Below are 115,343 nucleotides of genomic sequence, written 5' to 3'. Positions count from 1 at the left end.
CCCAGCTAAGGTGACTGGTGAATTAAACTTTTTGACAGACATCGATGCCGATTCAATTGATTTTGTTGAATTGGTATTGGAGATGGAAGACGAATTTGGTGCAGAAATCTCTGACGAAGACGCTGAAAAGTTGATTACCATCAACGACACGGTAGATTATATTGCCGCACGCGTTTAACTAACAGTTAAAAATTAACCATAAATCCCAGCAAGCTAACCCAACGTGGTTTAGTAGTTGCTGGGATTTTTGTGTGTTGGGAAAATTTGCGTGCGCTGGTTAACAAACTCTGAAGAACCGTAATATAACACGGTTTTCTCTGGTATAATTAAACAGTATATCTAGAAAGGAAGTCTTATGTTTAAACAACTACAAGCAGAACTTGCATTATCCTATAATATCCACTTTAACGATGTGTCATTGTTGGAGGAGGCATTAACGCAAGCAAATTATATTAATGAACATCCAAACTACACGGGAAATGATTACCAACGTCTTGAATTTTTAGGTGACGCCGTGATGCAACAATCAACCGCCGTCTATCTATTTAAGCGTTACCCAGAGTGGGATGAAGGTCGATTGACAGAGTTGCGGATTTCGATGGTCCAAACCCGGGCGTTTGCAGCTTTGTCACGTGAGTTGCATCTCGATCAATATGTGCAATTGGGCCGTGGTGAGGAATTATCGGGCGCTCGTAATCGTGATTCACTGTTAGAAGACTTATGGGAAGCGTTTATCGGTGCGTTATTCTTGGATCAAGGTCAAGATGTCGTGATGCACTTCCTAGGTGAAATCATGTTTAACAAGATTGATGAAGGATTCTACGATCGTTTCGTGGATTACAAATCGAAATTGCAGGAGCATTTGCAACGTCATGGTAGTGTCAAAATTACGTACACTAAGTTGGGCGAGCGACCTGTAGAAAATAATGAACAAATTTTTACAGTGCAGGTTGCCGTGAATGATCAAGTATTGGCAACAGGCGAAGGAAAATCAACAAAGGAAGCAGAAAAGGTCGCTGCACGGGCAGCGTACCAAACATTGACGAAAAACTAGGGAATTGGTATGAAACTAAAAACATTGGAGATTAGCGGCTTTAAGTCATTTGCTGATCGCACCAAGATAGAATTTATGCCAGGTATCACTGGAGTTGTAGGACCAAATGGTTCCGGTAAATCAAATATTATCGAAGCCGTTCGCTGGGTAATGGGTGAGCAGTCCGCCAAGGGACTACGTGGTGACAAAATGTCGGACGTAATTTTCGGTGGGACATCACAACGTGCGCCGTTGAATCGCGCCGAAGTTTCAATTACGTTCGATAATACCGATCGTTATTTGAATTCCGACTACTCTGAAATTCGGATTACGCGTGCACTATATCGAAATGGTGATTCAAAGTACCAAATTAATGGGACAACGGTTCGCTTAAAAGATATTCACGAATTATTTATGGATTCCGGGTTGGGACGCGAAAGCTTTTCAATCATTTCACAAGGACGTGTTGAAAGTATTTTCAGTGCGAAGCCAGAAGAACGTCGGTCAATCATTGAAGATGTGGCTGGAGTTTATAAGTATAAGCAAAATAAAGACAAGGCTGAAAAAGAGCTGACTGGTGTGCAGGATAACTTAAACCGGGTGCAAGATATTTTGTATGAGTTGGAAAATCGGGTGGCCCCATTAGCTGAGCAATCAGCAAAGGCGCAAACGTATTTGACAACAAAAGCACGGTTTGACCAGTTAGATCAGTCACGCTTAGTGTTGGAATTAACGGACTGGTACACTGAGCAAGCAGACATCAAGGCCCAATTAAGTCGGGCTGAAGATGAGAACGACACACATGCGGAATCGGTTAAGGCGCATACTGACGCGTTAGCAGCGATGAAGCAAGCTCGGACGGAAGCTGAAGAAAAGCAGCAACAAGCACAAGCTGAATTATTGCGATTGACGACTCGTGCGGAACAATTGGTTGGCGAACAAAAATTGCAGGCGGAGCGTTCCAGTAATCGGTCAAACGTAACTCGAGAACTCGAGACGCAACTGGCTCAAGTTGAAACTCGTTTGACGGAACTACGTGCAACGGAGGCAAACCGGCAAGACACAATGACGGCGGAGACCGAACAGGTAACAAAGCTAGAAGCAAATATTGCGACGTTACAGGCGTCACACCCCCGCCAACAGTTGACTCAGGTAACGGCGGACATTGAACAACTACGGGCAACCTTAGTTGAGACGATGCAATTGTTAACGACTGCTAAAAATCAACAGCAATTCTTAGCCCAAGAAAATGAGCGGAATGACGCTGAAAGTGAGCGGTTGACGCAACGTCAGAATCAATTGACGATGCAAATGACCAATGCTGAAGCCACAGTCGCAACCGCACAAACCAACGTAGCTGAAACGACGGCAACTTTGGCTAGTGCGCAAGCTGAATTTACGCGCTTGCAGCAGTTGGGCAAACAGTTAGAGGAACAAAGTCAAGCACGCCGCCAAGAGTGGTTTAGCAAGATGGAGGAGGATCAACGTCTGTCAACGCGTTTGCAGTCGTTGAGTCGTCTATCTGAAAATTATGAGGGCTATTTCCAAGGCGTACGTAACCTCATGAAGGCCAAAGAAAATTTTCCAGGCATTCACGGTGTGCTGGCTGAGTTAATTTCAGTTGCATCAACGCATCAAACAGCTATCGAAACGGCGTTGGGTGGTGCTTTACAAAACGTGGTTGTCGCGGATGAACAGGTTGGTAAGACGGCAATTAGTTATTTGACGCAGCACCGTTTGGGACGTGTGACATTTTTGCCATTAACAACAATTCGCAAACGTGAGTTGCAACCGGCACAAATTCAGACTGCTCAGGGACAAGCTGGCTTTGTTGGTGTCGCAGCAGATTTAGTGAAGACAGATAGTGCGTATCGCCCCGTCGTACAAAGTTTGCTCGGGACAACTGTCATTGTCACAAACATGGATGCGGCTGTGCCTATGGCTCGAGCCTTACAACATCGCGTACGGATTGTGACCCTTGATGGACAAGTCATGAACGCAGGTGGATCGATGACCGGTGGTGCCAGTCGTAATCAAGGTAATGGTTTGTTGTCACAGCAAAGTGAAGTGGAATCATTGACGGAGCAGGTTGCGACGTTGCACACGCAAACGGAACAGTTGGAACGACAGGTTCGTGAGTTAGATGACGAACTGAAAGCAACAACGACGGCCTTTGGTGAGGCGCAAGATCAGGTGTTGGTGGCTAATGAAGCGGCACAAACGGCGACGGCGCAATTACAGGTGGCTGAAGAACGCTTGGCCCAAGTGCAAAAAGAGAAGTCGGCCTTAACGTATGAATTTAGTGTGTCATCGTCAGGTACGGTTGACCACGCGTCATTGGTGGCTGACAATCAACACGACATTGCGACTTTATCTGAGCAACAAGCAACACAACAAACACAGTTAACGAACTTGTTGGCTGAGCAGTCGGCATTGAGTGACAAGATGGCGACAGTTGATCAAGAATTAACGACCTTGCAAGCGCAACTCGCCACGGCCCAAGCTAATGTGCAGTCGGCTTCCGTTCGTCACGAAGATGTTGTGGAACAAATTCAGGCGGAAGAACAGCGCTTATCGGCATATCAGCAACAGATGACCGATTTGACGGCAGATCAAGGTGATGTCCAACAACGCCTAGCTAACGACTTGACCGGTACGTTGGCGGATAAGGAAGCGACCGAAGACGAGTTGACCGATTTGGCAACTGAGTTAGATGAGTTGCGCCAAGAAATTGCCTTAGCAGAAGGCGAGCTTGTGCAAGCGCAAGAAGCACAAACGGAAGCGATGACGAACTTGAGCCGTTTGAGCGGGCGACAGGGTGAATTACGTAGTGCGATTCAAGCCGGTGAACGGACCTTGGAAGAAACATACGATACGTCGTTCGAATACGCCAAGTCGCAGCTGCTGGTCATGCCAATTGCAGATATCCGTACGGAATTACAGGCGTTGAAAGTGACTTTGTCAGAAATTGGTAACGTTAATTTAACGGCGATTGATGAATATGTGGAAGTGAAAGAGCGTTTTGATTTCTTGACCCAGCAGCAAGATGACTTGGTTGCGGCCCGTGATAACTTGCGCCAAACAATGTCGGAAATGGATGAAGAAGTCGAAACCCGCTTCAAGGAAACGTTTGACGCTGTGGCAGAACATTTTGCTGGCATTTTCGTTAAGATGTTTGGGGGCGGTCAGGCGAAGTTAGAACTGACGGATCCGACGAATTTGCTAACAACTGGGGTTGATATCAAGGCCCAGCCACCTGGCAAAAAATTCCAACAAATGAGTTTGTTGTCGGGTGGTGAAAAGGCGTTGACAGCAATCAGCCTGCTTTTTGCGATTTTGGAGGTCCGGCCCGTACCGTTTGCGGTACTTGATGAGACTGAAGCAGCGCTGGATGAAGCGAACGTTGATCGATTTTCACGTTATTTGCATGATGTGAATGATCGGACACAGTTTATTGTGATTACGCACCGTAAGGGAACGATGACAAACGCCGACGTTCTGTATGGGGTGACAATGCAAGAACCAGGTGTTTCAACGATGGTTTCAGTAAACTTGATGGCACTCGATGAGATGACATCAGAAAATTAACGGGGAAAAAACAATGGGATTGTTTGATTTTTTTAAGAAAAAGCCAGTAGCGCCAAAGGTTGTTGTGGAAGTGCTTTACCCACAGACATGGGAAAATGGTGAGGCGCCTGTTGAACCAACGGCACTCGCCGCAGAAGTGTTACAACCAACACCTGGCCAGGCAGTTGAAATTCAAGTACCAAGCCATACCGCTGTCGAAGACGTTGCGCCAGTTGCTGAAGTTGCTGAGACTGTAGAAACAGAAACAGCGGTCACATCAGAGACAAACTTGGATGAAGGCTTGACGAAAACACGGAAGACGTGGTCTGAACGTTGGAATGCGTTTATGGCAAACTTCCGATCGGTTGATGAGGATTTCTTTGAAGAACTTGAAGAAACGCTTATCGGGGCCGATGTTGGCGCGCAGACAGCGTTGCAATTAACGGATGAGTTGCGCAATGAAGTTAAGCTACAAAATGCGAAAAGCAAGGCCGATATTTCGCGCGTCATTATTGATAAGCTAGTTGAACACTACCGGAGCCAAGGGGTTAACGAAGATGCGTCAATGCATTTTGCACCTGAGGGACCAACTGTAATTTTGTTTGTTGGGGTTAACGGGGTCGGTAAGACAACGACAATCGGTAAGATGTCAGCACGATATAAGGCCGAAGGTAAGAAGGTTGTGCTAGCGGCAGCGGACACGTTCCGTGCCGGTGCCACGCAACAATTGCAAGCCTGGGGTGAACGCAATGGTATTCCGGTTGTGGCTGGCGCTGCTAACGCTGACCCAGCCTCTGTGGTCTATGACGGAGTGAAGACGGCGATTGAAACCAACGCTGATATTCTCTTTGTCGATACGGCGGGCCGTTTGCAAAATAATGTTAATTTGATGCAAGAATTGGCGAAGATGAAGCGCGTTATTACGCGTGAGTTGCCAAATGAACCACAAGAAGTGTTGTTGGCTTTGGATGCAACCACTGGTCAGAACGCGCTCCAACAAGCACGTCTGTTTAAGGACTCAACAGATGTGACGGGAATTGTTTTGACGAAACTTGACGGAACTGCCAAGGGTGGTATTATCTTGCCAATTCGTAACGAGCTACACTTGCCAGTTAAGTGGGTTGGTTTGGGTGAACAAGTTGGTGACTTACAACCGTTTGATGCGGATGATTTTGCCAAGAGTTTGTTTGGTAGCTTATTGATTGGAGATGACAAGTAATGGAATTAGAGAAAAACACGCGCTTGAATGCCTTGTTTGATTTCTATCAACCGTTACTGACGTCAAAGCAAAATGATTACTTGCAACTGTACTACGCGGATGACTACTCACTTGGCGAAATTGCCGAAGAATTTGAGGTATCACGCCAAGCCGTGTATGATAATTTAAAGCGTAGTACCCAGTTATTGGAAGATTACGAAGCAAAACTTCACTTGTTTGCAGATTATCTGCAACGACAAAGTGTGGCAGCACAATTAAATGATTATATTCAAGAAAAGTATCCGAATGACGCTGAGTTAACCCGATTAGCTGAACGTCTGGTAACATTAGAAGAGGAGTAAAGCATGGCCTTTGAAGGTTTGACTGAGCGATTGCAAAACGCATTGAGCGGGTTGCGTCGCAAGGGGAAGGTGACAGATGCGGACTTACGCGAGACGATGCGTGAGATTCGTTTGGCATTGTTGGAAGCCGACGTTAACTTTACGGTTGTTAAGGACTTTGTTCGTAACGTCCGTGAAAAGGCGGCTGGTGCCAAGGTATTGGAAGGATTGAATCCTGCCCAACAAATCGTTTCAATCGTTAACGATGAATTGACGGCGATGATGGGTGAGTCAGAGGTGCCATTGAACGTTTCTGACAAGATTCCAACGGTTATCATGATGGTTGGGCTGCAAGGTGCTGGTAAGACAACGACGGCTGGTAAGTTGGCCTTGAAGTTGAAGTCTGAGCAGAACGCACGGCCATTGATGATTGCGGCCGACGTTTATCGTCCAGCTGCCATTGATCAATTGAAGACATTGGGTGAGCAAATTGATGTGCCGGTCTTTGAGATGGGGACTGATGCCGACCCACGTGATATTGTTCGCCAAGGGTTGGCTAAGGCAGCGGAATTGAAGTCAGACTATGTCTTCATTGACGCGGCTGGTCGTCTGCAAATTGACGAAGCTTTGATGCAAGAGTTGGCTGATGTTAAAGAAATTGCGCAACCAGATGAAATTCTACTGGTTGTCGATGCTATGACTGGACAAAATGCGGTTGAAACGGCTGAAGGCTTTAATGAGCGATTAGACGTTACCGGTGTCGTTCTAACCAAGTTGGATGGTGATACCCGTGGTGGAGCAGCTTTGTCAATCCGTGCCGTAACAGGGAAGCCAATTAAGTTCGTCGGACAAGGTGAAAAGATGACGGATTTGGATATTTTCTATCCAGACCGTATGGCTAGCCGTATCTTGGGTATGGGTGACTTGCTAACGTTGATTGAGAAGGTCCAAAAGGACTTTGATGAGAAGCAAGCTGCTGAGACGATGGAAAAGATGAAGTCAAACACTTTTGACTTCAATGACTTCATTGATCAAATGGACCAAGTGCAAAACATGGGGCCAATTGAAGATTTGTTGAAGATGATTCCGGGGATGGCAAATAATCCAGCCTTGGCTAACGTTAAGGTTGATCCAAAGGATATGGCCCATTTGAAGGCCATTGTGATGTCAATGACGCCAGCCGAACGTGAAAATCCAGATTTGCTGAATCCGTCACGCCGTCGCCGTTTGGCAGCGGGTGCCGGACGTCCAATTGTCGAAGTTAACCGCATGATCAAGCAATTCAACGAGATGAAGAAGATGATGAGCGGGATGATGAATGGTAACATGGGCGGTATGGAACAAATGATGAATGCGATGGGCGGTGGTAACATGCCCGGAATGCCTGGTGGCTTCCCTGGAATGGGCGGCGGTATTAAGGGCAAGATGGCCAACATGGCGATGAAGCAAATGGCTCGCAAGATTCAAAAAAATAAGAAGAAGCGTCGTTAAAATTATGGGTCGTTATTTACTAGATGATAAGACAAAGGCTATGAACGTTAAGTACCAATCAGAGAAGAAGGGTGCTGTTTCAAAGGCTGATAAAGTTGCAATGCTCCGTGACCAAATGTTAGCGAAGCGTAAGCAAAAATAAGCTTAAAAGCGTCATTCGATGGTGAATGGCGTTTTTAATTTACAGATTTTTAACAAATTCCTCAAGTTAACCTGCCATACTATAACCATCGATCACCTGCTAGCATCGAAACAAGCCTGTGCACGGGGGCGTTTCACTTGTTGTGATCACAATATGCAAGGAGCCTGAATAGTCGCGACGGTGACTTGTTCGGGCTCTTTGTCCATAAGAGGAACTCATTTGCTGTTGGAAAACTTTGGTACGAACAGTGGGTGAGTTCTTTTTATGTAAGCGTTTTCAAAATTTCATATATTCTTGACGTGACCTTAACTTTTGTTTAAAGTAATATTCGATAACTTGTTGTAAACTAAATGTAACAATAAGAAAAGGACACATTTAAGGAGGATATGACGTATGGAATCACGAGTAACGAGAATGAAGCGAACACGCATTACGGCAAAGTTGTTGGTATTGGTTTTTGGGTTGCTTTTGTTAGCAGGTTTAGTTACGGCGTTGGAGACGACAGCTAATGCCGAACAGTCGCTCACACAACGGGATACGCATATCACCACGACTGTGTCGACAACGAAGGTTACCGCGGAACCAGTTGTAGCTGAGTAAGACGGAGGTAGGCGCTTAATGAGACAACGACATAAGCGGATACTGACTTTTACCGGTTTTGGTTTTATTATTGGTCTATTAGGTGTGGCACTGATGATGCAAGTTTGGACACATCAGCGTCAAGTTGAAGATGCGGCAGTTGCCCGATCGTTATCGGTTGCCAAAGAAATTTCAGCATCGCGTACAGCGTCCGAACAGGCACGCCAGCACGCCAAAAGCCAAAGTGTGCAATCAGCCGCGATGAGTCAAGTCAGTAAGATGACGTCGGATCCGGCAATTACCCATTTAACGGTTGAAAAGCGTATGGCTTTGATTATGTTAGCGAGTGATATCGAACTACCGATCGGTCAACCCCTGATTATACGGGGGCAGGGAAATGGTGATACCGATGTTATGATTGCATCCACGGATGAAGTGTTAGCAGTCGTGTCTATTATTTCCGGTTACGATCGACTCGTTTATAATCCAATCACAAAAGAAACGACTAAAGTCAATGTTGGTCAAGCTTACCAAAACTTACATCAGACGGTGGCCTATAAACAACTATGTGAACAAATTAAACTAACTTAGCAAAACCAGAATTCGTTATTCTGGTTTTGTTTTTGTTAGGAATGCGCTAAAATATAAACTTACGTGAGTGATAATATACCAGAACCGCGCTAAAAGCGTTGCATTTGAATAATTTTCAACGTGTAAAGGAAAAACACTTTACAGGCAGTTGGTTATTTGGTATATTATTATTTGTAGAAAAACAACTGGAGGAAAATAAACATGGCTGTTAAGATTCGTTTGAAGCGCATGGGTTCAAAGAAGCGCCCATTCTACCGTGTGGTAGTTGCTGACTCACGTTCACCACGTGATGGTCGATTCATCGAAACTGTTGGTACGTACAACCCATTGGTTGAGCCTGCCGAAGTTAAGTTGAACGAAGAATTGGTATTGTCATGGTTGAACAACGGTGCTCAACCATCAGATACTGTTAAGAACTTGTTGTCTAACGCAGGCATCATGAAGAAGTTCCACGAAGCTAAGTTCTCAAAGTAATTTGGGACTTGCTACATAGGCATTTATAAGGGTTTTGGTCACATTTGGTCACCCAAGCAATTATTCATTGTCTAGGACTTGAAGAGTTAGCTCATCTTGAGCTAGCTCTTTTTCTTTTAGCATGTGTGCATAAATCTGAAGTGTGACGCTCACATTAGCGTGACCAACGCGCTTGCTGACGTAATCAATATCAATACCGTTGTGGAGTAGGTATGATACGTGTGAGTGGCGCAATCCGTGAAAAGAAATCGCTTCGGATAATTCAGCATCAGAAATCAAATCGCGCATCAAAAGTGTGACCTTGGCATTGGTCAACTTGTTGGGAATAAGTTCGAATTCATCGGTGGTCTTAAAATACCATGCCACGGTCTCGAGTAGTTGATCGGGGATGACAACCTGGCGACGGCTATTCTGCGTCTTTGGTATTGATTTGTTTTCTGGAATTAAAACTTTTAAATAAGGTCAGGTGTTTGGAGCAACATTAAGAGATTTCACGAGACATCAGTTTCAAAAAACATAAGGATAACAAAAACGCGTCTTGGAATGTTCCCAGACGCGTTTTTGTTACTTAAACAATTTGTTGTTCCATCAAACCTTGGGCAGTAGCGACAATTGCCGTTTCGGCTGAACGCGGGTGCCACCCCAGCAAAGTCACGGCTTTTCGATTGGTAGTGGTCATGTTTTTGCCAAGTAAGCTAGCGACCATTTTCAATTGCGATGATGACCCTAAGTGGGCAATCAACCTCAGTAACCAGTTTGGGATTTTCTTGGTTGATACCTTATCAGCCTTCGCACCAAAATGTGTTTTCAAAATACTAGCAACTTCTGCCATTGAGAGGGTTTCCCCAGTAGTAGCCAAGAAACGCTCGCCGTTTGCGGCGGGATTTTCCATCGCCAGGATGTGTAGTGTCGCAACGTCACGAACGTCTACGTAACCAGAAGATAATTTTGGCACGCGACGCATCTCACCGCTTAGCATTTGGCGAACCGTCTGATTTGAATGTGAGAAGTCTTTACCCAAAATTGGTCCCATAACGCCGACTGGATTAATCGCAGTCATTTCCATGTCGCCAGCATGTTCTGCGATAAACTGCCAGGCTGCACGTTCGGCGGCCGTTTTTGAAATCTGATAGGGATGTTTGGTGTTGGTAATGTCAGTCCAGTCTTCTTCAGTATATGGACCTGACTTCGTCGTTCCCATGCCCACTGCGCCGAATGCTGATGTTAGCACGATTCGTTTTACACCAGCCAGTTTAGCTGCTTGATATACCCGCAAAACACCGTCAACGGCAGGCTGAATGATTTCGTCATTAGTTTGCGCAGTTGTTGCTGGTGTGGGGGAAGCCACGTGCATAACATAGCTGACGTTTTGCATTGCTGCTGTCCATCCGTCATCACTAGATAAGTCGGCCTGTACAAAAGTTAAGTCCGAAAAGTTTGATAAGCCACCATTTCGTAGCATCGTCTTCACTTCGTTTTGTCGTGTCATATTACGCAATGTTGCGCGGACTGCATAACCCTTTTCGAGTAGTTGTAGGATGATGTTTACCGCGATATAACCTGAGCCACCACTTACTAGGACAAGTTCTCGTTCATTTTGCATTTTCACATATCTCCTTTTCTATGAGCTGACATAACACTTGATACGTCAGTGATAACAGGATACAATGCGGCATGTAGAATGCCAACTAAAAATGGGGCATGCGTGACAAAAAGGAGAATGTGTTATGGCAGCGACAAACTTAGCGCAAGAACAAAAGAATGAAACTAAGATCTTTATCACTACTGCACTCATGCAATTATTGCATGAACAACCGCTTGAGAAAGTTTCCGTTCGTCAGGTAGCTGACAAGGCAGGTGTCAGTCGGATGGCATTTTATCGGCATTTTGACGATTTGAATGCTGTATTGGTTGGCTATTATGAACCGAGATTTCATCGGTTGTTCTCAGATTTAGAAAAGTATCATGATGAAGAAAAATTGGCACGAGTGGGATTGTTTTTCCAGGATACCTCTGATGATATTTTGTTGGCGATAAATCAAGGATACGAAAATTTGATTGTTGATTTATTTACAACGGGCTTGGAAGCAATATTTGCATCTGAGGAAGGCTCCATTGCTGAACAATATCGTGTGAAGTTTGTAGGTGCTGGTGTGTACGCAATGTGGCGGGAATGGTTGGTGTCGGGGATGGATGTATCGTTGATGGAGATGAACGCCATGGTGCATCAATTCGTGGGACAAAAATAATAAAGATAACCATCTCTGGTAGAGCTGTTTTTGTTATCTACGTATTTACGATTTTTTATCTTTGATACTTGAGTATGACTTTTATGAGAGCACATTCAAACCCCATATCGGTTATTCTGATAACGTCGAAAAATAACGAAACAGGTAGTCAGCGATGGTTACTCGTTTTTATGTGAGGTGCATGGGGATGGCTACAAAGTATGAAACCTTAATTCATCCCCAACTAGAAAACATCAAACGACTTCGACGCAACGGCGCAACCATCAAACAAATTGCGGATGATTTAGGCGTGGGCTTTTCCGCGTTGAAGAAGTATCGTAAAACAACACCTGAGTTGGATGAAGCATTAAATGATGCCGAGTTAAACATGCAGGTGGCGATGGCGAACTTAGCAGAGGCATCCCTGTTTGATAAGTTGCATGATCGTTTAATGACAGTTGAAATCATTGAGGAAGAAACAAGAGATGAATCCGGTGTTGTGGTCAAATCCAAAACAACAACCAAGTGCGCTTAGAAAAGCTGTCAGCGGAAATCAGAGCGTCAGAGGTGGCGATGGACTTAGGGACGATGATTCAGCAAAGGCTAGCATCATATTCAGGATGGAGACAAGACGGAGTAATCGCGATTATCAAAAGACGTTTAATGGCAAAGATTTGAGCTTTGAACCGCCAAAAGAACGCCGAGTAAATTTGTTCTAGCCCCCCCTAAGTACCTGGGTGACACCCTGGTGGAAGAACGGAGGAAGGGTGCTGTGTAGCTCTCCCCTAATTTTTTCGAGCCGCAATTTTTGAAAATGAGCCATTTGAGCCATGATTTTGAACGGAGCTAAGGGCTATGAAACATTTTGATAAATACGTGACACTAATTGAATCTGGGGACATAGTCGTTGGACGCTTAGTAAAACTAGCAGTCAAACGGGTGGAACGTTTCAAAAGCAGTACATTTTCAAACAGTCGGAAGTAGACCGGCGAATCGCCTTTATCGAAAATGAGACCTCGCAGACAAAAGGTGCTAGTGGCAAGTTGATTTTGTCATTATCGCAAAAAGTCTGGTTGGAGGTTGCTTGGGGGTTCTACACAAATGCGACCGTGACCAAAGTGAATCCGGAAACGATGGCAGAGTACACGGTTCAAGAAGAACGGCGATTGATTCATGAGGTGCCAATCATCATGGCCCGTGGTTCAGGTATAACGACTTTGGGGTCAGCGATTGCGATGGTGGGATTGTTGATGGACGGTGAGTACGGTGCCGACTTGGAATCACATGAATGTGGTGGTACGGATGGATGCTAATGGAAATATTTTTCCGAATAAGGCCAAGGCGAAGAATAAGATTGATGTGTTTGTAAGCCAGTTGGATGCGTTTGTGGCATTTGAAAAAAATCGTGAAAATCTTTTGTATTACTATTGAGTGGTATGAGTTTGATATGATTGTAAAAAAGGGGAACCGATTTATGGTAGTGGCGACAATCCTATCCGAAAATGATTCTCAAATTGTATATGAGTATTTTGTTTGGGATAAACGAGATGCTGACAACACGGGAACCATAAGCGTCAATAAACAATCATTGGAAATTGATTCGCAACGTGCAGAGACTGATAAGTTTGGAAGTTATGAAATGCACGCAATTTCAAAGATTTTGGGTTTTCGCAGAGACAATGATGACGAATATCCAGAGCGGGTTATAAGTGTTTGGCAGTAGAGGGGTGACCCTCTTTTTCTTTTGGAGTGAAATATGGGATTTTTATGAGACGATGCGGAGGCAAGGAATTTATTTGATGTTAATTCGCATTCAATCGTTGCTTCAGAAGCTGATTGCTGATGCATTAATTACGCAGGTGCAGGGTATCTTGACCAGCATGGTTTAGTAAAAATTTGACGGTCGCGGGGAGATAGGTGTGTAGAACGTCCTTGAAAACGCCCCAAGGTATGTTATTATATATGCATACAAAAAGCCCGTTGAAGGGCCATCTTCAACGGGCGACAGGTTCCTAGGAATTGACTGGTTAAGTGCCTATCACTGGTGTGGTGGGCACTTTTCTTTTGTCTCGAAGTTCACCCGCTTGATTGCGACGTATAACGCAGCAATCGCTTGAATGATTTTCGGAGACGTTAAGATAAGCACGATCAGCGCAGCTCATGGGCTGGCCTCAACGAAACTAACCATACAAAATCCTCTGGATAATCTTAGGAAACATTTTGTTTACCCTCCTCGGTTCCTAGTAAGTTACTGAAGGTGGGCAGGGACATTATGAACTTAGACACACTGCCATGGTCACGCAGGGGATCAATCCGTTGCAACCATGTTATCCAGTATGACTTAGTTTTCGTGTACTGTAAACAGGATTTCGAGGCTGTTCAGTTTTGAATTTCTTAAAAGAGCCAACCTATCTGGGGTGGCTCTTTTTTCTGCGGTGAAATGGTTATAGTCGCGTTACGAATTGGGGCTGGTGTTTGCATTTTGTGACTGAGATGACTATCATTGCATATTGAAAGTAGACGGTTAATGTCTATTAACCTTAATAGAAAGAAGCTAAACATTCATGGAAGTTAGTTTATGGATCTGGGTCGCATTTTTTGCCTTTGTGGTGGTCATGCTGGCGCTGGATTTGGGTGTCTTTAATAAAGAAAACGTGACACCAACATTCAAAAAGTCGTTATTGATGACTGGTATCTGGGTAGGGTTAGCCTTTGTTTTTGCAGCCGGTATTTGGTTGTTTGCTGGGGTTGACCATGCGATAGATTTCGTAACAGGATATCTATTGGAGGAATCACTAAGTGTCGATAATTTATTTATCTTCATTTTGGTCTTTAGCTTTTTTGGCATTGCATCAAAGTACCAACACCGGATTTTGTTCTGGGGTGTCTTCGGTGCCTTAGTGATGCGTGTGCTCTTTATTTTAGGTGGGGCAGCCTTGCTACATCGTTTTGAGTGGCTGATGTATATTTTCGGTATTTTCTTGGTTTATACAGGTCTGAAAATGCTGTTCGAAAAAGAGACCAATCAAAATTTGGATGATAGCCCGATTATTAAGTGGCTACGCAAAGTTTTGCCGATTAAGGATGACGTTACCGAGCCGCATTTTATCGTGAAGGAAAATGGCAAACGTTATGCAACGCAATTTTTAATCGCTTTGATTTTTATTGAGGCCTCAGATTTATTGTTTGCCGTTGATTCGATTCCAGCGGTCTTAGCAGTGACGACGGATACGTTTATCGTCGTGACGTCGAATATTTTCGCCATTATGGGGTTACGTTCGCTATACTTTGCCTTGACAAAATTATTACCGATGTTTCGTTACATCAAGTATGCGTTGGCAATTGTCCTGGCATTTATCGGTGCGAAGATGTTGATAAATGAAGGGGGTAATATGTTTGGTTGGTCATTTGAAATCTCAAACATGGCTTCGTTAATTGTCATCGTAAGTTTATTGGTGGTGGCGATTGCAGCCTCTGTCATTGTCGCGCGGGTGCAAGCACGCCGTGAATTTAAAAAGTAACAAGATGAAGTCGGTATAGCCAATTTGGTTGTAACGACTTATTTTTTTGCCTCTATTCAGGATCGCGAAAGTACGATAAACTATTTCTTGTAACTAAAAATTTCTTTTAGCATAAATAATACGGGGGTTACATGAGGAAACAGGTTAAGTTTATTGGATTAGGGGTTGTTGTTGTCATTTTAGCCATCTTGGGTGGGTTTAAGTTTTTTGACCGCGTTGAAAATGGAAATGTCGGGATTCGGTATGCAATTTCTGGTGGTGTCCGCGATAAGGCATTATCACAAGGAATTCACTTCGTGGGATTAGACTATGTCACGCAGTATCCCATTAAGACGCAGTCGATTAAGCAACGGGTTGCGGTGGCAACATCGGATGGTAAGAAAACAGATGTAAAAATTAGTTATTCATATCACGTCGATCCATCGAAAGCGGTTGCGATTTATAAAAAATTCGGTTCTGCAGATATCCACGCCATCGAAACCGGCTGGCTAGCGCAAAAATTGCAAAAGGCCTCGCGCGAATCCATGGCAAAGTTTACGTTGCTGGAAGTGGTTGGAACAGATTCGACCAAGGCACAAGCTGGCATTTTGAAGAGCTTCCAACAAGCTGCTGAACCATACGGCTTTGTTGTTGAAGATTTGTCATTTGGGACGCCATCAATTGATGAACAAACGCAAAAGTCAATTGATGACATTATCAAGGCTGGACAAGATAATAAGAAGGCCGAACTAGAAGCCAAGACGAAGGAAACGCAAGCTAAGGCTGACGCTGATGCCAAGATTACAGCAGCGAATGCTGAAGCGGAAGCAAATAATAAAATTAACGCGTCAATTAATGACCAAACGATTGCCTACATGGAAGCACAAGCGCGTTTGAAGCACGGTTGGGTAACGGTGCAAACGAATGATGCGATGGTTGATGCGAAGGGGAACTAAGCATGGGTTTCTTTATCTTCCGAATTCTATTAGCACTTGCGATCATTATTGTGGGTTATTTGAGCTATAAAGCGTATCAGGCATATAAAGCAGACCAAGCGCATCCCAAACATCGTGATGACGATGATATTTAAGCATAAAAAAGAAGCACCGCAGTGCTTCTTTTTTTGTTACCATTCAGTGGTTGTATCATTAAAGGTTTCTAGGTGCAAACCGTTTTCGTCAAGTTGCCAAGTCGTAATTGACCCGTTTTCTGGTTCAATACCTTTGTAAGCATCCCCCGCAAAGCGATTAACTAAATTAATCAGCAAGATACCATGGACAACTAGTAGCACGCGATCACCAGCTTGATGCTTTGTTAGTAGGGTATCTAACCCGTTGTTTAGGCGTGTCCAGAACATCTGGCTATCTTCAGCATCCCCGGCTGGGTCAGCTTGACGAAAGGCATCCATTAGTTGATCACCGTCAAGTGATCCGATTAAATCGCCATAGGTTGTATCGGCAGGTAAGCCAAGTACGCCGGCGAGGGCCTCGCCAGCTTCGACACCTGTCAGACCGTCGAACGAACCGAAAAATTGTTCTCGGAAGTCGGGTAACTCGACTAAGTCTTGGCTGTCTGAGGTGAGGTTCGCGTCTAAAACAAACCGCGCTGTCTCAGCGGCACGCGCTAAATCGGACGAATAGGCGCCATCAAAGTGCACATAGCGTAACCGTTCGCCGGCTGCCTGGCCATCCGCAATTCCTTTTTCGGTTAGCGGTGCATTTGTCCAGCCTTGCATGCGTCGATATTTGTTTAGATATGTTTGCCCGTGTCGAACCATATAGACAGTAATACTCATGTTTTTATCCCCCAATCTTGATGCCTTAAGTGTATCAAAGTTACTCAGATAATTCTTGTTTAGTTGGGACAATATTTACGGTATACTAGAAGTTAGCAAAATTAACTGAAATTTTTCACGATATGCGTGAAACTGAATAAAATTAAGAGGATACAAAAAATATGGCTTTGTATAAAGTAGGCACAATTGTGAACACCCACGGTATTCGTGGTGAAGTCCGTGTCATTGCCACGACTGACTTTCCAGAAGAGCGTTTTGCAAAGGGAAATAAGTTGATTATTGATGGCAAGTCACCTGTTGAAGTTGAGATTGCAACGGTCCGCAATCACAAGCAATTTGTGCTGTTGTCATTTAAGGATTTGCAAAATATCAATTTGGTTGAGCAATACAAAACACACGATTTAATGGTGCCTGAAGAGGCGCTACAAGATTTAGCAGACGACGAATTCTACTACCATGAAATTGTGGGCTTAGATGTCATTGATAATGCAACTGGTCAAGTTTTGGGCAAGGTTGCTGAAATTATGGAATTGCCCGCTAATGATGTGTGGGTGGTTAAGGCTAAGGGCCAGGATGATTTGTTTATTCCATATATTGAAAATGTTGTCACGGAAATCGACTTGGATGCTGGGGTAGCCAAGGTTGATATGTTAGAGGAAATTTAACCATGCGCATTGATGTATTGAGTCTATTCCCAAATATGTTTACGCCTATGCGTGAATCAATTATTGGTAAAACGATTGAACGGGGCCTAGTTGACTTTCAGGTAACTGATTTTCGCGATTATACTGACAATAAGCACAACAAGGTTGATGATGAAATTTATGGTGGCGGCCAGGGCATGTTGCTGATGCCACAACCGATCTTTGATGCGATGGACGCGATTGAGGCGGATGCTGGTTCTCGTGGTCGCGTGATTCTAATGGATCCGGCTGGTAAAACATTCAATCAAGCGATGGCTGAAGAATTAGCACAAGAAGAACACTTGACCTTTATTGCTGGTCACTACGAGGGCTATGATGAACGAATCCGTAACCTCGTGACTGATGAAATTTCGTTGGGTGACTTTGTGCTTACCGGCGGTGAACTGGGGGCGATGGTTGTAATTGATGCCACAGTACGCTTACTTGATGAGGCATTGGGTGACCAAATGTCAGCTGTTGATGATTCGTTTTCAACGGGACTATTGGAGTATCCACAGTACACGCGGCCAGCTGATTTCCGGGGGATGAAGGTACCGGATGTTTTGATGTCAGGGCACCACGCTAACATTGCAACATGGAAGCGTAAGGAAGCATTGCGTCGGACATACTTGCGCCGGCCTGATTTGCTAACTGATTATGACTTTACCAAAGAAGAACGTCAGTTATTAAAGGAAATCAAAGCGGAAGAAGCAAACGAAATATAAAGACTTGTTTATAAACACCAGAGATGATATTATTATTTCTGGTGTTTTATTCACCAAAAATAAACCCGATAATCCGCTGGCCGGGTGGTGTATCGATTATCGACTAGGAGATTTGATATGCGTCAAAACGCTTTGCTAGAAAAGTTGGTTGCTGATCAATTGCGTACGGACATTCCTGAGTTCCGTGCCGGTGATTCAGTTCGTGTATACGCTCGAATCGTTGAAGGTTCACGTGAGCGTGTGCAATTGTTTGAAGGTGTTGTTATCAAGCGTAAGGGTACTGGTATCCAAGCTACTTACACTGTTCGTAAGATTTCTAACGGTGTTGGTGTTGAGCGTACTTTCCCATTGCACTCACCACGTGTTGATAAGATTGAAGTGACTCGTCACGGTCGTGTACGTCGCGCTAAGTTGTACTACTTGCGTGCATTGCACGGTAAGGCTGCTCGTATCCGCGAAGCACGCCGTGCCTAATGACATTCCGTCATTAAGCTTCGAAAAGGCTGATTCCATTTGGAGTCAGCCTTTTTCTGTTATCTGGGTAAAACGTTTCATTAGATAATGATTAATTTATGAGCGTTCGACTCATAAATAAGTCTTTTTTTTATTATGAAATAGTGTAAACTAGAACAAGTGTTATTTTTAAAAGTTAGGGATAGGTAGAGTATTCATGGTTGAAAAAAAGACCAAGAAAGAAAAGCATAGTGTTGGTCTCGGTTGGCGCATTTTGTTTGGACTTGTTGTTGGTATTATTTTGGGCGTTATCTTCTATCAAAATAAGACGGCGATTACCGCGATGCAAAATATCGGGACGATGTTCATCGGTCTAATTCAAATGGTCGTGTTACCAATTGTTTTGACGAGTCTGACCGCTGGAATTGCGAAGATGGGTGACATGCATAAATTAGGCCGCATCGGTGGTAAAACAATTATCTACTTTGAATTGTTATCAACGGTGGCGATTTTAATTGGTATGATTGCCGGAAATGTGTTCCAACCAGGGGCGCATGTGGATATTCATAATTTGCAAGCATCTAATATCAGTTCGTACTTGTCAACAGCCAAAGCGGCGGGTGACCATGGTGTCTGGTCGACAGTTATGGACATTATTCCAACGAACTTCTTCGGATCGTTGGCCAATGATAAGATGCTGCAGGTTATTTTCTTCTCTGTATTCTTTGGATTAGGAACGGCGGCCATTGGGCCAAAGGGACAAATCATTATCGACTTCTTAGATGCGGTAGCTGAAGTGATGTTCAAAGTCACAAACTGGGTGATGCAAGTTGCACCAATTGGTGTCGGGGCATTGATTGGGGCGACTGTTGCCCAAATGGGAGTTAGCTCACTTGGGTCGTTAGGCTTCTTTATCTTTATTGCCTACGCAACAATGATTTTCTTTATTTTGGTTATTTTGGGTGCGGTGTTGCACATCTTTGGTGTCAACGTCTTTACCTTGATCAAGGTATTAAAAGAAGAGATTATCTTGGCTTTTACAACGGCCTCATCAGAAGCAACGTTGCCACGCATTGTGTCAAAGATGGAAAAGTTCGGGGTTAGCCAAGGGGTTGTATCATTTGTTGTGCCAACGGGGTACACGTTTAACCTAGATGGATCGGCCATTTATCAAGCGTTGGGTGCGTTGTTCATGGCACAGGCTTATGGTATTCACTTAACGATTGAGCATCAATTGACCTTGTTGGTTGTCTTGATGATCACTTCAAAGGGAATGGCTGGTGTACCAGGTGCATCATTTGTTGTCTTGTTGGCCACTGTGTCAACGATTGGCGTGCCGGTGCAAGGATTGGCGTTCATCGCTGGTATTGACCGGTTGGTTGATATGGGACGAACGGTTGTTAACGTTGTTGGTAATTCAGCCGCATCAATCGTTATTTCAAAGTCTGAAAAGGACTTTGATGAGGAAAAGAGTATTCGCTACTTAGCATCATTAAATGATTAAATAATAAGCTCCCATCTGTTTGGTTTATGACTGGATAGATGGGAGTTTTTTGGTTGATTAGGGGTTGCTTCCTTGTTGCGCGTATCTAGTGAGAAAACCTGACATTTGCTGTGGTGTAAGTGTAAAATGTGTGTGATAATATAGGGACGAAATAAAGTGGAAATTTGGGTATCCAACGGCCGCTTTGAAAAGACATAAAAGGAGGCGGCACTTGTGACATTAACACGTGTACGTGAGTATGGTTTGAAGGCCATTGTATTTGTAACGGCATCAGTATTGGTGGCGATTTCAATGAATAATTTCTTCATTCCAAATAACATCTTCTCTGGTGGATTTAATGGAGTTGCGCAACTGCTTAGTTTATTCTTTAAAGCAGTTTTCGGCATTCATGTTGAAGTTGGTGCGATTATCATGGCGGTTAATATTCCGCTTGCAATTGCCGGATGGATTTATGCAGGACGCGAATTTACGATCCTATCATTTTTGAATAATTTCTTCGCGTCGTTTATGCAGATTGTCTTACCGAAACAGACGTTAGTGGCACATGAGCCAATTCTGGCTGGCTTGTTTGGTGGTTTGCTGTTGGGCGTAGCGATTGGTATCACTTTTAAGTTGGGCTTCTCAACCGGTGGTATGGATATTGTTGCCATGATTGTCCAGAAGACAACCGGAAAGTCGATTGGATTTATTAATCTCTTTATTAATGGGTTTGTCGTGGTTATTGCCGGTTCATTTATCGGTTGGCAAAATGCCATGTACACAATCATTGGTATCTATGCGACGTCAGTGGCTGTTGATTCGATTCACACCCGTCACCAAAAGCTGACGGCCTTTATCGTCACCCGTCGAGCAGACGAAGTGACCAAGGCCTTGCAAGAAGATTTGATTCGCGGTATTACGATTTTGCCATCTGTTGGTGCGTACACACGTGAGCCGAACTCAACGTTGATGATGGTATTGTCACGTTATGAGTTGACTGAAATGGAGCGTTTGACGAAATCGGTAGACCCAGATGCCTTTATTAATATTGTTAACACAGTTAACGTATCAAACAATTTCTGGAACGAAGATTTGCAAAGTCAGATTAGGCGTGAACGTTTAGCCGCACAGGCACAAATTACGGATGCATTGAATTTGGACGCTGAGGCTGATAAGCTATTAAATAAGTAATAAAGAAGAGACGAGGAAAGAATAATGCCTTTTGTACACGTAGAACTGGTTGAAGGTCGCTCGGATGAGCAACTAAAGGGAATGATGGCTGATATTACGGCAGCAGTTGAAAAGAACACTGGCGCCCCACGTGAGGCAATCAAGGTGATTGTGAACGAAATGCGTGCAGACCGTTTTATGGACGGCGGTACTTTGCGTTCTGAAAAGTAATTGCGTACAATAAGAGGAGTGGTATTTTAATACCACTCCTCTTTTTTCGCATATTGTTGGGAATATGTTAGATATAAAACGATAATTAGGAGCTATGTATGGCTGATCAATATATTATGGCGTTGGATCAAGGGACGACAAGTACCCGCGCGATTTTGTTTGACGCAGATGGTAAGGCCGTGGCAACGGCACAAAAAGAGTTGCCACAAATTTTTAAGCAACCAGGCTGGGTTGAACATGATGCGGAGATTATTTGGGACCATGCGCGTCAAGTGATGGCTGAAGTGGTGATTCAGGCTAATGTGCCACCTTATAAAGTTGCTGGTATCGGTCTAACGAACCAACGTGAAACAACGGTTATTTGGGATCGGTTTACGGGTGAACCAAGTGCACCAGCCGTTGTGTGGCAATCGAAGCAAAGTGATGCGATTGCTGAATCGCTAAAAGCAGCTGGACTAACTGATCTTGTTTACGAGAAGACGGGCTTGTGGATTGACGCCTACTTCTCAGCTACGAAGATTATGTGGTTACTCGACAATGTCCCGGGTGCTCGCGACCGGGCTGAAGCTGGTGATTTGTTGTTTGGCACAATCGATTCTTGGCTGCTGTATAAGCTGACGAATGGGGCTGTGCACGCAACGGACTATTCAAATGCCTCACGAACGATGTTGTTTAATATCCACACACTAACATGGGACACGGAGTTGCTAGAGAAGTTTAATATCCCAGCAAGTATGTTGCCTGATGTGAAAGACTCTTCGGGATTGTTTGGTTATACGGCAGATTATGCATTCTTCGGTATTCAAGTGCCAATCGCCGGTATTGCCGGTGATCAACAGGCAGCGCTCTTTGGCCATAAGGCGTTTACACCAGGGGATGTGAAGAATACCTTTGGGACGGGTTCGTTTATTGTGATGAACACTGGCACGGACATTTCAACGTCGCAACATGGTTTGTTGACAACCATCGGCTATAGCTTGAATGGTGAAGTTACCTATGCATTAGAAGGGTCTGTCTTTATTGCCGGGGCGGCGATTCAATGGCTACGTGACGGCCTAGAATTGATAAACAGTGCCAAGGAAACGGCTGACTTAGCGACGTTAGCACGTGAGCAACATCCAGAGCCAATTTTCTTAGTGCCAGCTTTCACGGGCCTTGGTGCACCTTACTGGGACCAAAATACACGTGGCGCTATGTTTGGTTTGACTCGTGCAACGAGCAAGGGGGATGTTGTCCGTGCAACACTCGAGTCCTTAGCTTATCAAACGCGTGATGTGTTGGAAGCAATGGAGCAAGACACAAACTTGAAGGTCGCTAATTTGGTGATTGATGGTGGCGCGGCGGCTAATGATTATTTGCATCAGTTCCAAGCCGATTTAATTAACGTACCTGTGCGACGACCAGAACAACTTGAAACAACGGCCCTTGGCGCAGCCTATTTGGCTGGACTTGGGGTTGGTTTCTGGGAGAATTTGGCACAATTGCCAGATGTTACTGCATCTGATATCAAGCAACCAATGGCTGATCGTCAAACGGAAATGAAAGCGGCTTACCAAGGGTGGCATCGTGCAGTAAAAGCCGCACGTATGTTCCCTTTGCAGTAACGGATTAGCTTTTAAAAAGTGATTTTTTTGTAAATTGTTAATAACCAAAAATATGTTAACTAATATGTAGTTGGTATATTGCTAAGCGTCTCCATGCAAGTGATCCTGTGACAGGGTTTCTTGGGTAGACGCTTTTTTATTGTGTTAATGAGCGCGAATGGGTGTGACAGATGTTACATAACGTCTTGTGAACCAAACAATATAAATTGCATCCTGATAATGCCGGTTGGTGAAAATGTGAAGAGTTCCCGAACAGAACGTTTGTTCGCAAAAATGGCGCTTGAAATAAGGTATGATAGACACGTACAAGAATTATTTAAGAGTTTCTTAATTATTTTATTTTTAGTAAGTAAATAAGTCATTTTTCACGGGAGGAGTTGTTTGTATGGGACAAACACCAACAAAAGCAATTATTGCAGGGGTCGCGGGCGCCTTGGGTGTGGTTGCGACGACACAAGTACCAATGGTTCAAGCGGCCGTTGATCAATTAGCAAACATGACACAGGACACCAAGCACGTTAAGCAGGTTTCGACAGCCAATGATGCAGAAAAATCAAAGTCGACGCACCAAGGTGTTACAAAGAAATCGGATATTGTGAGGGCACAGTCAACGTCAAATGCGCCACAATTTGCAGTGGTGGCAGACGATGTTCCCGTTGTGCCATCATTGGACCCTGTAGTTGAAACAGACAGCCATGCAGAGGTCGCAGCAGCTAGCGAGGTGGACACGCCAACTTCCTTGTCTGTGGCCGATGAAGTGATGCAGTCAACGGCACCGGTGACTGCATCATACGTTTATATGGCACCAAGTGCCTCTGAAACTAGCGTAATGGTATCAAGTGCACCAGCCACGCCGGCTGAGCAGGCCGTGGTTTCAGAAGCAACCGCGGCAATTGCCAGTCCAACTGATGCAACACGCTATACAGTCCAAGACGGTGATACGTTGGGGAGCATTTCGGCAACGATCGGTGTTCAAGCCGAGGCAATTATCGCGCTTAATCCAAACGTTGATTTAACGATGCTGCAAGTCGGCCAAATAATTTTTGTCCCACGCGACACGGCGACTTTGTCCGAAGTGACGTCGCCGGTTAAGAGCGCTTCAGATGAAGTAACATCGATATCAGAAGCGACAGCTGACGATTATCAGACGGTCTTAGCTGCAGAAGTGGCAGATGCCATGGGTGAGGATATTGTCGTGGAGACCCCATCAATACCGTCTTCAGCGCCAACGATTGTAGTTTCGAGCGCGACAGACACGTCGATGTCAACTTCAGTTGCGACATCATCATCTGTCACAGCATCTTCTTCAGCCGCTAGTTCGGTTGCACCAACGGCACCGGTTGATACGGCGGTGGATAACACGGTGCCAAGCGCAACGCCAAATACCGTGTTGCCAGTCACTCCAGGAGACGAGACAGACGTAGTTAGCGGTAGTTTAACGGCTACCCAGCGCCAAACGATTGTGACAGCTGCCTTGAAGTACGCGGGACAAAATATTCCTTATGTTTGGGGTGGTAAAACACCAGCCGGATTTGATTGCTCTGGTTTAGCTGCCTGGGTATACCAAGATGCTGGCTTGTCATTGCCTTCTTACACAGTTTCCGAAGAATCTTACGTGGCAACAACTGATGTTCGGACCAAGGCTGATGTGATGGCGGTTGCACAACCGGGTGATTTATTATTCTGGGGTAGCCATGGAGCTTCATGGCACGTTGCGATTTACATTGGCGGTGGTCAATATGTGGCAGCGCCCGCACCAGGTAAGAATGTCCAGATTGAAACGATTGATGAAATTAACTTTATGCCAAATTTCATTGGCTCATACAACATCTAACTAAAAAGGCACCCACATGGCTATTATCAGCCGCGTGGGTGCCTTTTTAGTGATTACTTAACAGTTGCGTCAAGTTCAGCAAGACGTGCGTCAATGATGTCTAAGACAGCTTGACGGTTGTCAGCTTCTTCCAAGTCATATTGTTGCAAGTCAATTTTAATCTTAGGTGAAGCGTCGTACTCTTCGTACCACTTTTGGTAAGCGCTCCACATCTTGAAGTAGTAACTACGAAGTTCGTCGTTATCTTCAAATTGTTCATAATCACGACCACGCTTCTTGATACGGTACAAAATCGTATCAAAGTCAGCGTCGGCGAAAACCATCAAATCAGGGCGTCCCTTTTGCATAGTTTGGATTTCAGACATCATGTTGTTTAACAAGGTCATATAGACATCCAACTCAGCATCAGAGATGTTTCCTTCGCGGTGGTTTTCTTGTGTGAAGAGGGCATCTTCGTAAATTGAACGATCAAGGACATTGTTGTCGTCGGTCAAGGCCTTCTTAATCATCGCGAAGCGCTTGTTCAAGAAGTAAATTTGCAATAGGAATCCATATTGCTTTGGATCAGCGTAGTAAAGTGGTAACACTGGGTTTTCCCCAACGGGTTCAAAGAATGCTTGCGTCCCCAAATGCTTTGCAATCAAATCAGTCAATGTCGTCTTACCAACACCAATCATACCTGCCGTGATAATCACCATGGTAGTCCTTCTTCCTTCAGAATTTTGTATCTTTCTATTATCAAACCACGCAATTGTGTTTGATTTACTGTTAACTATCTTAGCCAAATTTTGAAATTATATCAACGTCTTGACAAATAAAAAACGTCTGCCATACCGGCTCAAACCGCGGTAGACAGGCGTTTGTTTTAAAGTTAAATGTATGTGTCTATTGTGTGACGAAATTCAACGTTCGGAATTAGTCCTTCTTTGTTGCCAAAGCATCACGGATTTCTTGCAAAACGCCCAATTCAGTTTCAAGAACCGTTTCCTCTTCTTCTTCAACTTCCTTGCTTGTCAAAGCTTGTGCCTTACGAACACCCTTCAAGATGAGGAAGACAGCAAAGCTTGTCAACAAGAACGTAATCAAAGTTGAGATGAAGGCCCCAATCTTGATGTCGGCTGAGCCAATGTGCCAGACGATAGCGGAAAATGAAATTGATCCAGTTACGATACCAACAAGTGGCATAATCAAATCATCAACAACTGACTTAACAACAGTTTGGAAAGCAGCTCCCATAATGAAGGCGACTGCCAAATCCATCACATTTCCGCGCATAATAAAATCACGGAATTCGTTCATAAAACTACGCATAATATACTCTCCTATATTCTTTGGTAAGTTAATTATACCTGTACCGTATTTGGGACAGCAAGTAATAACGTTTAACCACATAAACAAAATTTTGAGAAAAAGGCATATTTCTAATAAAACGGTCGAATTGTGGTCGTTCTTTGATACAATGACTATTGGAATAATAGGGGGTATTTACAATGGTTTACAAAATGTTGGTTTCTGATTTAGATGAAACACTATTAAACGATGATGGTACAGTACACGCAGATAATTTGGCGGCAATCAAGACGGCTGTGGCCCACGGCTTTAAGTTCGTGCCAAACACCGGTCGTTCGTTTAACTCGGTGCAAGAGTTGTTAAAGACATTGGGATTGTACGATCAAGCAGGTCAGTATGTGATTTCATATAATGGGGCAGCGATTGTAGAAAATAAGGATAATCAAGTGCTTTTGACACGGGGAATGGACCGCGAATTAGCTGCGTCGATTTTCCGGGCAGGTTTAGTCAATGATCAGGTCGACGTTCATATTTATACGGTTGACACATTGTTTATTTACAATATTTCACCAACTGACAAACAATACATGGCTGAACGTGGCGTTCCTTATGAATTGATGGTAAGCGATGATTTGACTTTCTTAGCGAACGAACAGCCTGTTATGAAAGTTATCTTTGAACATCCTGATCAAGCGGTGCGCGAACAGATTCGGGATGCAGTCCTAGCTGCGGTTGGTGCGGATGCCGTTGAAGCAACTTTTTCATCTTCACGGTATGTTGAATTTAATACGAAGGGCGTTGATAAGGGGGCAGCTTCGTTGTTGCTTGGCGAAAAACTGGGTATTCAGCGCGACGAGATTATCGCGGCTGGGGATAATAACAACGACCTCAAAATGTTGACAGCGGTTGGCTTGGGGGTTAGTGTTGCCAATGGTATTCCAGCGGTGCAAGAGGCCGCTGCGGTTGTCACCGAGCGTACAAATAATGAAGGTGCAATTGCAGAAATTCTTGAAAAATACGTACTGAAGGACTTTAAGTAGACATGGGATTAGCGATTCAGGTTGGTGCCAGTGCCGTTGTCATGGTACTGTTCATCGGGTTAGCATACATAGCGAAAACGTTTATGTGGCCACTATGGCTGTCAATCATCGTGTTCATTTTGGCCTTTGTGGCGGTGACAGTGTTGATGACGCTTTTAACAATGGCCTTGCGCCCGAAAAAGGAGGATGACGATTAGCATGAAAAAGGAAACGCTTAGCAATATCGGTAACGGTTTAATTTGGATTGTGGCCGGTATCATCCTGGATTTTGCCATTCAAGTGTCAGGAATGTTTGCTAACCGTGGTGCCGCAAGTATGTTCCACGTGTCAAAAAATAGTATCTTACCAATCCTGTTGATGCTGTTCTTTGTGGCTGTATTTACGACAATTACGGTGCTAGTGATGCTGTTTGCGGTGCGAAAAAAGGCGCCTAAAACGGGTTTTCACCCGATTAGAAGTGAAAAGATTGGTTGGGTCGGCAAAGGCTACCTCATGATCTTAGGAGCTGGGGCTGTATCAGGTCTGTTACAATATGCACTTACGGGTGGTCGGGTGACGGCAACGAATCAGGCCGCGTTGGAATCAATGGCTAAGGCTGGTGGTGCCTCACTATTATTTGTCATTCTGTTGGCTGTTGTAGTGGCACCGTTGGTCGAGGAACTTATTTTCCGTGGTGTCATCTTAAATTATTTCTTTAAAGATGGACCGTGGTGGCTGAATGTGGTGATTTCTGGTGTCCTTTTTGGGTACTTTCACGTCTTTCAACAATTCCAATTTTTACCAATGCTCCAGTATTCACTTATGGGGATTGCGTTGGCGGTTGTGTACAAGAAGACCAAGCAGATTCAGTATTCAATGCTGACACATATGCTGAATAATAGTGTTGCGGCCATTAGCTTAATTAGTATGGCTTTGCATCATTAAGGTAAGACGGCATTCCGATGCCGTTTTTTGCATATACCTGGTGTTTCGAAAATGCAACACAAAAGGTGTCTTTGGCACTCCCTTTCTCAGTGCAAGAAGCGGTACAATTAGATAAACTAATACTTGTAAATAGTAAGTAGATTTAATATAAAAACGGACGAAAGAGGATTTTGCACATGGCATTCATGGTTAATTTGAAGGAAGTTTACATCGATCCAGCTGACGTTGAAGCATACTTGACGGAGACGGCAAGCCTTTGGCAAGGTGAAGAAGATAACTACGAGAACGACGCTGTGACATCACAATTCATGGACTTTGTGTACAACAAGGACACGGATGACGCACACTTCGCTTTCGAGGCTGCTGAAAATGAATTGGTGATGCGTAAGGGTAAGGACTTCTACCAATTGATCCGTCAAATCCGTACGAAGGTAGACTCAGAAGTTCCTGCTGATGTCACACCATTGGTCGCACAAACGATTAACCAAAACGTGCAACAAAACTTGCGTATGCGTATGCAAATGGTAAATGGGCCTTTCGCACAAACAACTTCACGTGGCTACATCGCCCGTCAACAAGCTGAAGGTAACAACTAATGAAATCGGGCTGGCCACTGTTGGCCGGCCCTTTTTTTCACAGTTAGGCTGATAAATATTCTATGATGACAATAGAAAGTCGAGGTAAGTATGATGTATATTGAACTAGATGATTATGCGATGAATCGTTTGATGAATAATTTTGATCCCAAGACACAAGTGGTTTTACTAGCGGCTGAAGACGGCATCAGTCCTTACAACGATCCGTTGGACATTACGATGGAAACCAGTTTCACGATTAACATTGTTAACAACGATGCCCCATATCAACGATGGTTTGACATGCCGGTTGAGACGAATGCAGGTACTTGGTATATCAAGGCCACGTCTAAGTCGTTGCTTGCTGATAAGATGCAATTACGCAAGAAGAATAACTTCGGCGGGTTGGCTTTGGATTCAGTAGAAGAAGGGCGTTTGGTCGAGAGTGTGGCAATTAAGGATGCAACATCCGTTGACATTGCGGCATACGATGCTAATCAAAATGGACCCGAAATCCACTAAAAAACAATAGTTTGTCAGCGCATTCTTCATGATAAGTGACTATAATGGTAACTATACTAGGGGAACGATCATGGAGGATAAAAATATGACAGAATATTTACATGTAACGTTTGGGTCTCGAACTGTTCTACAAGACGTCCGCAACCAACACCTTGATCACAAATTACTGCTAACAGTAGATGAAGAAGACAAGGAACGCTACCAGTTGCTTGAAAAGACCACTAATAAGAAGTCAATTTTTGCGATGCCAACTACGTATGAAATTCTGGCCGCACGTGGCGATACCAGCGACTTGCGTGGTTGGATGAATTTCACGTTTATCACGTTAAATGATATGGAGCGCGATAATTTTATTCGACGTTACAAGGCGTATGAAGAAGGCATGACAGAGCCGGGCTTTATTAGTTCTTATTTATTGCAACGAAACGATAATTCACATCAAATTGTGATGTTGTCAACGTGGAACATGAAGACCGATTGGGAAAATTGGCAAGCTAAGGAAGATTTCCCACTACGTCAATATGAGAGTAGCAATTCACTATATGGTTTGATGCGCAAACAATATAGTTTTGCAGCTTTCTCAAAGCAAGTCTTTTAATAAAGGTATTCAATAATGGCTAATAATCTGGTATAGTTATTACTGTTATTGATATGCCGTTGTGGCGGAACTGGCAGACGCGCACCGTTCAGGTCGGTGTGGGAGCAATCCCGTGCAGGTTCGATTCCTGTCAACGGCATCAAACTCACCCGTGAAATCCCTTGATACTAGGGGTTTCACGGGTTTTTATTTTGCGTTTGTCGCACACACGAACGTTATTTTTCTAAATCGCAAAAATGGTAAAAAATAAGCACGCGGATAATTACTTAACCCCATATAATAATAGGTGTGGTATGAGGCATTTTAAGGGAGGATGCCAGGTAATGCAGTGGATGCTGGAGAAGAAAGAGAATGAAAAAATCGAGCTGTTAACGTTTTTGAGAGAGCAAATGACAGCCGATATTTCAGTTAAAACGGTAGGCGAAGCGCTTGGTTGGTCAAAGTATTTAACCATCACCGTCGCCCACCAGTTAGCTGAAGATTTAATGACAATTTACGATGGGGAAGAAGAACCGTTGTTGTCAGTACAACAAGACGATAAAATGTTGCACATGCCGATGTCGCGTCACGTTAATACGGACGCTGTGATGTTGGTCTATTTACGTGAATCACTTTATTGGACGTTTATTAAAGAAGTGTTTTTTGAAACGATTACGTCATACGAAGATTTTGCGGAACGTTTCCTGACAACGGTTAGCACAACCCGCAACATTAAGCGCTATGTGGTGAAACATCTGGAACCGCTTGGTATTGGCATTGATGATGAGTACCGCTTTACTGGGGATGAATCGGCCATTCGGGTCTTTTTTTATCGACTCGCGTTACGTTTTTTCGGTGATCGTGAGTTTCCGTATGGCGAGGCCCTGAAAATCCAAGCAGATGCTGGGATTGATCGGTTAGCCGCTGCGATTATGCCAAAGTCGTATATTCGTGATTCAAAACGAATTGCGTTGCGTTTTTACTATACGATTGCGGCATTACGTGTGCGTACCGGGCATTTTGTGGATCCGCACAATTTGGATAATGTCTTGCGTCCAAATGATCAAATGGATGGGTTAACACAATCGTTAATTCAAAAGATGGTTGCTGACTCATTAACGCACGATACGATTAATGAGGCGCAGGCTTTCGATGAGGCTCGTGAAACCCTATTTTATTTGTACGCGTTGAATATTGTTGGGGAAACCGATTGGTTCGGCAACCTGACACCGATGTTACAACGCCGATTGACCGACATTGTTGGTGTAATTGGTCAGTATCATGAGCAATATTTTAATGCGCCAATGTCGACAGTGAGTGCAGAAAAAATTAAACGTGATCTATTTGCGCCAGTCCTGACATTTGAATTGTATGCTCGTGATAGTGGTCATCGCCGTCGGTTTGATTTACGTGAAGCCTACCGGATGTATCCAGTCTTAGTTGAGATGGCACTCAATGTCAGTCGTGAGATAGCGCCGATTGTTAAGCAACCGGTTCGTGACGCAGAAGAATTATTTTTTAGTTATCTCTTTACAGCGTTTGTGGCCCATTTTGAACCCGCCGTCATTTTTCCGCCGATTAAAGTCGATATCGATATTACCTATCGTCCGGCATTAGAAGTCATTTTGAAGCGAATGATTGCGGGAATGGCAGAGTTTAATATTGTGTTTACCAATCGATTCGAGGACGACGTTGATTTGGTGATTTCAGATGCCATGTTGACCAATGTGGATAGTCGATATCGATTTGATTGGCAACATTTACCAAATGTCAAAGAACTTGAACAGTTGCGGACCCGGCTTTCTGAGTTGAAAGCGCAGAAGTTTGCAACCCGGTTCGAGCAACTTGGAATCGCCGAATAGCCAGTCATAGCGTGCATTTGCACGCTTTTTCTTTTTTGAGAAAAATTATTACATTTTGTAATTAGACCCCACCGGTTATGATAAAGGTGTCGAAAACAGGAGGACGTTTTCACAAAAGTACTTGTCACGAAGAATGGGGAAAGAAGAATGACAAAGAAGACAGTAACAACACTTTTGACGGCTACATTGGCATTGAGTGTATTGGCACCTTCAGCATTTGCTGACTCAGCCGTATACTCAAGTAACGCAAAGGTAACATTTGAAGCAACAACGGATCCAACGGCACCAATCGATCCCGACAATCCAGATAACCCAGCGCCTTCAAAGCCTGAGAATCCTGATGGAACGGATCCAAATCCTGGTACAGCTGGACCACTTTCAATCGATTTTGCTTCAAGCTTAGATTTTGGCACACAAAAGATTGCGTCAACTGATCAAACTTATACAGCTGCTGCACAAAAGTTTGCAGATGGGCACACGGGTTCTAACTATGTACAAGTAACAGATAACCGTGGAACTGATGCCGGCTGGAACTTGTCAGTTAAGCAATTGGGACAGTTTAACGACGGCAAGAATGATTTGACTGGGGCGACGATGACGTTTAACAATGCTAATTTGGTTGCCAGCTCAAGCACAACGGCGGGAACACCAGGCAAGTTGTCACCAAAGTTCACGTTGACACCTGGTGTATCAAAGTCAATTGTTGATGCAGCAGCGAACCAAGGTCAAGGAACGTGGGTTGACCGATTTGGGGATGATAAGTCAGCAGATTCATCAATCTCATTGGCGGTACCAGGTGCGACGACAAAGCGAGCAGCGGCATATACGTCAACCTTGGAGTGGACATTGGCAGAGCGTCCAGCCGGTAGTGTTGACTAGGTAAAATCACATATATGAATCGTCGTTTTGGCGAAAAAGACATTAGTCCCACAAACGATGACGTTTGTGGGATTTTACATATCAAGAGGGGAAACAGAGAAAATGAAAATTGGTAAGATTTTAGGCCTAACGGTGTTGGCAACACTTGGTCTACTTGTTGGTGGTAGTCAGACGACAGAGGCAAGCGTCTACACCTTTTCAGTGGTACCAGAATTACCAGAGAACCAGCTTGCAAAAAAGGCGGGCTATTTTGATTTGATGGTTAATCCAGGTGCGACCCAGGATTTAAAACTTAAGTATACAAATAATACGGATCATGCCGTCACGGTGAATGCTGATGTGACAACAGCAACAACGAACGGTGGTGGTGAGGTTGATTACGAGGGTGATCAAAAGAAACTAGACCCATCGCTAGCAGCAAAGGTGCAGGACATGATTACGGTACCGCAAGATGTGGCGCTAGCGGCACGTGAAACCAAGGAGGTAACAGCACATGTCACAGTACCGCAAGCCGGTCTAACGGGTATTTCGTCGGGTGCTTTCACTTTTCGCGACAAGGATTCACAACAACATGCCCAGGCAGCAAGTGCCGGCATGGCAGTGAAAAATGTCTATGCCTTCCAAATTGCCGTTCTGATGCGACAACAAAAAGACACACCGTTTACATTTAATCAAATTCAACGGTCTGGTTTGCAGTTGCATACAGTGGCTGCTGGTCAAGTTAACGCCCGTAATGTGATTAAGGCTAATTTACAAAATCCGTTGGCAAAGTATATTAACGACTTTACAACCGTTGCCATCATTAAAAAGGCTGACAGTGATAAGACGGTATTATCCCAAACGAATACTGATCAGCAAATGGCGCCAAATTCAAATTTTGACCTGGCGATTGCATATGCAAACGGTGCAGCGATGAAGCCGGGCAAGTATGTCCTAGATTTAACGGCGTATGGTCAAAAAGATGATCAGGGTGGCTACCAATTTACTGATGCCGCGAAGACAACGAAGTTTGCTCACCGTTGGCATTTTGAAAAGACATTTACGATTACTGGATCAGAGGCAACACAATACAACAAGGCGGACTTTACAGTCACAAAGGATGCCTTTAATTGGTGGAGTTTGCTGGCTGTACTATTAGCAGTTTTGATTACAGTGTTCTGGTTCATTCTATGGAAGCGCCGTCGTGATGATGAGGAAGAAAGTGAGCAAAACTAATGAGAAAGGGACTAATCAAGATCATGTTGGCAACGCTGGCGGTCTCGCTGACGAGTTATGCAGCACCAGCGTTGGCGGCAACTGTCACCGTCCAGGATTTACAAACGGCAACTAAAATTGGTGAGCCGGCTGCCAACTATGCTGGTGTCGATGAAATGACGAATGCTTTTTTGCCAGGTGGTACGAGTTCTGGTTTTACGAATGGTTGGGCGCAGCTGACCAACGGGGGTTCTAATCAATACGGGTCAGCGAGTTTTAAGTATCAGATTGATATGACATCATCGTTCAATTTCAAAGGCGGTTTTAAAACGAGTTCTGGTGGTAATAGTATTTTTGGTCAAGCCGGAGATGCGTTGGGTATGATTTTAGCGCCGTATGACCCATCGCAAATGGGGAATGGTACACCAAATAAGTACTTGGGAATCGGTAAGAACGGGACGACTGGATTCTCAAGTGCCATTTTCTGGGGAATTGATTTTTACTACAACTCGGACATGGGTGATTCGAACATCGGCACGTCGCTAGGTGTTAATTCGAAGCAATATGCGTCCTTCCGACACACTGACAGTACGGGTAAACTGCAAGCCATCGGTAGCGATGACCAAGCGCAAAACGTCAGTCTAAGTCGTGGTGGTGATGATGTCGGCTTTGCTTGGGAACCGACATCAGTTTCCAGTGATGGCCGGCAAGTAGTTGGTAAAATCACGGTAACGGGTTATGGTAAAACCTGGACGCAAACAGTGACGGTGGCCCGCAATATGGGATTCTCTGTTTTTGGTTCGACGGGTAATGAAACTTCGACTATGTCCGTCAATATGAAGACATTTAGCGTGAAGTATGGAACCGTCCAAGCAACCTTTAACGGTGTCGCCGCCAAAACGACGGTTGATGCGAGTGATTTTAAAGCACCGGTTTTTAATCCTAGCCAGAAGCCGGCAGTGGTTGGAAATACGGTGACGGTTGTGCAAAGTGATGCTGATGTTGATGCGGCAAGTAAGACTGCCAAATTTGATCCTAATTTTGTGTATGTTGCACCTAAAGTAGATGGCTATGATTTTACGGGTGATAACCGCAAAAATTATCAACAGTTTACGATTGCCAACAGTGATGATGATACGAATCACTTTGACTTAACGTATGAAAAGAAAAACAAGGTGACGATTAAGTATCAATATGCGACGCAACTGGGAACCTATTTTGATTCTGTCACAAAGTCGGGTTACGACGGGGATGATTATAGTGTGACCTCACCGGATATCGTGGGTTATAAGCCAGATATTGCAACGGTTACTGGTAAGTTGGGAGATAAAGATACCATTATCGTGACCTATGCACCGTTGGTTAACAAGCCGTTGAATCCGTTTGATCCCGACTATACCAAGCCGGTAAGCCCGTTAATTCCGGGAACGGATACGCCGGTGGGTAAGGAGCAATCTGGCATCTTGACGGTCGACTATGCCTCAACTTTGGATTTTGGGAAGCAAAAAATTTCAGGTCAAGCGACAACGTATGCTGCGAGTGCACAAAAATTCGCTGACACTGCACACAGTACATTGATTGCACCGGTTTACGCGCAAGTATCTGACTTACGGGCACAAGCGGGTGGTTGGACGCTCCAACTAGCGACGTCAGAGCTGAAAAACAAGGCCACAGGCAAGCCACTGCAGGGGGCGTCATTATCGTTTGAAAATGCTAAAATGGCCACGACGCCGGGAAAGTTGACGGGAAACGTTGTGGATAAGCAAACGGTGGCATTTGGTCAAAGTGCAACGATTATGACGACAAATCAAGCAAACGTGCCCGGTACTTGGTTGGCGGTTTTTGGTGGCCAATCTGATTTGGGCCAAACAGACGGCCGAGATGTGGATCAGGCTGTCAAGTTGGCTATCCCAGGTGGTAGTGCGCAGCAAGGTGACTACACGGCAGATTTGACGTGGACCGTATTGGACACGGTTGGGAATAAGTAACATGACAAAACAAATGATTTTATTGGGCGTCGCGATGGCCATGGGTTTCCTAACGCAACCCGTTTCGGCAGATGGGTTGCCATTTGCTGTGACGCCACAGCCGATGAAGGCGCAACTTGATAAAACGGCGCATTATTATGATTTGCAGACGCACCCGGGCGAAGTGGTTGCCCTGAAAATGCAGATTAAAAATTTAACGCAAACAGCGAAAACGGTCCGAATGATTCCTGAACCAGCGCGGACAAATCAGCTTGGTGATGTTGTCTATGATCGCACTGTTGGTCAGGCAATTAACCCGCGGCTAGGGTTTGATAAATTGGCGACAAGTACCCAGCGCATTAAATTATCTGCTGGCCAGACGCGTCGTTTGACCGTCAAGGTACGGTTGCCAAAGACAATGGGGAACGGTGTGATTGCCGGTGGTCTCCATTTTCAGGAAGTAACGGCGCAGCGGCAACACAGTCACCAGCAAATGTTAGCCAATCGTTATGCCTACGTTTTAGGTGTTGTGCTACACACGGGGCAAACGAAAAAAGTAGTTAAGGTTAATTTACAAGCACGGGCGGTTGGTCATCAAATTGGTATTGGTATTAGGAATAAGGCGAACCAGTGTGTCAATCAGGTGAAAGTGACGCAAACCGTGAAGGATGCCAGGGGACACGTGGTACATCAGGCAGCGGTACAAGGTAAGCAATTGGCACCTAATGTCACGGCAGCCATGACGCTGGATCAACAGACGTATCAACCAGGTGACTATCAGGTGACGACACGGTTTGTTAGTAAGACACTGCATCAAACCGTTACGAATAATGTTAAAGTTAAATAGTCAACGAGTAGCCCTTAGCGATGTGCGTCGCTAAGGGCTTTTTGTGATATCACGGGTGCGATGTAAAAATGCTATACAGAGCGATATTAATAGCCGTATAATAAAATCTAGAACCGATGAGGGGAATAAAGATGTTTGATTTAGAAAAACTATCCAAAAAGGAATTACGGCGTGGCAAGTGGCTGACCATTCTGGCGCTGTTTATTGGTGTCGGTGCAATTTCGCCCGTCCAAGCGTCAGCGACTTCAGCACTCACTGCTGGCCTACTGATTTCAATATTTGTGGCGCCTAAAACGGTCCTACGCTGGATTTTACCGCTCGCACTAATTGCAGCAACTTGGTCCTTTTCGGGGGTTAGTTGGCTGTTACAAGTGGTTTTGACGGTAGCTGTTATTGGTGCACGACAGGTATTAGTTGGCCAGGCTAAAATACCAGCTAAACTAACGACTGCCACCAAAACGAAACTTAAAATTAATGGTCAAGGACTTAATAAGCGTGATTTAACGGTTTTTAAAGCGGTTTTCAACCGGACTAACGATAGCGTTAATCATATCGAAAGCTTGCTAACAGAAACAAATGGGTTACGCAAGATTGCGTCAGAGACAGAGGTGATTCGTTTTGCCCGAGGCGTCGTCAAAGAACTTGCTGATGATCCAACGCAGCTGACGGATGCAGACGATTTTGTTTATACACATCTACCTAATATGGAAAAGATTTTGATGACATATCATGACATTATTAGCCATGAAATGATTGATGAATCTGATAAACAACAATTAGCAGCGGCCCGAGATGTGTTGCGCCAATTAGCCGACCAAATCCAGCAAGATTATCGCCATATCACGCGTGATGATATTACATCTTTGCAAGATCAATTGGATACAGCAAAACGAACAATGAGGAAATAAACCATGACGGAAGAGTTAGTAAAAACACCTGAAACAAGCACGCCGGAATTAACGGATACATTAACATCAGACGAAAAAGCTAAAGCGTTGCAGTTGGCGCAAACCCTTGACATGTCTGCTACGGATTCTGTCTTGACCTATGGTTCTGACGCCCAAAAGAATTTAACTGATTTTTCACAGGGTGTCTTGGATCGGGTGCAGAATCAAGATGTCGGTCCGATTGGAGATGCTTTGACAGAACTGATGGGAAACTTGAGTGAAGCAAATCCCAACGAATTGATTCCCGAGAAGCAAGGTTTCTTTGCACGTGTCTTTAAGCGGGTTCAGAAGTCAATTTATGAAGTCACTGCTAAATATCAGAAGATTGGTGCTCAGGTTGATAATGTTGCGGCGCGACTTGATCGCCATAAAGAGACTTTGTTAGCTGATAACAAAATGCTTGACGGTTTGTTCCAACAAAACTTAGATTTCTTCAAGCAACTCAATGTTTATATTGCGGGTGCTGAGATGAAGCTAAGTGATGTTCGTAATCGCGAATTACCCGCTGCCCGGGAAGTTGCGCAAGCGTCAGGTGACCAATTAGATGCCCAAAAGGTGCAAGATTTGGTGCAGTTTGAACAACGTTTGGAAAAGCGCAGCAATGATTTGAAGTTAACGCGTCAAGTTGCCTTGCAACAAGCACCGCAAATTCGTTTAATTCAATCAACCAACCAAGTATTGGCTGAAAAGATTCAATCGTCGATTTCAACAGCTATTCCATTATGGAAGAACCAAGTTGCCATTGCATTAACTTTGTTAAAGCAAAAGAATGCTGTGGCGGCTCAACGCGCGGTTGCAGATACGACTAATCAGTTGCTACAAGCAAATTCCGAGATGTTGAAACAAAGTGCCGTTGAAACTGCGAAGGAAAACGAACGTGGGGTTATTGATATTGAAACCTTACAAAATACCCAAGCTAATTTGATCGAAACCATTGAAGAGACCATGCAAATTCAGCGTGATGGCCGTCAGAAGCGGGCCGATGCAGAAGTGAAGATGCAGGAAATGGAAACGGAATTAAAGCAAAAACTCCTGGCAATGGCTGACGAATCGGCACCACGTAAGAATGTGAATTAATAAAAAAGCTGACCGAATATGACAATCGGCCAGCTTTTTTCATAGGCTATTCATAAAATATTTTAATAGCTAGGTTGTATAAGCAAAATATTTGACACGATATAATCTGCATATTAAGGCCTAGATAAATCGTAATAACTTGCTATAAAAGCTGTTGGACTTGACATGGATTTTTCTTAATCTATTTTTAATAATTGGTCATGGACAGCACATTGTGACTGTCATAGCACTGTAATTTATTCGCAATTTTTCGTAAAAATAGGGGTTACATGTTCACAACTAGACGGCTATAATTGTAGCCATAGGTAGCAGTAACACCGTAGCAGCCGAAAGGGGGCAAATATGGTCACGTTATATACATCACCTAGTTGTACATCATGCCGCAAAGCGCGTGCCTGGCTAGAAGCAAACGCAATTCCCTATAAAGAGCGTAATGTCTTCAAAGAGCCATTGACACGAGATGAGATTAAGAACATCTTGCGCATGACGGAAGATGGTACCGAAGAAATTATCTCAACGCGGTCAAAACTTTTTTCTGAATTAGATATTTCATTGGACGACTTATCGTTGGGTGAACTAATTGAAATGATTCAAAAGCAACCAGCCTTGCTCAAGCGTCCCTTGATGATCGATGAGAAGCGGATGCAGGTTGGGTATAACGAAGACGAGATTCGTCGATTCTTGCCACACGAGGTGCGACAAGCTGAGTTGGCCCGAGCAACAGCTTTGGCTGACCTGTAAAGCAAACATATCCACCATACATAAAAGGGCCATTCCGATGGTCTTTTTTTACCCCATCATGTCACGTTCGTTTATACTGGGGTGCGGTAGGAAACATAACGGGTGGGTTAGCACACCCTGAACGTACGTGGTTAATGCTAATATATCGACTATTATTTCGGAAATTTGGTATAATAGTAAGCAAAGCTAGATTCCCGCAGACTGGGAAGGAAAGGGGTGCCCATAATGGAAATGGAACGCATTAACGAGGATACAATTCGAGTGGTGGTGACCAACGATGATCTCGCTGAGCGCAGTATTTCAGTGATTGACTTGCTGGGCAACCAAGAAGAAATTGAACGTTTCTTCTACAATATCTTGGAAGAAGTTGATGTTGAGCATGATTTCGAAAATAATGAGGCGGTTACCTTCCAAGTATTGCCAAACCGTAACGGCTTGGAGTTGTTCATCTCTAAGAATATTGGGGATAAGGCCATGATGGATGGCGTTATCAACTCAATGTTTGGCAATCGTGATGCTGGTGATGTAAACGATGATGTTTCTGATAGCTTATTAGAGCAATTGTTAGATAATGATGGAGATGGGGCTAAGAAAAAGCCACAAGCTCGTCAGCAACGTGCCGCGGCTGAGTCACGGGCTGCCGACCAGATGGTTAATGCAGCACGCGAATTGGCGCGTGATAAGCAAGGTCGTCGTCAAGTTATTTTGAAGTTTAAGGACTTTGAAGCAATTATCCAATTTGCAAAGATGATGCAAGAAGAAGTTGGTGACTCAAAGGTGATCGAATACAACAAGGACTATTATGTCGAGTTGTCATTTGATGAGTCAGTTTCACAGGCTGGCGTCCAAGATATTACGGCTGTGGCTCGCGAATACGGTGAAGTTACGCCAGTGGCGGCTGAAGTGCTTGCTGAACATGGTCGCACAATTTTTGGTGAGAATGGTTTAACGCAGGTTTTGTCATTTTTTAAGTAATAGTGTTTTTAATAAAAGCCGGATCGACGGAAATGTCGGTTCGGCTTTTTTCGTGCAGAGATAATCAAAATCGCTAGAAAATGAAAACGCTTTCATTGCCCGAGTGAAAAGCCTGATTTTTGTAAATACTCCCACCTTATTCACAGACTAGAACCCGCCACTTTCACATATAGTTCTCATTATTCGAAACTTTTACAAAATATAACTGTAATATAGTTGTTACAACGAAGCGGGCGGTACGCACTATTCTGACAGCCGGCTTTGTTGATCTAAAAAATGCGTACGGGGGATAACATGGGACTTAAATTAGATAGTGACTTCTTGTGGGGTGGTGCCATTGCTGCGCACCAAGCCGAAGGAGCCTGGAATGTCGGTGGTAAGGGCGTGTCAATTGCAGACATTTTAACTGCTGGGGCACATAACCAGCCACGTCAAATTACTGATGGCGTGATTGCCGGATTGAATTATCCAAATCATCACGGTATCTACTTTTATGAGTCGTACAAAACAGATTTGGCGTTGATGGCAGAAATGGGCTTTAAGGCCTTTCGAACATCGATTGCCTGGACGCGTATTTTCCCTAATGGTGATGATGCGCAACCGAATGAAGAAGGTCTACAATTTTACGATGATTTGTTTGACGAAATGAATCGACTTGGTATTGAACCGGTGGTGACGTTAAATCACTTTGAGATGCCATATCATTTGGTTGAAGCTTATGGGGGCTGGTCAGATCGGCGTGTGATTGATTTCTTTGTGACGTATGCGGAGACAGTCTTTAACCGTTATCAGGATAAGGTGAAATATTGGATGACGCATAATGAGATTTCAAATCAAGCGAATTTGGTTGATGAAGCCATGAGCGAGTTCATGATTTGGACCAATTCAGGTCTGCGTTTTCCAGCGGGCACACCAACGGAAGAAAAGCTCGCTGCAATGGTGCAGGCTGGGCACTACGAGCTCGTTGCAAGTGCGAAAGCGGTCGCAATTGGTCATGCCATTAACCCGGAGTTTATGATTGGGGGCATGTTGAATGTGGCGCCACTATACCCAGCGTCACCAAAGCCAGCCGATAATTTGGCGGTTCAAAAAGCCCGTCAAGCGCGTGACTGGTTCTCAGATGTACACGTCCGCGGGGCATATCCGGCCGAATTTGAAGCCTTTGCAGAGCGAACGGGCTTCCGTCCGGACATTACTGATGAGGATCGTGTTGTCTTACAAGCCGGTACAGTTGATTATCTGGCAATTTCGTACTATAACTCGTTTGTTGTTAAAGCGACATCAGCTGGTGATACGGAATTTGAAGATGCGCATGGCTTTGAAATTGTGCCAAATCCTGAGGTGCAAGTTTCAGATTGGGGTTGGGCCATTGATCCACAAGGCCTGCGGTACACGTTGAACGAATTGAATGATTTGTATCCCGGTCTGCCGTTGATGATCGTCGAGAATGGTTTTGGGGCCTATGACGAAGTGGTTGATGGCCAAGTACATGATCAGTACCGCATTGATTATTTGAAGGCCCATATTGCTGAAATGGAAAAGGCAATCGTTAACGATGGTATTCCAGTCATTGGATACTTGTCGTGGGGCCCAATTGATATTGTTTCAGCGGGAACCGGTGAAATGAGTAAACGTTACGGCTACGTGTATGTTGATTTAGATGATATGGGTGAAGGTTCCGGAGAACGTTTACGCAAGGATTCGTTTGAGTGGTATAAGCAAGTCATCACCTCACAAGGTGTGACACTATAAAGAAAAGTAGAGGATTTTATCATGGCAGATAAGGTAATTATGTTAGCGTGCGCCGCAGGTATGTCAACGTCAATGTTGGTACAACGGATGCAAGATGCAGCAAAGGCAGCTGGTAAGGACTACAAGATTTTCGCGAAGTCAACGGCAGATATTGATAGTGAATTAGCTTCAGCTGAAAAGCCAGATGTGTTGTTGCTTGGGCCACAAGTACAATACATGAAGAATGAAGTTAAGAAGAAGACTGATGAAGCTGGTATTCCAATGGATGTTATCAACATGATGGATTACGGCATGATGAAGGGTGATAAGGTTTTGGCAACGGCCGAGGCCATGATGTAATCGCATCAGACGATACTAAATAGCGAACAACGGGGGGATATAGCCATGGATGACGCACGTATGGAAGTTGTTATGGGATTGATTATGCACGGCGGCAACGCAAAGGGCCAGGCTTTCCAAGCGATTCAATTTGCGAAGGAAGGCAAATTTGACGAAGCTGAGGGTGCTTTGAAGCTCGCGAACGAAGAGCTGAAGGCGGCACACGATGTGCAAACGGATATGCTAACCAAGGAAGCCCAAGGTGAGCACACAGAAGTTGATCTATATATGGTTCACGGCCAAGATCATTTGATGAATGCCATTACGTTCCGCGACATGGCTATTGAACTAATTGAGTTGATGAAGCGTGTCCAAAAGTTGGAGGGGTAATTGCAATGGTTAAAGGATACCAAATGCCTGAGGGGTTCTTATGGGGAGCTGCCGTTGCTGCGCATCAACTTGAAGGCGCTTGGGATGTTGATGGCAAGGGTGTGTCGATTGCTGATGTGATGTTGGCCGGCAAAAATGGGGTGCCCCGTGAAGTAACGGATGAAGTTTTACCGGATGGTAACTATCCGAACCACCGAGGCATTAATTTTTACGAGTCATACCCACAAGACTTTAAGTTGATGAAGGAACTGGGCTTAAAGGCTTTCCGTACATCAATTGCGTGGACGCGTATTTTTCCAAATGGGGATGAAGAAACGCCAAATGAAGCCGGCTTGGCTCATTATGACAAAATGATTGATGCGATGATTGAAAATGACATCGTGCCAGTCATCACGTTAAGTCACTTCGAGATGCCATTGCATCTGGTTAAGAAGTACGGCGGGTTCCGTAACCGTCAAGTCATTGATTTCTTCTTGAAGTTTGCCGATACGGTGATGCTACGTTATGGGGATCGCGTCAAGTATTGGATGACCTTCAATGAAATTAATAATCAAACGTCTTGGATGGATCCGCATCCGATGCTGCAAAACTCAGGGTTGCTTGATTATCAGGCAGACGAAGCGCAAGAACTGATGTATCAAGCTTCACACTATGAGTTATTGGCATCCGCATTGGTGACAAAGCGGGCCCATGAAATCGCACGTGAGATGGGATGCGAATTACTGGTCGGTGATATGATTGCCATGAATCCAGTTTATCCAGCTACCTCGAAGCCAGAAGATATTTTGATGGCAGAACGGGCGATGCAGTCGCGTTATTTCTGGGGTGACGTCCATGCAACGGGCCAGTATCCAAACTGGCTAAAAAAGTTCTGGGCACACAAGGGTTTCAAAATCGATATTACACCGGCGGATGAAAAGATTTTGGCTGAGAATACCGTGGATTATGTCGCCTTTTCATACTATATGTCTTGGACAGTATCCGATACTGGCGATGAATGGTTGGAATACGATGAGGAAGCAAATCACGGTGACAACCCATTCTTGCAAAAGTCAGACTGGGGCTGGCAAATCGATCCAGTTGGCGTCCGTTGGGCAATGAACTGGATGTGGGATCGTTGGCATAAACCAATGTTTATCGTCGAAAACGGCTTTGGTGCCTATGACGAATTGACCCCAGAGCATGAAGTGCACGATGATTATCGCATTGCCTATTTCCAAGGGCATATCCAAGCGATGGAGCGGGCGGTTGTCTTAGATGGCATTCCGCTAATTGGTTATCTACCATGGTCAGGAATTGACATTGTGTCGGCTTCAACAGGTGAAATGTTGAAGCGTTATGGCTTCATTTATGTCGACCTGGATGACATGGGCCAAGGGTCGGGCGCCCGTTACCGTAAGGACTCATTTAAGTGGTACCAGCAAGTGATTGCCTCAAATGGAGAGGATTTGGGGTAGGTTAATAAAATTGAGAATTGGTGATGACATGCAAGTAACGATACGAAATAAGTAGAGGAAAACAACATGAATAATTTCATCAATGAAAAGTTGTTGCCGCCAGTTATGAAATTCGTTAACACGAAGGCGGTTACGGCAATTAAGAATGGAATGCTTTACCCAATTCCATTCATTGTTATTGGCGCGGTCTTCTTGATTTTGGGACAATTCCCAATTCAAGGCGTCCAAGATTATTTAAATGAAATTGGCTTAGGTCCAATTTTCATGCAAGCAAACAACGCATCATTTGGTATTATGGCATTGTTTGCCGTATTCGGTATTGCGTACTCATGGGTGCGTGATGAGGGGCACGATGCGGTGCCTGCCGGTATGTTGGCCATTGTGGTCGACATCATTTTGCAACCGGATACGGTTAAGTCAGTGACTAGCATCGCGAACCCAGAACGTGTCTCAACGGCTTGGCAAGTGTCAGGTGTGATTGATAAGGCATGGCTTGGTGGTAAGGGTATGATCGTGGCCATCATCGTTGGATTGTTGGTTGGTTGGTCTTATTCATGGTTCATGAAGAAGGGCTTTACCATCAAGTTGCCAGAACAAGTGCCGGCTAACGTTGCGGCGTCATTTACGGCTTTGATTCCGGGTGCTGCAATTGTTACGGTCGCAACAGCCATTTATGGTATCTTCAAGCTTGGCTTTAACACAACGATGGTTGAGTGGATTTATGCCACGATTCAAACACCATTGCAACACGCAACTGATGGACCGTTGGGTGTTGTCGTTGTCGCCTTCTTGCCAGTGTTCTTGTGGTTCTTCGGTGTCCACGGTGCCACAATCGTGGGTGGTATCATGACGCCATTGCTATTGGCAAACAACGCTGATAACTTGGCTTTGTATAAGGCTGGTAAGTTGACGCTGGATAACGGGGCGCACATTGTGACGCAAGCCTTCATGGATCAATTCATTACGGTGACTGGGTCAGGTATGACAATCGGATTGGTTATCTTTATGTTGGTTCGTGCCAAGTCAGTGCAAATGAAGACGCTTGGAAAGTTGGAAATTGTCCCAGCGTTGTTCAACATCAATGAACCAATCTTGTTCGGATTACCATTGGTTTTGAACCCATTGTTGGCTATCCCATTCATTTTGACGCCATTGGTTTCAGGTTTTGCGACTTATGCCGTGATTGCAATGGGCATTATTCCACCATTTAACGGTATGTATGTGCCATGGACGACGCCGGCAATTGTGTCTGGTTTGATTGTCGGTGGTTGGCAAGGTGCCTTGTGGCAAGCGGTTATGCTTGTGATGACAGGATTCATGTATTACCCATTTGCCCGCAAGTACGACAAGGTATTGCTTGCTGAAGAACAAGGTGATGCACAACCATCAGCCGCTGATATTGAAAAGTTGGAAGAAAACCCAGCTAACTAAATCTAATCTTGATAAGAGTATCACTCGTTCTGAGTGGTGCTTTTTTATTTTTGGACAAATGTTGGTGACGTGCGTCTATCTTTAGTGGAGGTGATGAGATGTACATTGCGCAAACGTTCGGCACAAGCGTACTAATGACTGCGGATAAGGCTGATAAACAACGTAACTATGTTTGTCCCGGGTGTCAGAACCCAGTGACAGTGAAGAAAGGACGACTGAAACAAGCCCATTTTGCGCATACAAGCTTACAAAAATGTCAGGCATTGGCTGAAGGTGAATCGGCAGTTCATTTGCTGGGAAAATTAGCAATGGTTGACTTCTTTGAAGGCATTGGTGGTCGAGTGGTGTTGGAGCCTTGGCTACCTGAGATTCAACAACGACCGGATTTGCTTGTGACGTTTGACAATCGACAAGTGGCAATTGAATTTCAATGTGCACCAATCAGTGCCGAACGGGTGCAACGTCGGACCGCTGGTTTTGCTAAGTTAGGGTTAGATGTTGTATGGGTATTGGGACCGACCTACCAGCAACGAAAATTACAACAGGCGACACTGGCGAAGTTTGCACGCATTCGACAAGATACGCTGCAAGTGGCATTATGGCGTGGTAAAGCCGGCATTCAGTGGCGTGAATGGTGGACAGTTGATGGTCGAGTACACGTTGGGCGTAATGATTATTCTGATCCGATTCGCCAATTGGCAAAAATCCAACAACAACTTGTGCGGCGTGACCGGCGTATCAGACAACTACAGAAACAACTCTATCAGCAGGAACGGACGGTAACCGGGATTCCGGTTTGTTGCCATATTAGCAAACCATTGCCAGGCGGTTTAAAGACCGCTCATTGGATGCTAGCCACGCAATTGATCAGCAGGCTCGAGAAGGGGCCTTGCCATGCTGACCAATTACTAACGATCGTTGAACGGGCTGAATGGTTCGCGTTTGGGGCCAGCTCGGCTAGTACTGTTGCGAAGCTTTGGTTAAACCAGTTATTGGCGTTATGGCAGTCGATGGGGGTCGTGCAATTAACAAATGACCGCTGGTGTTTGGTCGCGAACGTGCATTGGTTTGCAGATTTCAATCAAAAATTACGAGAATTACGTTCTCACGTGCATACAGTTGTCAGTAAGTGATAGAATAAAGCTAACATTTTTGAAATGAGGTGGCGAGCAATGGCCAAAGAATTACCATTACGAGATGCATTGCCCGAGTCAATGACTTGGAATTTGCAGACGATTTTTGCTTCTGATGAAGCGTGGGAAGATGCCTTTGAAGAATTGGCCGATCGATTAGAGTCAGCGGACTTTTTCGCCCAATCAGCAACGACGTCTGGTACAGATTTGTACAATGCGTTGCAATACGGCTTGGGTGTGATGCGTGACTTAGAAAAGTTGTATGTCTATGCTTCAATGAAGTCAGACCAAGATACAGCCAACGCTTATTATCAAGGGTTGAGCAATCGAGCTGAAGCCTTGGCGGCACGTGTTTCTGCGGCTATCGCATTCTTTGATCCAGCTGTTTTGTCACTTTCAGAAGCTGAATTAACGGCCTTTTTTGAAGCAGAACCTAAGCTGGGTGCGTACAAGCATTACTTCGAGAGCATTCTGACGCAACAAGGTCACGTCTTAACGCCAGACCAAGAAGCATTGTTAGCTGCTGCCGGGGATGTTTTTGGGGCTTCAGAACGGACGTTTGGTGTGCTGGATAATGCCGATATTAAGTTTGAAGCTGTCGCCAACGAAGATGGTGAACTGGAGACGTTATCAAACGGGGTTTATTCACGTTTGTTGGAGTCGACTGACCCAGAAGTGCGTCGAAATGCGTTCCAAACGTTTTACAAGTCATATGTCTCACTTGAAAATACGTTTGCATCTTTGATTGCAAGTCACGTGAAGGGTCATAACTTTATGGCTGCTGTTCATAACTATGACAATGCGCGTGAAGCTGCTTTGGCGGGTAACCATGTGCCAGAAGTGGTATACGATACCTTGGTTGCCGAAGTAAATGAGGCGTTACCGTTGTTGCATCGTTACGTGGCACTCCGAAAGCAATTGTTAGGGTTAGACGAGTTGCATTCCTACGACTTGTATACCCCAATTTTGGGCGAACCTGACTTTACGATTGATTACGAATCAGCTCAGGCTGAAGCGTTGAAAGCGTTGGCACCATTGGGTGAAGATTATCTGGAAGTTGTCAATACGGCCTTTGATAATCGTTGGATTGATGTCATTGAGAACAAGGGCAAGCGTTCAGGGGCCTACTCAGGTGGTTCATACGATACAAACCCATTTATTTTGTTGAACTGGGTTGATAACTTGAACAATTTGAGCACTTTAGTTCACGAAATGGGTCACTCGGTGCACTCATATTTGACTCGTCAAAATCAGCCTTATCATTACGGCGATTACCCAATCTTCTTGGCCGAAATTGCGTCAACGACCAACGAAAACTTGTTGACGGATTACTTGCTTAAGACGGTGACGGACAAGAAGTTGCGTGCGTATATCTTGAATCAGTACTTGGACGGCGTGAAGGGAACAGTCTTCCGTCAAACCCAATTTGCAGAGTTTGAGCAATGGATGCACGTTACCGATGCGCAAGGCGTGCCTTTGACGGCAGATGTTTTGGATGAGGCCTATGGTGAGCTTAACCGACGTTATTACGGTCCAGCCTTGACGTTTGATGATGAAATTGCGCACGAGTGGGAGCGTATTCCACACTTCTACTACAACTTTTATGTGTTCCAATACAGTACTGGTTTTGCTGCTGCGACGGCGATGGCCGACAAGATTTTGACTGAAGGGGCACCGGCTGTGGCGGCTTATAAGGAATACTTGAAGGCCGGATCATCTGCATTCCCAATCGATGTGATGAAGAAGGCTGGCCTTGATATGACTCAGCCAGACTACTTGCGTGACACATTCAAAGTCTTCGAAGAACGCTTGAACGAATTTGAAGCGTTGGTGGCGGAATTAGCTGCTGAATAACTAGTGAGTATTAAAAAAGCACAATCTCGATGAGATTGTGCTTTTTACGTTTGGTAGAACGGCAATAACGCCATTCCCTTCGTGTTTTACTTAAACAATGCCCAGTACAAAGTTGAAGCGACGATTGCACCAGCGATTGGGGCCAAGATGGCAACCCAAGCGTACTCCCAGTGCGATGATCCCTTGAACTTCAATGGCAACAGGGCGTGGACCAATCGAGGTCCAAAGTCACGGGCGGGGTTCAAACCAGGTCCAGTTGCACCACCTAATGACGTAACCAACGTTGCAACTAGGACACCAAGTGCTAGACCGGCGATACCTTTATAAACTTCAGATGAAGTAATTCCCAAAGCGCCGAATACTAAGACAAACGTACCAACGAATTCGTTGATAAAACCATTCAGTCGTGAGTTAGCAGCATCAGTTGTTGAGAATGGCGCGAAAACGGCGTCAACGTTTGTGGTCAAGTCAAAGTATGGCTTGTATGCGGCTACCACTAACATTTGACCAAACATAGCTCCCAAAACTTGGGCGATAATGTATGGCAAAACTTCTGACCAAGGGAAGTCGCCTACAACGGCCAAGGCTAACGTGAAAGCGGGGTTAATTTGAGCAGAGAAAGCACCAAATGCCATTGCTGGGATAGCCACACCAGCACCGTAACCAACGGCGATGTTCAGCCAACCAGTTTCTTCTCCCTTTGTGTTCTTCAATTCTGTGTTGGCAACGGCTCCGTTACCCAATAAAACCAAAAATGCTGTTCCAAAAAATTCAGCGAACAAGCGCACTACTAATGAGTGGTCCATAATTCCTCCAAAAAAATAAAAAGTGACATGTTTAACCAAAACAAATTATGTCGCATTTCTGCGCACACACGAACGCTTACCAATTTATCAAACATTTGTTGTGATAACAAGGAATATTAAGGGTTTTTAACAAGTTTGTAAAATTGTGCACATGATACGAAGCGACTGTGAAAGTATCCCAGGCTTAGTTTACCCGAATGGATAATCCATACACACAACAGACTAATAATATTAGATTCGCTTTCATTGAAACGCTTTCAATAAACAGGTAAAATTAAAGGTATCAAATATGTTTGGAGGCAGAACTATGACACCAGGTCAAATTGCATTAATTATAATCGCAGTCGCGGTTTTGTTATTGGTGCTATTTATCGGTTTGTTCCTTGTGCGTTTAACGCGCACGTTGGGCGTAATTACCCGCGATGTCGATATTATTGCGCGCGAAGCGAATGATATTATGGCAAACGCGAATACTTTATTGAATGACGTAAATGGCAAGGTCGCCACAATCGACCCCGCATTCCAAGCGGTGGCTGATTTGGGCACGTCGGTTTCAGAATTGAACGCTGCAACCCACGATTTGACTGGCAAGGTGAAGAAAACAGCTTCATCACGGGGTGCCAGTGTTGCATCAGCGGTAACCGCGGTTAACGGATTCCGTAAAGCACGTAAGTCTCAAGCATCATCAAGTAAATAATTGGAGGGTAAACGCATGTCTAAGGGTAAGGGATTTCTAGCAGGATTGTTGTTTAGTGGGGTAGCTGCCGCAGCTGGGTACGCCTACTACAAGAGCTTGTCAGCTGAGGAGCAAAGTAAGTTGAAGGCAAAGGTTGATGACGTTGTTGTGGATGTTCGTGACAAGGCAGTTGACTATACGTATGCTGCAACGGACGCTGTTGCTTCAGTTCGGGATCGTGCCGATGAGCTTGTAGCTGAGAAGGGGTTGGACGGTAAAGTTGCCGATTTGAAGTCGCAAGCGTCTGAAAAGACGGCTGGCCTACGCGCTAAGGCGGATGATTTGAAGGCCCAAGCACAAGATTTAGCTGACCAAGCGAAGTCAAAGGCAGCTGAAGTTAAGGATCAAGTCCGGAGCAAGGTTGCCCCAGAATTGGCTGAGGAAGACATTGACATTGTGTTGGATCCGACAGCACCATCTTTGTCAGAGGCTTTCGATGATTTAGAAGAGCCAGTTGCGGTTGAAGAAGCAAAGACGATTACGCCTGAAGTTTTGGAACCATCGCAAGGTTTGTCAGAATCAGGTAAGAAGGGCTTGTCAGAGCTTTAATAACCAAAATGAAAAGCGTATCACAGTAAACGTGATACGCTTTTCATTTTGGTTATTACTTTGTAGAATCGCGGTCAATGTAGCCGTGTGGCAAGATGATGTTCTTTACTGCCAATTCTTCGTGATTCATTAATTTGGTTAGCATACGCATGGCAACTGCACCAAGATCGTAGATTGGCTGCGTGATTGATGACATTTGTGGCCGGGTCATCACCGCGATTTTTGAGTTATTATTTGTAATTAACTCAAAATCATCAGGTACGTTGACACCAGCGTCGGTTAGGCCATTCAACAAGCCGGCAGCCATTTCATCGTTAACAACGACAGCGGCAGTTGCTTTTGCTTCTTGGACCAGAGTAGCAATTTGATAACCTGATTGGTAATCATAGTCACCTTGCAAGACCAGGCTTTCATCATAGTCAACACCAGCAACGGCAAGGGCATTCATGTATCCCTTAAGCTTAAATTCACGGTTAATGCCGTGATCTAGGCTACCGGTTACAAAGGCAACCCGTTTGTGGCCGTTCTTTAGCAGCTTAGTGGTTGCTTCGCCGATTGCAGTTGTGTAGTCGATGTTGACAGAAGGTTGTTCTGACACGTGGTCAACTGATCCAGCCAACACAATCGGCACATCAGCACGGGCAAATTCCTTGCGAATACCGTCGTCAATCAAGTTTCCCATGAAGACAATCCCGTCAACCTGCTTGCTCAAAAGATTTTCAAGCACTTGTAGTTCCTTTGTGTCGGACTCATCAGAGTTTGCTAGGATAATTTGGTAGTGGTACATTGCGGCCACGTCATCAATACCACGCGCTAGCTCAGCAAAGTAGTGGTCCGTGACATCTGGAATCACAACACCAATTGTCGTTGTGCGACGTGAGGCAAGGCCGCGGGCGACTGCGTTAGGACGGTAGCCAAGGCGTTCAATCACCGCCTCAACCTTTTCTTTTGTTTCTTGCTTAACGTTGGCGTTGCCGTTAACAACACGTGAAACTGTAGCCATTGAAACCTTTGCTTCGCGGGCCACGTCGTAAATCGTGATGGTCTGCTTTTCCATGTCGATTCTCCTTTGGGTCTTGTATCTGTCTTTAAACAATCATGTTATTTTCATAGCTTGTCTTTCAAGCTCGTACCTTTGCATAACTGCAAACGGTTACAATGTGATTGTACCATGTTTTCATACGTTGTTTTCATAAAAACAATGAATTCACACAATGTTATATTCTAGCACACAATAGTGAGGAGTTGCGCATTTTCTGAAAATGAGCGTACAATGAAAAGAAACGTGAAAAACGAGGATTCTTTAATATGACGGATAAGTTAGCAAAGATTCAAAATTGGCTGAATGAAAACCAATTGGATGTCGCCTATTTTTCAGATTTCCACTCAATTTCATATTTAACTGGCTTTGAATCGGATCCAATCGAGCGCGTTCTAGCGCTGGTTGTTTTCCCACAAGATGAACCATTTATTTTTGCGCCAGCATTGGAAGTGGAAGCGGTTAAGGGGGCTGGGTGGACGCACCCCGTGTACGGTTATCAAGATCACGAACAACCTTACCAACTGATTGCACAACATCTTCATGAGCACACGCAACATGCGACAACATGGGCCGTTGAAAAGGGACAAATGACGTTGGACCGAGCAGCAGCTTTGCAAACGGCAGTACCTGATGCAAAGTTTGTGGGTGACTTGTCACCAGTCATGGTTGAGATGCACTTGATTAAGACACCGGATGAAATTGCTAAGATGCACAAGGCTGGAGAAGATGCAGACCGAGCATTCGAATTTGCTTTTGCTGCGATGCAAGCGGGTGTGTCAGAGTTACAAGTGATGGCGAAACTTGAATATGACTTGAAGTCAGCCGGGGTTGTTGGCATGTCATTTGAGACCTTGGTTCAATTCGGTGCACACGCGGCTGAGCCTCACGGCGATACGGGTTCGACACTTTTGCAACGTGGGGATTTGGCATTGTTTGATTTGGGCACGATTTATGAAGGGTATGTGTCAGATGCAACCCGAACAGTTGCCTTTCAAACCGTCTCAGATCACCAACGAGATGTGTACAACGTGGTTTTGGAAGCGCAATTGGCAGCCCAGTCTCAAGCTAAGCCAGGTATGACAGCGGGAGAGTTGGATGCGATTGCCCGTGATATTATCACCAAGGCCGGCTATGGCGAGTACTTTGTTCATCGTTTGGGGCATGGTATCGGGTCATCTGTACACGAGTCTATTCAAATTGCGACGGGGAATGATTTGGTATTGCAACCGGGCATGGCCTTCTCGATTGAACCAGGGATTTATATTCCTGGGGACCTAGGAATCCGAATTGAAGATTCTGTCGTGATGACGGAAACGGGTGCTGATTCATTTACGCATTCGTCAAAGGAATTGCGAATTATTGATTAGTTAACTAAAAAGCCACAAATCCACCGACTATGAATCGGGAGATTTGTGGCTTTTGAGGTTGAGACAACGGCTGCTGTCTCAGCCTCTTTTTTAATGCCAATTGGCAATGATTGTCTCGGCGTGGTCTTCTGTGTCGTTTGTCCAAGGCGTATTCTTCATCACTTGTAAGTGTGGTAACAAGGCGTCTTGGCGGGCTGCGTGCTTAATCACCCAAACTAAGAATACGGGTTGATCGAGCAACCATAAGACATGGCGCGCCGTGTAGGTGGTTGTTTGGCCAGTGACCGGGTTAGGCTTGACTGGTGCGGTTAATTCAGGTGAAACGGCTTGTAAGGCAGTCGCTTCGGTTTCGAAAGTCTCTTCGATTTTCTTGCGCAAGTCCTTTTTGAACGCATCGAATTTAACGCGGTTCTTTTGCTTGTTTGGATAGTCAACACCCCAGAGCTTGAGTAAGTCCATGATGTCGGTTAGGTTGTAAGTTGCCATTTGCAATCTCGATTCTCTTATTAGTTGGTAGTCTTAGCATAACACACTCAACCACAACGCGCGCAGAATTTACGGTGGGTCATTTGCTGAAAATGCCGTGCGATATTTGATACTTTCTGAAAATAAGCGTAACATAGATAAGTCGTCTTTTTGGGCGACATTTTTTTGCACGGAAGCGGTGCAGGAATTGCAGTTATTTATTGTTGAGAAAGTAGAGGTTACTATGAATTCTGGAAAAGCCAAGATATTTAATCAGTCTTTCCTTGAGATTGCGCTGATAAATTTCCTAGTTTTAATCACATTCTATAGTTTGATTGTGGCGATTGGGCCATATGCTGTTGATGTGTTACATTTGTCGACAGCGGTTAGTGGGCTGTTAGTTGGGATTGTTGTTATTGGTTCGTTGGTGATGCGTATGATGTCGGGAGCCATTTTGGCGAAAATTTCGACAAAGACAATGCTGTTGATTGGTGCCTTCGTGCTGATTCCAACGATGGTTGCTTATCATTTTGCGACATCAATGATTGTGTTGCTATTAATCCGATTTATCCAAGGTATGATGATTGGGTTAATTGGGACGGTGACAAATACAGCGGTTGTCTTCGTTGTGCCAGCAGAACGTCGAAGTGAAGGGATTTCATATTTCTCACTAAGTACAGTTATTGCCACGGCCTTGGGTCCTTTCTTGGGATTGGCTCTGAGTGGCGTGAGTTATAGTTTCCTATTTAATGTTGAAACAGGAATCGCTGGATTGGCATTCTTGGCAACGTTGTTTATTCACAAGTCAGCGGTTGACATCAAGGCACACACAGCGACAAAAACTGCAACAACGGAAGCATCGACCGGGTTGCACCGTTTTATGGAGCCCAAGGCTATTCCACTGGCTATGGCTTTATTCATTGCCACGTTGACGTATTCAGCGATTCAAAGTTATTTGTCCTTCTTTATGAAGGCCCAACATATGAGCCAGGTAACGGAATACTTCTTCTTGATTTACGCAGCGGTTATCTTCATCAGTCGGCCATTCACGGGTCGCTTGGCTGACAGTAAGAATGAAAATTTCATTATTTATCCAGCCTTGGTGTTGTTAGCAATCGGCTTTATTTTGTTGAGCAACGTTCATAATGTAGTCGTTTTCGTTTTGGCAGCGATCTTTATCGGCTTGGGCTTTGGTAATTTCCAATCAGCTGCACAAGCGACGATTTCAAAAATTGTGCCACCTGAACGCATGTCTTATGCAACGTCAACGTATTTCATTTTCTTTGACTTGGCGTTTGGTGTTGGACCATATTTGTTGGGGTTAATCGAACCAAGTATTGGGTTTGCTGGACTTTACCAGTTGATGATTTTAGTGACCGTGATTGCATTAATCTGGTACTTCTTGGTTCATGGCCGTCGCGTAAAATAATTGGTTAAAGTCTTTTCGATAAAAGTTCGCACAATTCATGAAAATCTGATACATTAGATAGAGATAAGATTCGAGTAGATTGTAAAAAAGCGTCAGGGATAGGTCAGTGATGATCTAACTCTGGCGCTTTTTTGCGCTAACTCAGTTGCTGGGGAGGGGACTTTATCAATATGACTTGAAACAATCATGAATCAACGCTATAATATATCATTGTTATGGAGACATGGCAGAGTGGTAATGCAGCGGACTCGAAATCCGCCGAGCCGGTGTAGAGCCGGTGCACGGGTTCAAATCCCGTTGTCTCCTTTTTTATTTAAATGGCTAACTGGTCGGAAAGATTTCGGTATTGAACCGAAGTTCTTCCGACCAGTTTTTTAATTTTCTCATTGCGACAATAGCGGTGATTAATAGTGCCGCTGTCAGAATCATATTTTTTCTTCTAAATGACTGTGCTGACCGTTTAGTATTCGTTGAATTTCTAGTGAAAATGTCTTTCTGCTGATCGGACGTAATTTTTTAAAGTAAGGTAGTTTTGCCGCATGCGACAAAAGTATGCCGGGAATAAAGGAACTTAATCGCGTTTTATCATAAATAATACCCGGATAGACAATGTACGCACGTCCCGGCAATGAATGATTCATTAGTCTTTCCACCGCTCTTTTTGCGTTTAGATATGGTTTCATAAAAAAAGGGCCGCTATTTGCGGAAATAAATAAAAAATTAGTAGTTGGTTGGTTGATCAATTGATCGATTAATTGTTTGGCGGGTTCATAACTGCTGTTTCTGTAAGTAATATCTTTGATAGGATTGGGCAGTAAGATTCCCACCGCATCTATCACCCAGTCAGCGTCTGCAATGATATGTTGCAATTCCGCCGAGTTGGATAGATTAACTACATGATAAATCGTTTTATCGGTTGGATGCGACTTGTATTTGTGTCGTGAAAGGCTATGTACTTCAAATTTTTCGGGAGACAGCAATTGAATAATCCCCTGACCGACAAATCCGGTTCCGCCGGCAATAACGACTTTAATCTTCATATGCCCTCCAATTTTGTTTGGCTATCATGTTTTTAGTGTGTTAAAACGTACTTTACGTGTGGTGCCGCTTCGTTTTTATTCTAACAAAAAACATTGTGAAAAAGTAACCGCTGTTTGATTGCGTACTGTCGCTATGGACTTATTTGGTTCATGGTTGTTGTGAATACAAAAAAGGCATCCAAAACTGGATGCCTTTCAGAATAGCTCATCAGGGAGTCGAACCCTGGATGCCGGTGTGAAAAACCGGAGTCTTAACCGCTTGACCAATGAGCCGTGAAATTGTTGAATGCCTAATCGATGAAGGCAAATAGCTCATCAGGGAGTCGAACCCTGGATGCCGGTGTGAAAAACCGGAGTCTTAACCGCTTGACCAATGAGCCATGAAATTGTTGAATGCTTAACGATGAAAGCAATAGCTCATCAGGGAGTCGAACCCTGGATGCCGGTGTGAAAAACCGGAGTCTTAACCGCTTGACCAATGAGCCATGAAATTGTTGATTGCTTAATGATAGAAGCAATAGCTCATCAGGGAGTCGAACCCTGGATGCCGGTGTGAAAAACCGGAGTCTTAACCGCTTGACCAATGAGCCATGAAATTCGTTAAACGCGTACTGCTTTTAACAACAGATAATAATATACCAGATGACAAAATAACGTGCAACACCCAATTTCAAAAAAAGTCGAAATTAATTCATTTTCGAACAATAAGTCTCTCCCCTTGCGAGGGCATGCCCCTTTCCGTACACTGATAGATAGACGGGGGACAGGGGTATGATGACTGCAAGTTGGGTATTAGAGAAGCAAGATCAAGATAAATTACGGCTGTGTCAATTTTTAACAAATCAGGTGGCAGATTTTATGACAATCCGACATCTTTTAGCTGAATTGGGGTGGACAAGGTATCGGTTTGGCCAGGCTTTGGCGGGGTTACAACAAGATTTGCAAATGTTATGGCCGGATCAACCACCTGCTTTTGCATTAGATGCGTCGCGTCGTGGCATCATAGTTGATCATCGTGTGTTGCTGGACATTAAACGATTAACGCATGAGTATCGGCAGCAATCGTTAATTTGGGCGTTGTTAGGTGAAATTTTTGCTGAAACATTTGTTTCATATGAAGTGTTTGCTGAAACTCATCATACAACCGTGCCGATTGCCAGGGCAACCAAGAAACAAATTGCACTGGTTTTGGCACGGGTGGGCATTACGCTAACGCGCCACAATGCGTTGATTGGTGACGAAACGACTATTCGTGTGTTCTTCTTTGGTCTCATGCGGGAAGCGTATGTTGATCAAGAGATTCCGTTTCCGACGGAGATGCGGATTAGAGCGGAAGCAGCAGTCACTGAAATTTTAGCGCTATACCAATTGCCGGAACGTGAAACGACGAAACAAGCCATTCGAATGCAATTTGCCATTTGGTACTCACGACTAGTTAATCACCACGCCATTATGGCAACAGAAATGCCACTGCTCTTTGTCCCGCTTACCAACTGGGATGAACAGCATCAGCAGATTCACGCGGGATTGGTTATGATGATGCGTCATTTTGTTGATTTACCCGATGCGGTCTTAGCACGAGAAGCGGAGTATGCGATTGCCTCAATGTATGTGGCTGGTTTTTTAGGGCCAATTCCAGAGACTTTGTTGACTGAGACGGCAATACGAAAATTACAGCCCTTCACGACCATCATGCAAGCGGAATTTGAAACGGTAATGCACCAGCCGCTTGAGTTTGAGACGTTAAGCCAAATGATGGCGTTGCTATCGCCGACGCATGTACGTTTATTGTATTTTAGTCATTTGGGATTTCGACCGATGCCGGATGTCGTCCGGGCGAAACAACGATTTCCACTTCAGACCCAAATCATTCTAACGGTCATCGCTAAGCTATCCGTGGTGCTCAGCGTTACCGAACAAGCTTTATTGAATGTTTTGTTTGAAGAGTATTTAACGGCTATGATTCAAACGGTAGCGACTACGAAATTGTTGCCGAAAATTAAGGTGATTGTTGATATGAATAATCTACCTAATTTGGAAGCCTTAATTGTCAGCCGGCTGGAACAGACCCCATTGGTAAACATTGTGGTTAGTCATGAAGCTATGTTACAGGCCGATTTTTATATCTCAGATATTGAAATCGCCGGTTTGAAAAATGCGACACCGTTCATTTGGTCGCATTATCCAGATGAAAACGAATTTAACAAGTTTATTGAGAAAGCAACCGATTTAACTGTCCGCCGGATGACGGCAACAGATTAGCCTGCGTAATGCCAACTTGATGACAGGGTTTATACCAACTGTCATTGAGTTGGCATTTTATTTTTGTGCGTACTTTCAGTAACCACTAAGGCTACCGTTTGTAAGCGAGATTTTTTTAAACGTTTTTGAAAAATATGACGTGGAGCGGACAATTAACATCCGATAAAGTTAAGCATGTCAACGAAACCAAATGCAAACAAGGGGGACGTGAAAATGACTTTAAATTGGCTATATAAGGTGGTGATAACAATATGGAGTGTGCTGTCAATCGTACAGTCCGTGGCAGCAGATGAAGGTGGTGTTGAAACCATGCGGGAATTTGAAACGGCATGGAATCAAGATAGACCGAATCAAGTCATTCGGCTTGATGGTGATGTGCTTAATGATACATCGACGGTACTTGTCACGCGTCGTCAGTCGGTCACTATTGTTGGAGATGGACATGAATTATCATTGACCCCAATTGGCCAGACGCAGCAACGTAAGACGTTGCATAGCACAGCAACCGTGACGCTGAGTCATGATTTTTGGTTGACAGGCCCTGGTGATCAACCGCTTGTGCGTGCTGATCAAATTGTCACATCAGCGGACAGTAATGTGTCGATTACGCCGGGCCAGAATGGCACAATGTTCGAGGCGAATAGCATTTTAATTCAGGGACAGTTAGCGTTACACGGAATGGGTGGTGATATGTTTACGGCCAACCGCATTGTGTTGGCAAAAGGAGCGTTCGTTGAAGCGTTTGGTCAATTGAACGCCCATGTATTCCGGACGGCTAGTCAACAGGGTGAAGTCTTAGTTGAACCAGAGGCCATTTTGGACATTTCAGTCATGAATCGAACGACGACGGATCGAATTTGTGCGCCAATTGCGAGTAATTTTAAACGAATAACCATCCAGGGCGGTCATGTTGAAGTGAATACAATTGGGCCAGGCATCTATTGGAGTGCTGGTGATGAGGCGATGTGGCGGGTAACGGATCAAGGGACACTTCGCTTAACAAGTACTGGGCAAATTCCGGTGCTTGAAAAGGCAGTTGATGGCACCGGTCGGGGTGGTGTTCAGGTTATGCCAGATAGTAATTTTTACGTAAGCGGTCAGGGACCGTCGCTGATTGCCTTTCCAAAACCAACCTTATTGAAAGTTGTACGGCCGGCAACGGTGCAATTGACTAATCGCGCAGGACAACCAATTTTCCGACGGGGGTTAGCGATGATTGATTTGCAACAAATTAATTTACGAGGTCGTGGCATTGAAATTGGGGAATTTCAGCACACCGACGTCTCGCAATTTCGCATTAAAGGTCGCGGTAAAGGGATGACTGACGCACAAATTGGGCGACCGGCTAGCGATTGGCTGGCACAAGTATCGGACTTAGCATTAACGGCAAGTTTGCCGAAACCGGCGCATGAACCAGTCAAAATGTTGGTTCAAGCTGCAAATTTTGGGGATAACCATCAAAAAATATACGGTGAAGCTTTAGCAATCGCTGCACAACCACGCTCAGGAATTATCACGCTACTGGGGAGTAACTTGAAATCTTGGGTTGTGCAAGCACGTTTAAAGCAGCCACTGACACATATCAGCACGGCGCATCAATTACCAAACGCATTGCGATTTAACGAGGTTGTTTTGACAGGGGATTATCAAAACGTGTTGGTAGGCAGTGGCACTGGTATGCGAGATTTAGGGGCAACACTACAATTTGAGGCCTATGACTTAGTACGAGTGGGATCGTATCAAGCACAGGTGTCATTAAATTTGGTCGCGGGACCAACAAATTAAAAGGAGCAAAAAGATGAAAAAACAACTTAGTTTAGGAATTTTGGCTGTTTGTACGGGATTGACAACTGCGGGCGTTGGTTTTGCAGCAGAAAACATTGAGGTCGAAACACAAGCGTTGGTAGGCTTTGCAGGGACAGAAACACCGGTGGCCATTGGCCACGTTGATCCGGAATCACCGCGCGAAACAGATCCACACGCCCCGGCAAATTTACGGGCAACCCCAATGCCACTGACATTGGATTATGCGTCACGCTGGCAATTTGATACGCAAAAAATGAGCTTAGTCGACCGAACATATACGGCCAAGCAAGATGTTTTTGCTGGGCGAGCGGTAGCAAATCACGTTCAGGTAACTGATCAACGTGGCCAATTAGATGGCTGGGACTTGCAGGTTCGCCAAAAGACACCTTTTGTCCACGAAAAGGGAGCTGAATTGAAAGGCGCCAAACTGCAAATTGACCGGGTGACCAGTAAAAGTGCGGTAACCGACACAACGGTTTTGACAGCTAAAGAAAAAATGGATTTGAATCAGGCGTTTATGCGTTTGGCATATGCAAAACCAGGTGATGGTTATGGGACGACCGCGATTTCATTGGGCGAGGTGTCATTACACGTGCCTGGTCAAATGAAGAAATTATCAGGGAATTACAACAGTACGATTGTATATAAGTTGTTAGCAGCACCGACAGGAGAATAGAGATGCACAAATTAAAATGGTTACGGATCGTCATTGCACTGATTGTCGGTGTTGTATTTAGTGCAAGTGAAAAAATGTCAGCGAATGAATTGTCGTTTGGTGTCCAAATCGAAACGTCTGAGAATCAACGACACGCGACGGCCGGCTATTTTGATTTGATTTTAGCGCCTCGTCAAAAGACACATGTTCAGGTACAGCTAACGAATCCAACTGATCGGCAAGTGAAAGTCGGGGTTCGCACAGCCGCGGCCACCACAAATGCAAACGGCGTTGTGGATTATGAGACGAGTCGGAACAAAAAATGGACACGGATGGTTCAAGTAGCGGATGCGGTTACATTACCGCCAAAGAGTTCGCAGGTTGTTTCGATTGCCATCAAGATGCCGGGAACGACTTTTCCAGGTGTGCGGGCGGGCGGATTGACGTTTTATGAGTTAGGGAATAATCAGCAAAGAAATCCATCGGGGATGCAAATCAAGCAAGAATACTCATACACGGTTGCGTTGCTGGTCCGAAATAATGAAAAACATGTTGCGGCCCATATGCGTGCGGACGGGATGACACTGAAACGACGTGATGGTCAAACAGCTTTAGTCCTACGACTACGTAATCAATCGCCAATTTTTCACCAAGGAATGATGATTCAGACCCGCGTTTATCGTGGCAAACAGTTAGTGACGAGTGAGACCCAACGCAACTTGCAATTTGCGCCTAGTAGTCATTATGACCATCGCACGTCGGTGGGACAATTGCAGCCCGGGCGTTATCGTGTCGAAACACAGGTGACAACAGACAAAGGTCGATGGACGTTCACGAACCGAGTTCAGGTGAACGCGATGACGGCGATCACGAGCCAGAAAGATGCCGTGAATCATTGGCCAGTTTGGTTAAAGCTTGCGTTGATCATTATTGGTGGCCTGCTTACATTAATTGGTTGGTTACTATGGTTGTTAATGCGACGTCAAAAGCAAACAAAGAAGCAATAAGAAATGATTAAAAACCCACGAACTGGAAAAAGTTCGTGGGTTTTTAACCTTTATTCGCACTGCCTGATGTCCATATCTGAACACTTATATTTTAACAACAAAAGTCACAATTCCCAAATAGAATGTTTGCGAAAGATTTCTAATTTTTGTAACAATTGTCACAATTCATTCGGCGAAAGCTACCATATCTGTCGTTCCTTTGTCCGGGTAAGCACACAAACGTTTTTTATACTGGCGGTATAGCGCAAGAACTAATGTGATGGGGATAAAATTATGAAAGAAAATATTGTGGCAGATGCACGTCTGCGAAAGATGGCTGAAGATGGCGGTGGCAAGAAATGGTTGATTCGTGGGGCGGCGACCTTGGCGATGCTTGGTGGCATTGCCGCGGCGCCACAAACTGAAACAGTGACTGAACGCGTCGATGATTTGGTGCAATCTGTTTTGCAAATGGCAATCGCCCCCGCTGAGGCCGCAACGGTTTCCGGCGTAACGATTGATAATGCCCAAGAAGTGCCAAGCCGAACAACAACGTCTTCCGGTGATAAAACAGCGGATTATCTAGTTAAAGGAAGTGCTTACTACCAGTCGAATAATTCATCTGGAAAGACAACGTGGTATGGACTGTCGAACGGTCAAAATCAAACCGGGCTGGTTGTTTATAACACGGCGTTGGATACCTCGAAAGATTTTACGGCTAGTGGTGCCTTTTATATGGCCAATTATGGCTCTGGCGCAGCTGACTATAATGGTATTTTGTTGTCATCTATTTTGCCAGATTCATTGGGTAGCGGAACAGGTGGTGGTGGTCTTGGTATTACAGGCATTAAGAACGCCATTTCATTTGGAATTGACATGTATAACAATGGGACGACTTATAAAGACGCCAGTGGGACGTACCCAATGGTGGGTATCCGTACGACGGACTCATCCGGTAATTTAACACAAGCAACTAGTGATTCGAGTTTGACCTCAGGTAGTGGTGTGTCAAGTGTGCCTGCATCTAATGCGCCCAGCGGAATCGGTAGTGGGGATGGTGCAGCCTGGACGATTAAATACACAGCTAGCAATAAAACGTTGACATTTACTTTGGGTGGTAAGGTCACGAAAACAATGACAATCAATACGACCACGATGCCCTATTTGTCATTTGCTTTGATCGGTTCAGCAGGTGATAAATCAACTGAAATGACGTCATCGATTGCCCAAGTTTCCGGTACAAAGGCCTCAATGACAGTGCCAGTGACGTATAAAGATACGGCTGGTAACGTCCTTAAGACAGGGACAACTTTAGCGGTTGGTGACGGTCAATCGGTGGGAATCAACAATGCTTCCCCTAAAGCTTCAAGTGATACATATAGCTATGATGCACCGAAGATTACAGGGTATAACATCAGTTCAGCAAATGATATTACGGTTAAGGTCGGGTCAGGGACAACGCCAAGTTTGAATTTGGTGTACGCACCGGCCTTACAAGAAGCGACGGTGACGACGTCCGGATTGGTCGGCAACAGTGCGAGTGGGAATGGGACGACGACGTATAAGGGCACGACTGGTGGCACAATTAGTATTTCAGACAGTAGCTTGACCAAGGCGGGATACACGTACAAGGTTACGGCGCCAGATGGGCAAACGTACGACACAATGGCGGCAGCCTTAGCAGCAGGGACCAATGGTAAGTATGACGCAACAGATAATGCCAGCACGGCGACGACGGATAGCCAACAACAAGCCTTCAAGGTTGTCTATACGGCGCAACCACAGACGGCCGAGTTTGCGTATACTGGGGCAACGCCACAGAGTGGTTCACCAACAACTTTGACAGGAACATCTGACGGCACAATAGCTAATACGGCGTTGTACGCGCCAGCAGGATATAAAATCGACACGGCCGCGACAACGTTGGCCAGTGGTGTGTCGCTAAGCATGGCAACCGATCAACGCTCGGCAACAATTTATGGAACTTTTGATACGGATACGGGGACGAATCAAAAGTCTACGATTGCATTTGCGCCATTGACGCAGACTGCGCAAATTGATCAAGTGGTCAACGGTGCCAAATCGACGGTTGAAACGAAGACGGGTGGTTCGAACTCAGCGATTGCGTTTAGTGCAACTGATAGTTCATTGGCGAAAACTGGTTACACCTATAAGGTGACTGGGCCAAACGGTCAAGTTTACGACACATTGGATGCGGCCTTAAAGGCAAATCCAAATTATGATACAACAAATGCAACGGATACTGATGGGTCGCCCCAGATATTTACGGTTTCGTACACCGATACCCAGGCGCCAACCATCACAACTGGTAAAGACACCTTTAATGTCACAACCGGTGCGGGTGTCACGGCGGCTGATTTCTTGGCTGGTGTGAATGCGCAAACCAGTGATAATCAAATGGCTGGTGACGTTACGGTGACGTCGAATTATGACTCAGTTGTTAAGGATGAGCCAGGGACTTATACGGTCACAATCACAGCAACGGATGCGTCAGGGCTACAAACGACTAAGCAGGTGACGGTAGTGGTGACTGAAACGTCACCGTATGACCAGGAATCGGCTGTGGCATCAGCTGCGGCAACACTTGCGTCAACGTCACGTGATGCAACGAAAACAACGGCTGATGTGCAAGCTGCCCAAGATGCGTTAAATCAAGCGCTGGCCGATGCAAAAACCGCACGTGATACAGCCAATAGCAACGCTGCGACGGCAATTACAAATGCGACGACTCAGGATGTGGCCACGGATGATGCGGTTGCCCAAGCAATTGCGGCTGTGCAAACTGCCCAAGCGAATGCCGCGTCAAACACCGGTACAACACAGGCAATTGTTGATGCCACGACGGCCTTAGACAAAGCAGTTGCGGTGGCGTCTGCCCAAGCGATTGTAACTAATCCGGTGAGTCAGGAACCAGACGTCAAGACGGCCCAAAGTAACTTGGATGCAGTGTTGAATAACCCGGACGCCACAGCAACCGAGATTGCCACAGCACGTGATGCGCTGAAACAGGCGGTTGCAGATGCCGTGACTGATCGAGACGCCGCTAAGGATACGGCTGCCACGGCAAATAATGCCGCGGCTACTTCAGCTGCGGCGCAAGATCAGGCGGTCATTGATGCGCAAGATAAGTTGGCGCAAGCGATTGCAGCTGCCGACGGGAATACGGGTACGACGCAGGCAATTTTAGATGCCGTGGCCGAGTTGAATACGGCGGTGACAACGGCTGAGAAGGCCCAGGAAACAGCTAGAGCTGCTGCCGCTGCCGCCTTGGCTGCGATGACACCTGTGTCTAATGAAGCAAATGTATTAGCGGCTGCCAAGTCACTGAAAGAGATTTTGGATAATGAAAATGCCACGGCCGCTGAAATCGAAGCAAAAACAACGGCTTTGACGGATGTTGTTGATCCAGCCAAAGAGGCGCGTGATACACAAGTGACAGCCGCGAACGATGCCGTTACAGCTGCAGAATCCGGCGATAACGCCAATGATCAAGGGGTTAAAGACGCGATTGCGGCGTTGCAGCAGGTTGTATCAGATGCAACCAATGAAGCGACTAATACTGATTTAGGGCATGTTGCGTTGACGCAGGATATTGCGGATGCGATGAGCAAGCTAGCCGACGCGATTAGTCAGGCCCAGCGCGATCGTGCGGCAGCGGTGGAACAAGCAACTGATGCGATGACAGCAGACAATACCACACCGGTGAGTTTGGAAGATGACACCGCGTCTGCCAAGGCGACCTTACAAGCGGTGCTTGATGATCCGACGGCAACCGCGGCCGATATTACCAATGCTATTAATGACTTTAAAAATGCGATTGATGATGTTCGAGACGATCGACAAGTCGTGGATGAGGCTGCCGCCGATGCATTAACAGCTGCCACGAATTCTGGTTATGCCGATGAACAGGCTGTGCAACAAGCCATGCAAGATTTGCAAGATGTTCGTGATCAAGCCGCTGCGGACGGGGCAACGTCAGCTGAAATTACGGCCGCACAAACGGCGCTAGAAAATGCGCTGGCGGCTGCCAAAAGTACGCAAGACCAAGCAATTGCAGATGCGCAAGCGATTGCCACTAATCCTGTCACGAATGAACCCGAAGTTGTCGCAGCAACTCAAAAATTGGCGGATTTGGTTGCGGAGGCAGCAGATGGTGGTGACGTCTCGACGGCTGACATTGTCGCAGCTGGCCAGGCAATTACGGCGGCTGTTGCAGCTGCTGAAAGTGAGCGTGATGATGCGAACGATGCTGCTCAGACAGCGATTACAGATGCGCAAGCAACAAATCAGGCTGAAGAACCTGGCGTTACGGCAGCTATTTCGAATTTGCAAGATTTGCTCACGCAAGCAGCGAATGATGATCCTAATGCGCTGACAGCTGATATTATTGCGGCGACAGAGGCGGTTAAGCAAGCGGTCCAAGATGCCGCACAGGCACAACAAGAAGCCCGTGATGCCGCGAATGCAGTTGATACGGCACCAGTTTCGTCAGAGCAAAGTGTGATTGATGCCAAAAGCGAGTTGGCCAAGGTAGTTGGTGATCCAACTGCAACGGTGGCTGAAATTAATGCTGCCCAACAGGCTTTGGTGGATGCGGTTAATGACGAAAAAACAAAACGCGATACCACGAATGAGGCAGCTGATAAGGCGTTGACGACGGCGTCAAATTCTGATCAAGCTGACGAACCGGCGGTGATTGCGGCGCAAAATGCGTTACAACAAGCCCAAGCAAATGCCGCGAATGACGCGGGCACAACGGCCGAAATTGCCGACGCTACGAAAGCGTTAACGGATGCGATTGCACAAGCCAAGGCAGATCAACAGACGGCTCGCGATGCAGCTGCAGCGGTTGACACGGCGCCAGTTTCAAATGAAAGTGGTGTGAAAGCGGCACAGACAGCACTCGACAAGGTGCTGGCTGATACTGGTGCGACGGTTAAGGAAATTGAAGATGCCACTAATGCGTTAGAAAACGCGGTCGACGCGGCCAATAGTGATCGTGAAGCCGCAAACACCAAGGCTAATAGTGCGAAATTAACGGCGGCTGGAACGGCGCAAGCAAATGAACCGGGTGTACAAGCTGCAATCGCTAACTTAACCGCCTTGCAAAATCAAGCGGCAACAGATGATGCTGGTGCGCTGACACAAGACATTTTGGATGCGATTACGGCTTTGCAAGATGCCGTGACGGATGCTGCGGGTGACCAACAGGAAGCACGTTTGGCAGCGGACAATGCCCTTGCACAGACGAAACCGGTTTCGAATGAATCTGCCACACAGGATGCGATTACAAAACTGCAAAACTTGTTAGCGGATGATAGTTCGACAACGGCCGATATTCAAGCGGCTACCAAGGCGCTGTCGCAAGCAGTATCGGATGATACGAAGGTCCGTACAGCGGCAAATACGGCGGCAGCGAGTGAAATCGCGAGTGCGCAAAATTCAACGGCGGCTAATGATGCTGCTGTGCGTGACGCTGTTCAAGCGTTGCAGGACGCCGTGAAAACGGCAGCGAGTGATTCGCCAGATGCCTTGACGCAGGATATTTTGGATCGTATTTCAGATTTGAAGGCTGCGGTAACGGCGGCGGAGCAAGCACAAGAAACGAAACGTTCCGAAGCGACCGCAATTTTGGCAGATGACAGTGAGACACAGCCAGTGACATATGAGCAAGCCACGGCAGATGCCAAGGTTGCCTTGCAACAAGTGATTGATAATCCACTCGCCACGGCTGCTGACTTACAGACGGCGATTGATCAGTACCGTGATACGGCGACGGCGACACGTGCGGTTCGTGATGATGCCATGACGGCGGGATCAGATGCCGTCACAAGCGCGCAAAACTCTGATCAAAGCGGTGATGAGCGTGTGGTGACAGCTATTCAGAATCTGCAACAAGTGATGGCTACGGCCGCCAGCGATTCACCGGATGCGTTGACCGCGGACATTGAAGCAGCTATTAGTGCGGTCAAGCAGGCTCAGGTTGATGCAGCTAAGTCACGAGCGGAAGCGGCTGATCTGGCAACAACAGCTTTGCAACAAACCGGTCCAGTGACTAATGAGGCAGATGTTGCGACGGCTCGTACCAATTTGCAGACATTAATTGATGATCTAACTTCGACGGAACAAGATTTAAAGAATGCGATGACCGAGTTAGCGGCAACGGTAACGGCAGCAAAGACTGACCGGACGACGACAAACAACGAGGCGAACAAGGCAATTACAACAGCTACGAATGGCGACCAGTCAGCAGCGCCAGCGGTTCAAAATGCCATTCAAAAGTTGAAGGATGTGATGGCTACGGCGGCGAGTGATTCGCCAGATGCCTTAACCGCTGATATTGCGACCGCGACAGCCGCCTTGCAACAAGCGGTCGCGGATGAAGACGCGGCCCAAGAAACCGCACGAGCCGCAGCTGCTACAGCATTATCGGAGACGGCCCCAGTTTCAAATGAAACAGCGGTTGCGTCGAAAATTAATGCGTTACAAAACGTTCTGCAAGATCCAAAGGCAACGGCCGCTGAGATTACGGCCGCTGTCACAGCGCTACAAAGTGCAGTTCAGACAGATACTGGCACGCGAAATACAGCAGATGACGACGCGGCGACAGCGATTGCGGACGCCGAGAATAGTTCTTTGCAGAACGAACCACAAATTGAGAATGCGATTGCGAATTTAAATGCGATTCGTGAACGTGCGGCGGCCGATTCTAGCGCTAGTTTGACCGCAGATATTGTCGCGGCAACCGATGCGTTACGTCAGGCAATGACGGATGTTGCCCAATACCAAGCTGACGCCCGGGCTGACGCTGCTGAAGCACAGCAGGCGACCACAACGGATGGAACGACCGTTCATCCAGAGATTGCAGCTAGTAAAGCTGTGTCAGAGGACACGCAGAATGCTTTGACTGACGCAGTCACGGCCTTGGATGCCGCGTTGAACAATCCGGATACACCATACGCCGATATTAAAACCACGACTGATGATCTGTTCGAGGCTGGCGGAAAAGCGTTGACTGAAGCGTCAGCGCCATACAGTGATAATGCGGCGGTTGAATCAGCGCTTACGACGATGCAGACGACGTTGGCCGATCCAGATGCAACCGCTGCTGAAAAGCGCGCTGCGATGGATAGCTTGCGGGCCACATTTGCTGATGCGGATGCCGCCTTAACAGATGCGAAAACGGCAGCAGAGGATGCGATGAGTAAAACAGCGCCAGTTTCAAACGAAACGGCGGTCAAGGATGCCGCAGATAAGCTGCAAAGCTTGTTGGCAGATCCGACAGCAACGAAGACGGCTATTGAGGATGCCACAAAGGCACTTAACCAAGCGGTCGCTGACGCGAATACTGATCGTGATGCGGCTAATCAAGCAGCCGACAAGCTGGCCGATCAGGTACAACAATCAGCGGGTAGTGGTGATCCAGCGGTGGTCGCCGCATTGACTGAGTTACAAAAAATTCAAGCAGCAGCGGCGGCGGATTCGCCAGATGCGTTGACGCAGGATATTGCGGCCGCGACGCAAGCATTGCAGCAAGCGTTAGATGCGGTGAACAGTGCCCGTGATGCAGCCAACGACGCGATAGCGCAGGCTAAACCAGTTTCATATGAATCAGCAGTGGCAGCTGCAATCAAGCACTTACAGCAGGCATTGGCCGATCCAGCGACGTCAACGGCTGATTTGGAGAAGGCGGTTAACGCTGTAAAGACGGCAACGCAAGCTGCCAAAGCTGACCGCGACACAGCTAATCAAGCGGCGGATGCGATGCGTCAGGCGGCAACAAAGACTGGTCAGAATGATCCGGCCGTCCAAGCTGCGGTGACAAAACTTGCTAATTTGCAGCAATTAGCGGCCACTGATAATCAGGATGCGTTAACGGCTGATATTAAGGCAGCAACGGATGCCTTAAAGGTGGCGATGCAAGCCGTTGATGATGTACGGACGGCTGCGGACACTTTATTAGGACAAACCAAGCCGGTGTCGCATGAAGGTGCCGTAGCTGATGCAAGTAAGCAATTGCGAGTCTTATTGGCCGGTAATGCGGCTGAAGGTGACATTAAGAGCGCCATGCAAGCATTACAAACGGCTTTGGATAAGGCAAAGCCAGCTCGTCAACAGGCCCAAAGTCAAGCAACTGATTTGCTGACACAAGTGCAAAATAGTCCGGTACGTAATGAACCGGCGGTGCAAGAAATGATGCAACGACTGCAGGCAGTTATGGCTGCGGCAGATCAGGATGACCCCAAAGCATTAACTCAGGACATTTTGAACGCCATGCAAGATTTGCAGACCGCGTTTAACAACGCTCAGGCAGCCCGTGACACGGCTAACCAGGATGCGACGGCCTTAAAGAATAGTGTGCCGGCGGACATGTCCGACGCGATTAAAGATGCTTGGAATCACTTAGCGGATGTGCAGGCTAAAGCATCTCGTGGCGAAGCAACGACGGCTGACGTTGTTGCAGCGACTAAGGCATTAGCCGATGCTATCGGCCAAAATAATGGGATTGTGAGTGGACCACAGTCGCGCCAAGCACAACAAAATGCTGAACTGGCAACGTTGGGGGCGACGTATCAACCGACGATGACCACGTTACCTACAGCGGTCCAGGCAGGCTACACAGCTATCCCGAGTGGTTACTTACCATATACAGGGGCCGGCGTGCTGCCATATACGGCTACCGGTCGGACGTTGGCAGCCGGTACGGCTAACCGGGTGCTACCGGACACTGGTCAAAACACAATGAGTTATTTAACAGCGATCGGGGTATTCCTGTTCGCAAGTAATCTGTTTATGTTGTTCGCAGCGCGCCGTAAGCGTGAGACGGAGGAAAATAATTGAGAAGTGAAACGAGGACTGTCGGAGACGATAGTCCTCGTTTTCTACTTATGTAATCCGTAAGATTTCTATTCATGGTAAACTTAATGTGGTTATTTTTAAGTAAAACGCTAGAAGGAGCAGCACGGCATGTTTACCGATAAAAAGATTGTGTTAGTTGTCAGCGGTGGTGTCGCGGCCTATAAGTCAGCGATTTTTGCCCGCTTGTTGATGAAGGCGGGGGCGGTTGTTCGTGTGGTGATGACACAGGCTGCAACTGAATTTGTGACGCCAAAGACGTTTGAAGCGTTGACGCAGCAGCCGGTTGTGACAGATTTGTTCGAGGCACACAACGACAGCGTCATTGCGCATGTGAGTTTGGCAGATTGGGCCGATTATATTTTTGTGGTCCCGGCGACGGCTAATATTTTAGCGAAAATGGCGGCTGGCATTGGTGACGATGCCGCAACGTCAGTTCTATTAGCTCGGCATACCCCAGTTATTGTGGCGCCGGCGATGAACGTCAATATGTATGAAAATCCGGCAACCCAACGTAATTTAGCGACGTTGCGTGACGACGGGGTGATTGTACTCGAACCAGCTGAAGGTCTTCTAGCTGAAGGTTATGCTGGTAAGGGGCGTTTGCCAGAACCGGATGAGATATTAGCCTTGGCAGAATTAGCGTTGCGCCAACGAACGGGTCAACTCACGGGCAAGCAGATCATTGTCTCAGCCGGTGGGACCGTTGAACCAATTGATCCGGTTCGCTTTATTACGAACCGGTCGTCAGGGAAGATGGGGTATGCGATTGCACAAGCCGCAGCAGAGCAAGGGGCTAACGTGACACTTGTGACGTCATCCGATTTGCCAGCTCCAGCAGGTGTACAAACGGTTCATATTCAGTCTGCCCGTGAATTGTTGGCAGCGATGACCGAACGGTTTGAGACGGCAGATGCTGTGATTATGGCGGCAGCTGTTTCAGACTATCGCGTGGCAACGCCAGCTGATCAAAAGATGAAAAAAGATGCGGCCAATCCGGGGTTAACTTTGGAGTTGGTTGAAAATCCGGACATTCTAGCGACCCTGGGTGCGAATAAAACCCATCAGTACCTGGTTGGTTTTGCCGCTGAGACGCAGGATTTAATTAATTATGCACAACAAAAGCTAACAAAAAAGAACGCGGATATGCTAATTGCAAATGATGTCTCAAAGGCCGAAGTTGGTTTTGGTTATGATACGAATCAAGTGACGATTTTGACACGAGATGCAAAACCAGAGACCTTGCCTTTGCAAACGAAAATTGCAGTGGCTCGTGAAATTATGCGACGTGTGACAGAAGCAGTAAAGGATTAAAAAATGGCACAAATTGGAATTGATAAGATGAGCTTCTTCTCACCACATCAATATATTGATATGACTGAGTTGGCAAACGCTCGTAATGAGGAACCTGGTAAATACTTGATTGGAATTGGTCAGACGCAGCAAGCGGTTGTGCCACCAACGCAAGACGTTGTGACGATGGCCGTTAATGCAGCAGATCAAATTTTGACACCTGCTGAACGTGAAGAAATTGACACCATTATTTTTGCGACTGAATCAGGCATTGACAACTCAAAGTCGGCCGCGGTTTATGCACAGCGGTTGTTGGGGTTAAGCCCATACGCCCGTACAATTGAAATGAAGCAAGCTTGCTATGCCGGTACTTACGGTTTGATGCAAGCACGGGATTACGTTGCCTTGCATCCTGGCGCTAAGGTACTGGTCATGGCGTCAGATATTGCCCGTTATGGTCTCCATACCCCGGGTGAAGTTACACAAGGGGCTGGTGCGGTTGCCATGTTGGTGACGGAGAATCCGCGCATTTTAACGATTAATCGGGACAACCAATTTATGTCGCGTGATGTGATGGATTTCTGGCGCCCGGTTTATGCCGAAGAAGCGTTGGTTGATGGTAAATATTCAGCCGAAGTTTATCGTGAATTCTTCCGTGATTTGTGGGCTCGTTATAAGGACAAGACTGGTTTAGCTATTGATGACTTCAAGGCATTTGCATTCCACTTGCCATTTACTAAGATGGGGTTGAAGGCTTTGCGTGATATCTTGCCTGAAGCAGACGAAGCGAAACAAGAATTGTTGTTGACGGAGTTTGAAGCCAGCCGAGTTTACAACAAACGCATTGGAAATTTATATACGGGTTCGGTTTACTTAAGCTTGTATTCACTGTTAGAAAATTCAACGACCTTAACGGCTGGTGATCGTTTGGGAATCTTTTCTTATGGTTCAGGTGCAGAAGGTGAGTTTTATTCAGTTGAATTGCAACCTAACTTCCGCGATGGTCTAGTGACTGGTCAAATGGATCACTTGTTTGATTCACGTGAGTACATGACGATTCCAGATTATGAGGAAAACTTCATGGCCGGTTTACACGGTGCAACTGATCGTGAATTTGATATCACCAAGGATCCAGCCAAGTTTGTATTGGCTGGCTTGAAGGATCAACAACGCGTGTATTTAGCACACTAATAACGCGAAAAAATCAATAATTGTGCGAGGGTTCATCAAACGCACTGGGTACACTAATCGCAAACGACTAGTCAGGGGGAGTGCCTATGCAGCGACATGAACTACAGATTGGTGATATAGCCCATTGTGATGCTTCAGCAGCGATTAATTGTCCGTTTATTGGCAAAGTGATTCGCTGTGACGCAACCGATTATGAAATGGAAGTCTTGTTTATTCCGGAGTTGACTCGTGAAAATGCCGCATTACTTCATACGCAACAACGGGTCGCCAAGACGGCTTTGCAACCGTTCATGAATAAGCAAGATTTACCATCGATGAAAGGTTGATTGTTCGGTATTTGTCGGTTAAACTAATTGGGTAACACAAAAAAATCTGTAATTAGTTAAGAGGGAAAATTATGAAGCGCGTTTACTTAGCCGGTCCATTTTTTGATGATGACCAAATTGATCGTATTGAGCGGATGGAAAAAGCACTTGCAGCCAATCCAACGGTTTCTGAATTCTTCAGTCCACGAACTGAACAACACGATGAATTTGAATTTGGTTCAAAGGAATGGGCAAAAGCAATTTACAAGGGCGACAAGGATCATCTTGATCCAGCCGAAGTTGTCATTGCGGTAATCGACTACGAGGGTGAACACGTTGATCCAGGGACTGCCTGGGAGATTGGTTACTCAGAAGCGGCCAAGAAGCCTGTGATTTTGGTGAAAGAGAAGGAGGGAGGCATCAACTTGATGATGTCAGTTCCTGCTCACGCTGTTATTACAGACGTTGCAGATGTTGCAACGTACGACTTCGATGCCTTACCAGCGAACGAATGGGAAGGTAAGACTTTCTAATTTGGTTAAGCTTACCAGTGATTAACGGCACTCACAGCAAAGTGGGTGCTGTTTTTTCTTGCACTGGATTGCACTGATTACCGCTGTGCTAAACTAAACAGATACGAAACAGAACTTGAGAGGGTATTGTTCATGCGAAAAATTGGCCGGTTGTTATTGGCGTGGCTCGTGAAATTTTGGATTCCACTAGCCATTACTGTGGGGATGCTTGGTGTCGCAGTCGCAGTTACCACAGTAATGCTATACAAACAACAAATTACAGTACAAATCCCGAATATTACGATTCGAGAAAAGAAAGGAGTTGCTGGTACGCCGATATCGGTGTTGAAGCAAGGTGAACATTTACAAATTTTAGCCAAGGATGATGGTTGGTATGAGGTGCGCCGTGAAGATGAGTCGACCGGTTGGGTAGCTGGTTGGCTATTGGAGCGTAATGAGCCTTTAGATAAGATTACGCCGTTATCAGAATCGACAATTGTTTTGGATCCTGGTCATGGTGGGTCGGATTCCGGTGCAATATCAAATACTGGCAAATTTGAGAAGACCTATACGCTCCAATTGGCACGGCGGGTGGCAAAGACGTTACGTCAATCGGGGGCGCGGGTGATTATGACGCGTGATTCGGATAAAATTGTGTATCTGTCAAAAATTCCACAAGTGGCGGAAAAGAATCATGCCGATTTATTTATTTCATTCCACTTTGATTCATCCCCAGAAGCGAACGAAGCGAGCGGGTACACAGCTTATTATTACCATAAAACAAATGGCTCTAAGCAACTGGCGACAGCCTTAAATAAGGCCATGGCACCGACAATGCCACTCACTAATAAAGGGGTCGACTTTGGTGACTTCTTGGTTATTCGAGATAATACAGTACCCGCGGTATTGCTTGAAAATGGGTACATTAACTCAGACACGGACTTCAAACAGATTAAGTCCGTGAAAACACAGGAAAAAATTGCCAAGGCAATTCCAATCGGTTTGGAAAATTATCTTGATCAACGGGCGAAAAATGCCCAGTAACTTGACGTTGACTACTTTCTATAAGATAATGTTTGTCATAGATAGAACCGATGAGAAAGCAAACTTATTTTGGACATGTTTAGCGAGCAGGGTGTGGTGAGAGCCTGTCATTGTTAGGATAAGGGGACACTTTTTAGGTCGCAGCAATGCGCGTGTTGCCACGTTACGGCATGAGACCAAATTCAAGGTGGTACCGCGCTTAAAAGGCGCCCTTGACGATACAATTGTGTCGTCAAGGGCGCCTTTTCCGTTTTTGCACCATCGAATTAATTGAGAGGAATTACGATATGGCTAAGCAATCATTCCAAAAGCCAAAGGGAACAGCAGATTTGTTGCCTGGTGAATCACTTAAGTGGCACTACGTTGAAGAAACAGCGCGTGTGTTGTTTGGTGACTACCAATATTCAGAAGTACGGACACCAATTTTTGAAAGTTTTGATGTCTTTGCACGTTCAGCTGGCGATACATCTGACGTGGTAACAAAGGAAATGTATGATTTCCACGACAAGGGTGACCGTCACGTTGCTTTGCGTCCAGAAGGGACTGCGGGTGTTGTGCGTGCATTTGTTGAAAATAAGTTATTTGGACCTGAGCATCAAAAGCCATACAAGATGTTTTATATCGGACCAATGTTCCGTTATGAACGTCCACAAGCAGGTCGCATGCGTCAATTCCACCAAATTGGGGTAGAAGCATTGGGATCAGACTCACCAGCACTAGATGCTGAAGTGATTGCAATGGCTGTTGATTTCTTCCAAACGTTGGGTGTGACGAACTTGAAGGTTAAGATTAACTCATTGGGTGATAAGGAGTCTCGTGAGAACTATCGCCAAGCGTTGATTAATTTCTTAACGCCTCATTTTGATGAGCTTTCAGCTGATTCACAAACGCGTTTGGAGAAGAACCCATTGCGTGTCCTGGATTCTAAGGATGCCAAAGATCAAGCGATTGTTGCGGATGCACCATCGATTTTGGATTATTTGACAGAATCAGCGCAAGCCCACTGGGATAAGGTGCAAACATACCTTGAGGCAATGGGTATTGACTATGAAGTGGATGCCAACGTGGTTCGTGGCTTGGATTATTACAACCACACGATTTTCGAAGTGATGACACAATCAGAAGCTTTGGGTCATGGCTGGACAACGATTACCGGTGGTGGTCGCTATAACGGTTTGGTCGAAGAATTCGGCGGACCAGAGATGCCAGGGGTCGGCTTCGGAATCGGTTTGGAACGTTTGATGTTACTGCTTGAATCGGAAGGGGCAACGTTGCCCGAACAAGCACCGCTTGATGTGTACGTTGCCAACACGGGTGACGGGACTGATGTGGTTGCCATGCAAATGGTACAAGCGGTTCGTTCATTTGGCTACAGTGCTGAGCGTGACTACCAAGAGCGTAAGTTAAAGGGCCAATTCAAGTCAGCTGATCGACTTGGTGCCCGCTTTATGATTACGATTGGTGAGCGCGAGTTGGCTGAACAATCAGCTAACTTGAAGAACATGACGACTGGTAAGGAAATTACGGTGAAGTTGGCCGAATTATACACCGGGTTGCCAGAATTTATTGAAGACGAAGAAGTTACAGAAGAGGATTAAGAGATATGAAGCGTACAAACTATGCAGGCTTGATTGATGAAGCTTACCTTGATCAAACTGTCACGTTACAAGGATGGGTGCAGAAGCGCCGTGATTTGGGTGGTTTGATTTTCGTTGATTTGCGTGACCGCGAAGGAATCGTACAATTGGCATTTTCAGAAGAAATTAACGCTGACGCATTGGCGGTTGCCGAAAAGATGCGTTCAGAGTTTGTGATTGAAATTGAAGGAGTAGTTCGTTCACGTGCAGAAGGTGCCGTTAATGATCACTTGAAGTCAGGTAAAATTGAAGTTCAAGTGGCTAAGGCAACTATTTTGTCTGAAGCGAAGACAACGCCTTTCTACATTGAAGATGACATCAATGTTTCTGACGAATTGCGTTTGAAGTATCGTTACTTGGATTTGCGTCGTCCTGAGATGCAAAAGAACTTGCGTATCCGCTCAAAGATTACGGCGGCCACGCACGAATTCCTGGATGCCAATGGTTTCATCGATATTGAAACGCCTTACTTGGCTAAGTCAACGCCAGAAGGTGCGCGTGATTATTTGGTACCTTCACGTGTTTATCCTGGTTCATTCTATGCTTTGCCACAATCACCACAATTGTTTAAGCAATTGTTGATGGGTGCAGGCTTCGACCGTTACTACCAAGTTGCTCGTGCCTTCCGTGATGAGGACTTGCGTGGTGACCGTCAACCAGAATTTACCCAACTTGACGTTGAAACGTCATTTATGACGCAAGACGAAATCATGGCTTTGGTTAACGAGTGGGTTGCTGCGATCATGAAGAAGACGGTTGATGTCGAGTTGAACACGACCGAAATCCCAGTATTGGACTATGCTGATGCCATGGCTCGTTTCGGAACTGACAAGCCTGATATGCGTTTCGGGATGGAATTGCAAGATTTGTCAGAGTTGATGGCTGACTCAGAATTTGGTGTCTTTGCAAACGCGGTCAAGAACGGCGGTCAAGTTAAGGCGATCGTCGTGCCTGGTGGGGCCGACAACTACTCACGTAAGGATATCGACAAGATGGCCCAATACATCGAACGTTTCGGTGCGAAGGGATTGGCTTGGTTGAAGATTACTGACGAAGGCATTACGGGACCGATCGCAAAGTTCTTGACGGCCAAGGGCGATGCGTTGTTAGCACAAACTGAAGCGAAAGCGGGCGATTTGATTTTGTTCGCTGCAGATTCAGCAAACGTTGTTTCAGCAACATTGGATGCTTTGCGTCGCATGACTGCTAAGGAAATGGGCTTGATCGATGACACCAAGTGGGCCTTTGCCTGGGTTGTTAACTGGCCATTGTTTGAGCACCAAGCTGAAGAAGATCGCTGGATTGCAGCTCACCACCCATTCACAATGCCAAATGAAGAAGATTTGCCGTTGTTGGAGACGACAGATGGTGCGCACCAAGCACACGCACAATCATACGATCTAGTTTTGAATGGTTACGAATTGGGGTCTGGTTCAATTCGTATTCACCGTATGGACATTCAAGAAAAGATGTTGTCAGCCCTTGGCTTTACCAAGGAAGCGGCCCACGATGCCTTTGGCTTCTTGCTTGAAGGAATGGAGTATGGCTTCCCACCAATGGGTGGTATTGCCTTGGGGCTTGACCGTCTTGCCATGTTATTGGCTGGTCGTGACAACATTCGTGAAGTCATCGCATTCCCTAAGAACTCAAAGGCCACTGAGCCAATGACTGAGGCGCCAACGCCGGTTGCACAAGCCCAAATCGTCGATGATCTTGGTTTGACGGCACCTGTTTACGCAGATATTGAAGCGCCTAACATGTCTGAAGAATAATGACGACACAAAACGCTCGGAACTTTTCGTTCTGGGTGTTTTTTTGTTTCAAAAATGGGATACAAAAAAATCAGACTTTCATATTTTATTCACAAAATGAAACTATACTTTAATAAGTGGTGAGGAGGTTAGCCTCACGAAACAGAGAAAAATTTGGGGTGTTTATTATGTTTAAATGGCGACATTTAATCGCTTTAGCGGGGGTTACGCTAGGTCTGTTACTGACAGGTAGCATCACCGCATCCGCTGATCAATTATTTACAACAAGTCAAACAGAGACGCATACACAACCACTGTGGGTGAATGGTAAACAAGAGGTTGACGTAAGCTGGAATACGCCTTTGTTTACTAATGAAGACGTTGGTAAGTTGGATATGGGAGACGCCGCGTTGCGAGCAGAAGTTGTTTCGAAATCTAACTTTGCGCTTAATGGTCGGGTAGCAGGTGAGTCTGATTGGCATCCCGGTACAATTACTGGGCCAAATCATGAACAGTATGATGGCTATGTGTTATTTAAGTCGTCACGTGATCTAACGACGGCATCAACCACGATGTTGTATGTGCGTTTTGGTCAGGGCGCAAATTCTGCGTATAACATGCAATTTGCAGTGCTGTTTGTTAACGGTACAAATGCAAATCAAACGGAATCTTGGTATTCTAACTCGAGTTTGTGGGTTGGTATTCAGCACACTGATACGCCGGCGCCAAGTGAACCAGAACCGCCACATGTCTTACCGGCTGCTCCAATCGCAACGCCGGAAGTTTTGCCAGCGGATGCTATTCAAATTCCTGATGTGGGGCTAATCGCACCGCCGTCAGGGACGGATACAGGAAATATCAGCGCACCATCTGGCGTCGACACAGGAGATATCAGCGCACCATCAGGGACGGATACAGGTGACATTAGCGCACCGTCGGGAACAGATACAGGTGACATTAGCACACCGTCGGGTACAGACACAGGAGATATCAGCGCGCCGTCAGGAACAGATACGGGCGACATTAGCGCACCTTCAAGCGCAGACACAGGTGACATCACAGTTAATGGTCAGACGGATGGCAGTCAACCTGATACGCAGCCAGCTGCATCATTGCCTAATCAAGCTGATGATCAAGAGACCGATGCAACACAACAGCCACCGGTAACCGGTTCAGATGTGGACGATGCTAAGGCTGGACCAACGACGGATAATGAGACAACTGTTGGGCCGGAACAACCGGTAGCACAAACTGATGACAAGTCAGAAACGGATCAGTCTGGTGACGGTATTCCCGTTGCTGATGAAACGAATCAGAGCCTGGCTGATGGAACGCCAACAGCAACTGTGACCGATGCGTTGTCGAGTCAGCCAGCAACCTTACCTGAGACCGGTATGAAGCGTCAGTCGATTTTGACAGTCGTTGGGTTAGGCATGTTGATTTCGCTATCAGGAATGGTTTTGTTTAAGAAAATACGGTAAAGTAGACGGAACTTATGGACCAATTGGTTCATAAGTTTTTTGTTTATCCGGCGCAGATTTGCAATTAAGTGATAAAATCATAAAGTACAAATCGAAAGAAGCGAGAAAATGGACCAGATAGAACAGTATTTTAATCGTCATCAGTATTCAAGTCGGATTGGTAGTGCAATGGTATATGCCGTTGCGTCAGCCGTAGCCCTTAATTTTTTCTGGACGCCCGGTCATATTTATTCATCCGGATTTACTGGTTTAGCCCAGTTATTAAATACCCTCTTAGAACGATTCGTCGGCTGGAAGGTGCCTGTCGGCGTGTTGTTGTTGCTGATTAATGTGCCACTGATGATTACGGCTTATCGTAAAATTGGTAAGCGTTTTGCGATGTTTACGGCCGTTGCGCTGGTTTTGGCGGCCGTCGCGATGCGCTTGGTGAGTCAGCCAGAACAATTGTGGACGCATGACCCACTTGTAATGGCGATCTTTGGTGGGGCCGTTAATGGGGTTGGAACTGGTTTAGCTTTGCGTAATGGCTTATCAACGGGTGGTCTGGATATCATCGGGATTTTGGTTCGTCGCAAAACTGGCATGAAGATGGGCGCGGTCAATTTGACCTTTAACTTCTTTATTCTGTTGGCGTCAGGTTTCTTATTTGGTCCACAATATGCACTGTATACCGGGATCGGCCTAGTGGTTAACGCGCGCGTTATCGATTTGGTCTACACACGTCAACAAAAAATGCAGGTTATGATTGTAACGGAAAAACCTGATTTGGTGATTGAAGCGATTCAACGAGATATTCGTCGCGGCATCACCATTGTGCACCATGCCGAAGGTGGCTATAACCACCATCATAAGGAAGTGTTGTTTACGGTTATTTCGATGTATGAACAATATGACCTACGTGATGCAATTTATGATGTCGACCCACAAGCTTGGGCATCATTGTGGCGCATCGACCGCACGTTTGGCCGTTTTTATGAGCCAAAATTGTAAACAGTTGGTTAAAAAATCTAATTATCGACAAAGCGTTGACAACAGCGCCTATTCTGGTAAACTATTAAAGAACAAAAGTGTGCGACATATATAAAAGTTGGAAACTTCACACGGGAAGGGAGGGTAAACATTATGGCAAAGACTGTTGTTCGTAAGAATGAGTCTCTTGATGATGCTCTCCGTCGCTTCAAGCGTGGTGTATCAAAGGATGGTACCTTGCAAGAGTACCGTAAGCGTGAGTTCTACATCAAGCCATCAGTACAACGTAAGTTGAAGGCTGAGGCCGCTCGTAAGCGCAAGAACAAGAAGAGCCGTTAATTCGACTCTTGCCGGGCTACCTTATTGGTGGTCCGGTTTTGTTTTATAATCATAAAATAAGTCAAACAACATTATTTGGAGAAAAACAATCATGAGTTTGCTAGAACAATTGACGTCAGATATGAAGGAAGCGATGAAGGCCAAGGATAAGGTAACGCTTGGTGTTGTCCGCATGGTTAAGGCCTCTGTTTCAAATGAACAAATCAAGTTGGGTCACGATTTGACGGCTGATGAAGAATTGGCAGTCTTGTCACGTGAAATGAAGCAACGTGTGGAAGAGATGGAATCATACAAGGATGCCGATCGTGCAGACTTGGCTGAAGAAATCCAAGGTCAAATCGATGTGTTGAAGCGTTACATGCCTGCACAAATGTCTGAGGAAGAAGTCGTTGCCATTGTTAAGGAAACGATTGCCGAAGTTGGTGCGTCATCAAAGGCAGACTTGGGTACGGTGATGGGTGCCTTGATGCCTAAGGTTAAGGGTAAGGCTGACGGTAAGTTGGTCAACACAACGGTTCAATCATTGTTGGGCTAATTGAGATACAATGCGGGGTGATGCCCCGATACATATATGTTTGCGGTATAATAGTACCGTACTAAAAAATATTGCGAATTAGAGGGAATCCATTTTTGGCAGCACAAGTTGAAAAAATTTATCGTTTTGAAAATGCCGAGCAAGAAATTGGCTTGGTTGGACCACAAGACAGCAATTTAAAGTTGATTGAAGAAGGCGTTGGGGTGTCTTTGCCAGTCTTTGGTGATCAGTTGACCATCAAAGGTGACGCAGAGTCCGTTGATGCGGCTGAAGCAATCGTTGTTGAATTGACGAATTTAATCAAAAAAGGTGTTAAGCTAAACGCAACTGACATCGTTTCAGCGATGAAGATGTCTGAACGTGGTACGCTAGAATACTTTGGCGATATGTACACTGAGACTTTGATCCGAGATGCGAAGGGGCACCCGGTTCGTGTGAAGAATTACGGTCAGCTCCGTTACATTCAAGCGATTCGTAATAACGACATCACGTTTGGTATCGGACCTGCCGGAACTGGAAAGACGTATTTGGCCGTCGTTATGGCAGTGGCAGCACTGAAGCGTGGAGATGTCGAGAAAATCATTATCACACGTCCTGCCGTTGAAGCTGGTGAAAACTTAGGCTTCTTGCCAGGTGATTTGAAAGAAAAGGTCGATCCTTACTTGCGACCAATTTATGATGCGCTGCATGCCATTATTGGCGCGGAACATACAGAACGTCTGATGGATCGTGGGACGATTGAAATTGCACCACTTGCCTACATGCGTGGTCGTACCTTGGACAACGCCTTTATTATTTTAGATGAGGCACAGAACACGACACCACAGCAAATGAAGATGTTTTTGACCCGACTTGGCTTTGGCTCGCATATGATTGTGAATGGTGACGTGTCACAGATTGACTTGCCAACGAAGGTACGGTCAGGCCTGATTCAAGCCAAGCAAGTGTTGGCAAATGTCTCACATATTACATTTATTGAATTTGCCGCGGATGACGTTGTCCGTCACCCGGTAGTTGGGGCCATCATCAATGCCTATGATGCATTTGATGCCGCAAAAAATAAGCAAACAGAGAAGAAGGATTAAAGATTATGGATTTGGCGATTATTGACCAATCAAAGCCCGGAGTACCGGCAGAGCAAATTGAACTTGTTGAAAAAGTGCTAGATTACGCTGGTAAGTATATGAAGTTGCCAGATGACACAGAGATGTCCGTCACTTTTGTTAACAATGATGAGATTCAACGTTATAACCGTGAGTATCGCGGGCTTGATAAGCCAACAGACGTCATTTCTTTTGCAATTGAAGAAGACGGTGACGATATGCCACTGATGATGGATGAGGATATGGCTGAAGATTTGGCCAAAAATATCGGTGATATTATCGTGTCTGTTGATAAGATTGGTGAACAAGCCGAATACTTGGAGCACTCATACGAACGTGAGCTAGGTTTTTTGGTTGTTCATGGTTTCTTGCACTTAAACGGTTATGATCACATGCGTAGTGATGAAGACGAAAAGATTATGTTTGATTTGCAACGCGAGATTTTGGATAGCTATGGACTTACACGATAAGAAAAAGGCGACCGAACCGGCGCCACAAATTGAAAAGAATACGCACTTTCTACAAGCGCTAGGCCATGCCCTCGAAGGAATTGGCCAGTTACTTGTTCGCGAACGAAATATGCGCTTTCATATTTTTGCGGCAATTGTCGTCTTACTTGTCGGGATATATGTTAAGCTAGGACGGTCGGACTGGCTGTGGATTACGGTGGCTGTTTTTACCGTGATTATGGCCGAGTTCGTTAATACAATGGTGGAAGCAATCGTTGATTTGATTGTCGGTGAAAGTTACCACCCATTGGCGAAAGTCGCAAAAGATGTGGCTTCCGGGGCTGTTTTGGCAGCCGTTGCCTTCGCTATTGTCGTGGGTGTGTTGATTTTCCAGCCTTACATCTTGCCGAATTTGCAGATGTTGCTGGGATAAAGTTGTGCGTGGTAACACGTGGATTATACAGAAAGAACAGAGATTTTATACATGAGTGAACAAGGATTTAAGTCAGGTTTCGTGGCCTTGGTTGGTCGTCCAAACGTTGGTAAGTCAACGCTTTTGAACAAGATGATTGGTGAAAAGATTGCCATCATGTCACCTAAGGCACAAACAACCCGTAACAAGATCCAAGGAATTTACACCACCGATGAGGGTCAAATCGTCTTTATGGATACACCAGGTATCCACAAGCCTCATAACTCGCTAGGTGATTTTATGGTGAAGACAGCCATGTCAGCTTTACGTGAAGCAGACATGGTTTGGTTCTTGGTGAATGCCGACGAACCACGTGGCGCCGGGGATGATTTCATTATTAATCGTTTAAAGGACACGAAGACGCCAGTTTATTTGATTATTAATAAGATTGACTTAGTGAACCCAGCAGATTTGTTGACGATTATTGATGATTACCGCCAACAAATGGAATTTGCTGAAATCTTCCCAATCTCAGCTTTGAAGGGAGACGGCGTTCCTGAGTTGTTGGATTTTGCGATGGATAAGATGGCAGAAGGGCCACAATATTACCCAGCTGATCAAATCACGGATCACCCAGAACGATTTATCATGAGTGAGTTGATTCGTGAAAAGGTCTTGCAATTGACGCGTCAAGAAGTGCCCCACTCAGTTGCGGTGGTGATTGATAAAATTGAGCGTCAAGATGAAAATCACTTGCATGTGCAAGCGACGATTGTTGTTGAACGACCAACGCAAAAGAACATTGTCATTGGTAAGCAAGGGGCAATGATCAAGGAAATTGGTGTGCGGGCACGTAAGGATATCGAACGTTTGCTTGGTGATAAGATTTTCTTGGAGACATGGGTTAAGGTTGAAGAACGTTGGCGTGATAAGCCACAAGCACTTCAAACTTACGGTTACAAGGAAGATTCAGATATTTAATTTGGCGAGAAAGAGACTATCAAGTCTCTTTTTTACTAGGGGATGGGTATGGCAGAAGTATTTGATGCAATTGTGATGTACCAGCAAGACCGCAAGGAAAAGGATCTGATGGTTAAGATGCTAACCAAGCAAGGTGGCAAGCGGATGTTTTACATTAAGAATGGCAAGTCAAAGCGGTACCAATTCGCAGCGGATGTCCAACCGTTAACGGTCGCCACGTTTGAGGGAACCTTAAATCCAACCGGATTGAGTTTTATTAACGCCGTTAAAGAGAGCCACCAATCACGTGAATTGATGATGGATGTCACGAAAAATGCCTACATGACTTATATTTTGGGTTTGATTGACGCAGCGTTTGTCGATAATCAGCCGATTGGTAAGTGGTATGAATGGGCCCGCTTGGCGATTGAAAAAATTGAGAGTGGTTTGGATCCACAAGGCATTGCCAATTTTTTTGAAATCAAATTGTTGCCGGCATTCGGTCTTGAACCGACTTGGGGTGAATGTGTTGTTTGTGGTCGACGTGATTTACCACTTGATTTCTCCGAGAAGCTAAACGGGACACTGTGCCAGTTGCACTGGGATCAAGATGAACAACGTATGAATGCCAATCCACGTTCTGTACGTGTGTTATCACAACTTAACAAAATCGACCTAAAGCAGTTAGGTTCATTGTCGCTAAAAGAAGAGACTAAGCATGATATGGCACGCGTGATGGACAAGATTTATGATGACCAAGTTGGTGTGCATTTACGCGCCAAAAGTTTTATTCAACAACTCGACGGTTGGTCACAACGTCTCGCACAACGTGGCCAACAAAAGTCAACTGACGAGTCAAAATAGATGACAGGTATCGCTGGTATCACTTATAATAAGTGTATAGTAAAGAAGCGAACGGAGAATTGACATGGATTTTGATTTGGATAAGTTGAAGGACCAAGCTGGTGATCTTTTGGAAGGCGCTGACTTGAACGAATTGAAGGAAAAGGCCGGCGACTTGCTAGGCGACAAGGCTGACATTTTGGACAACGTTGATATGGATGACGTTAAGGACAAGTTGTCAGGTTTCCTTGGCAAGTAAGTACGGTATGAATCAGGTAGAAAGCGATGTTCCTTTTGGGATATCGCTTTTTATTATGTCTGACATTTACGAGTACGTGACATAGCGCACAAGCGAATGTTAATGTGGTAATCTAATCGTTAGTGTTTAACGAGGGAGTAGAGAAATGCAGTATCTTAAACAAGCTTTGCGTGAAGCGATGTCACCAACCAATATTAAACGTGATTTAGCCTTGATGAATCGGTTTCAACGGGTGTATATGGTCATTATTATGGCTGTTACGATTTGGGCCTTCGTCTATACAGGTGATTATTCATCATCAGGATGGACGAGTTTAATTACCGGGTTGGTATTGGCTTTTTACTTAATCATGTTAGCGAGTGGCCGGTTAACGAACTTTTTCTGGGGGCTCCTGACCAATGGGATCTGGTTATTAATGTCCATTCACAACCATTTGGTCGGTGACATTCTCAATCAAGGCTTCTTTTTTGTGATGCAGTTTGTGGGGATGGTTGCCTGGTACAAGCAGCTAGCCCAACAACAAGACAGTAGTCAGATACAAGCGAAGCGTATCGGCCCTAAAATGATGGGATGCCTTGTCGCAGGGGCAGTTGTGGTTTATGGTGTCGTTCTAGCCGTTGCCAAAACGGCACATGGTAATCAAGTCTACCTCGACTCCTCACAATTACCGCTGGGGATGTTGGCACAAATTTTGGCAACGTATGGCTACCTCTCGCAGTGGGTTGTCTGGTTGTTAGTTGATGCGGTTGGCCTGTTATTATGGTGGAATCAAATTCAGGCTGGTGGCTCAGGTGCATTAGGCATGTTTGTTTTGATGATCGTGAAAACGTTCAATGCGTTTTATGGCATGTACTTGTGGTCAAAGACAACTGAATATTGAGATTAATTTCGTTGACATTCAACGGCTGAGTGATAAACTTATTAGTTGTAATAAGCGATGAAAGCAGAAGAATTCCGTGAAATCAGTCCAGCAAGTCACCGGTGATGTGAGGGTGATCTGATTAGCGTAAGGGGCACTGCTGGAGCACAATTTAATCCAATGAAGCTGCTAGGAGTTGTCCTAGAAGTAGGGTGGAACCGCGAATTATCGTCCCTACATCAATCATTTTTTATGGTGATTGGTGTAGGGCTTTTTATTTGCTCGAAGCCAACCACGAGAAAGGAATTTGTCAATATGAGCGCAAAAATGAGTGTGCAAGACATTATTTTGACGTTGCAAAAGTTCTGGGCTGACCAAGGCGCAATGCTGATGGAAGCTTACGATACAGAAAAGGGTGCTGGTACGATGAGCCCTTACACGTTCCTACGTGCCAATGGTCCTGAACCATGGAACGCAGCCTACGTGGAGCCATCACGTCGTCCTGCCGATGGACGTTACGGTGACAACCCAAACCGTTTGTACCAACACCACCAATTCCAAGTGGTTATGAAGCCATCACCTGACAACATTCAAGAATTGTACTTGGATTCTTTGAAGGCCTTGGGCATTGATCCGTTGGAGCACGATATTCGTTTCGTTGAAGATAACTGGGAAAACCCATCAATGGGTGCCGCTGGTATCGGTTGGGAAATCTGGTTGGATGGTATGGAAGTGACGCAATTTACGTACTTCCAACAAGTTGGTGGTATCCAAGTTGATGCCGTAACATCAGAAATCACGTATGGTTTGGAGCGTTTGGCTTCATACATCCAAGACGTCCCAACTGTGTACGATTTGGAATGGGGTAACGGCGTTTTGTACGGTGACATCTTTAAGGAGCCAGAGTACGAGCACTCAGTTTACTCGTTTGAAGAATCAGACCAAGAAATGTTGTTGCGTCACTTTAACGAGTACGAAGCTGAAGCTAAGAAGGCTTTGGAAAAGGGCTTGGTTCACCCAGCTTACGACTACATTTTGAAGTCATCACACACGTTTAACTTGTTGGATGCCCGTGGCACAGTGTCAGTTACGGAACGTGCGAAGTATCTTTCACGTATCCGTAACATGGCCCGTTCAGTTGCGCGTGCCTTCATTGATGAGCGTAAGAAGCTTGGCTTCCCATTGTTGAAGGATGAAGCTTTGCGTGCGAAGTACTTGCCTGCAGATGAGGAGGAGAACTAAGATGGCTAACTTTTTGCTAGAAATTGGTTTGGAAGAAGTTCCGGCCCACTTGGTGACGCCCGCAATTAACCAATTGGTTGAGCGTGCCGAAAACTTTATGGCCGACGAGCGTTTGGCATACGGGGCAATTAAGCCTTTCTCTACGCCACGTCGTTTAGCAGTGTTGATTTCTGATGTTGCTGAAAAGGCCGAAGACTTCCAAGAAGAAGTTAAGGGACCTGCTAAGAAGGTCGCACTTGATGCTGAGGGTAACTATTCAAAGGCAGCCCAAGGCTTTGTTCGCGGCCAAGGGTTGACGACTGATGACATTACGTTTAAGGAATTTAACGGTAACGAGTATATCTACGTTACAAAGTTTGAAGCTGGAAAGCCGGCAGCTGAAGTTTTGACGGGCTTTAAGCAAGTTGTTGAGGCAATGACATTCTCAACAACGATGAAGTGGGGCCGTCACACGTTTGAATACGTCCGTCCAATTCGTTGGATGGTCGCATTGTTGGATGATGAAGTTGTCCCATTTGATATCTTGGGAGTTGCAACGGGTCGTTCATCACGTGGACACCGTTTCTTGGGTCATGATGTTGAAATTGCATCAGCTGACCAGTACGAAGCGGCCTTGACGTCAGTCTTTGTACAAGCAGATGCCGAAGCACGTAAGCAAAACATCCGCACACAAGTCGAAACGATTGCCAGTGATAACAACTGGACCGTTGTCGTTGACGAAGATTTGCTGGAAGAAGTTAACAACATTGTTGAATATCCGACGGCCTTTGCTGGTGGCTTCGACGAAGGTTACTTGGAAGTGCCTGATGAAGTATTGATTACGTCAATGAAGGAACACCAACGTTTCTTCCACGTCGTTGATGCAAATGGCGTTTTGTTGCCACACTTTATCTCTGTTCGTAACGGAAACGCCGAACACATCGATAATGTGATTGCCGGTAACGAAAAGGTGCTGGTTGCGCGTTTGGAAGACGCTAAGTTCTTCTACCACGAAGATCAAAAGCACGATATCGACTTCTACAACAACAAGTTGGAAGTGGTGTCATTCCACGCTAAGCTGGGTTCAGTTGCCGCGCACACACGTCGTGCCAAGGCCTTGGCTGCCATCATTGCTGGTCGTTTGGCCTTTACTGATGATCAACAAGCCAAGTTGGCGCGCGCCGGTGAAATTTACAAGTTTGACTTGATGACTGGTATGGTCGGTGAGTTTGATGAATTGCAAGGTATCATGGGTGAGAAGTACGCTAACTTGTTTGGTGAAGATGCTGCCGTGGCCCAAGCAATCCGTGAGCACTACATGCCAATCTCTGCTGATGGTGAATTGCCTGCGTCAGATTTGGGTAAGGTATTGGCCCTAGCTGATAAGTTGGACAGTTTGTTGTCATTCTTTGCGGGTGGTATGGTGCCATCAGGTTCAAATGACCCATATGCTTTGCGTCGTGCCGCTTCAGGTGTTGTGAACATCTTGGCTGACAATAAGTGGGATTTGGATATTGACGGTATTTTGTCAGACTTGATTGCTGACATTAACGCTGACGCCGTTAAGTTTGGGTTGCCAGAAGAAGTGATGGCTGAGTTGCAAAACAATGTGGCTGCGGTCGTGAACTTCTTGACGGACCGTGTTGTGAAGGCGTTGCAAGATGATGGTGTTCGTCGTGACATTATCAACGCTGTGACGAAGAACAACTTTGCTGATACGACGCAAATGTTTGAATCAGCGCAAGTCTTGGTTGCCCACGTTAACGATGCCAACTTCCGTGAAGGGGTTGAAGCGTTGACTCGTGTAATGCGTTTGACAACGAAGAATGCAACGGATGCGACTGTTGACGCTGCGTTGTTCGAGAATGCAGCCGAAAAGGCGTTGTTTGAAGCAGTTGCGCCTGTGGCAGCTGTTGATGCAACGGATGCGAAGCTTGCAGCATTGTTGAACTTACAACCAGCCGTAGCGGCTTACTTCGAAGAGACGATGGTTATGGTCGAAGACGAAGCGGTTAAGAATAACCGTTTGGCAACGCTACACGCGGTTGCTGATGAAGCAACAAAGGTGGCTAACTTCCTCGAACTGGATGTTAAGTCTGCAAATTAATGATATGAAAACACCCTGGATTAATACAGTCCAGGGTGTTTTTAATTTGGGGTCTAACGGTTTAGCCAATTAACAATGCGATCAGCAATCGCTGTCTGTTGTTGGGCGTTTGAAATTGTCGCTTGACCATCGTGTTTTTGTGGCCCATAGCTACCGAAACCACCGTGATTGCCACCGTTAATTGTCTGGTACTGGGTGTCTTTAGGTAACCACGCTTTTGCTGCGCGATAATTTGCTTGCTTCAGTACCTGATCTTGGCTAGCAGTCAGTGACAAAACAGCAAGATTGCTTCGCTTAGCCAAATGGTTTTTCTCTTGTGGATAACTGGCAAGTAATAACAGACCAGTGATGTGAGTTTTGGGATGCTTGGCCACGTAACCACTGGCAACCACGCCACCCAAGGAATGGCCGCCGATTACAAAGTGGTGGGCATGGCTATTTTTGATCGCAACGTCCGCTTTGTTCTGGGCGATTAGTGAAAAAGATAACGGTGTTTTCAATAAGTAAACGGGGTAGCCAGCTTGGGCAACATCTTTGGCCCAAATGGCATAGGCGTCACTTGTGACAAACGCCCCGGGATAAAAAATAATGGCCGTATCTTTTTTTGCAGTACCAGCTTTGGGTTTGAAGGCCCAATAGTCCGCCGTTTCGGTGGCTGAATGGGCTGCGCGTTGCGCGGTTGGGGTAGCACGGTAAAGGCCAAATACTTGCATGTAAGCGACAGAACCGGCTAATAGGATGAGGACAACGCCTAAGAGCATGAGCAGGCGCTTTGTGATTTTTGTTGACTTCATAAACGAACTCCTTTTTGGTTAACTAGGGCTCATCATACCTTAATGGACTGACAGCTGTCAGTCTTATTTGCAATATTTTCCCAAAATGTTGGTAATAGTATTTCGATGAGAATTCAGTTAAAATAAACTTATAGTCATTGCGGGTCAAATTGTTGAGCCGTGACGTCGCTAGATATCAGAAAGTTGAGAAATAAATGGAAGTTAGTATAGGTTATTGGATTGGTTTCTTCGCCTTTGTTTTGGTCATGTTGGCCCTCGATTTGGGAGTCTTCCACAAAACCAACGCGGCACCAACCATGAAGGAGTCACTACTTTGGAGCGCCTTTTGGATCGGTTTGGCCTTTATTTTTGCCGGTGGTCTCTGGTTCTTTACGGGTGGTGATCATGCCCTAGACTTTGTGACGGCATACTTGCTGGAAAAGTCGTTGAGTATTGATAACTTGTTTATCTTCATCTTGGTCTTTGGTTTCTTTGGGATTGAATTGAAGTATCAACACCGTTTGTTATTCTGGGGTGTTTTCGGTGCCTTAGTGATGCGTGTGATTTTTATCTTCGGTGGGGCTGCATTGTTACATCACTTCGCATGGTTGATGTACATCTTTGGTGCCTTCCTGATCGTCACTGGTGTGAAGATGCTGTTTGAAAAAGAAGAAGCACAAGACTTGAATGATAGTTTTATCATTAAGGGATTGCGTAAAATTTTACCTTTGAAGGAAGATGTTGCGGAACCACATTTCTTGGTTAAAGAAAATGGGAAACGTTATGCCACCCAATTCTTGTTGGCATTGTTGTTTATTGAAGCTTCCGACTTATTGTTTGCGGTTGACTCAATTCCGGCCGTCCTTGCGGTGACACAAGACACGTTCATCGTGGTGACGTCAAATATTTTTGCTATCATGGGATTACGTTCTTTGTATTTTGCCTTGTCAGGTATTCTGCCAATGTTCCGCTACATCAAGTACGCGTTGGCTGTTATTTTGGCCTTTATTGGGGTCAAGATGGTCTTGAACGAGACTGCCAAGGCATTGGACTGGCACTTCCACATTTCAAACGTGGTGTCATTATCAGTGATTATTGGTTTGTTAACGTTATCAATCGTTGCCTCAGTAATTGTCTCACGTGTCCAAGAACGTCGAAAGTTCAAAGCATAACCTTGATAAAGGACCTGTGTTACAGACAGGTCCTTTTTTTATTGGCTGACGGTCGACAGCGCGTATACTAACGCTATTACTAAGATTGGGGACATGAAGATGACAAAACGAATCATTACGACAACGCAGGCGCCGGCTGCGATCGGACCATATTCACAAGCTGTTTTAAGCAACGGTACGCTGTATGCATCGGGTCAAATCGGTTTAGTACCAAGTACTGGTGAATTTGCAGGTGCGTCAACGCTTGAACAAGCTAACCAGGTTTTTACTAATATTGATGGGTTATTGGATGCTGCTGAGTTGACACGGGCTGATATTGTTAAGGTGAGCGTTTACCTAGTTGACATGGCAGATTTTGCGCTGGTGAATGATATCTATGCGCGCTTCTTCCAGGACGTTGACGTGTTACCAGCGCGTTCAGCGGTTGCAGTGGCAACGTTACCCAAAGCTGCACGTATTGAAATTGAAGTTATTGCCAATAAATAAGTAAGAAAATCAAGCGACTGCATCTGTTGGTGTGGTCGCTTTTGTGTTACAATGAAAGCGTTTACTAAAAGATTATTAATGAATGAAAGCGAGATCAACCATGGCATTGGAAAAGATTTTATTTGGTACTTATACGCGACGTGTTTCAAAAGGAATTTACGAAGCTGCATTGAACACGGAAACTGGTGAGTTGCAAGATGCTAAGTTGGTTGCTGAAGTTGGATCACCAACTTACTTGGCCTTGAGTAAGGCTAACACATTGTATGCAGTCGATAAAAACGGTGATCAAGGTGGGCTCGCGGTCCTTAATTTCGCGGATGATACGGCAACGTTGACCCAAGAAGTTTTGGCAGAAGGTGCTTCACCTGCTTATGTGGCGGTTGATGAGGCACGTCAATTGTTGTACTCAGGTAACTACCACAAGGGGACGTTAGAAGTCTTTGCGATTGCCGCTGATGGTTCATTGACGTTGACGGATAGTTTTCAATCTGAAGGTACCGGCCCTCGCCCAGAGCAAGGTTCATCACACGTGCACTGGAATAATCTAACGCCAGACAATCGTGTCGCGGTTGTTGATTTGGGTGCCGACAAGGTGTTGACGTTTGATGTCTCTGATGCCGGTAAGTTGACGTTAGTTGCGACGTATGAGACGGAGGCTGGTTTTGGCCCACGTCATTTGCGTTTCAGCCCTGATGGTCAATATGCCTACTTGTTAGGTGAGCTGTCATCACAACTTTCAGTTTTGAAGTACAATGCGGATGGTTCATTCACGCATTTGCAAACTGTGGCAACAATTCCGGCTGATTGGACGGAGCACAATGGTGGTGCGGCGATTTACTTGTCAAACGACGGTAAGTTTGTCTATACATCAAACCGTGGTCACAACTCAATCGCGGTCTTTGCAGTAAAGGATAACGGTGCTTCTGTTGCACATATCCAATGGATTTCAACTGAAGGCGATTTCCCACGTGATTTCGCTTTGAGCCCAGATGACGCCTTTTTGGTTGCGGCTAACCAAAACACGGATAATGTTACGGTATACCGTCGAGATGCCGTAACGGGCGAGCTAACGTTGTCACAAAAGGACTTCGAAATTCCCGAATCAGTGCGTGTATTGTTCATCTAAGCTTGATACAATAAAACCAGTACCAGTCATGGTGCTGGTTTTTTATATATGGGGGATAAAAGATGACAAATCGCGAGACGAAACAATCTGTCTTTCAACGATGGTTGTTAAACAATAAAATCATCTCAAGTATGCTAATCATATTGCTACTATTAGCGATTATTTACATGTTTGACAAAGTAAATTTTATATTTGAACCGATTGTGGCACTGTTCAGTGCGGTCGGTGCGCCAATCATCATTGCAGGCGTGTTTTATTATCTCTTGAATCCGATTGTGGATTGGGCGGAACGTCGGTATAAGATGTCGCGTGTTGCGACGATTACGGTGCAGTTTTTGGTATTGTTGGTGTTGATTGTCTGGGGCTTAGCTGTCTTTATTCCGTGGTTGAGCGACCAAATCGTCGGTTTGATCAATCATTGGCCGGAATATTGGCGAGCTTTGGTCAAAATGATCGATCAGTTAACGGCTGACAAGCGCTTTGCTGATGTAAATAAGTGGTTTAATCAGACGAATAGTGATATTTCAAAATGGGTCCAAGATTACTCAGCTGAGTATGCGAAAAAAGGCATTCATGGCGTGAGTTCGGTTGTTGGTACATTGACTTCAGCCATTATCACAATTGTGACGTTCCCGTTGATTTTGTTTTATTTGCTAAAGGATGGCCACCAGATGCCAAGCTACATGGCGAAGTTTTTGCCACCTAAAGCACGCGGCTCATTTTTGGATACTATCGGCGAGATTAACAAGCAAATTTCGAACTACATTCGGGGGCAATTGTCAGTCGCGTTTGCAGTGATGGTCATGTTTGCAATAGGTTATACGATTATCGGTTTGCCGTATGGTTGGTTAATTGCCATTAGTGCAGGTTTGTTAAACTTAATTCCGTTTCTGGGATCGTTTTTAGCGATGGTTCCGGCGGTGGTTGTTGGACTGTTCGTTTCGCCCATGATGTTGGTCTATGTGTTCATTGTCTTTATGATTGAGCAAACATTGGAAGGAAAAGTGATTGCGCCAAAGTTGCTTGGTAACTCACTCAAAGTTCATCCAGTAACGGTTGTGGTTATCTTGCTATCGGCGGGTAATATTTTTGGCCTGGCCGGGGTGGTTTTTGGTATTCCGGGCTATGCGATTGCCAAAGTACTGATTTATCGCTTGTATAAGTGGTGGCAGTTGAACTCAGGTCTGTTTCGAGACGAAACCAACCAGTAAAGACATTAATAAGGTTTTTTAAGTATAGCGCGGTCGAGGATTTGTCCGTGCTATACTTATTTTTGTATGCAATAACGCATTGGGGGAGGGGAGGACCCGCCCTAGAAAAGGAGATTATCATGAGCACGAATCATATTGTATTGTTTGAGCCATTGATGCCAGCAAATACTGGAAACATCGCCCGTACGGCAACGGGAACGAACACGAAATTACACCTGATTGAACCATTGGGATTTAAGTTGGATGATAAGCACGTTAAGCGCGCTGGGTTGGACTACTGGGACACAGTTGACATTACGGTCCACGAGAATTTGCCAGCCTTTATGGCAACGCTTAAGGACACGGATGAGTTGTTCTTGATTTCTAAGTTTGCGCCACGGGCTTATCACGAGGCAGATTACACGAATCCTGATCACGATTATTACTTCTTGTTCGGTAAGGAAACGACCGGTTTGCCAGAGCCGTTCATGAAGCAACATCCTGAAAAGGCGTTGCGTATTCCACAAAACGATGAACACATTCGTTCGCTGAACTTGTCAAACACGGCCGCTATTATTATCTACGAAACGTTGCGTCAACAAGGTTTCCCAAATCTTGATTTGACGCACGAATATGATTACGACAAGTTAAAGTAATAAATGAACAATTATTTACTTAAGAAAGGAGGCTGCGATGGCAGCGACGACTAAACGACGTCCCGCCTCCAAGGCAAAAGCACGACCACGCAAAAAGCCGGCCCCTCGAAAAAAAGCCAGTAATGACACAATGACTTGGCTAAAGGATCGTGGGCCCCAATTCTTAGGCTTATTTGCTAGTCTGTTGGCCGTCCTTGCAATTGCCAAAGTTGGCTTGGTGGGTAAGTTTATCGCCAACATGGTGCGCCTGATTGTTGGGGGCTCATACCAATTTTTGTTGCTAGTCTTGCTTGTGCCATTTCTCGTGGTGCTTGCATATGGTCAGTGGCCACGACGATTTAAGTGGCAACATTATGTTGGTTTTGGCCTATTTTATTTAGGTATCATGTTGGTCGGATCAATTTTGTTGTTCAACAAAATGAACGTCCACAACAACTATACACAGGTTATTCAGACATTGATTAATCAAGATCTCAATAATCATGCTGTCACGACGCCAGTTGGTGGTGGCTTGATTGGGGCGGTGCTATACAGCGCAACTTACATAGCATCATCTAATTTTGGCTCATGGTTAATTGCCATTGTGTTGTTAATTATTGGTTTAGTGGTGATGTTTAATTTACCATTGCGCGAGGTCTTTGATAACTTCTTTAAGTTAGCTGAAGGCACGGGCGACTTTGTGCAAACGCAGGCAACGACAGCCCACGAAAAGGTCACGGAATCAATTGAAGGGTTCCGCGATCGACAGCGCACGGCGATGAATGATTTCTTCAATGATGACCCGTTTGCATCAGAGGGGGATAAAGCAGCCAAGTTGGCTGGCGTTGTACCGGAAGCGGATGCTAGTCAACCCGTTAAATTAGCGACAACGAAGGCAAAGTCACCACAAGACGTGTTAGCGGATGCTGCTGAGGCTGAAGCGACGGCGACAGAATTTAAGATGCCAGAAATTGTGGCACCGTTGCCACATCACGAGACGGCGCCAACGGTACCGGCACCAGTTACGCCTAGTGCAACTGCGCCGGCGCCTGAACCTGATTTGACGCAAGTGCCTATACCATCGCTTGACGATGCACCAGCAGCGTCGATGAGTTTTGACCCGGATTTCGATCCGACTGATGTTATTCAGTCAGAACATGAAGAAATTGCACCAGTTGTCTATGGTGCGGACATACCGGATGATGACTTATTACCGGGACAAGAAACGCCATTGACGCACGCAGATATCTTGGGGCACAGCAATCAAGCAACATCACCAAAGACACAAGCGCATCAAGCCGGTGTCGGTCACGTTGAACCATCAACAATCACAGAACCCAAGGCAGACGTTGATGCGTCAGGATTGGGTACGGTGATTGATGATAAGGATTACGTCTTACCGACCACTGAACTGTTGCAACACATTGGTTCAACCGACCAATCTGCTGAGCGTGATGCACTAAATGAAAAGGCACGTATCTTACATGAAACATTGAAGAGCTTTAACATCAATGCCACGGTTGAAAAAGTTGTGTTGGGACCAACGGTAACCCAATATGAAATTAAACCAGCAGTTGGGGTGAAGGTTTCAAAGATTCAAAACTTAGCCGACGATTTGGCGCTCGCCTTAGCGGCTAAGTCACTGCGTATTGAGGCGCCAATTCCAGGTAAAAACGTCGTTGGTATTGAAGTGGCGAATGACCAACAGGCGACGGTTGGTTTCCGGGACATGGTCGAAGAGGCTGGTGTTGATACGGAGAAACCATTGGTTGTGCCAATTGGGCGTGGTGTTACAAGTGGTGTCGTGAAGTTGGATTTGACGAAGATGCCGCACTTGCTGATTGCCGGTTCAACTGGTTCAGGTAAGTCAGTCGCAATCAACGGTATCTTGGCGTCGATTTTGTTGCAAGCAAAGCCGTCGCAGGTACGCTTGATGTTAGTTGACCCCAAGAAGGTTGAGTTGTCAGTCTATAATGATATTCCCCACTTGATTACACCAGTGATTTCAGATCCTAAGAAGGCGTCACTTGGTTTGAAGAAAGTGGTCGCTGAAATGGACCGGCGTTTCAAACTGTTAGCCGAAGAAGGTGTGCGTAACATTGATGGGTATAACCGGTTTGTTGAAAAGCAAAATGCGAGCGACCCAAGTACAGTGTTACAAAAGATGCCTTATTTGGTTGTTATCATCGACGAGTTGGCCGATTTGATGATGACATCAACGGTGTCCGGCGATGTCGAAAATGCCATTGTGCGTATCGCACAACTTGGACGTGCAGCGGGAATCCACATGATTGTCGCGACGCAACGCCCATCCGTTGATATCATTACCGGTTTGATTAAAGCGAACGTGCCATCACGTATGGCGTTTGCTGTGTCATCCGGGGTCGATTCACGGACGATTTTGGATAGTAACGGGGCTGAAAAGTTGTTAGGTCGTGGTGATATGCTGTTCGCGCCAATCGGTTCGAACGGACCACAACGTGTGCAAGGCGCGTTCTTGACGGATGAAGACGTGGAAGCATTGACGGACTTTATTAAGAATCAAGGTGAAGCGCAGTACGATGACAGCATGACGGTTTCCGATGAAGAAGTGCAAGCGCTTGAAAACGGTGGCGATGGTGCTGACGATTTGGATGAAAAATGGGACGAAGTACTTGAATTTATCCTTCGTGCCGGCGGTGCCTCAACTTCATCAATTCAGCGTCACTTCGGCATGGGGTACAATCGTGCTGGTCGTATCGTGGATGCGTTGGAAGATCGGGGACTGGTGGGACCAGCAAATGGTTCTAAGCCGCGTGAATTGCGTTTTACACCCGAAATGCTTGACCGATTCCGTAAAAACGCGTGATAATAGCGCTAAAGAAAATTAATCAGGGGGCAATCCAATGATTCGCTATGATTTAACAGCGCCATTGCAAGGCACAGAGCTTGTTGCAATGTATCGCAAGGATTTCGACGTTGATGTCGGTCGTTTATATACTTTTATTCCTGAGTTGAATGGGTTCCAATTGCACTACAATCACGATGTGGTTGTGCCAGCTACGGAAATGCGCGCTGATGATGACGCCCGTTTCTACTTGCAAGTGCACGGTCAAAACCCAACCGGTCGCGGGCGCATGGCGGATATTGATTTCCAACTTGTCCAACGTGACGAAATTAACTGGGGTTAAACTTGAAACGTCTACTGTGTGATGACAGTGGACGTTTTTTTGTTGGCGATAACTGGAAAATCTCAACTAAATATTAAGAACGGCCCATATGCGATAAAAATTAGGTACAATGTCAATAACAGAATATAGGATGGGGACAGTGATGATTGAATTAACACATCTGAACAAGCAGTTTGGTGATAAAATTGCGGTTCAGGATATGAATATGCGTCTGAATCCTGGTGAAGTTATGGGGTTGATTGGCCAAAATGGGGCTGGTAAGACGACGACTTTTCGCATGATTTTGGATTTTATCGAACCAACGTCGGGTACGGTGACTTGGGATGGCCATGCCATCACTGCTGTAGACAAGCAGCGGATTGGTTTTTTGCCTGAAGAGCGTGGCCTGTATCAGAAATTGACGATAGAAGAACAAGTCATGTATTTTGCCGAGCTACACGGGATGAAACGGTCTGATGCGAAATCAGCCTTAGTAGATTGGATGAAGCGGCTTGACGTGGTGGGTAAGCCAAGTGACAAGGTGCAAAAACTATCTAAGGGAAATGCACAAAAAGTACAATTGATTGCGACAGTCATCTTCGAACCGGATTTCTTGATTTTAGACGAACCGTTTACGGGGTTGGACCCAGTCAATACGGAGTTGATGATGCAAGAAATTATGCGCTTGAAGCATGAGGGGGCCATGATTATTTTTAGTTCACACAATATGAGTGGTGTCGAAAAATTGTCTGATCAACTGACGATGCTTCGTCATGGTGAGACGGTGTTGCACGGTGACACCAATGCAATCCGCGAATCGTTCGGACGAACTGAGATTTATTTGGAGTCGCCGGTTACGGATGCTGAGTTGCGTGAGATTGCCGGCGTGAAAAGTATTACGCCACAGGGACCTGGCCGTCATCTGCAATTAACTGACGCAGCGGTTGGCCGCGAAGTCTTTCAGTTGGTTGCCCAAGATGGGTATGTGCCAGTCTTTGCGCAACAACCACCGACATTGGACGAAATTTTCCGTCGCGAAGTACAAGGAGGGCAAGCATAATGACAGCCAAGCAGTTAATGTTAGTCGCCCGTCAGACGTATAAAACGCGGATTAAGTCGGTCGGCTTTTGGTCATTGGTCTTAGCACCAATGCTAATTTTGTTAGTGATTGCTGGTATTTCGTTTATTATTACCGCCACTCAGAGTCATAAGACACCTGTTGTGGGGGTGGTGAATGAACCAGCTTTAGCGACATACTTAAAAAAAGATGATGCCTTTGACATCAAAGTGAAAAATGTGACTGACGAGAAACAGGCAAAGCGAGAATTGACAAAAGGAAAGCTGGATGCCTATTTAGCAACTGCCAATCAAAAGTATGAATTGGTGAATTCTGCAGATGGGCAATCTGTTTCTGAAACAAAAATGAAGGCGTCGCTGAATACGTACACGATGTTGGCGAAAGCGTCGGCAATGAAGTTGTCACCAACTGAGCTTCAAACATTGATGACGCCACCGACTTTGACCACGAAAGTTCAAAGTGACAAGGGTGAAACTCGTGGCGGTGCCGCAGCGGATACAGCTAATTATGCCTTGGCCTCAGCTTTGGGGATTTTGATTTTTGTGTTCTTGACATCATACGTCAGCATGATTGCACAAGAGATAGCGAATGAGAAGTCATCACGCATTATGGAAATCTTGCTGTCTGCAACATCACCAGCGGTGCAGTTTTTCGGTAAGCTAACTGGCATTGCCTTGTTAGCGATTACCCATGCGGCCTTGTATGTGGTGGCGGGGTTAGTTGTGAACGTGTTTGCGCCACATTATAAGTATCTAAAGATGGTTAAGAGCCTACTGGCCGGCGTTGATATGGGCTTCGCCATTATGTCGTTGTTGCTCGCTCTTGTGGCTATCTTCATGTACATGGTGTTGACAGCAATTCTGGCGGCAATGGTTAATGACCAAAGTCAGGTGCAACAAGCCGTTGCACCAATGACTTATGTCGCCATGATTGGGTACGTCTTGACGTTTACGTTGTCAGGTCAACCGCACAATACGTTCTTGAACGTTTTATCATTCGTGCCATTTATTTCTCAAACCTTGATGCCAGCCCGGTTGGGACTACAATATGCAACGATGGGGGATGCCACCATTGCATTGGTATTAGAATTAATTGTTTTGATTTTCCTAAGTCGGTTCGGTCTGCGTGTTTATAAGCGCAACGTGCTGACTTACAGTGATGGTAATATCACCAAGGCAGCCTTAGGCAGTCTGAAGGGATTGTTTGTTAAAACGAAGGATTAAACAAAAAGGAAGTGCGTCAATATTGACGCACTTCCTTTTTGTTAACGCTTTAGTTGTTCTTCGTCCTTCTTACCCAAAAAACGATCCTTATTATCGTCTTTGACATCAGGCATGACGAATAAATCATCAAATTGCTTGCTTAGTTCATCAGTTCGCTTTGTTTGCAATGGCATAGTAGCACCCCCGGTTAAAATATTATCTCTAGTATAACATGTTAACTTAATGGGGACTTTATGGATGCCAATGAACGACTTTTCACAAAAATGATAACGGTTACAAATTCATAATTCAATCATACTCGCCCTGTAATATAAGTTCTTGCAAGTGATGATTATATAAGAAAAGGACTAACAATATAATGAAGGCTGTACAAAAGATGGCACTAACAGTGGGCGCGATGATTACTGGCGTGTGGGGGTTGACGGAACAAGGGTTTGCCGCAAGCACTGCTGCAATGCCAACGCCAAGCAACACAGATATGTTAATTGCCATGGCTGGTGTTTTACTTACGGTTGCTGCAATCAGCGTTTACGTTTACCGAACAAAATAATGATTTAATCGCATGTCCTAACCAAGGATGTGCGTTTTTTTGTTCAAATGTCTGGGGTTAAATTAAACCGAATGTCGGCGTATAATAAGAAAGGAATATTTGTCGAAAGGAAAAGCGAATGGCGTCAGAACATATTGAACAAAAGTTAGCCTTGTTACCAGATTTGCCGGGTTCATATCAAATGAAAGATATCAACGGCAAAATCATTTACGTTGGTAAGGCGAAGAATCTAAAAAATCGTGTACGGTCGTATTTTAAGAGCGAACACACTGGTAAAACGGCGCAGTTGGTTGAGAATATCGCGGATTTTGATTTTATAGTGACAAGCTCTGAAAAAGAGTCCTTGCTCCTTGAAATCACCTTGATTCAAAAGTACCAACCTTATTACAACATTCGTTTGAAGCGCGGGACGGGGTACCCTTACATTAAAATCACCCATGAAGCCGATCCGAAATTGGAGTTGGCAAATGATGTTAAGGAGGACGGTGCCCAGTACTTTGGTCCGTATCCAAACGTCTACGCTGCCCAGGAAACGTTACACTTCCTGCAAAAGGTGTACCCACTCCGGCGTTGTAACGGTTATCAAGGTCGTCCTTGCTTGTACGCTAACATGGGGCAATGCTTGGGTGCATGCTATCGTCAGGTCCCATTTACGGAGTATTTGGACCAAATTAAAAAGATCCAACGCTTCTTGGATGGTGATACGAAAGAAGTGACAAAGGTCCTGAACGAGAAGATGAACACGGCTTCGGAAAATTTGGAATTCGAACGGGCGGCTGATTTACGCGATCAGTTGAAGTTTATCGAAACAACGGTTGAGAAACAAAAGATTATTTCCAAGGACGGTACACCACGAGACCTATTTAATTTTTATATGGATAAGGGTTGGCTGTCTGTCCAGGTCTTCTTCGTACGGCAAGCGCGACTGATGAAACGTGAGAAGCGTACGTTTGCAATTGTGGAGTCAGCTGAAGAAGAAATGACCAGTTTTATTTTGCAGTTCTATAATCGGAAAAATGCCGTGTTGCCAAAAGAAATCTTAGTGCCGGCCGGAGTTGATAAAGCGATGATTTCGGACGTGCTGCACGTGCCAGTGCGGACACCGCAACGTGGTGAAAAGCGTGATCTATTAGATTTGGCAGAGAAAAACGCAAAGATTGTGTTGGATGAGAAGTTCCGTTTGATGGAAATGAATGAGTCGAAGACAAGTGGTGCTATGCAAGAAATCGCGGATGCATTGGGGATTCCTGAAATCCACCGCATTGAGGCATTCGATCACTCACACACGCAAGGGGCCGAAATGGTGTCTGCGATGGTCGTCTTTGAGGATGGTGTCCCTAATAAAAATAAGTACCGGAAGTACAAAAACAAGACAGTCGAGCATGCGGATGAACGGGCTGAAACGATGGAAGTCATTCGCCGTCGATATACCCGTTTGCTTAAGGAACATGCTGAAATGCCAGATTTGATTTTGATGGACGGTGGTGTCATTCAGCTGAACGCTGCCCGTGAAGTCATTGAGGACGAATTGGGGCTTGATATTCCAGTTGCGGCCATGGTGAAAAACGATCAGCACAAAACAGCAGATTTGTTGCGTGAAGAGGGTGAACCGCACGTGAACTTGGATCCAAAGTCACAAGGCTTCTTCTTGTTGCAGCGGATTCAGGACGAAGTGCACCGTTTTGTGATTACGTTCCACCGGCAATTACGTTCTAAGAGCTCTTTGGGCTCAAAATTGGATGAAATTGCTGGCGTTGGTCCCAAGACACGTCAGAAGTTGCTGGCTAAGTTTGGCTCATTAAATAAGATTGCGAATGCCTCAATAGATGACCTGCGAGAAGTGGGCGTATCTGAAAAAGTGGCTAATGCAATCAAAATTTCGTTGCAAGCAATTCAGCATGCTGATGATTAAAGGTGGTCAAACCCGCTTAATTACTGTAAAATGATAAGCGACAAAATACGCCTGTTACAATGGAATTTGTGTTTGGCGTGCCAGCTTGTCCTGTTCGCATGACTCGGTCTGATGAGCTGGTTTATTATAGAGTAAGAGCTTAAAAAAGAAAGTGAGGTCATAAACCATGGCGTTTGTCGACCAAGTTAAAATTTTTGTGAAGGCCGGTAAGGGTGGCGATGGTGCCGTTTCTTTCCGTCACGAAAAGTATATTAATATGGGTGGTCCATTTGGTGGTGACGGTGGTCACGGTGGATCAGTTGTAATGGAAGTTGATGAAGGGTTGCGTACGTTGATGGATTTCCGTTACAAGCGCCACTTTAAGGCAACTCCTGGTGGTAACGGAGCCACTAAGGGGATGACGGGTAAGTCATCTGATGATTTGATTATTAAGGTACCTCAAGGAACGACGATTACTGAAGCTGAAACAGGTCGCGTCATTGGCGATTTGACCGAGCAAGGTCAACGTTTGGTGGTTGCTCAAGGTGGTCGTGGTGGTCGTGGTAACATGCGTTTTGCCTCGTCAACAAATCCAGCACCTGAAATCGCTGAAAACGGTGAGCCTGGTGAAGAATTGGATATCGCCCTTGAATTGAAGGTGCTAGCTGATGTTGGTCTAGTTGGATTCCCGTCTGTTGGAAAGTCAACGTTGCTGTCAGTTGTGACGGCGGCAAAGCCAAAGGTCGCAGCGTACCACTTTACGACGTTGGTTCCTAACTTGGGAATGGTTCGTTTGGAAGATGGTCGTGACTTTGTTATGGCTGACTTGCCTGGGTTGATTGAGGGTGCGTCACAAGGTGTCGGTTTGGGAATTCAATTCCTACGTCACGTTGAGCGTACGCGTGTTATTTTGCACATGATCGACATGTCAGGTATCGATCCAGAAGAAGATCCTTACGAGAATTTCTTGAAGATCAACAATGAATTGGCAGAGTATGATCCAGCCTTGTTGGAGCGACCACAGATTATCGTCCCAACGAAGATGGATATGCCTGATGCCGAAGAAACATTGGCGACATTCAAGAAAAAGCTAGCTGCGGATCCAAATGTGCCAGACGATGTTGAAATTATGCCGATTTCATCATTGACGCGCCAAGGGTTGGAACCGCTCATGCAACGAACAGCCGACTTGTTGGACGAGACGCCAGCCTTTATTCCTAAGGGGATGGAGCCTGACGACGCAGTGTCAGCTTTGTACGAGTTCTCTGAGGAACGGACACCATTCGAAATCGATCGTGATGAAGATGGTGTTTGGGTACTTTACGGTGATGAAATCGAGCGCTTGTTCAAGCGTACGAATACCAACTACACGGAATCAATGATGCGTTTTGCTCGTCAATTGCGCTTTATGGGTGTTGATGAGGCATTGCGTGATGCTGGTGCCCGTGGTGGTGACACCGTTCAAATCTTGGACTTCCAGTTCGAATTCGAAGAGTAAGTTAATTAAAAAGCCAGATGCCGGCATCTGGCTTTTTATTGTTTAATAACGAGGTAATCATTATGGCAGGAAATCAGACTGAACATATTGTGAATACAGATCAATACATTACCATTGCCGCGTCAGAATATACGTGGGAACAAACAATTAAAAAGTCGCGCTTCATTGTTAACATGGCTCGTGTTGAAACGGAAGCGGATGCCCGTGCGTTTATTGATCGCATTAACAAAGAGCATAATAAGGCCACACACAATGTTTGGTCGTATATGTTGGGGGAGCGCGACCAAGTACAACGCTACTCTGATGATGGTGAGCCAGCTGGTACGGCTGGGGTGCCGATGCTTGAAGTGTTTAAAAATAATGAGGTGCATGATATTGTGGCGGTCGTGACCCGCTATTTCGGTGGCATCAAATTAGGGGCTGGTGGTCTTGTCCGTGCGTATGCCGGTACGGTGGCTGGTGGCATTGCCGAATTGGGACTAGTGGAACGCATTCAACGCCACAAAATGTCAATTCGGGTTGACTATAAGAATTATGAGCCGCTCAAGTATTGGCTTGAACAGCATGAGTTTACGATTTTGGATACGCAGTACGATACTGGGGTAACAGTGACTGTGCCAGTTGCTGATGACGCGACGGACTCATTTGAGGCGTCAGTGCAAGATTTGTTGGCTGGTCAAGCGAATCTAACAGTTGGTGAAGTTGATTTGTTCGAAGTGCCATACGATAAACGGGTGACGGCGCAAACGTCTTCGCTGAAGTAAGCGACTAATTCCCTATATCGCATTTAACCTAGCTGACGTATAATAATTTTCATGAGGTAATTCATGAGGTGGTGAACGTGTTGAAGCGGAATATTTTGGAAATCCATGTGCTGGTACTGGCTTTCATGCTGGTTGTTTGGTATTTTCCGACAAACTTTAATTTTCTAATTTGGAACGTCTTTTTGGCCATTGTGCCGTTTGATTTGGCGTTATGGATTCGCGCAACAAAATCAACACGTTGGCTGAAATGGGGATTGACGGCGGCGTGGTTGGTTTTCTTCCCGAATACGATGTACATGGTGACTGATTTTAGTCACTTGTCATCAATTGGGACTGGTTTAATGACGGAAACGCAATTCTTTAACTATGCGATTTTAGCTAGTGGTGTTTTGATGGGAATGCTGTTTGGCATGTCGTCAGCTCACGCGGTGGCAATTGCGTATTTTGGCGAGAAAAAGCCATTGCAGACGTTGACTTTTTATGCAGGTTTATCCTTGCTATCGGCCTTTGGTATTTATTTGGGTCGTTTCCTACGATTAAATTCTTGGGAGTTAGTAACGGATATGCATGGTGTCCTAACACAGGTCGCCCAGGCGTTTACCACGCATAGTTTGGTCTTCGTGGTGTCATTTGGTGCGTTACAGTTGGCTATTTTGCTGATGTATCACGTCTTACGAAAAATGTAAGTTATTCAAAAAACCGCTCGAGCAAAAACTCGAGCGGTTTTTTTGGTTAACTTAGTCATCTAGACTGCCACCGGCGCGTAGGAAACGCGTACGGATAAAGAATAGGATAGCGTTCAGCACAATTAAGAAGGCACTGAAAATAAAAATCCCGTTATAATCCAGCACACTTGCAATCACCGTACCAAGCATTGGTCCAGCAACGGCCCCTAATGACTGGAATGACTGATTGTAAGCAAAAATACGTGATGTAATTTCACGCGGCGTTGATTTCGTCAACATGGTTTGCACCGCTGGTAACATGGTGGCATCAGAGATACCAATCATAAAACGCATGATGGCGAGTTGCCAGACGGTTGTGACAAATCCGGTTGGGAGCATAAAGATAAATGCTAAGACGAACCCAATCATAATCATACGGTGTGTACCGATGCGATCCCCGATGCGACCAAATCGCGGTGCCGCAATCATGGTTGCGATACCAGGCATGGCTGCGACAACACCTGCTAGGAAGGTTGTACTACCAGCCCCGTGATTCAACTCACGTACAAATAGGGCAACAATTGGACTGATTGACAGATTAACTGTTTGGATAATGAAAGTTGTGGTAAATAAACCAACTGTCAGTTTAGGGAAGGGGAGTAGTTTGAAAACTTCTTTGCGTGATGGTGAAGCACCGCGTTCAATAGGTGTAAACTCCTCTTTGACGAGCGTTAACGTTAAGGTGAAAACAAGTAAGAAAATAATACCAGTAATAAAAAATGAAACGCGATAGCTTACCACGGATGCTAAGATACCACCGATGAATGGGCCAAGTAGTTGACCACCGGTTACCCCAGTCACTAACATACCAAGGGCGTACCCTGAACGTTCCTTCGGGGTCTGCGTTGCAATCATGGCATTCGCGTTTGAAACGAAACCACCAAATAACCCCTGCAAAGCCCGCAGGAACACTAATTGCCAAATGTTTTGGGCAAGTCCCATGAGCAGAAACACGATGGCCATACCAAGTGAGGCGCGCAGTAACATTAACTTACGTCCTTTGCTATCTGCTAACTTACCCCAGAAAGGTGACACAATCGCTGTCATCAAAAAGGTGATGGCAAAAGCTAGCCCACTATAAAAGGTGAGCTGATTTTTACTGAAGTTACCAAGCGTATCAACGTAGAGTGATAAGAATGGCAAGACTTCACTAAATCCGATACCGGTCATAAAGACACCGAACCATAAAACAAATAGGTTACGTTGCCAAGTTGGGAGACCGGCTAATTTCTTGGTCATAAAGAAGTCTCCTTTTTCCACAGTTATTTAATTCCAAGAGACAATTGTACGCTTATTTTTCGGAAGATGCACCCGGATTGTCTAATGTAAAACTGTTAACCGAACTTAAAATGCAAGTTAAATGATTTTATTCGGCATCAGCACTTGCAATCCTTCATAAGACGTGTAATATATTGAACAATAACTTTTACACAAAAATCATTTTTGCACTTGCAGATTTAATTGCTGGAAAATGGCCAGCGAGTTTCTACCGCCTACCGAAAGTGGCGACAATCCGCAAATGACTGAATAAGAGACTCTCTTTGCAAGCATTTGTGGATCACTGTATCCAGAAATGCTTTTTTGTTACAAAAATTTTGGAGGGTTTTATGTCTCAGTTTAGTGTAACCAACAAATTTGTTCCAATGGGGTTGACCTTTGAGGACGTGCAAGTGTTAACGACGAACGCACAGGTTGTGCCTGCCAATGATGTCTCGTTAGCAACCAACCTAACACCGTCATTGCAGTTGCATATGCCAGTCTTATCTGCCGCGATGGACACGGTGACGGAAGCGCGTTTGGCAACCCAAATTGCCTTGCTTGGTGGTATGGGTGTGGTACACAAGAATATGGTCATTGCAGACCAAGCAGCTGAGGTCCAAAAAGTTAAGCAAGCAGTTGTTGATCCAGCTCGGTACCCACAAGCAGCGGTTGATTTTAATGGTCATCTACTGGTTGCTGGTGCGGTTGGGGTGACCTCAGATACGATCAAGCGCGTGGGTGCATTGGTTGAAGCTGGAGCTGACGCGATTGTCCTTGACTCAGCCCACGGTCATTCTGAAGGGGTGCTGCGCAAAGTGCGGGAAGTCCGCGATGCCTTTCCGGCGTTGAACATTATTGCTGGTAACATTGCGACGGCAGCTGGTGCAGCAGCGTTGTACGACGCTGGAGCTGACGTGGTTAAGGTTGGCATCGGGCCGGGTTCAATTTGCACGACCCGCGTAGTTGCTGGCGTGGGTGTACCACAAGTCTCAGCCATTGCGGCGGCAGCTGAAGTAGCCAAGCAATATGGTAAGACAATTATTGCGGATGGTGGTATCAAAGACGCCAATGATATTGTGAAGGCGTTGGTTTCAGGTGGTAATGCGGTCATGTTGGGTTCAATGTTGGCCGGTACGCTTGAAGCACCGGGTGAGGTGTTTACTGATGAACACACTGGTTACCAATACAAGTCATACCGTGGGATGGGGTCAATTGCTGCCATGGAAAATGGTTCAAAAGATCGTTACTTCCAAGGCGAAGTGAATGAAGCAAACAAAATGGTTCCTGAAGGGATTGAAGCACGTACGGCATACAAGGGTGCGCTAACGGATGTCCTAAATCAAGTGATGGTCGATGTTCGCCGTGGTCTTGGCGCTGCAGGTGTTCATTCAATTCGCCAGGCGGCAACAGCCGGTCATATTCGCAATGACAAGGCTGATATCGATTACACGCATTTACCACAAGTTGCACGCATCGTGGCACAACAATAGGAGGGAAACATCAAAATGACGACAGAAACGGTTACGACAGGGTTAAGCTTGGATCAAGTATTGTTGGTGCCTCGCGCATCTGACGTCTTACCAAATTCGGTTGCATTGGGCACGCAGCTGTCACCAACTGTTGCCTTGGCATTGCCAGTGATTGGGGCACCGGCGATGACTGATAAGCAAGTTGCACAACAATTTTCAGAAAACGGTGCACTGGCAATTTTGCCAGCGGGGGAAACGCAACTACAAGATGTTCAAGACTTACGATCTGCTGATGAGGCGGCGACGATTGGGGTAGCGGTCCGTAATGCGCCTGACGCGTTTGAAACAGCGGTGACGTTACACGCGGCCGGCGCAAGCGTCATCTATTACGAATTGGATGATCAACTTGATTTGGCTGTCGAATCACTCAAGTTACTGGCGCAACAAGTGCCACCATTGACAATTTTAGTGGGTCCAGTCGCTGATGAAACGATTGCCCGTCAGGTATTGGCGACAGGCATCGATGCACTAGTTGTGGCACCTACGCCAGGCCAACCGGTCTATACAGTGACAACAACACTGGCATTTGCTGAATTAGCTGCCGAATTTGATGCCGCCGTCATCTTGGGTGCTGGTATTCGTTATTCGGGTGACATTGTTAAAGCCATTGCAGCTGGGGCGATTGCTACGATGGTTGATGACCAAATCATGACGGGTGACCTGACAGATAATCTTTTCCAAATTGCCGGCGGGTTGCGTTCTGGTATGGGTTACACAGGAGCCGCGACAATTAATCAACTTCGTGAAGAAGCACAATTTGTGCAAATCACGGCGGCTGGTTTAGCTGAGAGTCACCCACACGACGTGGAGTTGACGAAAGATGCGCCAAACTACGCTAAAAATTAAGTGACGTTGAGTGCGGTGGTGACACCGCACTTTACTGTATATAAGGAAGAAAAGATGACGACAGTCGATTTAAAAATTATTAACGGGCAGGTATTAAATGTATTTTCGCAAACGTTTGAACCTGAAACGCTTTGGATTACGCAAGACCGGATTGTTTTTCGGGGTGATACAACAGCCTACGAGGCATTAACTACTTATGATGCCGCCGGTCAATTTATTATTCCGGGTTTGATTGATGCGCATATGCACGTTGAGAGTACGACCTTTGCACCAACGACCTTGGCCGCTGTGTTGTTACAGCATGGTGTAACCCGTGCGTTCATCGATCCGCATGAGATTGCCAATGTGGCTGGTGCAGCGGCTGTTCAATATATGCTTGATGAAGCCAAGCGGACGCCATTTAACTATCATGTGATGTTACCGTCTTCGGTTCCAGCCACGGCGTTCGAGCGAACGGGGGCTAAATTAACTGCAAGTGATTTGCTGCCATTTTATGCGGATCCGGTTGTCGGTGGTCTTGCTGAGGTGATGGATTATCCGGCGGTAGCCAATCATGATGCTGACATGCAACAAAAGATTGCTGATGCTTTGGCAGCACATAAACCAGTCGATGGACATGGGGCCGGCTTGACGGCGACCCAACTGGCTGATTACCGGGCCGTGGGGATTTCGACGGATCACGAAGCAACGGATGCTGACTCGGCGCTTGATCGGGTCAATCTTGGGATGCATGTGCTTGTGCGTGAGGGCACGGTTGAACAAGATGAAGTTGCGATTCTGCCGGCAATTACGGCAGCTAATCAACAGCGCTTCTCCTTCGCAACGGATGATAAGACGAGCGTTGATGTTGTTGAAAATGGCTCAATTGATCATAGCGTTCGTTTAGCGGTGGCACATGGTATGCCGCTGACACAAGCGCTGACCCTGGCAACATTGTATGCGGCCCAGGCTCATCAATTAACGGATGTGGGGGCCTTAGCTGCTGGGTATCAGGCAGATTTATTTCTAACGGCCGATTTAACAACGCTTTCGCCACAGGCGGTTATGGTTGGCGGTGCGTGGCAATCATTTGATGAGCCGATTACACCTAATCGATTTGCTGAGAACCTAATGACGGTCACGCTGCAGGCATCGGACTTGGCGTTACCGCTGGAGACTGGCCGTGCCCATGTGATTGACGTGAAACCCGGTCATATCGACACCACACACGCAATTCTTGAGGTGCCACGTGATGCGCGTGGTCAATTTGTTGCGAATGCCGAGTTTGCTAAAATTACGGTCGCCGAACGATATCATGATTTGGGAAATGGTGTCGGTATTATTCGGGGGTTGGGCCTTCGTCATGGCGCGGTTGGGACGACTTTTTCAAATGATTCTCACAATATGGTGATTGCAGGGGTCACAGATGAGCTGATGTTGCGGGCGGCTGAAGAATTGATCGCGATGGGTGGTGGCATGGTGGTCGTGTCAGATGATGGGACGGTTACGTCATTGCCACTCGATATCGGTGGGGTGATGTCGTCAGCATCAGCTGAGACAATCGTGACCCAAACAAAGGCGCTGCACGCGTCTCTGGCCGCTATTAGTGATGTCTCATTCGATATTTTCCAAACATTATCGTTTATGGCCTTGCCTGTTATTCCGAGTCTTAAAATTACGGATCAAGGGTTATTTGACTTTGAGAAGTGGGACTTTATTGATATTAACGCTGACTAAACAAAAATGGACCTTGTCGCGAAGACGAGGTCCATTTTTGTTGTAGGTTATATAAGAGATATTAATTGAGTAGATTCGCTTGGGTAAGCTGAATCAATCGCCATGTGGGTGACGAATCGACTTGCAGTCGTTCGTGGGTTGAACAACTGATTAATATCAAGTCGATATAGTTATCATATTCAGTAGTTGTGAATTAAATATGAATTTTCTGTTCTTATTCTGAAGACGTCATAAGATTTGGCGTGGAATTCGAGATAACCTAATTTTCTGGTATACTAATAAATAGAAATTAAGCGAGGTTCGACGAAAATGTACGAATATTTAAACGGTGTTATAACAGAAGTTGCACCAAACTATATTGTCGTTGAAGTTGGCGGCATTGGCTACCGTGTTTTGGTGGCGAACCCCTATGCTTTTCCAATGAATGAGTTAGAACGGGTTTATGTGGAACAAATTATTCGTGAAAATGAACAATCATTGTATGGCTTTTTAACAGCCGATGAAAAGTTGTTGTTTCAAAAGTTGTTAAATGTGTCGGGGATTGGGCCGAAGTCAGCGTTAGCAATTTTGGCGAATGCCGACCATACGGGGCTTGTTCAAGCGATTGCGGATAACGATATTACATTCTTAACGAAATTCCCGGGTATTGGTAAGAAGACTGCCCAACAAATTGTGTTGGACTTGCAAAATAAGTTGAGTGATTTGCCATTTAATAATGATATTGAAATCAACTTGGTTTTGCCTGAAAAGCAAACGAGCGATAATCCAGAATTAGCGGATGCCTTATTAGCGCTGGAAGCACTCGGCTATGCGAAGAAGGACATTACGCGGGTTGAAAAAGTGTTGACTAAGGAAGCGCAAATGACCACGGCGGAGTATGTTAGTGCTGGATTGCGTTTGTTGCAGTAAGAGTATAGAAAGGATGGTATCAAATGGCAGATGATATATTGCGTGATACCAGTGCGGAATTAGGCGAAGAGTCGATTGAGAAATCATTGCGTCCTAGTACGTTGCGACAGTACATTGGTCAAGAGCCATTGAAACAACGGTTACAAGTCTATATTCAAGCGGCTCGTCAGCGTGAGGAGCCATTGGATCATGTGCTACTGTATGGACCACCAGGACTTGGAAAGACGACGTTGGCGATGGTAATCGCGAATGAGATGGGTGTCGGGTTACGGACGACTTCCGGGCCAGCAATTGAAAAATCGGGTGATTTGTTAGCGCTATTAAATGAATTGCAACCCGGGGATGTCTTATTTATTGACGAAATTCATCGTATGCCGAAAACGGTAGAGGAAATGCTGTATTCGGCCATGGAAGACTTTTATGTTGATATCATTGCAGGCGAAGGTCCGACAGCGCGGCCAATTCACTTCCCGTTGCCACCCTTTACTTTGATTGGCGCAACGACGCGTGCCGGCATGTTATCGCAACCGTTGCGTGACCGATTTGGTATTGTTGAGCACATGGCCTATTACAATACGGATGAGTTGGCTGAAATTATTAAGCGTTCAGCTGATATATTTGATACGGAAATTCAACCAGACGGGGCGTTTGAATTAGCTCGGCGATCACGGGGCACGCCGCGTGTCGCTAACCGCTTGTTGCGTCGGGTGCGTGATTTTGCGATGGTTAAGGATCGTGACTATATTGACGATGATATGGTGAACTTTTCATTAGATTTGCTGAAAGTCGATGAAGCTGGTCTAGACGAAGTCGATCACAAAATTTTACGAACGATGATTGAATTTTATCAAGGTGGTCCAGTCGGTGTGAATACAATTGCAGCAAACATCGGCGAAGAGGTCGACACGATTGAGTCGATGTATGAACCGTACCTATTGCAAATCGGCTTCCTGCAACGGACCCCTCGCGGACGTGTCGTGACACAAGCAGCGTATGCACACTTGGATTTACCTTATATTGAAAAGAAGGGTTGAAATAGATGACTGAAGAACATTACACACTTGAAGATTTTGATTATGACTTGCCACATGAGCTAATTGCTCAGACACCATTGGAACGTCGTGATGGTTCACGTCTGCTGGAATTAAATGCAGTTACGGGTGAAGTACATGATCGCTATTTCTATGACATTTTGGATTATCTTAATCCAGGTGATGCTTTGGTGATGAACAATTCCCGTGTTTTGCCAGCGCGTTTGTATGGCGAACGTCCTGGTACTGGTGGTCACGTCGAAGTGTTGCTACTTCGGCAAGATCATGGGGATGTATGGGAAACACTTGTGAAGCCTGCTAAAAAATACCCAGTTGGACAAGAGATTACGTTTGGTGATGGACAATTGACCGCAGTGGTGACGGAAGAACTTGAACACGGTGGTCGTATGATCAAGTTTAAGTATGATGGTATTTTCCTAGAAATTTTGGAATCACTAGGTGAGATTCCTTTGCCACCATACATTAAGGAAAAGTTGGATGATAAGGAACGCTACCAAACTGTTTACTCAAAGGTAAATGGTTCAGCGGCAGCACCAACGGCTGGGTTACACTGGACGCCTGAATTGTTGCAAAAGGCTGCCGACAAGGGTGTGAAGCTTGTTGAGTTAACGTTGCACGTTGGGCTAGGAACTTTCCGTCCGGTTGAAGAAGAGAATATCGAAGATCACAAGATGCACTCAGAATTCTATCAACTATCAGCTGAGGCAGCACAAACGTTGAACGATGTTAAAGCAAACGGTGGTCGTATTATTGCGACAGGGACGACGTCAATTCGCACCTTAGAAACAATTGGTTCAAAATTCAATGGTGAGTTGCGAGAAGATTCTGGTTGGACGGACATCTTTATCAAGCCAGGGTACCAGTGGACAGTTGTTGATGCGTTTATTACCAACTTCCACTTGCCTAAGTCAACATTGGTTATGTTAGTCGCTGCATTTACAGGACGTGAAAACATTCTGAATGCCTACCAACACGCAATCGCAGAGCAATATCGTTTCTTCTCATTCGGGGATGCAATGTTTGTTCACAAGTAGGAAAAACTAATTTCAACTTTATTTGAACAAAAGGGTTGACGTTTTGCATAAGAGTGTGTATTATAAATTATGTTGTTGAGGCAACGAGTTATAAAAAGCGCTCATGCGGATGTAGTACAATGGCTAGTGCTCCAGCCTTCCAAGCTGGGAATGCGGGTTCGATTCCCGTCGTCCGCTTTGTAGATCATTGAAAACTGAATATCGTTTCGATGAAACAAATGTGTGGGGTCATCAAGCAAGTTCTTGATGCAAAAACATTTGCGAAGTCAATTCGCTAGTAAATTCGTTTAACTTCCGTTAAACAACAAAAATTGAGTTATACTCAAACTTCAAATTGAGAGTTTGATCCTGGCTCAGGATGAACGCTGGCGGCGTGCCTAATACATGCAAGTCGAACGCTTTGTGGTTCAACTGATTTGAAGAGCTTGCTCGGATATGACGATGGACATTGCAAAGAGTGGCGAACGGGTGAGTAACACGTGGGAAACCTACCTCTTAGCAGGGGATAACATTTGGAAACAGATGCTAATACCGTATAACAATAGCAACCGCATGGTTGCTACTTAAAAGATG

At 45.5% G+C, this 115,343-nt stretch carries 108 protein-coding genes, 7 tRNA genes, 1 rRNA gene and 1 riboswitch (1 of these 117 running past the window's edge); of the genes, 100 read left to right on the top strand and 16 right to left on the bottom strand.

Annotated elements, in window-relative coordinates:
- The 10 genes from acpP to rpsP all read left to right on the top strand — a co-directional run.
- Positions 1–178: the 3' portion of an acyl carrier protein gene (gene acpP, locus ACJ28U_RS08675; RefSeq protein ID WP_010372814.1), read on the top strand. Its footprint begins 62 nt before the window's first position; the window shows 178 of its 240 coding nt (coding positions 63–240); its start codon lies beyond the left edge, outside the window; the stop codon is at positions 176–178.
- A 177-nt stretch (positions 179–355) separates the two neighbouring features.
- Positions 356–1,054 carry a ribonuclease III gene (rnc, locus tag ACJ28U_RS08670; protein ID WP_099087506.1) on the top strand — a complete coding sequence of 233 codons (699 nt, stop codon included), beginning with the start codon at positions 356–358 and terminating at the stop codon, positions 1,052–1,054.
- 9 nt (positions 1,055–1,063) lie between these two features.
- Positions 1,064–4,621, top strand: coding sequence for a chromosome segregation protein SMC (gene smc, locus ACJ28U_RS08665; RefSeq protein WP_407618987.1), 3,558 nt, complete (start codon positions 1,064–1,066; stop codon positions 4,619–4,621).
- 13 nt (positions 4,622–4,634) lie between these two features.
- Complete coding sequence (gene ftsY / locus ACJ28U_RS08660; protein WP_407618986.1) at positions 4,635–5,819, top strand: signal recognition particle-docking protein FtsY; 1,185 nt, start codon at positions 4,635–4,637, stop codon at positions 5,817–5,819.
- Complete coding sequence (locus ACJ28U_RS08655; RefSeq protein ID WP_010372824.1) at positions 5,819–6,160, top strand: putative DNA-binding protein; 342 nt, start codon at positions 5,819–5,821, stop codon at positions 6,158–6,160. Before ftsY ends, ACJ28U_RS08655 begins: the two co-directional genes overlap by 1 nt.
- A 3-nt stretch (positions 6,161–6,163) precedes the next feature.
- Entirely contained in the window at positions 6,164–7,630 is a 1,467-nt protein-coding gene (gene ffh / locus ACJ28U_RS08650) for a signal recognition particle protein (protein WP_407618985.1), read from the top strand.
- Between the two features lie 4 nt (positions 7,631–7,634).
- Positions 7,635–7,772, top strand: a complete 138-nt coding sequence (locus tag ACJ28U_RS08645) for a hypothetical protein (protein ID WP_407618984.1) — start codon at positions 7,635–7,637, stop codon at positions 7,770–7,772.
- Between the two features lie 393 nt (positions 7,773–8,165).
- Positions 8,166–8,372: a hypothetical protein gene (locus ACJ28U_RS08640; RefSeq protein ID WP_099087502.1), complete on the top strand. Its 207-nt coding sequence runs from the start codon at positions 8,166–8,168 to the stop codon at positions 8,370–8,372.
- An 18-nt stretch (positions 8,373–8,390) separates the two neighbouring features.
- The gene (locus ACJ28U_RS08635) at positions 8,391–8,942 is read left to right on the top strand and encodes a hypothetical protein (RefSeq protein WP_407618983.1); all 552 of its coding nucleotides are present in this window, start codon (positions 8,391–8,393) and stop codon (positions 8,940–8,942) included.
- A gap of 201 nt (positions 8,943–9,143) precedes the next feature.
- On the top strand, positions 9,144–9,416 hold the full coding sequence (gene rpsP, locus ACJ28U_RS08630; protein WP_003609072.1) for a 30S ribosomal protein S16: 273 nt from the start codon (positions 9,144–9,146) through the stop codon (positions 9,414–9,416).
- A gap of 60 nt (positions 9,417–9,476) precedes the next feature.
- On the opposite strand, the gene ACJ28U_RS08625 is transcribed toward rpsP, so the two are convergent.
- Both ACJ28U_RS08625 and ACJ28U_RS08620 read right to left on the bottom strand, forming a co-directional pair.
- On the bottom strand, positions 9,477–9,806 hold the full coding sequence (locus tag ACJ28U_RS08625) for a tyrosine-type recombinase/integrase (RefSeq protein WP_407619016.1): 330 nt from the start codon (positions 9,804–9,806) through the stop codon (positions 9,477–9,479).
- A gap of 178 nt (positions 9,807–9,984) precedes the next feature.
- Positions 9,985–11,019, bottom strand: coding sequence for an SDR family oxidoreductase (locus tag ACJ28U_RS08620; RefSeq protein ID WP_407618982.1), 1,035 nt, complete (start codon positions 11,017–11,019; stop codon positions 9,985–9,987).
- 124 nt (positions 11,020–11,143) lie between these two features.
- Between ACJ28U_RS08620 and ACJ28U_RS08615 the strand changes: the two genes are divergently transcribed.
- The 7 genes from ACJ28U_RS08615 (at position 11,144) to ACJ28U_RS08585 (ending at position 16,234) form a co-directional block, all read left to right on the top strand.
- The gene (locus ACJ28U_RS08615; RefSeq protein ID WP_407618981.1) at positions 11,144–11,665 is read left to right on the top strand and encodes a TetR family transcriptional regulator; all 522 of its coding nucleotides are present in this window, start codon (positions 11,144–11,146) and stop codon (positions 11,663–11,665) included.
- 187 nt (positions 11,666–11,852) lie between these two features.
- Positions 11,853–12,179 carry a hypothetical protein gene (locus tag ACJ28U_RS08610; RefSeq protein ID WP_407618980.1) on the top strand — a complete coding sequence of 109 codons (327 nt, stop codon included), beginning with the start codon at positions 11,853–11,855 and terminating at the stop codon, positions 12,177–12,179.
- A 514-nt stretch (positions 12,180–12,693) separates the two neighbouring features.
- Positions 12,694–12,957, top strand: a complete 264-nt coding sequence (locus ACJ28U_RS08605; protein ID WP_407618979.1) for a hypothetical protein — start codon at positions 12,694–12,696, stop codon at positions 12,955–12,957.
- Positions 12,958–13,022: 65 nt separating this feature from the next.
- Positions 13,023–13,367, top strand: a complete 345-nt coding sequence (locus ACJ28U_RS08600; RefSeq protein ID WP_407618978.1) for a hypothetical protein — start codon at positions 13,023–13,025, stop codon at positions 13,365–13,367.
- 841 nt (positions 13,368–14,208) lie between these two features.
- Positions 14,209–15,165 (top strand): TerC family protein, encoded by a 957-nt coding sequence (locus tag ACJ28U_RS08595; RefSeq protein ID WP_407618977.1) that lies wholly within the window; start codon positions 14,209–14,211, stop codon positions 15,163–15,165.
- A 131-nt stretch (positions 15,166–15,296) separates the two neighbouring features.
- Entirely contained in the window at positions 15,297–16,100 is an 804-nt protein-coding gene (locus ACJ28U_RS08590; RefSeq protein ID WP_407618976.1) for an SPFH domain-containing protein, read from the top strand.
- A gap of 2 nt (positions 16,101–16,102) precedes the next feature.
- Entirely contained in the window at positions 16,103–16,234 is a 132-nt protein-coding gene (locus tag ACJ28U_RS08585) for a hypothetical protein (protein ID WP_277948634.1), read from the top strand.
- Between the two features lie 36 nt (positions 16,235–16,270).
- On the opposite strand, the gene ACJ28U_RS08580 is transcribed toward ACJ28U_RS08585, so the two are convergent.
- A complete protein-coding gene (locus tag ACJ28U_RS08580) occupies positions 16,271–16,939 on the bottom strand; it encodes a histidine phosphatase family protein (protein WP_099087498.1) in 669 nt (222 codons plus the stop codon).
- Between the two features lie 161 nt (positions 16,940–17,100).
- Here ACJ28U_RS08580 and rimM point away from each other — a divergent pair, with 161 nt between their 5' ends.
- The 8 genes from rimM (at position 17,101) to ACJ28U_RS08540 (ending at position 25,122) form a co-directional block, all read left to right on the top strand.
- Positions 17,101–17,604 carry a ribosome maturation factor RimM gene (rimM, locus tag ACJ28U_RS08575; protein WP_134644649.1) on the top strand — a complete coding sequence of 168 codons (504 nt, stop codon included), beginning with the start codon at positions 17,101–17,103 and terminating at the stop codon, positions 17,602–17,604.
- A gap of 2 nt (positions 17,605–17,606) precedes the next feature.
- On the top strand, positions 17,607–18,347 hold the full coding sequence (gene trmD / locus ACJ28U_RS08570) for a tRNA (guanosine(37)-N1)-methyltransferase TrmD (RefSeq protein ID WP_099087496.1): 741 nt from the start codon (positions 17,607–17,609) through the stop codon (positions 18,345–18,347).
- Between the two features lie 117 nt (positions 18,348–18,464).
- Entirely contained in the window at positions 18,465–18,821 is a 357-nt protein-coding gene (gene rplS / locus ACJ28U_RS08565; protein WP_010372859.1) for a 50S ribosomal protein L19, read from the top strand.
- Between the two features lie 196 nt (positions 18,822–19,017).
- Positions 19,018–20,304, top strand: a complete 1,287-nt coding sequence (locus tag ACJ28U_RS08560) for a dicarboxylate/amino acid:cation symporter (protein ID WP_099087495.1) — start codon at positions 19,018–19,020, stop codon at positions 20,302–20,304.
- Between the two features lie 213 nt (positions 20,305–20,517).
- Positions 20,518–21,474, top strand: coding sequence for a YitT family protein (locus ACJ28U_RS08555; RefSeq protein WP_099087494.1), 957 nt, complete (start codon positions 20,518–20,520; stop codon positions 21,472–21,474).
- Positions 21,475–21,498: 24 nt separating this feature from the next.
- On the top strand, positions 21,499–21,684 hold the full coding sequence (locus ACJ28U_RS08550) for a 2-hydroxymuconate tautomerase (protein WP_003609051.1): 186 nt from the start codon (positions 21,499–21,501) through the stop codon (positions 21,682–21,684).
- A gap of 98 nt (positions 21,685–21,782) precedes the next feature.
- The gene (gene glpK / locus ACJ28U_RS08545) at positions 21,783–23,288 is read left to right on the top strand and encodes a glycerol kinase GlpK (protein ID WP_407618975.1); all 1,506 of its coding nucleotides are present in this window, start codon (positions 21,783–21,785) and stop codon (positions 23,286–23,288) included.
- A 385-nt stretch (positions 23,289–23,673) separates the two neighbouring features.
- Entirely contained in the window at positions 23,674–25,122 is a 1,449-nt protein-coding gene (locus tag ACJ28U_RS08540; RefSeq protein WP_407618974.1) for an NlpC/P60 family protein, read from the top strand.
- Between the two features lie 53 nt (positions 25,123–25,175).
- Here ACJ28U_RS08540 and ACJ28U_RS08535 read toward each other — a convergent pair whose 3' ends face one another.
- The gene (locus ACJ28U_RS08535) at positions 25,176–25,820 is read right to left on the bottom strand and encodes a deoxynucleoside kinase (protein WP_010372451.1); all 645 of its coding nucleotides are present in this window, start codon (positions 25,818–25,820) and stop codon (positions 25,176–25,178) included.
- A 217-nt stretch (positions 25,821–26,037) separates the two neighbouring features.
- Positions 26,038–26,433, bottom strand: coding sequence for a large conductance mechanosensitive channel protein MscL (mscL, locus tag ACJ28U_RS08530; RefSeq protein ID WP_010372453.1), 396 nt, complete (start codon positions 26,431–26,433; stop codon positions 26,038–26,040).
- Between the two features lie 179 nt (positions 26,434–26,612).
- Between mscL and ACJ28U_RS08525 the strand changes: the two genes are divergently transcribed.
- The 23 genes from ACJ28U_RS08525 (at position 26,613) to pepF (ending at position 48,874) form a co-directional block, all read left to right on the top strand.
- The gene (locus ACJ28U_RS08525; RefSeq protein WP_407618973.1) at positions 26,613–27,452 is read left to right on the top strand and encodes a Cof-type HAD-IIB family hydrolase; all 840 of its coding nucleotides are present in this window, start codon (positions 26,613–26,615) and stop codon (positions 27,450–27,452) included.
- Positions 27,453–27,454: 2 nt separating this feature from the next.
- Entirely contained in the window at positions 27,455–27,649 is a 195-nt protein-coding gene (locus tag ACJ28U_RS08520; RefSeq protein WP_407618972.1) for a hypothetical protein, read from the top strand.
- A 1-nt stretch (position 27,650) separates the two neighbouring features.
- A complete protein-coding gene (locus tag ACJ28U_RS08515) occupies positions 27,651–28,376 on the top strand; it encodes a CPBP family intramembrane glutamic endopeptidase (RefSeq protein ID WP_407618971.1) in 726 nt (241 codons plus the stop codon).
- A gap of 176 nt (positions 28,377–28,552) precedes the next feature.
- Entirely contained in the window at positions 28,553–28,972 is a 420-nt protein-coding gene (locus ACJ28U_RS08510; RefSeq protein ID WP_010372463.1) for a hypothetical protein, read from the top strand.
- Between the two features lie 90 nt (positions 28,973–29,062).
- On the top strand, positions 29,063–29,473 hold the full coding sequence (locus ACJ28U_RS08505; RefSeq protein WP_242440030.1) for an iron-sulfur cluster biosynthesis family protein: 411 nt from the start codon (positions 29,063–29,065) through the stop codon (positions 29,471–29,473).
- Between the two features lie 85 nt (positions 29,474–29,558).
- Entirely contained in the window at positions 29,559–30,071 is a 513-nt protein-coding gene (locus ACJ28U_RS08500; RefSeq protein WP_407618970.1) for an antibiotic biosynthesis monooxygenase, read from the top strand.
- A 55-nt stretch (positions 30,072–30,126) separates the two neighbouring features.
- A tRNA-Leu gene (locus ACJ28U_RS08495) sits at positions 30,127–30,210 on the top strand.
- 184 nt (positions 30,211–30,394) lie between these two features.
- Positions 30,395–31,912 (top strand): helix-turn-helix domain-containing protein, encoded by a 1,518-nt coding sequence (locus tag ACJ28U_RS08490; protein WP_407618969.1) that lies wholly within the window; start codon positions 30,395–30,397, stop codon positions 31,910–31,912.
- Between the two features lie 147 nt (positions 31,913–32,059).
- Entirely contained in the window at positions 32,060–32,791 is a 732-nt protein-coding gene (locus ACJ28U_RS08485; protein ID WP_010372475.1) for a WxL domain-containing protein, read from the top strand.
- Between the two features lie 102 nt (positions 32,792–32,893).
- Positions 32,894–34,006: a DUF916 and DUF3324 domain-containing protein gene (locus tag ACJ28U_RS08480; protein WP_407618968.1), complete on the top strand. Its 1,113-nt coding sequence runs from the start codon at positions 32,894–32,896 to the stop codon at positions 34,004–34,006.
- On the top strand, positions 34,006–35,973 hold the full coding sequence (locus tag ACJ28U_RS08475; RefSeq protein ID WP_407618967.1) for a WxL domain-containing protein: 1,968 nt from the start codon (positions 34,006–34,008) through the stop codon (positions 35,971–35,973). The genes ACJ28U_RS08480 and ACJ28U_RS08475 overlap by 1 nt, the downstream gene beginning before the upstream one ends.
- Position 35,974: 1 nt before the next feature.
- A complete protein-coding gene (locus ACJ28U_RS08470; RefSeq protein ID WP_407618966.1) occupies positions 35,975–36,799 on the top strand; it encodes a WxL protein peptidoglycan domain-containing protein in 825 nt (274 codons plus the stop codon).
- Between the two features lie 131 nt (positions 36,800–36,930).
- Positions 36,931–37,707 (top strand): 5-bromo-4-chloroindolyl phosphate hydrolysis family protein, encoded by a 777-nt coding sequence (locus ACJ28U_RS08465; protein ID WP_407618965.1) that lies wholly within the window; start codon positions 36,931–36,933, stop codon positions 37,705–37,707.
- A gap of 3 nt (positions 37,708–37,710) precedes the next feature.
- Complete coding sequence (locus ACJ28U_RS08460; protein ID WP_099087480.1) at positions 37,711–38,823, top strand: toxic anion resistance protein; 1,113 nt, start codon at positions 37,711–37,713, stop codon at positions 38,821–38,823.
- Positions 38,824–39,165: 342 nt separating this feature from the next.
- Positions 39,166–39,564, top strand: a complete 399-nt coding sequence (gene spxA, locus ACJ28U_RS08455; protein ID WP_010372490.1) for a transcriptional regulator SpxA — start codon at positions 39,166–39,168, stop codon at positions 39,562–39,564.
- Positions 39,565–39,789: 225 nt separating this feature from the next.
- Positions 39,790–40,539 carry an adaptor protein MecA gene (locus ACJ28U_RS08450; protein WP_160983801.1) on the top strand — a complete coding sequence of 250 codons (750 nt, stop codon included), beginning with the start codon at positions 39,790–39,792 and terminating at the stop codon, positions 40,537–40,539.
- Between the two features lie 294 nt (positions 40,540–40,833).
- Complete coding sequence (locus ACJ28U_RS08445; protein WP_407618964.1) at positions 40,834–42,291, top strand: 6-phospho-beta-glucosidase; 1,458 nt, start codon at positions 40,834–40,836, stop codon at positions 42,289–42,291.
- Positions 42,292–42,312: 21 nt separating this feature from the next.
- Positions 42,313–42,630, top strand: a complete 318-nt coding sequence (locus ACJ28U_RS08440; protein ID WP_010372498.1) for a PTS sugar transporter subunit IIB — start codon at positions 42,313–42,315, stop codon at positions 42,628–42,630.
- 45 nt (positions 42,631–42,675) lie between these two features.
- Positions 42,676–42,999, top strand: a complete 324-nt coding sequence (locus ACJ28U_RS08435; protein ID WP_010372502.1) for a PTS lactose/cellobiose transporter subunit IIA — start codon at positions 42,676–42,678, stop codon at positions 42,997–42,999.
- Between the two features lie 5 nt (positions 43,000–43,004).
- Positions 43,005–44,456: a 6-phospho-beta-glucosidase gene (locus ACJ28U_RS08430; protein WP_407618963.1), complete on the top strand. Its 1,452-nt coding sequence runs from the start codon at positions 43,005–43,007 to the stop codon at positions 44,454–44,456.
- Positions 44,457–44,522: 66 nt separating this feature from the next.
- The gene (locus tag ACJ28U_RS08425; protein ID WP_063082908.1) at positions 44,523–45,887 is read left to right on the top strand and encodes a PTS sugar transporter subunit IIC; all 1,365 of its coding nucleotides are present in this window, start codon (positions 44,523–44,525) and stop codon (positions 45,885–45,887) included.
- Between the two features lie 98 nt (positions 45,888–45,985).
- Positions 45,986–47,020 (top strand): competence protein CoiA, encoded by a 1,035-nt coding sequence (locus ACJ28U_RS08420; RefSeq protein ID WP_407618962.1) that lies wholly within the window; start codon positions 45,986–45,988, stop codon positions 47,018–47,020.
- A gap of 39 nt (positions 47,021–47,059) precedes the next feature.
- On the top strand, positions 47,060–48,874 hold the full coding sequence (pepF, locus tag ACJ28U_RS08415) for an oligoendopeptidase F (RefSeq protein WP_407618961.1): 1,815 nt from the start codon (positions 47,060–47,062) through the stop codon (positions 48,872–48,874).
- 86 nt (positions 48,875–48,960) lie between these two features.
- Here the strand turns inward: pepF and ACJ28U_RS08410 are convergent, their stop codons facing one another.
- Entirely contained in the window at positions 48,961–49,680 is a 720-nt protein-coding gene (locus ACJ28U_RS08410; RefSeq protein WP_407618960.1) for an MIP/aquaporin family protein, read from the bottom strand.
- Positions 49,681–49,987: 307 nt separating this feature from the next.
- Between ACJ28U_RS08410 and ACJ28U_RS08405 the strand changes: the two genes are divergently transcribed.
- Together ACJ28U_RS08405 and ACJ28U_RS08400 are read left to right on the top strand one after the other, a co-directional pair.
- Positions 49,988–50,377 carry a DUF948 domain-containing protein gene (locus tag ACJ28U_RS08405; protein ID WP_010372520.1) on the top strand — a complete coding sequence of 130 codons (390 nt, stop codon included), beginning with the start codon at positions 49,988–49,990 and terminating at the stop codon, positions 50,375–50,377.
- Positions 50,378–50,392: 15 nt separating this feature from the next.
- Complete coding sequence (locus ACJ28U_RS08400; protein WP_099087469.1) at positions 50,393–50,965, top strand: hypothetical protein; 573 nt, start codon at positions 50,393–50,395, stop codon at positions 50,963–50,965.
- A 55-nt stretch (positions 50,966–51,020) separates the two neighbouring features.
- On the opposite strand, the gene ccpA is transcribed toward ACJ28U_RS08400, so the two are convergent.
- A complete protein-coding gene (gene ccpA / locus ACJ28U_RS08395) occupies positions 51,021–52,022 on the bottom strand; it encodes a catabolite control protein A (protein WP_407618959.1) in 1,002 nt (333 codons plus the stop codon).
- Positions 52,023–52,273: 251 nt separating this feature from the next.
- On the opposite strand from ccpA, the gene ACJ28U_RS08390 reads away from it, so the two are divergent.
- Positions 52,274–53,374, top strand: a complete 1,101-nt coding sequence (locus tag ACJ28U_RS08390; RefSeq protein WP_407618958.1) for a M24 family metallopeptidase — start codon at positions 52,274–52,276, stop codon at positions 53,372–53,374.
- 90 nt (positions 53,375–53,464) lie between these two features.
- Here the strand turns inward: ACJ28U_RS08390 and ACJ28U_RS08385 are convergent, their stop codons facing one another.
- Positions 53,465–53,860, bottom strand: a complete 396-nt coding sequence (locus ACJ28U_RS08385; RefSeq protein ID WP_407618957.1) for a hypothetical protein — start codon at positions 53,858–53,860, stop codon at positions 53,465–53,467.
- Positions 53,861–54,083: 223 nt separating this feature from the next.
- Here ACJ28U_RS08385 and ACJ28U_RS08380 point away from each other — a divergent pair, with 223 nt between their 5' ends.
- Positions 54,084–55,268, top strand: coding sequence for an MFS transporter (locus tag ACJ28U_RS08380; protein WP_407618956.1), 1,185 nt, complete (start codon positions 54,084–54,086; stop codon positions 55,266–55,268).
- 217 nt (positions 55,269–55,485) lie between these two features.
- Positions 55,486–55,574 (top strand) — tRNA-Ser (locus tag ACJ28U_RS08375).
- Positions 55,575–55,693: 119 nt separating this feature from the next.
- Here the strand turns inward: ACJ28U_RS08375 and ACJ28U_RS08370 are convergent.
- The 5 genes from ACJ28U_RS08370 to ACJ28U_RS08350 all read right to left on the bottom strand — a co-directional run bounded on the left by ACJ28U_RS08370 (position 55,694) and on the right by ACJ28U_RS08350 (position 56,898).
- Positions 55,694–56,308: an NAD(P)H-binding protein gene (locus tag ACJ28U_RS08370; RefSeq protein ID WP_407618955.1), complete on the bottom strand. Its 615-nt coding sequence runs from the start codon at positions 56,306–56,308 to the stop codon at positions 55,694–55,696.
- A 201-nt stretch (positions 56,309–56,509) separates the two neighbouring features.
- A tRNA-Glu gene (locus tag ACJ28U_RS08365) sits at positions 56,510–56,581 on the bottom strand.
- A 35-nt stretch (positions 56,582–56,616) separates the two neighbouring features.
- Positions 56,617–56,688, bottom strand: a tRNA-Glu gene (locus ACJ28U_RS08360).
- Between the two features lie 33 nt (positions 56,689–56,721).
- Positions 56,722–56,793: transfer RNA gene (locus ACJ28U_RS08355), tRNA-Glu, on the bottom strand.
- Between the two features lie 33 nt (positions 56,794–56,826).
- Positions 56,827–56,898, bottom strand: a tRNA-Glu gene (locus tag ACJ28U_RS08350).
- A 181-nt stretch (positions 56,899–57,079) separates the two neighbouring features.
- Between ACJ28U_RS08350 and ACJ28U_RS08345 the strand changes: the two genes are divergently transcribed.
- The 25 genes from ACJ28U_RS08345 to glyS all read left to right on the top strand — a co-directional run bounded on the left by ACJ28U_RS08345 (position 57,080) and on the right by glyS (position 90,164).
- Entirely contained in the window at positions 57,080–58,570 is a 1,491-nt protein-coding gene (locus tag ACJ28U_RS08345; protein ID WP_407618954.1) for a helix-turn-helix domain-containing protein, read from the top strand.
- 213 nt (positions 58,571–58,783) lie between these two features.
- Positions 58,784–60,355 carry a hypothetical protein gene (locus ACJ28U_RS08340; RefSeq protein ID WP_407618953.1) on the top strand — a complete coding sequence of 524 codons (1,572 nt, stop codon included), beginning with the start codon at positions 58,784–58,786 and terminating at the stop codon, positions 60,353–60,355.
- A 13-nt stretch (positions 60,356–60,368) separates the two neighbouring features.
- Positions 60,369–61,052 carry a WxL domain-containing protein gene (locus ACJ28U_RS08335; protein WP_099087462.1) on the top strand — a complete coding sequence of 228 codons (684 nt, stop codon included), beginning with the start codon at positions 60,369–60,371 and terminating at the stop codon, positions 61,050–61,052.
- 2 nt (positions 61,053–61,054) lie between these two features.
- Positions 61,055–62,038 carry a WxL protein peptidoglycan domain-containing protein gene (locus tag ACJ28U_RS08330; protein ID WP_407618952.1) on the top strand — a complete coding sequence of 328 codons (984 nt, stop codon included), beginning with the start codon at positions 61,055–61,057 and terminating at the stop codon, positions 62,036–62,038.
- Between the two features lie 273 nt (positions 62,039–62,311).
- Positions 62,312–70,879, top strand: coding sequence for a lectin-like domain-containing protein (locus ACJ28U_RS08325; protein ID WP_407618951.1), 8,568 nt, complete (start codon positions 62,312–62,314; stop codon positions 70,877–70,879).
- 126 nt (positions 70,880–71,005) lie between these two features.
- Positions 71,006–72,208, top strand: a complete 1,203-nt coding sequence (gene coaBC, locus ACJ28U_RS08320) for a bifunctional phosphopantothenoylcysteine decarboxylase/phosphopantothenate--cysteine ligase CoaBC (RefSeq protein WP_407618950.1) — start codon at positions 71,006–71,008, stop codon at positions 72,206–72,208.
- Positions 72,209–72,211: 3 nt separating this feature from the next.
- Positions 72,212–73,378, top strand: coding sequence for a hydroxymethylglutaryl-CoA synthase (locus ACJ28U_RS08315; RefSeq protein WP_099087457.1), 1,167 nt, complete (start codon positions 72,212–72,214; stop codon positions 73,376–73,378).
- 86 nt (positions 73,379–73,464) lie between these two features.
- The gene (locus ACJ28U_RS08310) at positions 73,465–73,704 is read left to right on the top strand and encodes a hypothetical protein (RefSeq protein WP_043709035.1); all 240 of its coding nucleotides are present in this window, start codon (positions 73,465–73,467) and stop codon (positions 73,702–73,704) included.
- 71 nt (positions 73,705–73,775) lie between these two features.
- Positions 73,776–74,216: a nucleoside 2-deoxyribosyltransferase gene (locus tag ACJ28U_RS08305; protein ID WP_407618949.1), complete on the top strand. Its 441-nt coding sequence runs from the start codon at positions 73,776–73,778 to the stop codon at positions 74,214–74,216.
- Positions 74,217–74,348: 132 nt separating this feature from the next.
- On the top strand, positions 74,349–75,239 hold the full coding sequence (locus ACJ28U_RS08300) for an N-acetylmuramoyl-L-alanine amidase (protein ID WP_010372996.1): 891 nt from the start codon (positions 74,349–74,351) through the stop codon (positions 75,237–75,239).
- Positions 75,240–75,526: 287 nt separating this feature from the next.
- Positions 75,527–76,837: a histidine--tRNA ligase gene (gene hisS, locus ACJ28U_RS08295; RefSeq protein WP_099087454.1), complete on the top strand. Its 1,311-nt coding sequence runs from the start codon at positions 75,527–75,529 to the stop codon at positions 76,835–76,837.
- A gap of 5 nt (positions 76,838–76,842) precedes the next feature.
- On the top strand, positions 76,843–78,648 hold the full coding sequence (gene aspS, locus ACJ28U_RS08290) for an aspartate--tRNA ligase (RefSeq protein ID WP_407618948.1): 1,806 nt from the start codon (positions 76,843–76,845) through the stop codon (positions 78,646–78,648).
- 167 nt (positions 78,649–78,815) lie between these two features.
- On the top strand, positions 78,816–80,108 hold the full coding sequence (locus ACJ28U_RS08285) for an LPXTG cell wall anchor domain-containing protein (RefSeq protein ID WP_407618947.1): 1,293 nt from the start codon (positions 78,816–78,818) through the stop codon (positions 80,106–80,108).
- Positions 80,109–80,216: 108 nt separating this feature from the next.
- Positions 80,217–81,098, top strand: coding sequence for a YitT family protein (locus ACJ28U_RS08280; protein WP_407618946.1), 882 nt, complete (start codon positions 80,217–80,219; stop codon positions 81,096–81,098).
- A gap of 132 nt (positions 81,099–81,230) precedes the next feature.
- A complete protein-coding gene (rpsU, locus tag ACJ28U_RS08275; protein WP_003610426.1) occupies positions 81,231–81,416 on the top strand; it encodes a 30S ribosomal protein S21 in 186 nt (61 codons plus the stop codon).
- 91 nt (positions 81,417–81,507) lie between these two features.
- Positions 81,508–81,951, top strand: a complete 444-nt coding sequence (locus tag ACJ28U_RS08270; RefSeq protein ID WP_407618945.1) for a GatB/YqeY domain-containing protein — start codon at positions 81,508–81,510, stop codon at positions 81,949–81,951.
- A gap of 95 nt (positions 81,952–82,046) precedes the next feature.
- The gene (locus tag ACJ28U_RS08265; protein WP_407618944.1) at positions 82,047–83,036 is read left to right on the top strand and encodes a PhoH family protein; all 990 of its coding nucleotides are present in this window, start codon (positions 82,047–82,049) and stop codon (positions 83,034–83,036) included.
- Positions 83,037–83,041: 5 nt separating this feature from the next.
- On the top strand, positions 83,042–83,524 hold the full coding sequence (gene ybeY / locus ACJ28U_RS08260) for an rRNA maturation RNase YbeY (protein WP_010372976.1): 483 nt from the start codon (positions 83,042–83,044) through the stop codon (positions 83,522–83,524).
- Positions 83,508–83,936, top strand: coding sequence for a diacylglycerol kinase family protein (locus ACJ28U_RS08255; protein WP_010372974.1), 429 nt, complete (start codon positions 83,508–83,510; stop codon positions 83,934–83,936). The genes ybeY and ACJ28U_RS08255 overlap by 17 nt, the downstream gene beginning before the upstream one ends.
- 51 nt (positions 83,937–83,987) lie before the next feature.
- Positions 83,988–84,896, top strand: coding sequence for a GTPase Era (era, locus tag ACJ28U_RS08250; protein ID WP_010372971.1), 909 nt, complete (start codon positions 83,988–83,990; stop codon positions 84,894–84,896).
- 48 nt (positions 84,897–84,944) lie between these two features.
- Positions 84,945–85,739: a DNA repair protein RecO gene (gene recO, locus ACJ28U_RS08245; protein WP_407618943.1), complete on the top strand. Its 795-nt coding sequence runs from the start codon at positions 84,945–84,947 to the stop codon at positions 85,737–85,739.
- Between the two features lie 64 nt (positions 85,740–85,803).
- The gene (locus tag ACJ28U_RS08240; protein WP_010372965.1) at positions 85,804–85,977 is read left to right on the top strand and encodes a hypothetical protein; all 174 of its coding nucleotides are present in this window, start codon (positions 85,804–85,806) and stop codon (positions 85,975–85,977) included.
- Between the two features lie 145 nt (positions 85,978–86,122).
- Positions 86,123–86,857 (top strand): nicotinamide riboside transporter PnuC, encoded by a 735-nt coding sequence (gene pnuC / locus ACJ28U_RS08235; protein ID WP_407618942.1) that lies wholly within the window; start codon positions 86,123–86,125, stop codon positions 86,855–86,857.
- A 294-nt stretch (positions 86,858–87,151) separates the two neighbouring features.
- Entirely contained in the window at positions 87,152–88,078 is a 927-nt protein-coding gene (gene glyQ, locus ACJ28U_RS08230; RefSeq protein ID WP_003610409.1) for a glycine--tRNA ligase subunit alpha, read from the top strand.
- A 1-nt stretch (position 88,079) separates the two neighbouring features.
- Positions 88,080–90,164, top strand: coding sequence for a glycine--tRNA ligase subunit beta (glyS, locus tag ACJ28U_RS08225; protein ID WP_407618941.1), 2,085 nt, complete (start codon positions 88,080–88,082; stop codon positions 90,162–90,164).
- 53 nt (positions 90,165–90,217) lie between these two features.
- On the opposite strand, the gene ACJ28U_RS08220 is transcribed toward glyS, so the two are convergent.
- A complete protein-coding gene (locus ACJ28U_RS08220) occupies positions 90,218–90,958 on the bottom strand; it encodes an alpha/beta hydrolase (protein ID WP_407618940.1) in 741 nt (246 codons plus the stop codon).
- Positions 90,959–91,152: 194 nt separating this feature from the next.
- Here ACJ28U_RS08220 and ACJ28U_RS08215 point away from each other — a divergent pair, with 194 nt between their 5' ends.
- From ACJ28U_RS08215 to ACJ28U_RS08175, 9 genes are all read left to right on the top strand, one after another.
- On the top strand, positions 91,153–92,109 hold the full coding sequence (locus tag ACJ28U_RS08215; protein ID WP_010372950.1) for a TerC family protein: 957 nt from the start codon (positions 91,153–91,155) through the stop codon (positions 92,107–92,109).
- A gap of 99 nt (positions 92,110–92,208) precedes the next feature.
- Complete coding sequence (locus ACJ28U_RS08210) at positions 92,209–92,595, top strand: Rid family detoxifying hydrolase (protein ID WP_407618939.1); 387 nt, start codon at positions 92,209–92,211, stop codon at positions 92,593–92,595.
- A gap of 100 nt (positions 92,596–92,695) precedes the next feature.
- Positions 92,696–93,721, top strand: a complete 1,026-nt coding sequence (locus tag ACJ28U_RS08205) for a lactonase family protein (protein WP_407618938.1) — start codon at positions 92,696–92,698, stop codon at positions 93,719–93,721.
- Between the two features lie 62 nt (positions 93,722–93,783).
- A complete protein-coding gene (locus ACJ28U_RS08200) occupies positions 93,784–94,932 on the top strand; it encodes an AI-2E family transporter (RefSeq protein WP_407618937.1) in 1,149 nt (382 codons plus the stop codon).
- Between the two features lie 119 nt (positions 94,933–95,051).
- Complete coding sequence (locus ACJ28U_RS08195) at positions 95,052–95,567, top strand: tRNA (cytidine(34)-2'-O)-methyltransferase (protein ID WP_010372936.1); 516 nt, start codon at positions 95,052–95,054, stop codon at positions 95,565–95,567.
- Positions 95,568–95,604: 37 nt separating this feature from the next.
- The gene (locus ACJ28U_RS08190; RefSeq protein ID WP_407618936.1) at positions 95,605–98,394 is read left to right on the top strand and encodes a DNA translocase FtsK; all 2,790 of its coding nucleotides are present in this window, start codon (positions 95,605–95,607) and stop codon (positions 98,392–98,394) included.
- Between the two features lie 37 nt (positions 98,395–98,431).
- A complete protein-coding gene (locus ACJ28U_RS08185) occupies positions 98,432–98,716 on the top strand; it encodes a hypothetical protein (protein WP_407618935.1) in 285 nt (94 codons plus the stop codon).
- 142 nt (positions 98,717–98,858) lie between these two features.
- The gene (locus tag ACJ28U_RS08180; protein ID WP_099087437.1) at positions 98,859–99,755 is read left to right on the top strand and encodes an ABC transporter ATP-binding protein; all 897 of its coding nucleotides are present in this window, start codon (positions 98,859–98,861) and stop codon (positions 99,753–99,755) included.
- Complete coding sequence (locus ACJ28U_RS08175; protein ID WP_407618934.1) at positions 99,755–100,996, top strand: ABC transporter permease; 1,242 nt, start codon at positions 99,755–99,757, stop codon at positions 100,994–100,996. The genes ACJ28U_RS08180 and ACJ28U_RS08175 overlap by 1 nt, the downstream gene beginning before the upstream one ends.
- A 41-nt stretch (positions 100,997–101,037) precedes the next feature.
- On the opposite strand, the gene ACJ28U_RS08170 is transcribed toward ACJ28U_RS08175, so the two are convergent.
- Positions 101,038–101,169: a hypothetical protein gene (locus ACJ28U_RS08170; RefSeq protein WP_010372921.1), complete on the bottom strand. Its 132-nt coding sequence runs from the start codon at positions 101,167–101,169 to the stop codon at positions 101,038–101,040.
- A gap of 185 nt (positions 101,170–101,354) precedes the next feature.
- Between ACJ28U_RS08170 and ACJ28U_RS08165 the strand changes: the two genes are divergently transcribed.
- The 5 genes from ACJ28U_RS08165 to ACJ28U_RS08145 all read left to right on the top strand — a co-directional run bounded on the left by ACJ28U_RS08165 (position 101,355) and on the right by ACJ28U_RS08145 (position 106,385).
- Positions 101,355–101,546, top strand: a complete 192-nt coding sequence (locus ACJ28U_RS08165) for a hypothetical protein (RefSeq protein ID WP_099087435.1) — start codon at positions 101,355–101,357, stop codon at positions 101,544–101,546.
- 118 nt (positions 101,547–101,664) lie between these two features.
- Complete coding sequence (uvrC, locus tag ACJ28U_RS08160) at positions 101,665–103,458, top strand: excinuclease ABC subunit UvrC (protein WP_407618933.1); 1,794 nt, start codon at positions 101,665–101,667, stop codon at positions 103,456–103,458.
- 166 nt (positions 103,459–103,624) lie between these two features.
- Positions 103,625–104,935, top strand: a complete 1,311-nt coding sequence (gene obgE / locus ACJ28U_RS08155; protein WP_407618932.1) for a GTPase ObgE — start codon at positions 103,625–103,627, stop codon at positions 104,933–104,935.
- 62 nt (positions 104,936–104,997) lie between these two features.
- Positions 104,998–105,699, top strand: coding sequence for a YigZ family protein (locus tag ACJ28U_RS08150; RefSeq protein WP_099087432.1), 702 nt, complete (start codon positions 104,998–105,000; stop codon positions 105,697–105,699).
- Positions 105,700–105,776: 77 nt separating this feature from the next.
- Complete coding sequence (locus ACJ28U_RS08145) at positions 105,777–106,385, top strand: DUF1361 domain-containing protein (RefSeq protein WP_407618931.1); 609 nt, start codon at positions 105,777–105,779, stop codon at positions 106,383–106,385.
- Between the two features lie 51 nt (positions 106,386–106,436).
- Here the strand turns inward: ACJ28U_RS08145 and ACJ28U_RS08140 are convergent, their stop codons facing one another.
- On the bottom strand, positions 106,437–107,663 hold the full coding sequence (locus tag ACJ28U_RS08140) for a multidrug efflux MFS transporter (RefSeq protein ID WP_010372907.1): 1,227 nt from the start codon (positions 107,661–107,663) through the stop codon (positions 106,437–106,439).
- A 194-nt stretch (positions 107,664–107,857) separates the two neighbouring features.
- Positions 107,858–107,956, top strand: a riboswitch (purine riboswitch).
- Positions 107,957–108,031: 75 nt separating this feature from the next.
- Between ACJ28U_RS08140 and ACJ28U_RS08135 the strand changes: the two genes are divergently transcribed.
- The 8 genes from ACJ28U_RS08135 to ACJ28U_RS08100 form a co-directional block, all read left to right on the top strand.
- The gene (locus tag ACJ28U_RS08135; RefSeq protein WP_407618930.1) at positions 108,032–109,174 is read left to right on the top strand and encodes an IMP dehydrogenase; all 1,143 of its coding nucleotides are present in this window, start codon (positions 108,032–108,034) and stop codon (positions 109,172–109,174) included.
- Between the two features lie 15 nt (positions 109,175–109,189).
- Entirely contained in the window at positions 109,190–110,059 is an 870-nt protein-coding gene (locus tag ACJ28U_RS08130; RefSeq protein WP_407618929.1) for an IMP dehydrogenase, read from the top strand.
- Between the two features lie 54 nt (positions 110,060–110,113).
- The gene (ade, locus tag ACJ28U_RS08125) at positions 110,114–111,775 is read left to right on the top strand and encodes an adenine deaminase (protein ID WP_407618928.1); all 1,662 of its coding nucleotides are present in this window, start codon (positions 110,114–110,116) and stop codon (positions 111,773–111,775) included.
- Between the two features lie 309 nt (positions 111,776–112,084).
- A complete protein-coding gene (ruvA, locus tag ACJ28U_RS08120) occupies positions 112,085–112,684 on the top strand; it encodes a Holliday junction branch migration protein RuvA (RefSeq protein ID WP_407618927.1) in 600 nt (199 codons plus the stop codon).
- Positions 112,685–112,707: 23 nt separating this feature from the next.
- Positions 112,708–113,718: a Holliday junction branch migration DNA helicase RuvB gene (gene ruvB / locus ACJ28U_RS08115; protein WP_010372896.1), complete on the top strand. Its 1,011-nt coding sequence runs from the start codon at positions 112,708–112,710 to the stop codon at positions 113,716–113,718.
- A gap of 5 nt (positions 113,719–113,723) precedes the next feature.
- Positions 113,724–114,770, top strand: a complete 1,047-nt coding sequence (queA, locus tag ACJ28U_RS08110; RefSeq protein WP_407618926.1) for a tRNA preQ1(34) S-adenosylmethionine ribosyltransferase-isomerase QueA — start codon at positions 113,724–113,726, stop codon at positions 114,768–114,770.
- A 105-nt stretch (positions 114,771–114,875) separates the two neighbouring features.
- Positions 114,876–114,947: transfer RNA gene (locus ACJ28U_RS08105), tRNA-Gly, on the top strand.
- Positions 114,948–115,100: 153 nt separating this feature from the next.
- Positions 115,101–115,343 (top strand): 16S ribosomal RNA (locus ACJ28U_RS08100); the annotation flags it as partial.

The organism is Weissella sp. MSCH1 (assembly GCF_045799135.1).
Classification (GTDB): domain Bacteria; phylum Bacillota; class Bacilli; order Lactobacillales; family Lactobacillaceae; genus Weissella.
This window is presented reverse-complemented; position numbering and strand designations above follow the sequence as displayed.

Excerpts from the sequence above, each read along its gene's own strand:
- rnc (WP_099087506.1), top strand. The coding sequence starts at position 356 with ATGTTTAAACAACTACAAGCAGAACTTGCATTATCCTATAATATCCAC.
- smc (WP_407618987.1), top strand. The coding sequence starts at position 1,064 with ATGAAACTAAAAACATTGGAGATTAGCGGCTTTAAGTCATTTGCTGAT.
- ftsY (WP_407618986.1), top strand. The coding sequence starts at position 4,635 with ATGGGATTGTTTGATTTTTTTAAGAAAAAGCCAGTAGCGCCAAAGGTT.
- ACJ28U_RS08655 (WP_010372824.1), top strand. The coding sequence starts at position 5,819 with ATGGAATTAGAGAAAAACACGCGCTTGAATGCCTTGTTTGATTTCTAT.
- ffh (WP_407618985.1), top strand. The coding sequence starts at position 6,164 with ATGGCCTTTGAAGGTTTGACTGAGCGATTGCAAAACGCATTGAGCGGG.
- ACJ28U_RS08645 (WP_407618984.1), top strand. The coding sequence starts at position 7,635 with ATGGGTCGTTATTTACTAGATGATAAGACAAAGGCTATGAACGTTAAG.
- ACJ28U_RS08640 (WP_099087502.1), top strand. The coding sequence starts at position 8,166 with ATGGAATCACGAGTAACGAGAATGAAGCGAACACGCATTACGGCAAAG.
- ACJ28U_RS08635 (WP_407618983.1), top strand. The coding sequence starts at position 8,391 with ATGAGACAACGACATAAGCGGATACTGACTTTTACCGGTTTTGGTTTT.
- rpsP (WP_003609072.1), top strand. The coding sequence starts at position 9,144 with ATGGCTGTTAAGATTCGTTTGAAGCGCATGGGTTCAAAGAAGCGCCCA.
- ACJ28U_RS08620 (WP_407618982.1), bottom strand. The coding sequence starts at position 11,019 with ATGCAAAATGAACGAGAACTTGTCCTAGTAAGTGGTGGCTCAGGTTAT.
- ACJ28U_RS08615 (WP_407618981.1), top strand. The coding sequence starts at position 11,144 with ATGGCAGCGACAAACTTAGCGCAAGAACAAAAGAATGAAACTAAGATC.
- ACJ28U_RS08610 (WP_407618980.1), top strand. The coding sequence starts at position 11,853 with ATGGCTACAAAGTATGAAACCTTAATTCATCCCCAACTAGAAAACATC.
- ACJ28U_RS08600 (WP_407618978.1), top strand. The coding sequence starts at position 13,023 with ATGCGTTTGTGGCATTTGAAAAAAATCGTGAAAATCTTTTGTATTACT.
- ACJ28U_RS08595 (WP_407618977.1), top strand. The coding sequence starts at position 14,209 with ATGGAAGTTAGTTTATGGATCTGGGTCGCATTTTTTGCCTTTGTGGTG.
- ACJ28U_RS08590 (WP_407618976.1), top strand. The coding sequence starts at position 15,297 with ATGAGGAAACAGGTTAAGTTTATTGGATTAGGGGTTGTTGTTGTCATT.
- ACJ28U_RS08585 (WP_277948634.1), top strand. The coding sequence starts at position 16,103 with ATGGGTTTCTTTATCTTCCGAATTCTATTAGCACTTGCGATCATTATT.
- ACJ28U_RS08580 (WP_099087498.1), bottom strand. The coding sequence starts at position 16,939 with ATGAGTATTACTGTCTATATGGTTCGACACGGGCAAACATATCTAAAC.
- rimM (WP_134644649.1), top strand. The coding sequence starts at position 17,101 with ATGGCTTTGTATAAAGTAGGCACAATTGTGAACACCCACGGTATTCGT.
- trmD (WP_099087496.1), top strand. The coding sequence starts at position 17,607 with ATGCGCATTGATGTATTGAGTCTATTCCCAAATATGTTTACGCCTATG.
- rplS (WP_010372859.1), top strand. The coding sequence starts at position 18,465 with ATGCGTCAAAACGCTTTGCTAGAAAAGTTGGTTGCTGATCAATTGCGT.
- ACJ28U_RS08560 (WP_099087495.1), top strand. The coding sequence starts at position 19,018 with ATGGTTGAAAAAAAGACCAAGAAAGAAAAGCATAGTGTTGGTCTCGGT.
- ACJ28U_RS08550 (WP_003609051.1), top strand. The coding sequence starts at position 21,499 with ATGCCTTTTGTACACGTAGAACTGGTTGAAGGTCGCTCGGATGAGCAA.
- glpK (WP_407618975.1), top strand. The coding sequence starts at position 21,783 with ATGGCTGATCAATATATTATGGCGTTGGATCAAGGGACGACAAGTACC.
- ACJ28U_RS08540 (WP_407618974.1), top strand. The coding sequence starts at position 23,674 with ATGGGACAAACACCAACAAAAGCAATTATTGCAGGGGTCGCGGGCGCC.
- ACJ28U_RS08535 (WP_010372451.1), bottom strand. The coding sequence starts at position 25,820 with ATGGTGATTATCACGGCAGGTATGATTGGTGTTGGTAAGACGACATTG.
- mscL (WP_010372453.1), bottom strand. The coding sequence starts at position 26,433 with ATGCGTAGTTTTATGAACGAATTCCGTGATTTTATTATGCGCGGAAAT.
- ACJ28U_RS08525 (WP_407618973.1), top strand. The coding sequence starts at position 26,613 with ATGGTTTACAAAATGTTGGTTTCTGATTTAGATGAAACACTATTAAAC.
- ACJ28U_RS08520 (WP_407618972.1), top strand. The coding sequence starts at position 27,455 with ATGGGATTAGCGATTCAGGTTGGTGCCAGTGCCGTTGTCATGGTACTG.
- ACJ28U_RS08515 (WP_407618971.1), top strand. The coding sequence starts at position 27,651 with ATGAAAAAGGAAACGCTTAGCAATATCGGTAACGGTTTAATTTGGATT.
- ACJ28U_RS08510 (WP_010372463.1), top strand. The coding sequence starts at position 28,553 with ATGGCATTCATGGTTAATTTGAAGGAAGTTTACATCGATCCAGCTGAC.
- ACJ28U_RS08505 (WP_242440030.1), top strand. The coding sequence starts at position 29,063 with ATGATGTATATTGAACTAGATGATTATGCGATGAATCGTTTGATGAAT.
- ACJ28U_RS08500 (WP_407618970.1), top strand. The coding sequence starts at position 29,559 with ATGACAGAATATTTACATGTAACGTTTGGGTCTCGAACTGTTCTACAA.
- ACJ28U_RS08490 (WP_407618969.1), top strand. The coding sequence starts at position 30,395 with ATGCAGTGGATGCTGGAGAAGAAAGAGAATGAAAAAATCGAGCTGTTA.
- ACJ28U_RS08485 (WP_010372475.1), top strand. The coding sequence starts at position 32,060 with ATGACAAAGAAGACAGTAACAACACTTTTGACGGCTACATTGGCATTG.
- ACJ28U_RS08480 (WP_407618968.1), top strand. The coding sequence starts at position 32,894 with ATGAAAATTGGTAAGATTTTAGGCCTAACGGTGTTGGCAACACTTGGT.
- ACJ28U_RS08475 (WP_407618967.1), top strand. The coding sequence starts at position 34,006 with ATGAGAAAGGGACTAATCAAGATCATGTTGGCAACGCTGGCGGTCTCG.
- ACJ28U_RS08470 (WP_407618966.1), top strand. The coding sequence starts at position 35,975 with ATGACAAAACAAATGATTTTATTGGGCGTCGCGATGGCCATGGGTTTC.
- ACJ28U_RS08465 (WP_407618965.1), top strand. The coding sequence starts at position 36,931 with ATGTTTGATTTAGAAAAACTATCCAAAAAGGAATTACGGCGTGGCAAG.
- ACJ28U_RS08460 (WP_099087480.1), top strand. The coding sequence starts at position 37,711 with ATGACGGAAGAGTTAGTAAAAACACCTGAAACAAGCACGCCGGAATTA.
- spxA (WP_010372490.1), top strand. The coding sequence starts at position 39,166 with ATGGTCACGTTATATACATCACCTAGTTGTACATCATGCCGCAAAGCG.
- ACJ28U_RS08450 (WP_160983801.1), top strand. The coding sequence starts at position 39,790 with ATGGAAATGGAACGCATTAACGAGGATACAATTCGAGTGGTGGTGACC.
- ACJ28U_RS08445 (WP_407618964.1), top strand. The coding sequence starts at position 40,834 with ATGGGACTTAAATTAGATAGTGACTTCTTGTGGGGTGGTGCCATTGCT.
- ACJ28U_RS08440 (WP_010372498.1), top strand. The coding sequence starts at position 42,313 with ATGGCAGATAAGGTAATTATGTTAGCGTGCGCCGCAGGTATGTCAACG.
- ACJ28U_RS08435 (WP_010372502.1), top strand. The coding sequence starts at position 42,676 with ATGGATGACGCACGTATGGAAGTTGTTATGGGATTGATTATGCACGGC.
- ACJ28U_RS08430 (WP_407618963.1), top strand. The coding sequence starts at position 43,005 with ATGGTTAAAGGATACCAAATGCCTGAGGGGTTCTTATGGGGAGCTGCC.
- ACJ28U_RS08425 (WP_063082908.1), top strand. The coding sequence starts at position 44,523 with ATGAATAATTTCATCAATGAAAAGTTGTTGCCGCCAGTTATGAAATTC.
- ACJ28U_RS08420 (WP_407618962.1), top strand. The coding sequence starts at position 45,986 with ATGTACATTGCGCAAACGTTCGGCACAAGCGTACTAATGACTGCGGAT.
- pepF (WP_407618961.1), top strand. The coding sequence starts at position 47,060 with ATGGCCAAAGAATTACCATTACGAGATGCATTGCCCGAGTCAATGACT.
- ACJ28U_RS08410 (WP_407618960.1), bottom strand. The coding sequence starts at position 49,680 with ATGGACCACTCATTAGTAGTGCGCTTGTTCGCTGAATTTTTTGGAACA.
- ACJ28U_RS08405 (WP_010372520.1), top strand. The coding sequence starts at position 49,988 with ATGACACCAGGTCAAATTGCATTAATTATAATCGCAGTCGCGGTTTTG.
- ACJ28U_RS08400 (WP_099087469.1), top strand. The coding sequence starts at position 50,393 with ATGTCTAAGGGTAAGGGATTTCTAGCAGGATTGTTGTTTAGTGGGGTA.
- ccpA (WP_407618959.1), bottom strand. The coding sequence starts at position 52,022 with ATGGAAAAGCAGACCATCACGATTTACGACGTGGCCCGCGAAGCAAAG.
- ACJ28U_RS08390 (WP_407618958.1), top strand. The coding sequence starts at position 52,274 with ATGACGGATAAGTTAGCAAAGATTCAAAATTGGCTGAATGAAAACCAA.
- ACJ28U_RS08385 (WP_407618957.1), bottom strand. The coding sequence starts at position 53,860 with ATGGCAACTTACAACCTAACCGACATCATGGACTTACTCAAGCTCTGG.
- ACJ28U_RS08380 (WP_407618956.1), top strand. The coding sequence starts at position 54,084 with ATGAATTCTGGAAAAGCCAAGATATTTAATCAGTCTTTCCTTGAGATT.
- ACJ28U_RS08370 (WP_407618955.1), bottom strand. The coding sequence starts at position 56,308 with ATGAAGATTAAAGTCGTTATTGCCGGCGGAACCGGATTTGTCGGTCAG.
- ACJ28U_RS08345 (WP_407618954.1), top strand. The coding sequence starts at position 57,080 with ATGATGACTGCAAGTTGGGTATTAGAGAAGCAAGATCAAGATAAATTA.
- ACJ28U_RS08340 (WP_407618953.1), top strand. The coding sequence starts at position 58,784 with ATGACTTTAAATTGGCTATATAAGGTGGTGATAACAATATGGAGTGTG.
- ACJ28U_RS08335 (WP_099087462.1), top strand. The coding sequence starts at position 60,369 with ATGAAAAAACAACTTAGTTTAGGAATTTTGGCTGTTTGTACGGGATTG.
- ACJ28U_RS08330 (WP_407618952.1), top strand. The coding sequence starts at position 61,055 with ATGCACAAATTAAAATGGTTACGGATCGTCATTGCACTGATTGTCGGT.
- ACJ28U_RS08325 (WP_407618951.1), top strand. The coding sequence starts at position 62,312 with ATGAAAGAAAATATTGTGGCAGATGCACGTCTGCGAAAGATGGCTGAA.
- coaBC (WP_407618950.1), top strand. The coding sequence starts at position 71,006 with ATGTTTACCGATAAAAAGATTGTGTTAGTTGTCAGCGGTGGTGTCGCG.
- ACJ28U_RS08315 (WP_099087457.1), top strand. The coding sequence starts at position 72,212 with ATGGCACAAATTGGAATTGATAAGATGAGCTTCTTCTCACCACATCAA.
- ACJ28U_RS08310 (WP_043709035.1), top strand. The coding sequence starts at position 73,465 with ATGCAGCGACATGAACTACAGATTGGTGATATAGCCCATTGTGATGCT.
- ACJ28U_RS08305 (WP_407618949.1), top strand. The coding sequence starts at position 73,776 with ATGAAGCGCGTTTACTTAGCCGGTCCATTTTTTGATGATGACCAAATT.
- ACJ28U_RS08300 (WP_010372996.1), top strand. The coding sequence starts at position 74,349 with ATGCGAAAAATTGGCCGGTTGTTATTGGCGTGGCTCGTGAAATTTTGG.
- hisS (WP_099087454.1), top strand. The coding sequence starts at position 75,527 with ATGGCTAAGCAATCATTCCAAAAGCCAAAGGGAACAGCAGATTTGTTG.
- aspS (WP_407618948.1), top strand. The coding sequence starts at position 76,843 with ATGAAGCGTACAAACTATGCAGGCTTGATTGATGAAGCTTACCTTGAT.
- ACJ28U_RS08285 (WP_407618947.1), top strand. The coding sequence starts at position 78,816 with ATGTTTAAATGGCGACATTTAATCGCTTTAGCGGGGGTTACGCTAGGT.
- ACJ28U_RS08280 (WP_407618946.1), top strand. The coding sequence starts at position 80,217 with ATGGACCAGATAGAACAGTATTTTAATCGTCATCAGTATTCAAGTCGG.
- rpsU (WP_003610426.1), top strand. The coding sequence starts at position 81,231 with ATGGCAAAGACTGTTGTTCGTAAGAATGAGTCTCTTGATGATGCTCTC.
- ACJ28U_RS08270 (WP_407618945.1), top strand. The coding sequence starts at position 81,508 with ATGAGTTTGCTAGAACAATTGACGTCAGATATGAAGGAAGCGATGAAG.
- ybeY (WP_010372976.1), top strand. The coding sequence starts at position 83,042 with ATGGATTTGGCGATTATTGACCAATCAAAGCCCGGAGTACCGGCAGAG.
- ACJ28U_RS08255 (WP_010372974.1), top strand. The coding sequence starts at position 83,508 with ATGGACTTACACGATAAGAAAAAGGCGACCGAACCGGCGCCACAAATT.
- era (WP_010372971.1), top strand. The coding sequence starts at position 83,988 with ATGAGTGAACAAGGATTTAAGTCAGGTTTCGTGGCCTTGGTTGGTCGT.
- recO (WP_407618943.1), top strand. The coding sequence starts at position 84,945 with ATGGCAGAAGTATTTGATGCAATTGTGATGTACCAGCAAGACCGCAAG.
- ACJ28U_RS08240 (WP_010372965.1), top strand. The coding sequence starts at position 85,804 with ATGGATTTTGATTTGGATAAGTTGAAGGACCAAGCTGGTGATCTTTTG.
- pnuC (WP_407618942.1), top strand. The coding sequence starts at position 86,123 with ATGCAGTATCTTAAACAAGCTTTGCGTGAAGCGATGTCACCAACCAAT.
- glyQ (WP_003610409.1), top strand. The coding sequence starts at position 87,152 with ATGAGCGCAAAAATGAGTGTGCAAGACATTATTTTGACGTTGCAAAAG.
- glyS (WP_407618941.1), top strand. The coding sequence starts at position 88,080 with ATGGCTAACTTTTTGCTAGAAATTGGTTTGGAAGAAGTTCCGGCCCAC.
- ACJ28U_RS08220 (WP_407618940.1), bottom strand. The coding sequence starts at position 90,958 with ATGAAGTCAACAAAAATCACAAAGCGCCTGCTCATGCTCTTAGGCGTT.
- ACJ28U_RS08215 (WP_010372950.1), top strand. The coding sequence starts at position 91,153 with ATGGAAGTTAGTATAGGTTATTGGATTGGTTTCTTCGCCTTTGTTTTG.
- ACJ28U_RS08210 (WP_407618939.1), top strand. The coding sequence starts at position 92,209 with ATGACAAAACGAATCATTACGACAACGCAGGCGCCGGCTGCGATCGGA.
- ACJ28U_RS08205 (WP_407618938.1), top strand. The coding sequence starts at position 92,696 with ATGGCATTGGAAAAGATTTTATTTGGTACTTATACGCGACGTGTTTCA.
- ACJ28U_RS08200 (WP_407618937.1), top strand. The coding sequence starts at position 93,784 with ATGACAAATCGCGAGACGAAACAATCTGTCTTTCAACGATGGTTGTTA.
- ACJ28U_RS08195 (WP_010372936.1), top strand. The coding sequence starts at position 95,052 with ATGAGCACGAATCATATTGTATTGTTTGAGCCATTGATGCCAGCAAAT.
- ACJ28U_RS08190 (WP_407618936.1), top strand. The coding sequence starts at position 95,605 with ATGGCAGCGACGACTAAACGACGTCCCGCCTCCAAGGCAAAAGCACGA.
- ACJ28U_RS08185 (WP_407618935.1), top strand. The coding sequence starts at position 98,432 with ATGATTCGCTATGATTTAACAGCGCCATTGCAAGGCACAGAGCTTGTT.
- ACJ28U_RS08180 (WP_099087437.1), top strand. The coding sequence starts at position 98,859 with ATGATTGAATTAACACATCTGAACAAGCAGTTTGGTGATAAAATTGCG.
- ACJ28U_RS08175 (WP_407618934.1), top strand. The coding sequence starts at position 99,755 with ATGACAGCCAAGCAGTTAATGTTAGTCGCCCGTCAGACGTATAAAACG.
- ACJ28U_RS08170 (WP_010372921.1), bottom strand. The coding sequence starts at position 101,169 with ATGCCATTGCAAACAAAGCGAACTGATGAACTAAGCAAGCAATTTGAT.
- ACJ28U_RS08165 (WP_099087435.1), top strand. The coding sequence starts at position 101,355 with ATGAAGGCTGTACAAAAGATGGCACTAACAGTGGGCGCGATGATTACT.
- uvrC (WP_407618933.1), top strand. The coding sequence starts at position 101,665 with ATGGCGTCAGAACATATTGAACAAAAGTTAGCCTTGTTACCAGATTTG.
- obgE (WP_407618932.1), top strand. The coding sequence starts at position 103,625 with ATGGCGTTTGTCGACCAAGTTAAAATTTTTGTGAAGGCCGGTAAGGGT.
- ACJ28U_RS08150 (WP_099087432.1), top strand. The coding sequence starts at position 104,998 with ATGGCAGGAAATCAGACTGAACATATTGTGAATACAGATCAATACATT.
- ACJ28U_RS08140 (WP_010372907.1), bottom strand. The coding sequence starts at position 107,663 with ATGACCAAGAAATTAGCCGGTCTCCCAACTTGGCAACGTAACCTATTT.
- ACJ28U_RS08135 (WP_407618930.1), top strand. The coding sequence starts at position 108,032 with ATGTCTCAGTTTAGTGTAACCAACAAATTTGTTCCAATGGGGTTGACC.
- ACJ28U_RS08130 (WP_407618929.1), top strand. The coding sequence starts at position 109,190 with ATGACGACAGAAACGGTTACGACAGGGTTAAGCTTGGATCAAGTATTG.
- ade (WP_407618928.1), top strand. The coding sequence starts at position 110,114 with ATGACGACAGTCGATTTAAAAATTATTAACGGGCAGGTATTAAATGTA.
- ruvA (WP_407618927.1), top strand. The coding sequence starts at position 112,085 with ATGTACGAATATTTAAACGGTGTTATAACAGAAGTTGCACCAAACTAT.
- ruvB (WP_010372896.1), top strand. The coding sequence starts at position 112,708 with ATGGCAGATGATATATTGCGTGATACCAGTGCGGAATTAGGCGAAGAG.
- queA (WP_407618926.1), top strand. The coding sequence starts at position 113,724 with ATGACTGAAGAACATTACACACTTGAAGATTTTGATTATGACTTGCCA.